At 48.3% G+C, this 115,343-nt stretch carries 104 protein-coding genes, 6 tRNA genes and 2 pseudogenes (1 of these 112 running past the window's edge); 11 read left to right on the top strand and 101 right to left on the bottom strand.

Translation table 11 applies throughout. The features are described 5' to 3' along the window. Together DWX32_RS04215 and DWX32_RS04210 are read left to right on the top strand one after the other, a co-directional pair. Positions 1-115, top strand: partial view of an NAD(P)H-dependent flavin oxidoreductase gene (locus DWX32_RS04215; protein WP_117804722.1) — the end only. The gene continues 962 nt to the left of window position 1, outside the view; 115 of the gene's 1,077 nt are visible here — the last part of the coding sequence; its start codon lies beyond the left edge, outside the window; it ends in the stop codon at positions 113-115. 124 nt (positions 116-239) lie between these two features. Then, complete coding sequence (locus DWX32_RS04210; protein WP_117760655.1) at positions 240-1,613, top strand: sodium-dependent transporter; 1,374 nt, start codon at positions 240-242, stop codon at positions 1,611-1,613. Positions 1,614-1,704: 91 nt separating this feature from the next. On the opposite strand, the gene DWX32_RS04205 is transcribed toward DWX32_RS04210, so the two are convergent. From DWX32_RS04205 to DWX32_RS04095, 23 genes are all read right to left on the bottom strand, one after another. Next, the gene (locus DWX32_RS04205) at positions 1,705-2,748 is read right to left on the bottom strand and encodes a sulfate/molybdate ABC transporter ATP-binding protein (protein WP_117804723.1); all 1,044 of its coding nucleotides are present in this window, start codon (positions 2,746-2,748) and stop codon (positions 1,705-1,707) included. A gap of 10 nt (positions 2,749-2,758) precedes the next feature. Beyond that, complete coding sequence (gene modB / locus DWX32_RS04200) at positions 2,759-3,463, bottom strand: molybdate ABC transporter permease subunit (protein ID WP_117804724.1); 705 nt, start codon at positions 3,461-3,463, stop codon at positions 2,759-2,761. Positions 3,464-3,616: 153 nt separating this feature from the next. Next, entirely contained in the window at positions 3,617-4,564 is a 948-nt protein-coding gene (modA, locus tag DWX32_RS04195) for a molybdate ABC transporter substrate-binding protein (protein ID WP_118659314.1), read from the bottom strand. Between the two features lie 26 nt (positions 4,565-4,590). Then, a complete protein-coding gene (locus DWX32_RS04190) occupies positions 4,591-5,613 on the bottom strand; it encodes an XdhC family protein (protein ID WP_118640356.1) in 1,023 nt (340 codons plus the stop codon). 29 nt (positions 5,614-5,642) lie between these two features. Continuing rightward, positions 5,643-6,080, bottom strand: coding sequence for an MOSC domain-containing protein (locus DWX32_RS04185; protein ID WP_022462461.1), 438 nt, complete (start codon positions 6,078-6,080; stop codon positions 5,643-5,645). Between the two features lie 37 nt (positions 6,081-6,117). Then, complete coding sequence (moaA, locus tag DWX32_RS04180; RefSeq protein WP_117509363.1) at positions 6,118-7,089, bottom strand: GTP 3',8-cyclase MoaA; 972 nt, start codon at positions 7,087-7,089, stop codon at positions 6,118-6,120. A gap of 3 nt (positions 7,090-7,092) precedes the next feature. Further along, positions 7,093-8,118: a molybdopterin-binding protein gene (locus DWX32_RS04175; protein ID WP_117802062.1), complete on the bottom strand. Its 1,026-nt coding sequence runs from the start codon at positions 8,116-8,118 to the stop codon at positions 7,093-7,095. Positions 8,119-8,147: 29 nt separating this feature from the next. Further along, entirely contained in the window at positions 8,148-8,993 is an 846-nt protein-coding gene (gene yqeB / locus DWX32_RS04170; RefSeq protein ID WP_022462464.1) for a selenium-dependent molybdenum cofactor biosynthesis protein YqeB, read from the bottom strand. A gap of 151 nt (positions 8,994-9,144) precedes the next feature. Beyond that, positions 9,145-9,516 (bottom strand): winged helix-turn-helix domain-containing protein, encoded by a 372-nt coding sequence (locus DWX32_RS04165; protein WP_022462465.1) that lies wholly within the window; start codon positions 9,514-9,516, stop codon positions 9,145-9,147. Positions 9,517-9,531: 15 nt separating this feature from the next. After that, positions 9,532-9,768 (bottom strand): DUF3343 domain-containing protein, encoded by a 237-nt coding sequence (locus tag DWX32_RS04160; RefSeq protein ID WP_022462466.1) that lies wholly within the window; start codon positions 9,766-9,768, stop codon positions 9,532-9,534. A 57-nt stretch (positions 9,769-9,825) separates the two neighbouring features. Continuing rightward, positions 9,826-10,974: an aminotransferase class V-fold PLP-dependent enzyme gene (locus DWX32_RS04155; RefSeq protein ID WP_118640354.1), complete on the bottom strand. Its 1,149-nt coding sequence runs from the start codon at positions 10,972-10,974 to the stop codon at positions 9,826-9,828. Further along, positions 10,971-11,585 (bottom strand): sulfurtransferase-like selenium metabolism protein YedF, encoded by a 615-nt coding sequence (gene yedF / locus DWX32_RS04150; protein ID WP_082424685.1) that lies wholly within the window; start codon positions 11,583-11,585, stop codon positions 10,971-10,973. The genes DWX32_RS04155 and yedF overlap by 4 nt, the downstream gene beginning before the upstream one ends. A 26-nt stretch (positions 11,586-11,611) precedes the next feature. Beyond that, a complete protein-coding gene (gene selD, locus DWX32_RS04145; RefSeq protein WP_055220516.1) occupies positions 11,612-12,655 on the bottom strand; it encodes a selenide, water dikinase SelD in 1,044 nt (347 codons plus the stop codon). A 21-nt stretch (positions 12,656-12,676) separates the two neighbouring features. Then, positions 12,677-13,192, bottom strand: coding sequence for a MogA/MoaB family molybdenum cofactor biosynthesis protein (locus DWX32_RS04140; RefSeq protein ID WP_117509367.1), 516 nt, complete (start codon positions 13,190-13,192; stop codon positions 12,677-12,679). A gap of 3 nt (positions 13,193-13,195) precedes the next feature. Then, positions 13,196-13,684: a cyclic pyranopterin monophosphate synthase MoaC gene (moaC, locus tag DWX32_RS04135; protein WP_022462471.1), complete on the bottom strand. Its 489-nt coding sequence runs from the start codon at positions 13,682-13,684 to the stop codon at positions 13,196-13,198. A 25-nt stretch (positions 13,685-13,709) separates the two neighbouring features. Continuing rightward, on the bottom strand, positions 13,710-14,546 hold the full coding sequence (gene yqeC / locus DWX32_RS04130; protein ID WP_117509368.1) for a selenium cofactor biosynthesis protein YqeC: 837 nt from the start codon (positions 14,544-14,546) through the stop codon (positions 13,710-13,712). Positions 14,547-14,684: 138 nt separating this feature from the next. Next, on the bottom strand, positions 14,685-15,419 hold the full coding sequence (locus DWX32_RS04125; RefSeq protein WP_118659313.1) for an immunoglobulin-like domain-containing protein: 735 nt from the start codon (positions 15,417-15,419) through the stop codon (positions 14,685-14,687). Between the two features lie 5 nt (positions 15,420-15,424). Next, positions 15,425-16,126, bottom strand: a complete 702-nt coding sequence (locus DWX32_RS04120; RefSeq protein ID WP_055227943.1) for a polysaccharide biosynthesis tyrosine autokinase — start codon at positions 16,124-16,126, stop codon at positions 15,425-15,427. Positions 16,127-16,141: 15 nt separating this feature from the next. Next, entirely contained in the window at positions 16,142-16,885 is a 744-nt protein-coding gene (locus DWX32_RS04115; RefSeq protein WP_055228010.1) for a YveK family protein, read from the bottom strand. 19 nt (positions 16,886-16,904) lie between these two features. Next, positions 16,905-17,633 carry a CpsB/CapC family capsule biosynthesis tyrosine phosphatase gene (locus tag DWX32_RS04110; protein WP_055227942.1) on the bottom strand — a complete coding sequence of 243 codons (729 nt, stop codon included), beginning with the start codon at positions 17,631-17,633 and terminating at the stop codon, positions 16,905-16,907. A gap of 189 nt (positions 17,634-17,822) precedes the next feature. Then, complete coding sequence (locus DWX32_RS04105) at positions 17,823-19,004, bottom strand: MerR family transcriptional regulator (protein WP_118659312.1); 1,182 nt, start codon at positions 19,002-19,004, stop codon at positions 17,823-17,825. 59 nt (positions 19,005-19,063) lie between these two features. Continuing rightward, a complete protein-coding gene (rfbB, locus tag DWX32_RS04100) occupies positions 19,064-20,086 on the bottom strand; it encodes a dTDP-glucose 4,6-dehydratase (RefSeq protein WP_022461570.1) in 1,023 nt (340 codons plus the stop codon). A 150-nt stretch (positions 20,087-20,236) separates the two neighbouring features. Beyond that, a complete protein-coding gene (locus DWX32_RS04095; protein ID WP_118659311.1) occupies positions 20,237-21,076 on the bottom strand; it encodes a MerR family transcriptional regulator in 840 nt (279 codons plus the stop codon). A 184-nt stretch (positions 21,077-21,260) separates the two neighbouring features. Here DWX32_RS04095 and DWX32_RS04090 point away from each other — a divergent pair, with 184 nt between their 5' ends. Beyond that, a complete protein-coding gene (locus DWX32_RS04090; protein ID WP_118659310.1) occupies positions 21,261-22,607 on the top strand; it encodes an MATE family efflux transporter in 1,347 nt (448 codons plus the stop codon). A gap of 66 nt (positions 22,608-22,673) precedes the next feature. On the opposite strand, the gene DWX32_RS04085 is transcribed toward DWX32_RS04090, so the two are convergent. From DWX32_RS04085 to DWX32_RS04070, 4 genes are all read right to left on the bottom strand, one after another. Continuing rightward, positions 22,674-22,928, bottom strand: coding sequence for a DUF6171 family protein (locus tag DWX32_RS04085; RefSeq protein ID WP_055220495.1), 255 nt, complete (start codon positions 22,926-22,928; stop codon positions 22,674-22,676). Positions 22,929-22,989: 61 nt separating this feature from the next. Further along, on the bottom strand, positions 22,990-24,492 hold the full coding sequence (locus DWX32_RS04080; RefSeq protein WP_118659309.1) for an alpha-N-arabinofuranosidase: 1,503 nt from the start codon (positions 24,490-24,492) through the stop codon (positions 22,990-22,992). Positions 24,493-24,692: 200 nt separating this feature from the next. Beyond that, positions 24,693-24,766: transfer RNA gene (locus DWX32_RS04075), tRNA-Arg, on the bottom strand. 153 nt (positions 24,767-24,919) lie between these two features. Beyond that, positions 24,920-25,435 carry a transcription repressor NadR gene (locus tag DWX32_RS04070; RefSeq protein WP_055220692.1) on the bottom strand — a complete coding sequence of 172 codons (516 nt, stop codon included), beginning with the start codon at positions 25,433-25,435 and terminating at the stop codon, positions 24,920-24,922. A 220-nt stretch (positions 25,436-25,655) separates the two neighbouring features. On the opposite strand from DWX32_RS04070, the gene sigG reads away from it, so the two are divergent. Continuing rightward, positions 25,656-26,441 (top strand): RNA polymerase sporulation sigma factor SigG, encoded by a 786-nt coding sequence (gene sigG, locus DWX32_RS04065; protein ID WP_055220491.1) that lies wholly within the window; start codon positions 25,656-25,658, stop codon positions 26,439-26,441. A gap of 10 nt (positions 26,442-26,451) precedes the next feature. Here the strand turns inward: sigG and DWX32_RS04060 are convergent, their stop codons facing one another. Further along, positions 26,452-27,255 (bottom strand): AraC family transcriptional regulator, encoded by an 804-nt coding sequence (locus DWX32_RS04060; RefSeq protein ID WP_118659308.1) that lies wholly within the window; start codon positions 27,253-27,255, stop codon positions 26,452-26,454. A 130-nt stretch (positions 27,256-27,385) separates the two neighbouring features. Here DWX32_RS04060 and DWX32_RS04055 point away from each other — a divergent pair, with 130 nt between their 5' ends. Together DWX32_RS04055 and DWX32_RS04050 are read left to right on the top strand one after the other, a co-directional pair. Further along, positions 27,386-28,516 (top strand): glycoside hydrolase family 27 protein, encoded by a 1,131-nt coding sequence (locus DWX32_RS04055; RefSeq protein WP_118659307.1) that lies wholly within the window; start codon positions 27,386-27,388, stop codon positions 28,514-28,516. Then, positions 28,516-28,707: a hypothetical protein gene (locus tag DWX32_RS04050; RefSeq protein ID WP_022461561.1), complete on the top strand. Its 192-nt coding sequence runs from the start codon at positions 28,516-28,518 to the stop codon at positions 28,705-28,707. Before DWX32_RS04055 ends, DWX32_RS04050 begins: the two co-directional genes overlap by 1 nt. Positions 28,708-28,771: 64 nt before the next feature. On the opposite strand, the gene DWX32_RS04045 is transcribed toward DWX32_RS04050, so the two are convergent. The 24 genes and pseudogenes from DWX32_RS04045 to DWX32_RS03930 all read right to left on the bottom strand — a co-directional run bounded on the left by DWX32_RS04045 (position 28,772) and on the right by DWX32_RS03930 (position 52,993). Next, positions 28,772-29,614 (bottom strand): metallophosphoesterase, encoded by an 843-nt coding sequence (locus DWX32_RS04045; RefSeq protein ID WP_158583742.1) that lies wholly within the window; start codon positions 29,612-29,614, stop codon positions 28,772-28,774. 76 nt (positions 29,615-29,690) lie between these two features. Next, complete coding sequence (locus DWX32_RS04040) at positions 29,691-30,701, bottom strand: glycosyltransferase family 2 protein (RefSeq protein ID WP_118640347.1); 1,011 nt, start codon at positions 30,699-30,701, stop codon at positions 29,691-29,693. Continuing rightward, on the bottom strand, positions 30,688-31,476 hold the full coding sequence (locus tag DWX32_RS04035) for a glycosyltransferase family 32 protein (protein ID WP_118640346.1): 789 nt from the start codon (positions 31,474-31,476) through the stop codon (positions 30,688-30,690). Before DWX32_RS04035 ends, DWX32_RS04040 begins: the two co-directional genes overlap by 14 nt. Continuing rightward, positions 31,466-32,761: an ABC transporter ATP-binding protein gene (locus DWX32_RS04030; RefSeq protein ID WP_117804738.1), complete on the bottom strand. Its 1,296-nt coding sequence runs from the start codon at positions 32,759-32,761 to the stop codon at positions 31,466-31,468. The genes DWX32_RS04035 and DWX32_RS04030 overlap by 11 nt, the downstream gene beginning before the upstream one ends. A 10-nt stretch (positions 32,762-32,771) precedes the next feature. Further along, positions 32,772-33,641, bottom strand: coding sequence for an ABC transporter permease (locus tag DWX32_RS04025; protein WP_118600888.1), 870 nt, complete (start codon positions 33,639-33,641; stop codon positions 32,772-32,774). Positions 33,642-33,657: 16 nt separating this feature from the next. Continuing rightward, positions 33,658-34,869, bottom strand: a complete 1,212-nt coding sequence (locus DWX32_RS04020) for a Coenzyme F420 hydrogenase/dehydrogenase, beta subunit C-terminal domain (protein WP_118600889.1) — start codon at positions 34,867-34,869, stop codon at positions 33,658-33,660. A gap of 12 nt (positions 34,870-34,881) precedes the next feature. Then, positions 34,882-36,033 carry a glycosyltransferase WbsX family protein gene (locus DWX32_RS04015; protein ID WP_118600890.1) on the bottom strand — a complete coding sequence of 384 codons (1,152 nt, stop codon included), beginning with the start codon at positions 36,031-36,033 and terminating at the stop codon, positions 34,882-34,884. Then, positions 36,020-37,012 (bottom strand): glycosyltransferase family 2 protein, encoded by a 993-nt coding sequence (locus DWX32_RS04010; protein ID WP_118600891.1) that lies wholly within the window; start codon positions 37,010-37,012, stop codon positions 36,020-36,022. The genes DWX32_RS04015 and DWX32_RS04010 overlap by 14 nt, the downstream gene beginning before the upstream one ends. Before the next feature lie 3 nt (positions 37,013-37,015). Beyond that, the gene (locus tag DWX32_RS04005) at positions 37,016-37,795 is read right to left on the bottom strand and encodes a glycosyltransferase family 32 protein (RefSeq protein WP_118600892.1); all 780 of its coding nucleotides are present in this window, start codon (positions 37,793-37,795) and stop codon (positions 37,016-37,018) included. After that, positions 37,792-38,862 (bottom strand): glycosyltransferase family 2 protein, encoded by a 1,071-nt coding sequence (locus tag DWX32_RS04000; RefSeq protein ID WP_118600893.1) that lies wholly within the window; start codon positions 38,860-38,862, stop codon positions 37,792-37,794. Before DWX32_RS04000 ends, DWX32_RS04005 begins: the two co-directional genes overlap by 4 nt. Positions 38,863-38,875: 13 nt before the next feature. Then, a complete protein-coding gene (locus DWX32_RS03995) occupies positions 38,876-39,892 on the bottom strand; it encodes a glycosyltransferase family 2 protein (RefSeq protein ID WP_055220466.1) in 1,017 nt (338 codons plus the stop codon). After that, a complete protein-coding gene (locus DWX32_RS03990) occupies positions 39,885-40,991 on the bottom strand; it encodes a polysaccharide pyruvyl transferase family protein (RefSeq protein ID WP_118600894.1) in 1,107 nt (368 codons plus the stop codon). Before DWX32_RS03990 ends, DWX32_RS03995 begins: the two co-directional genes overlap by 8 nt. A 2-nt stretch (positions 40,992-40,993) precedes the next feature. Continuing rightward, a complete protein-coding gene (locus DWX32_RS03985; RefSeq protein ID WP_118600895.1) occupies positions 40,994-42,193 on the bottom strand; it encodes a glycosyltransferase in 1,200 nt (399 codons plus the stop codon). Continuing rightward, entirely contained in the window at positions 42,190-42,888 is a 699-nt protein-coding gene (locus tag DWX32_RS03980) for a glycosyltransferase family 32 protein (RefSeq protein ID WP_199671268.1), read from the bottom strand. The genes DWX32_RS03985 and DWX32_RS03980 overlap by 4 nt, the downstream gene beginning before the upstream one ends. A gap of 26 nt (positions 42,889-42,914) precedes the next feature. Further along, positions 42,915-43,745, bottom strand: a complete 831-nt coding sequence (locus DWX32_RS03975) for a glycosyltransferase family 2 protein (RefSeq protein ID WP_118600897.1) — start codon at positions 43,743-43,745, stop codon at positions 42,915-42,917. Further along, positions 43,742-44,758 (bottom strand): EpsG family protein, encoded by a 1,017-nt coding sequence (locus DWX32_RS03970; protein ID WP_158579550.1) that lies wholly within the window; start codon positions 44,756-44,758, stop codon positions 43,742-43,744. The genes DWX32_RS03975 and DWX32_RS03970 overlap by 4 nt, the downstream gene beginning before the upstream one ends. Before the next feature lie 118 nt (positions 44,759-44,876). After that, the gene (locus DWX32_RS03965; RefSeq protein WP_118640344.1) at positions 44,877-45,977 is read right to left on the bottom strand and encodes a glycosyltransferase family 4 protein; all 1,101 of its coding nucleotides are present in this window, start codon (positions 45,975-45,977) and stop codon (positions 44,877-44,879) included. A 180-nt stretch (positions 45,978-46,157) separates the two neighbouring features. Beyond that, positions 46,158-46,781 carry a sugar transferase gene (locus DWX32_RS03960; RefSeq protein ID WP_118640343.1) on the bottom strand — a complete coding sequence of 208 codons (624 nt, stop codon included), beginning with the start codon at positions 46,779-46,781 and terminating at the stop codon, positions 46,158-46,160. Continuing rightward, entirely contained in the window at positions 46,778-48,280 is a 1,503-nt protein-coding gene (locus DWX32_RS03955; RefSeq protein ID WP_158576264.1) for a polysaccharide biosynthesis tyrosine autokinase, read from the bottom strand. The genes DWX32_RS03960 and DWX32_RS03955 overlap by 4 nt, the downstream gene beginning before the upstream one ends. Positions 48,281-48,296: 16 nt before the next feature. Then, on the bottom strand, positions 48,297-49,700 hold the full coding sequence (locus DWX32_RS03950) for a polysaccharide biosynthesis tyrosine autokinase (protein ID WP_158576263.1): 1,404 nt from the start codon (positions 49,698-49,700) through the stop codon (positions 48,297-48,299). 11 nt (positions 49,701-49,711) lie between these two features. Beyond that, positions 49,712-50,587 carry a DUF5011 domain-containing protein gene (locus DWX32_RS03945; RefSeq protein WP_118640340.1) on the bottom strand — a complete coding sequence of 292 codons (876 nt, stop codon included), beginning with the start codon at positions 50,585-50,587 and terminating at the stop codon, positions 49,712-49,714. A 26-nt stretch (positions 50,588-50,613) separates the two neighbouring features. Then, complete coding sequence (locus DWX32_RS03940; RefSeq protein WP_118640339.1) at positions 50,614-51,402, bottom strand: tyrosine-protein phosphatase; 789 nt, start codon at positions 51,400-51,402, stop codon at positions 50,614-50,616. Then, positions 51,365-52,477: pseudogene (locus DWX32_RS03935) on the bottom strand (UDP-N-acetylglucosamine 4,6-dehydratase family protein); the annotation flags it as partial. The gene DWX32_RS03940 and the pseudogene DWX32_RS03935, both read right to left, overlap by 38 nt. A gap of 63 nt (positions 52,478-52,540) precedes the next feature. Beyond that, on the bottom strand, positions 52,541-52,993 hold the full coding sequence (locus tag DWX32_RS03930; protein ID WP_118640338.1) for a hypothetical protein: 453 nt from the start codon (positions 52,991-52,993) through the stop codon (positions 52,541-52,543). 410 nt (positions 52,994-53,403) lie between these two features. Here DWX32_RS03930 and DWX32_RS03925 point away from each other — a divergent pair, with 410 nt between their 5' ends. Continuing rightward, positions 53,404-53,802 (top strand): LytTR family DNA-binding domain-containing protein, encoded by a 399-nt coding sequence (locus DWX32_RS03925; RefSeq protein WP_158565867.1) that lies wholly within the window; start codon positions 53,404-53,406, stop codon positions 53,800-53,802. Between the two features lie 110 nt (positions 53,803-53,912). Here DWX32_RS03925 and DWX32_RS03920 read toward each other — a convergent pair whose 3' ends face one another. From DWX32_RS03920 to DWX32_RS03900, 5 genes and pseudogenes are all read right to left on the bottom strand, one after another. After that, entirely contained in the window at positions 53,913-54,572 is a 660-nt protein-coding gene (locus DWX32_RS03920; RefSeq protein ID WP_118640337.1) for a YkgJ family cysteine cluster protein, read from the bottom strand. Between the two features lie 20 nt (positions 54,573-54,592). Beyond that, a pseudogene (locus DWX32_RS03915) lies at positions 54,593-54,733 on the bottom strand (glycoside hydrolase family 2 TIM barrel-domain containing protein); the annotation flags it as partial. Between the two features lie 114 nt (positions 54,734-54,847). Beyond that, on the bottom strand, positions 54,848-55,543 hold the full coding sequence (gene tsaA, locus DWX32_RS03910; protein ID WP_118640336.1) for a tRNA (N6-threonylcarbamoyladenosine(37)-N6)-methyltransferase TrmO: 696 nt from the start codon (positions 55,541-55,543) through the stop codon (positions 54,848-54,850). Between the two features lie 207 nt (positions 55,544-55,750). After that, a complete protein-coding gene (locus DWX32_RS03905; RefSeq protein ID WP_118640335.1) occupies positions 55,751-56,170 on the bottom strand; it encodes a hypothetical protein in 420 nt (139 codons plus the stop codon). Positions 56,171-56,489: 319 nt separating this feature from the next. After that, on the bottom strand, positions 56,490-57,101 hold the full coding sequence (locus DWX32_RS03900) for a DedA family protein (protein ID WP_118640377.1): 612 nt from the start codon (positions 57,099-57,101) through the stop codon (positions 56,490-56,492). A gap of 576 nt (positions 57,102-57,677) precedes the next feature. On the opposite strand from DWX32_RS03900, the gene DWX32_RS03895 reads away from it, so the two are divergent. Beyond that, positions 57,678-59,138, top strand: a complete 1,461-nt coding sequence (locus tag DWX32_RS03895; RefSeq protein ID WP_117802108.1) for a DUF1846 domain-containing protein — start codon at positions 57,678-57,680, stop codon at positions 59,136-59,138. 85 nt (positions 59,139-59,223) lie between these two features. Here DWX32_RS03895 and DWX32_RS03890 read toward each other — a convergent pair whose 3' ends face one another. Further along, the gene (locus DWX32_RS03890; protein WP_117760908.1) at positions 59,224-59,655 is read right to left on the bottom strand and encodes a cytidine deaminase; all 432 of its coding nucleotides are present in this window, start codon (positions 59,653-59,655) and stop codon (positions 59,224-59,226) included. 41 nt (positions 59,656-59,696) lie between these two features. Continuing rightward, positions 59,697-60,473, bottom strand: coding sequence for a uridine phosphorylase (udp, locus tag DWX32_RS03885; protein WP_118659306.1), 777 nt, complete (start codon positions 60,471-60,473; stop codon positions 59,697-59,699). Positions 60,474-60,679: 206 nt separating this feature from the next. Between udp and DWX32_RS03880 the strand changes: the two genes are divergently transcribed. Next, complete coding sequence (locus DWX32_RS03880; protein WP_118640333.1) at positions 60,680-61,567, top strand: DegV family protein; 888 nt, start codon at positions 60,680-60,682, stop codon at positions 61,565-61,567. A gap of 75 nt (positions 61,568-61,642) precedes the next feature. Here the strand turns inward: DWX32_RS03880 and DWX32_RS03875 are convergent, their stop codons facing one another. The 36 genes from DWX32_RS03875 to DWX32_RS03705 form a co-directional block, all read right to left on the bottom strand. Further along, positions 61,643-62,215, bottom strand: coding sequence for a VanZ family protein (locus DWX32_RS03875; protein WP_118659305.1), 573 nt, complete (start codon positions 62,213-62,215; stop codon positions 61,643-61,645). Between the two features lie 5 nt (positions 62,216-62,220). Continuing rightward, positions 62,221-62,475, bottom strand: a complete 255-nt coding sequence (locus DWX32_RS03870; protein WP_242991123.1) for a helix-turn-helix domain-containing protein — start codon at positions 62,473-62,475, stop codon at positions 62,221-62,223. After that, positions 62,475-63,674: an ATP-binding protein gene (locus tag DWX32_RS03865; RefSeq protein WP_118659304.1), complete on the bottom strand. Its 1,200-nt coding sequence runs from the start codon at positions 63,672-63,674 to the stop codon at positions 62,475-62,477. The genes DWX32_RS03870 and DWX32_RS03865 overlap by 1 nt, the downstream gene beginning before the upstream one ends. Positions 63,675-63,801: 127 nt before the next feature. Then, entirely contained in the window at positions 63,802-65,238 is a 1,437-nt protein-coding gene (locus tag DWX32_RS03860; RefSeq protein WP_158554972.1) for a lipopolysaccharide biosynthesis protein, read from the bottom strand. 128 nt (positions 65,239-65,366) lie between these two features. Next, the gene (locus DWX32_RS03855) at positions 65,367-65,714 is read right to left on the bottom strand and encodes a hypothetical protein (protein WP_055227906.1); all 348 of its coding nucleotides are present in this window, start codon (positions 65,712-65,714) and stop codon (positions 65,367-65,369) included. Continuing rightward, a complete protein-coding gene (locus DWX32_RS03850) occupies positions 65,686-67,254 on the bottom strand; it encodes a BCCT family transporter (RefSeq protein ID WP_055227905.1) in 1,569 nt (522 codons plus the stop codon). Before DWX32_RS03850 ends, DWX32_RS03855 begins: the two co-directional genes overlap by 29 nt. Beyond that, the gene (locus tag DWX32_RS03845) at positions 67,244-67,975 is read right to left on the bottom strand and encodes an NTP transferase domain-containing protein (RefSeq protein ID WP_117760619.1); all 732 of its coding nucleotides are present in this window, start codon (positions 67,973-67,975) and stop codon (positions 67,244-67,246) included. The genes DWX32_RS03850 and DWX32_RS03845 overlap by 11 nt, the downstream gene beginning before the upstream one ends. Continuing rightward, entirely contained in the window at positions 67,963-69,741 is a 1,779-nt protein-coding gene (locus tag DWX32_RS03840) for a phosphotransferase (RefSeq protein ID WP_117760618.1), read from the bottom strand. Before DWX32_RS03840 ends, DWX32_RS03845 begins: the two co-directional genes overlap by 13 nt. 409 nt (positions 69,742-70,150) lie before the next feature. After that, complete coding sequence (locus DWX32_RS03835) at positions 70,151-71,593, bottom strand: sugar transferase (RefSeq protein ID WP_117509402.1); 1,443 nt, start codon at positions 71,591-71,593, stop codon at positions 70,151-70,153. Between the two features lie 264 nt (positions 71,594-71,857). After that, positions 71,858-72,601: a DNA repair protein RecO gene (gene recO, locus DWX32_RS03830; protein WP_118595043.1), complete on the bottom strand. Its 744-nt coding sequence runs from the start codon at positions 72,599-72,601 to the stop codon at positions 71,858-71,860. A gap of 25 nt (positions 72,602-72,626) precedes the next feature. After that, the gene (gene era / locus DWX32_RS03825; RefSeq protein ID WP_118659303.1) at positions 72,627-73,544 is read right to left on the bottom strand and encodes a GTPase Era; all 918 of its coding nucleotides are present in this window, start codon (positions 73,542-73,544) and stop codon (positions 72,627-72,629) included. Positions 73,545-73,563: 19 nt separating this feature from the next. After that, positions 73,564-76,479, bottom strand: coding sequence for an insulinase family protein (locus DWX32_RS03820; RefSeq protein WP_118659302.1), 2,916 nt, complete (start codon positions 76,477-76,479; stop codon positions 73,564-73,566). Positions 76,480-76,583: 104 nt separating this feature from the next. Next, on the bottom strand, positions 76,584-77,549 hold the full coding sequence (locus tag DWX32_RS03815) for an SseB family protein (RefSeq protein WP_158579549.1): 966 nt from the start codon (positions 77,547-77,549) through the stop codon (positions 76,584-76,586). Positions 77,550-77,775: 226 nt separating this feature from the next. Then, a complete protein-coding gene (locus tag DWX32_RS03810; RefSeq protein ID WP_118659300.1) occupies positions 77,776-79,083 on the bottom strand; it encodes a putative ABC transporter permease in 1,308 nt (435 codons plus the stop codon). A 30-nt stretch (positions 79,084-79,113) separates the two neighbouring features. Continuing rightward, on the bottom strand, positions 79,114-80,091 hold the full coding sequence (locus DWX32_RS03805) for a hypothetical protein (RefSeq protein WP_055227896.1): 978 nt from the start codon (positions 80,089-80,091) through the stop codon (positions 79,114-79,116). An 8-nt stretch (positions 80,092-80,099) separates the two neighbouring features. Beyond that, positions 80,100-80,540: a DUF4869 domain-containing protein gene (locus DWX32_RS03800; RefSeq protein ID WP_055227895.1), complete on the bottom strand. Its 441-nt coding sequence runs from the start codon at positions 80,538-80,540 to the stop codon at positions 80,100-80,102. A gap of 238 nt (positions 80,541-80,778) precedes the next feature. Then, on the bottom strand, positions 80,779-84,330 hold the full coding sequence (gene nifJ / locus DWX32_RS03795) for a pyruvate:ferredoxin (flavodoxin) oxidoreductase (protein ID WP_118659299.1): 3,552 nt from the start codon (positions 84,328-84,330) through the stop codon (positions 80,779-80,781). 305 nt (positions 84,331-84,635) lie between these two features. Beyond that, positions 84,636-86,450 (bottom strand): ABC-F family ATP-binding cassette domain-containing protein, encoded by a 1,815-nt coding sequence (locus DWX32_RS03790; RefSeq protein WP_118659298.1) that lies wholly within the window; start codon positions 86,448-86,450, stop codon positions 84,636-84,638. After that, positions 86,447-86,884, bottom strand: a complete 438-nt coding sequence (locus DWX32_RS03785) for a GatB/YqeY domain-containing protein (RefSeq protein ID WP_055221697.1) — start codon at positions 86,882-86,884, stop codon at positions 86,447-86,449. Before DWX32_RS03785 ends, DWX32_RS03790 begins: the two co-directional genes overlap by 4 nt. An 89-nt stretch (positions 86,885-86,973) precedes the next feature. After that, the gene (locus DWX32_RS03780) at positions 86,974-88,125 is read right to left on the bottom strand and encodes a DUF362 domain-containing protein (protein WP_117760612.1); all 1,152 of its coding nucleotides are present in this window, start codon (positions 88,123-88,125) and stop codon (positions 86,974-86,976) included. Between the two features lie 95 nt (positions 88,126-88,220). Next, a complete protein-coding gene (gene rplT / locus DWX32_RS03775; RefSeq protein WP_022461741.1) occupies positions 88,221-88,577 on the bottom strand; it encodes a 50S ribosomal protein L20 in 357 nt (118 codons plus the stop codon). A 49-nt stretch (positions 88,578-88,626) separates the two neighbouring features. After that, positions 88,627-88,824 carry a 50S ribosomal protein L35 gene (rpmI, locus tag DWX32_RS03770; protein ID WP_022461742.1) on the bottom strand — a complete coding sequence of 66 codons (198 nt, stop codon included), beginning with the start codon at positions 88,822-88,824 and terminating at the stop codon, positions 88,627-88,629. A gap of 35 nt (positions 88,825-88,859) precedes the next feature. Then, the gene (gene infC / locus DWX32_RS03765) at positions 88,860-89,354 is read right to left on the bottom strand and encodes a translation initiation factor IF-3 (RefSeq protein ID WP_022461743.1); all 495 of its coding nucleotides are present in this window, start codon (positions 89,352-89,354) and stop codon (positions 88,860-88,862) included. Between the two features lie 308 nt (positions 89,355-89,662). Next, positions 89,663-89,986 carry a DUF1540 domain-containing protein gene (locus tag DWX32_RS03760; RefSeq protein ID WP_055221693.1) on the bottom strand — a complete coding sequence of 108 codons (324 nt, stop codon included), beginning with the start codon at positions 89,984-89,986 and terminating at the stop codon, positions 89,663-89,665. A gap of 84 nt (positions 89,987-90,070) precedes the next feature. Next, positions 90,071-92,008 carry a threonine--tRNA ligase gene (gene thrS / locus DWX32_RS03755; protein WP_118659297.1) on the bottom strand — a complete coding sequence of 646 codons (1,938 nt, stop codon included), beginning with the start codon at positions 92,006-92,008 and terminating at the stop codon, positions 90,071-90,073. A gap of 395 nt (positions 92,009-92,403) precedes the next feature. After that, complete coding sequence (locus tag DWX32_RS03750) at positions 92,404-92,853, bottom strand: hypothetical protein (protein WP_172680781.1); 450 nt, start codon at positions 92,851-92,853, stop codon at positions 92,404-92,406. 75 nt (positions 92,854-92,928) lie between these two features. Further along, the gene (locus DWX32_RS20435; protein WP_256359690.1) at positions 92,929-93,063 is read right to left on the bottom strand and encodes a hypothetical protein; all 135 of its coding nucleotides are present in this window, start codon (positions 93,061-93,063) and stop codon (positions 92,929-92,931) included. A 141-nt stretch (positions 93,064-93,204) separates the two neighbouring features. Further along, positions 93,205-93,537 carry a helix-turn-helix domain-containing protein gene (locus DWX32_RS03745; protein WP_070103703.1) on the bottom strand — a complete coding sequence of 111 codons (333 nt, stop codon included), beginning with the start codon at positions 93,535-93,537 and terminating at the stop codon, positions 93,205-93,207. Between the two features lie 222 nt (positions 93,538-93,759). Continuing rightward, entirely contained in the window at positions 93,760-94,368 is a 609-nt protein-coding gene (locus DWX32_RS03740; protein WP_118659296.1) for a hydrolase, read from the bottom strand. Positions 94,369-94,569: 201 nt separating this feature from the next. Next, positions 94,570-97,623, bottom strand: a complete 3,054-nt coding sequence (locus tag DWX32_RS03735) for a glycoside hydrolase family 2 TIM barrel-domain containing protein (protein ID WP_117802016.1) — start codon at positions 97,621-97,623, stop codon at positions 94,570-94,572. A gap of 94 nt (positions 97,624-97,717) precedes the next feature. Beyond that, positions 97,718-99,967, bottom strand: coding sequence for a glycoside hydrolase family 3 protein (locus tag DWX32_RS03730; protein ID WP_118659295.1), 2,250 nt, complete (start codon positions 99,965-99,967; stop codon positions 97,718-97,720). 26 nt (positions 99,968-99,993) lie between these two features. After that, positions 99,994-102,204, bottom strand: a complete 2,211-nt coding sequence (bglX, locus tag DWX32_RS03725; protein ID WP_117802014.1) for a beta-glucosidase BglX — start codon at positions 102,202-102,204, stop codon at positions 99,994-99,996. Positions 102,205-102,380: 176 nt separating this feature from the next. After that, positions 102,381-104,570: a DNA topoisomerase III gene (locus DWX32_RS03720; RefSeq protein ID WP_117802013.1), complete on the bottom strand. Its 2,190-nt coding sequence runs from the start codon at positions 104,568-104,570 to the stop codon at positions 102,381-102,383. Positions 104,571-104,586: 16 nt separating this feature from the next. Beyond that, positions 104,587-107,853 carry a 3'-5' exonuclease gene (locus DWX32_RS03715; protein ID WP_243037551.1) on the bottom strand — a complete coding sequence of 1,089 codons (3,267 nt, stop codon included), beginning with the start codon at positions 107,851-107,853 and terminating at the stop codon, positions 104,587-104,589. A gap of 186 nt (positions 107,854-108,039) precedes the next feature. Next, entirely contained in the window at positions 108,040-108,267 is a 228-nt protein-coding gene (locus DWX32_RS03710) for an HPr family phosphocarrier protein (protein WP_147326098.1), read from the bottom strand. 332 nt (positions 108,268-108,599) lie between these two features. Continuing rightward, positions 108,600-109,808: a serine hydrolase domain-containing protein gene (locus DWX32_RS03705; RefSeq protein WP_243037550.1), complete on the bottom strand. Its 1,209-nt coding sequence runs from the start codon at positions 109,806-109,808 to the stop codon at positions 108,600-108,602. A gap of 221 nt (positions 109,809-110,029) precedes the next feature. Here DWX32_RS03705 and DWX32_RS03700 point away from each other — a divergent pair, with 221 nt between their 5' ends. Next, complete coding sequence (locus DWX32_RS03700) at positions 110,030-110,404, top strand: metal-dependent transcriptional regulator (protein WP_055221737.1); 375 nt, start codon at positions 110,030-110,032, stop codon at positions 110,402-110,404. 104 nt (positions 110,405-110,508) lie between these two features. On the opposite strand, the gene DWX32_RS03695 is transcribed toward DWX32_RS03700, so the two are convergent. After that, positions 110,509-113,841, bottom strand: a complete 3,333-nt coding sequence (locus DWX32_RS03695; RefSeq protein WP_158579548.1) for an alpha-L-rhamnosidase — start codon at positions 113,839-113,841, stop codon at positions 110,509-110,511. A 159-nt stretch (positions 113,842-114,000) separates the two neighbouring features. Between DWX32_RS03695 and DWX32_RS03690 the strand changes: the two genes are divergently transcribed. Further along, a complete protein-coding gene (locus tag DWX32_RS03690) occupies positions 114,001-114,618 on the top strand; it encodes a flavodoxin family protein (RefSeq protein ID WP_022461984.1) in 618 nt (205 codons plus the stop codon). 120 nt (positions 114,619-114,738) lie between these two features. Here the strand turns inward: DWX32_RS03690 and DWX32_RS03685 are convergent. The 5 genes from DWX32_RS03685 to DWX32_RS03665 form a co-directional block, all read right to left on the bottom strand. Next, positions 114,739-114,812 (bottom strand) — tRNA-Asp (locus DWX32_RS03685). Between the two features lie 34 nt (positions 114,813-114,846). Next, a tRNA-Ile gene (locus DWX32_RS03680) sits at positions 114,847-114,920 on the bottom strand. Between the two features lie 4 nt (positions 114,921-114,924). Beyond that, a tRNA-Thr gene (locus DWX32_RS03675) sits at positions 114,925-114,997 on the bottom strand. 26 nt (positions 114,998-115,023) lie between these two features. Continuing rightward, positions 115,024-115,095, bottom strand: a tRNA-Glu gene (locus DWX32_RS03670). Positions 115,096-115,149: 54 nt separating this feature from the next. Continuing rightward, a tRNA-Asn gene (locus DWX32_RS03665) sits at positions 115,150-115,221 on the bottom strand. Positions 115,222-115,343: the final 122 nt, after the last annotated feature.

Here is a 115,343-nt window from a genome sequence, read left to right as displayed (position 1 = left end):
CGACAACGCTCTCCTTTTCTGCGGAGAAAACGCATGGCGTCTCGATCACATGACCACCGTGCCGGAGCTGATGGCGGAACTGGCCGGGGAATACCTGCCGGACAGCAAAAAATAAAAAATTTAGTAGTGACTTTCCTTCCCAATAATGTTACAATCTTCTTTATGGTGTCAGCATAAAAAATCTTCAAGAACTGACCATAAACCCAAAATTTTTGTAACACACAAAAGGAAGGAACTCTATGAACAAACACAACAAATCCCGCAGCTCGTTTTCCGGCAAAATCGGTTACGTGCTGGCTGCAGCAGGCGCTTCCGTCGGACTTGGAAATATCTGGCGTTTTCCCTACCTCGCAGCAAAATACGGCGGAGGAATTTTCCTCCTCATTTATATCCTGCTGGCGCTCACCTTCGGCTACTCCATGATCGTTGCCGAGTCCGCCATCGGACGCATGACACGAAAAAGCCCGGTCGGCGCTTTCCAGTCGTTCGGCAAATCGAAATGGCTTTCCGCCGGGGGCTGGATCAACGCCATTATCCCGATTCTGATCGTTCCATACTACTCTGTCATCGGAGGATGGGTCATCAAATATCTGATCGAATACGTGAAGGGCAACAGTACCCTGCTCGCAGAGGACGGCTATTTTTCCGGCTTCATCTCAAACGGAGTTTCCACAGAGCTCTGTTTTGCCGTTTTCTGCCTTATTACGGTCGCTATCATCTACGCCGGTGTGCGAAACGGCATTGAACGCGTTTCCAAGGTGATGATGCCGATTCTGATCGTCCTTTCCGTTATCATTGCCGTTTATTCCGTAACAAGACCGGGCGCACTGGCAGGCGTGAAGTATTTCCTTGTTCCGAACCTCAAAAACTTTTCATGGATGTCCGTTGTTGCCGCCATGGGACAGATGTTCTACTCCCTCTCGATTGCGATGGGTATTCTGATCACCTTTGGCTCCTACATGAAAAAAGACACCTCGATCGAGGATTCCACACGCAACGTCGAAATCTTTGACACTGCCATTGCGATCATGGCAGGCCTGATGATCATTCCTGCCGTCTTTGCCTTCTCCGGCGGAAATCCGGATACCCTGCAGGCAGGACCTTCCCTGATGTTTATCACCATCCCGAAGGTATTCGCCAATATGGGCTTTGGCACTGTGATCGGTATTCTGTTTTTCCTTCTGGTGCTGTTTGCCGCACTGACCAGCTCCATCGCACTGACAGAAAGCGCCGTTTCCACCTTTGAGGATGAGCTCGGCTGGGGCCGTAAAAAATCGACCGTTCTGATCGGCGTTATCATGATTGCGCTCGGAACGCTCTCCTGCCTTGGCTACGGGCCGCTTTCCTCCGTCACCATTCTTGGCATGCAGTTCCTGGATTTCTTCGACTTCCTGACAAACTCCGTGATGATGCCAATTGCTGCCATTGCCACCTGTCTTCTCGTTTCGAGAGTCATTGGTGTGGCGAAAATCGAGGAAGAAATCATCCACGGTGAGAGCCGCTTCCGCAGAAAGAAAATCTTTCTTGTCATGATCCAGTATCTCTGCCCGGTGTTTGCACTGATCATTCTGTTCAGTTCCGTGGCAAATGCATTCGGCTGGATCACCATGTAATGAATCTGTAAACGATGAAAAAAGATTGTTTTCGAAACACGATCACGATTTCGAAAACAATCTTTTTTTATCCAAATCTGTCACACCAGCATCAGGAATCCGTCAGCAGCAGAATATCTTCCTCCTTCAGATACAGCTCCTTTGGAATCCCCATTTCCGGGCTCCAGTCTGTTTTTGCGATCTTCCACTGCAGCCAGCTGCATTCGGCATTCTTCCGGAACGAAATGTTCCATTCAAACGGATCTTCCCAGATTTCGGATTCGTTGACCGGAAATACATTTTCCTCACCCGGCCTTTCTACTGTGGCCAGAAAATGTGCCCGGATGCCGACTGCGCGGATATCGTCTGCAATTTCCCGCTCCTTTACGTGCAGCGTTACGCCCCAGTCCACGGCCCGCAGCGTGTGCGCATCCACCCGCTCGGCCGCCGAAATGTTCTTGCAGCCCGACAAAATTGCCGCTGTGCGCGTCTTCGGATTCTGGAAAAATTCCTTCAGCGGTTCCATGACTTCCATCTTTCCCCGGTTCATACAGCTGACCGTATCGCAGAGGCGGTACACCTCATCGCGGTTGTGTGATACGAAGATGACCGGTTTTCCGGCCTCCTTCAGATGTTTGTACATCTCCTGCTCCAACTGCCATTTCAGATAAGTATCGAGCGCTGAAAACGGCTCGTCGAGCAGAATCAGCTCCGGCTCTGCTGCGAGCATCCGTGCCATCGCGACGCGCTGTTTCTGTCCGCCGGAAAGCTGTCCCGGGATCTTTTTCTCCAGCCCTTCCAGCTGAAACTGGCGGATCAACGATTCCGTCCGGCTCCGGTCCGGCCGTTTTCCCATGCCTGCCTCAATATTCTGCACAACATTCATATGCGGAAACAGAGCGTAATCCTGGAACATATAACCGACTTTCCGCTTCTGCGGCGGCAGATTGATTTTTTTCTCCGAATCAAACAGCACCTTGCCGTCAAGGACAATCCGCCCTTCATCCGGCTTTTCGATTCCGGCGATGCACTTTAAGGTCATGCTTTTTCCACAGCCCGACGCGCCGAGAATCGCAAAAATCTCCCGCTCCGCCCGGAACTGCATATGCATAAAAAATCCGTCCAGCTTTTTCGTAATATCTACTTCAAGCGCCATTCTTTATCCTCTACCACTGTTTCTGATTTTTCTTTCTCCGGTTACCCAGAAGGTTCATTGCCGTCATCGCAAGGAATCCGACGAGCAGTACGACAACAGACCAAAAACCCGCCGTTTTATAATCCCCGTCCTGAATCACCATTGCGATTTTCTGGGAAACGGTACCCGTCTTTCCCGGAATATTTCCGGCCAGCATCGACGTCGCGCCGTACTCACCGAGCGCCCTTGCAAATGCCAGTACCGTACCGGAGAGCACGCCGGGACCTGCCGATGGGATGACCACTTTCCAGAAAATCTTCCACTCCGACATACCAAGCGTCCGCGCCGCATAGATCAGGTTCGTATCCACCTGCTCAAATGCCGCTCTCGTATTGCGGTACATCAGCGGAAACGCGATAATCGTTGCCGCCAGAATACAGCCAAGCCATGTCTGTACTGCCTTGATACTGAAATTCTCATACAGTGCAGCACCAAACGGACGGCGGAGGCTGAAAATCAGAAGCAGGAAAAAGCCTGCAACGGTCGGCGGCAGAATCATCGGAAGTGTCAGAAAGCCGTCAATTACGGCACGCGCGCCGGGACGCAGCTTCATCACCGCACGCGCGGCAAAAATACCAAAGAAAAAGGACAAAATCGTCGCCACAATACCGGTCTTGATCGAAATGACAAGCGGGCTCCAGTCCAGTGACTGTAAAAAATCCAGTATTTCCTGCATAACATTTCCTTTCTATCCACGGCAGCCCTGCATACCTGCATCACGCATCCTGCCCGGATTTTCTCTGATGCAAAACCACCGTCCGTAGAAACGAAATCTTTCTTTTTCGGACGGTGATTCCAAATCCCTGCTGTTTTTTGTGGGATCTTCTTTTTATTCTACCTCTGTATCAAAGTAATAATTCCGGAAGATGGCGGCTGCCTCATCGGAAGTCAGAAACTCTACAAAGTCTTTCGCTGCTGCCTGCTCGGTCTCATCTGCCTCTTTGTTGACAACCTGTGCTGCCGGGTAGATGACATTTCCGGTCAGATCGTACGGAACGACCTGCAGAACCTTCAGACGGTCCTCCAGACCGTAGGTATCGGAATAATAAACCGTACCAACCTCGTTGGATCCCTCTGCAACAGCGGAAGTAACGGCTCCTACGTTTGCACACTCATTGATTTCCACGCCGCTGAGCGCTTCGGAAACCTGCTGGGTTGTGATGGCCGATACGTCGTCTGCTTTCTCCAGAATGCCTGCATTGACCAGTGCTTCTCTTGTGTATTTTCCAACCGGAACGGAACCGTCTGCCAGTGCGATGCTGGATGCCTTGTTCAGATCCTCCAGGCCCGTAACTTCTGTATTGCTTCCCTCATAGGTTACAACGCAGACCTGATTGTTTACGATATTGTGGCGGGTTCCCTCAACCAGAAGATTCTCTTCCTCAAGCTGATCCATCTGTTTTGCTGCTGCGGAGAAGAATACGTCGCAGGATGCACCCTCTTCGATTTGTGTCATCAGAGTTCCTGAACTGTCATAGCTTCCAACCAGTTTGACATTCGGCTGGGTCTTATTGTACTCGCTGATCAGCGTCTCCATTACGGAGTTCAGGCTCTTTGCGGCAAATACGGTGACAGTGGTATCGTCAAATACTTCGCCGTCTGCTGTGCTCTTGGCGCTGGATGCGCTCTCTGCTTCCGAAGAAGCGCTGGATGCAGATGTGCTCTCTGCCTTGGAGCTGCTCTTACTGGAAGAATCTGTGGAATTGGAAAATCCGCATGCGGCAAGAGAAAGTGCCATAGCTGCCATCAGAAGAATGGATACGGTTTTCGTTTTCATGATAATTGACTCCTCATTTTGTATATTTACGTATGAAGCGCCGGATGTGCACCTTTTCGTTTTCCGGTTTTTGCTGACCGGATCTGAATGAGCTGTGCGGCAATGCTGATTGCAATCTCCGCCGGCGTCTCGCTTCCGATCTCGATTCCGATCGGGGCATAGACACTGTCGAGCTGTTCTCCGGTAAAACCCTGCGCTTCCAGTTTTTCGCGCACATACTTTGTCTTTCTGCGGCTTCCCACCACACCGATGTACGACGCGCCGGTGCGAAGCGCAAACGCCTCGGCATCCGCATCGCACCGGTGGCCGCGTGTCACAATCACGAGATAATCATTTTTCCGGATCGAAAGAATCTCGTCCAGTTTCGTAAAATCCACCAGCATGGTCTGCCCGGCATCCGGGAACAATGCTTTGTCCACATATTCCTCCCGGTCATCGAGTACGATACAGCAGAAATCCAGATGATGCAGCACCGGAACGAGTTCCTGGGCCAGATGGCCGCCGCCGAACAGATAAACCTTTCCGTCGTAGCAGAATTCCTCGGCGTAATACGTTTTCCCGTCCAGTTCCAGAATCCGGCAGTGGCCCGCTTTTTCCTGTGCCGCCGGAAGCATTTCCCACGCTTCTTTTTCCAGCACGCGGATGCCGGTTCCGTCCAGCGCAAAAAAAATCCAGTAACTGCGGTACTGCTCCTGCGCCGCAAGCGCCTGCGCCAGACTTTCTGCTTCGCCGTGCGCTCCATTCATAAAATAGAAGCACACCTTCACTCTGCCGCCGCAGACCATGCCAAGCCCCTTCCCCTCTCCGGTTCCGAGATCGTATTCTCTGTATTCACTTTTCTTCTCCTGCACCAGCTCCTGCGCATGCAGAACCGCCTGATATTCCAGGTTTCCGCCGCCGATAGTTCCGAAAATCCGTCCTTCCCGGCCGACCAGCATATAGGCGCCCGTCGTGCGCGGAATGGAGCCGCCCCCTTCGGTGATAAAGGCAAGAACCGTGTCCTGTCCCTCTTCCAGCTGTGCAAGCAGTTTCCGGTAAAGTTCGTCCATGTTTCCTCTCCTTGTGTCTGATCTCTGGTCTACTTTTCCGTCACCAGTTCGATGGTGTCACCCTTTTGAATCGTGCCGCCGCGCAGCACCACCGCGAAAACGCCCTCCCGCGGCATGATGCATTCACCCATGCGTTTGAAAATCTCGCAGTGGCTGTGGCACTCCTTTCCGATCTGCGTCATCTCAAGCAGCGCATCCCCGCAGGAAAACCGCGTGCCGACCGGCAGATTCCGGAAATCATATCCTTCCACGATCAGGTTTTCCCCGAAGGCGCCGAGCGGAATATCCGCCCCTTTTGCACGGAAGGCTTCTATTTTTTCATACGACAAAAGGCTCACCTGGCGGTGCCAGTGCCCGGCGTGTGCATCGCCCTCGATGCCCCAGTCTTCCACCAGCTTCGCCGTTTCCACCTCGTGCTTTGCCGTTCCCCGTTTTTCACTGATACAGATTCCTATGATTTTTCCCATTTCTTTTGTTTCCTCTTCTTTTCGAACCGCCGTCATTTCATCCGCCGATACCGGACATCAGGTGGTGCTCTGTCATATCCTTCGGCCGCTCAAAGCAGTGTTCCATCGGCTTTTTTAAGATTGCCTGTGCCATCACATCCCGCAGATCCGCCGCCGTTCCGTTCTGCAGAACCTCCCGCAGATCCACGCCGTTCTCATAGCAGAGACAGAGCTTTAAAAAGCCGCGGCTTGTCAGCCGTACGCGGTTGCAGCTTCCGCAGAACTTTCCGTGGATCGCGCTGATAAAGCCGACGGGCATCGACAGCTTTTCGTACCGCACATAAGCCGCAGGACCGTTTCCTTCTTTTTCCTGGTCCGGCGTACATGCCCCATACCACTGTTCCAGCTCTGTTTTCAGCGCCTCATTCGACGGACCCACGTACGATTTTCCGGCGCCCACCGGCATCACCTCGATGAACCGCACCGGGACTTTTTCCTGCTCTGCAAATTCAATCAGTTCCTGCGCATGCAGTTCTTTTCGATGCACCGCATTCAGCTTCACTAAAAGACCCGCCTCTTTGGCCGCGCAGATGCCCTGCTTTACCTGCTCCAGCGCATCGCGTCCGGTAAGCGCCGCAAACTCTGCCGCATCCACTGTATCCAGGCTCACATTCACGCTGTCACAGCCGGCCGCCTTCAGATCCCTCGCACACGATGCCAGGCGCACGCCATTCGTCGTGATCCCAACGGATGCGGTGCCCGGCACTGCTTTTATTTTCTGCACCAGCTCCACGCACTCTTTTCTTACCAGCGGTTCTCCTCCGGTAATCCGGTAATGCGTGATGCCAAGCCCAGCCGCGGCGTGCACAATCTTCAGCATCTCTTCGACGGTAAGCGGTGGATTCTGTTCCGCCTGCTCCAGTGCACAGCCCGCCGCACTCTCCGGCATACAGTACCGGCATCTCAAATTGCACGCGTCCGTGATGGAAATCCGCAGGTAATCTATCGTTCTGCCATACTGATCCTTCATCGTTTATCTGCCTTTTCCAAAACCGCAGTTCGGGAAGGTGCAGACCTTGCAGTTCAGGCAGAGACCGCCCTCGCCAAGACCGGCCAGCTCCTCCGCTGTCACCTCATCATCTGCAATGAGGCGCGGCAGGACAAGATCGAAAATCGTCCGTTTCGAATACATGACGCATCCCGGCAGGCCGACGATCGGTGTTCCGTTTTCGGCATACGCCAGAAGGAACATGGCTCCCGGCAGCACCGGCGCGCCGTAGGAAACGATGCGTGCTCCGGTATTTTTGATCGCCAGCGGCGTCTTGTCGTCCGGATCCACACTCATTCCTCCGGTGCAGAAGACAAGATCGGCACCCGCTTCCATCGCGCGGCGGCATCCGTCTGTGATCTTCGATGCATCATCATCGTAAACCTCATGAAAGATCATCTCCGCGCCGAATTCTGCCAGCTTTTCCTGGATAACCGGTGTGAAGGTGTCCTCGATCCGATGGTAATACACTTCATTTCCCGTTGTCAGAACCGCAAATTTTTTCTTGTGGAACGGCTTTAAGGTCAGGATCGGCCCGTCGGAACAGACTGCCTGTGCCGTCTCCATCTTCTCTTTTTTGATGACGAGCGGAATAATTCTCGTCCCCGCCAGTTTGTCGCCTTTTTTCACGTATGTATCACCGTGGCGCGTCGCAATCATCATCTCGCCGAGGCTGTTTACTTTTTTCAGCTTCTCGCGGTCCACTTTCAAAAGACCGTCGCAGTCCGCGATCAGTTCAATTTTTCCTTCTTTGACATCGGACGGATGCATGTGATCGTTTTTACACATATCGTAAAGAATCTGTGCCGCCTCATTTTCATGCAGCATTGTATCGTCCTTTTCCCAGATGTAAATGTTGTCCTTTCCGACACTTAAAAGCACCGGAATATCTTCTTCTGTAATGATGTGGCCTTTGCGGAATACCGCATCTTTTGTCACACCTTTGATAATCTGTGTAATATCGTGGCAGAGCACCTGGCCTACCGCGTCTTCTGTTTTCATCAGTTTCATCTGAAACGCCTCACTTTTTCTATTTGAATCTATTCCAGTTCCCCGCAGATCACTTCCAGCACGCTTCCGGCGATGCACCGCGCCTTATCGGAAATCGTGAAGCAGTTCTGCAGTTCTTCTTTCCGCGGATCGATGTCCGCAATCTTAAATCCCTTCGTCACCGGATAGCCGTCGCGGATCAGCCCGCGCAGCAGACCGGAGAGAGATGCTTCCACAGGTACCGTCCCGTTTTCTGTCTCAATCTCTGCAATCACAGCCCTGGCTTCCACAATGTCTCCGATCGAAGCCGCATTCCGCAGAATACCTTCCGCCTGTGCATGCATCACACGCTCTTTTCCGTACCCGCCGATGATGCCCGGAATGCCAGTGTTCGGAACCGCGCTTCCGCTTCGGATCACGCGTCCAAGATTATGACCGCGCTTCGTCTCAATTACAACATCCACATCTTCTCCTGCCGTAAAGCCCGGTCCGAGGGCAATCACAAGCGGCGCCATCTCTTTTGTCGTCCCGAGATTTTTCTTCGCCAGAATCGCATCGACCACGACGGCCGGGCGAAGTGCTGCAATGCTTAGTCCCGCCGGATCCACGAGCACCGGAACACCATCTTTCTTCCAGATCCGTTCCATTTCCTGTTCCAGAAGTTCTTTCCGGTTCTTTTTCTCTGCGAGATCCACGTCCATGCGCACGGCTTCCACGTCCTCTACCCTGGCACTGCCGGCATATACCGCTTCGCTCAAAGCCACCTGCCGCCGGATCGCCGCCGGGTGCTCTGCTTCCAGAACCAGCAGACGAAAGCCCGCTTTTTTCAGACGATGGATCGTACCGGTTGCAAGATCTCCTGCTCCCCGTACCACGATCAGATCTTTCTTTTTCATCTTCGCTGTCTTCCTTCTTTCGTTTCAGCAGCAGCCGTTTTCTTCCGTCTTCCGCGGCCTGCTTCGTTATTCTTGTTCGAGAATAACGCTTTTTCCATTAATAAAAATACAGGAAAGGACCCGTTTTGTCAACGTGTCCCCGTAAAAAATGTTATTTTTCTTCTGTTCCAAACCACTTCTGAAACGACGCATCGGCGCCTGCGCGGACTTCTTGTTCAAACTTCCGGTACCGCTTCAGGAATTCTTTTCCCTCCGGGGTCAGTACCGTCTGGCCGCCGTTGCTGCCGCCCCGGTTGCCCTGTACCAGCGGGATGCCGAGATCCTCCTCGGCGCGCTTTAAGATTTTCCATCCCTTCGAGTACGCCATCTGCATGCATTTGCAGCCCTTCGAAAGGGAGCCGGTTGCTTCCACATGCTCCATCAGCTCCGCCACACCGGGACCGAAGGCATGATCCGTCCGGCTGACGCGCAGCCGCATGTCGTACCGCAGCTTCTGTCGTAATGTTTCTTCTTTTTCTTCCATTTCCACCTCACACCTCTACAACAGCACACGGTACTCCGCCTCATAGGCAAGTCCCGCCGTCTGAAGTGCCGCAAGGATTTCTTTTCCCTCTTCCGGCGCTGCTTTCCAGGAAAGGCCGCAGCCCGCCGTAATTTCCCGCGGAACGGGGATCATCCTTCCCGGCAGGCCGTGCGCTCTCGCATACTGCTCCATCTGCATCGCCTGCGTTGTCCCCGCAAACGTCAGAATCCAGGTTTCTTTTCGCTGTCTCATATCGTTTCTTCCTTTTTCCAGCTTCTTTTGTATCCCAGATGCCGGCTGCCGCCTCTCTCACTGCTGCATTTCTTCTTCGGCAAACTCCCGCAGAGCCTGCGCGGCAATCCGGACTTCTTCTTCCGTCAGTACATGGGAAAAGCTGAACCTCACGGCTCCCTGCTCCCGTGTCCCGAGTGCTTCGTGCATCAGCGGCGCGCAGTGTGCCCCGCTTCGGACTGCAATACCATAGTTCTCATACAGCCAGTCGCTGACATATCCCGAATCATAGGAGCCGATGTTTAATGCCGCCGTTGGTACCCGCTGCTGCAGATCGTCTGTTCCATATAAAGTAAGTCCCGGGATTCCCTGAATTTCCTCCAGAAAGAGATGCATCAGCTCCCTCTCTCTTTTGTAAATCATTTCAATCCCCGTCTTCTCCAGATATTCCAGCGCTCCCAGAAGTCCCGCAATTCCGTGGACATTTAAAGTTCCCGCTTCCAGATGCTCCGGCATCGCCGCAGGCTGTTCTTTTTCATAGCTTCGGATTCCACTTCCGCCCATTTTGAGCGGCCGGATCGAAAGTTCGGGACGAACGTAGATTCCGCCGGTTCCCTGCGGCCCTAATAGTCCCTTGTGGCCGGAAAAACAGAGCACGTCGATCCCGCTTTTCTGTACATCAATCGGCAGAATCCCCGCTGTCTGCGCCGCATCGACGATCAGACGCAGGGAATGGCGTTCCGCAATTTCGCACACCCGCGCAAGATCCGTGATATTTCCGGTCAGGTTGGAGGCATGCGTGACGACAAACGCTTTCGTGTTTTTCCGCACTGCCGCTTCCATCTGATCATAATCGATCCTTCCAGATACATCCGCCGGAATCACGGAAAGCTCCAGTCCCTGTTTTTCCAGTGCATACAGCGGGCGCAGAACGGAATTATGCTCGCAGACTGTCGTGATCACATGATCCCCCGGCCCGAAGAGTCCGAAAATTGCCGTGTTCAGTGCCTCCGTATCGTTGCACGTAAATGCAATCCGCTCCGGACTCTCCGCGTGAAACAACTCTGCCAGCCGCATTCTCGTCTCAAAGACGATGCGGCCCGCATCCAGTGTCGCATCGTGTGCACCGCGGCCTGCATTTCCACAGCCGCGCAGTGCCTGGATCATACGCTCCTCTGCTTCTTTTGGATGCCACAGCGACGTTGCCGCCGAATCGAGGTAAATCATGGCTTAATCACGCGGTCTGCGCTGCTCATGCGCTCCACGATGTCATACATGTTGGTCACACTGCCGATCTGCAGCTTTTCGGTGATGCCGTAGAAGTTCAGGCATGTTCCACAGGTCAGAATTTCAACGCCGCGCGCTGCCAGATCTTTCAGATCCTCCAGGGACTCGGAACCCTCGCAGGTCAACTTTGCACCGCCGTTGTAGCACAGAATCGTATCCGGCAGCTCATCCTGCTGGGTCAGTGCATAAAGGAAGCTCTTCATCAGAATTTTACCCAGCTCCTCGGCTCCTTCGCCCATATGGTCTGCAGAAAGAACGACGAGTTTTGTTTTCTTTGCCGCCGGTACGAGGCATACGGTTTTCTCTTCTGTTTCAGCCGGCTCTGTTTCCGATACGGTGAACTCCACATGATACTCTTTTTCTTTCTTCTCTTTTACCAGAAAGCCATATCCTTTCTGCTGCGCCATTTTTTCCAGGTTCTGCACGGCGATTTCATTATCCACCAGAACCTCCACTTTTCCGCTTCCCGCAAGTTCTGCAATCGCATTTTTTGCCTTTACCAGCGGTACCGGGCACACATCACCCATTGCGTTTACTGTCTTTTTCTCCATCTCTGCCATTTTTCATTCTCCCTGCCTTACCATTTCCTGCTCTGTGTCACATAAATTTCGGTTCCTGCCGGCTCTGTGATTTTTCCAACGATTGCTGCCGGAATCCCCTGCTCCAGCAGTTTTCTCTGCATTTTTTCTGCATCCACGGCATCCACGGCCATCAGAAGCCCTCCCGATGTCTGCGGGTCAAACAGCACCTCCTGCATGCCGAACGGTATATCCTTAAAGGTCACATGCTGCTCCAGATGATTCCGGTTCCGCTGGCCTGCCGCAGTGATCAGAAACTCCTCCGCCGCTTCCACAGCCCCCGGGAACACCGGAATCTGATCCGCCCAGATATGGCAGGACACGCCCGACTCCATCATCTCATGCAGATGTCCTAGGAAACTAAAGCCCGTTACATCGGTACAGGCATGAATGTTATACTTCCGTGCCGTCTCCGAGGCGTACTTATTCAGCGTCATCATCGATTCCACTGCCTTTTGAAATCCCCCCGGGTTTTCCTCCCCGACGCGGTGCGCCGCACAGAGAATGCCGGTTCCGAGCGGTTTCGTCAGAATGAGCAGATCACCCACGCGGCCAGTATTGTTCTGCCAGATCCGGTCCGGATGCACGGTTCCCGTGACAGAAAGGCCGTATTTTACACTGTCATCCGCAATCGAATGACCGCCGGAGAGCGATCCGCCCGCCTCCTGCACCTTTTCCGCGCCGCCGCGCATGATTTCTCCGAGGACATTCAGATCCATCTGTTCCGGAAAGCAGACGATATTCAGGGCTGTCCGCACCTCTCCGCCCATCGCATAGATGTCGCTTAAGGCATTCGCCGCCGCAATTTTTCCAAACGTGTACGGATCCTCCACCACCGGCGGAAAGAAATCCAGCGTCTGGACCATCGCAAGGTCGTCCGTCAGCCGGTAGACGGATGCATCGTCTTTGCTGTCATAGCCCACCAGCAGATTCGGATCCTTTTCCCCTTTCGGCAGCTTCTCCAGAATATGTTCGAGCACGCCTGCCCCGAGCTTTGCCGTACAGCCGCCGCTCTTACAGAAAATAATTTTTTCTTCTTCCATCGTTACCTGTTCCCTCTTTTTTCAGCTTCTTCCGCACTCTCCGTCCGTTCCGCGCAGAAGTCCCAGCGCATGCGGCAGGGTATCAAGTACAAATCCAAGACTCTCTTCCACCGCCTTCGGGCTTCCCGGCAGATTGATAATCAGCGTCCGATGACGGATTGCACTCACTGCCCGGCTCAGCATCGCCCGTTTTGTGATCGCCATGCTGCCCGCGCGGATCGCCTCCGCGATGCCAGGTGCCACACGGCCGGATACCGCCAGAGTTGCCTCCGGTGTCACATCCCGCATGGAAAATCCCGTGCCGCCTGTCGTGAGGACAAGATCGCACTGCTCCAGATCGGCAAGCCGGATCAGTTCCTCCTCGATCATCGCCCGCTCATCCGGCAGAAGACGCATCGAAACGACCTCATACTGCTCCGCCGGAAGCAGCTCTTTGATCCTTGGGCCGCTCTTATCCTCGCGCTCGCCCTGATATCCTTTGTCACTTAACGTTACAATTCCCACCCGGAAAACCGGGAAATCTTTCTTTTCTGCCATGCTTTATTTTTCCTCTTTCTGATAGATATAATGACCGCTCTTTCCGCCGTCCTTTTCCAGAATGTGGATATCACGAATCACCATGCCGCGGTCCATCGCCTTGCACATATCGTAGATCGTGAGCAGCGCTGTGGAAACGCCAGTCAGCGCCTCCATCTCCACGCCGGTCTTTCCGACACATGATGTGGTGCACACGGCCGTAATAGAATTTGTATTCTCGTCCGTGGTAAATGTCACTTCGCAGTTCGTCAGCGGCACAATGTGGCACAGCGGAATCAACTCCGCATTCTTTTTCGCCCCCATGATACCTGCCAGCCGTGCAACGCCGAGCACATCGCCTTTTTTCGCCGTATGGTCCCGCACGGCTGCAAATACCTCCGGGCTTACCTGTATGGTTCCCGTCGCCGATGCTGCCCGGTACGTGTCCGGCTTCTCATGGACATCGACCATGACGGCGCTGCCGTCTTTCTTAAAATGGGTAAATTCCGCCATCTGTCTCCTCCGTTCTATTTCCGTTTTATTCTCCGGGTTCCCACTCTTCTTCCGCTTCACGCACGGGAAGCTCTGCTCTCCCATACCAGGGATTCGTGTTCTCACCGCTTTGTCTTCTGTTTCCTGTCGCGCACGTAACCAGAACATGCTCGATCCCCTGCCTGCGCAGCAGCTCCACAAGTTTCTCTGCGGCCGCCCGGTGTTCTTTTTCCTCATACTGGTGCAGTACCGCATAAAACGTTCTGCCTTTCAAATCCTTCTGCTGTCCCTGTTCCGATGCGATCAGCCGTGCCAGATCTTCTTCCGTGATATGGTGTTCCATCGTACAGTCAAGCAGTTCCGCCGCCCGTTCTGCCCGAAAGCAGCCCTTGCCAAGCGGCTGTCCCAGTGCCGAAAGACCTGTCACACCAATCACAAGATCTGAAGAGGAAAGCAGCGCCGGTTCATGTTCCGCCGGTGCCTTGCACGGCAGGTGCCTTGCGCCGTCCGCCTCGATCAGCGTCAGATCGGCCTTTTTGCGTGCCTCTTCAAATAGTTCCGTTTCCGGCATGGAAAGCTTTTCCGGATCCCGGCAGGCACTTCCGATAATCGCTGCGCGGCCTGTGCGAAATTTTCTTTCGACCGCTTCCAGACTCTGGTCATGCCATTCCTTCGGCGGACGATAAATGTGCGTCGAAGTTGTCACCAGTACCTTCTGATCGTTTTTTACACAAAAGCCTGCCATCTCGTACAGCAGCGTCGTTTTTCCGCCGCCGCCGATGATAGAAACTACATGGTTCTTTTCCTTTAAAAAGGGGAACGCCGTTCCCATCCCTACCGGCTCCAGCTTCTGTTTTTCTGTTTTCTGCCAGATTCGAAGCATCTCCTCTGCCCCCTTCTGCCGTCTTTCTTTCTCACTCTACCATACTCATTTTGGGCTGTCAAATTTTACTCGCGCCGTAAAAACTTGAAAAAAGAACTGCCCCGATCGGGCATCCCCATCAGAGCAGTTCTTCTATTCTTACTGAACGTGTACGGTAAGCACCGCTGCATTTGATCTGTTTCCATCGCTGTCCGTCACATGATACGTCAGCGTGTAATCTCCCGGCACTGCAGTATCCACATCGCCGTCGATCTCAATCTGGTTAAAGAGTGACTCCTGGCTGTCTGCATCATCGGTCATCTCTTTGATATAGCTGGTTTTGTCCAGATCGTTTCCGGCTTCCACTGTTACTTCATACGTATTCAGGTACAGTTTTGGGCTTTCCGCCGGCAGTGCTTCGATTTCCATCTGCGCATCTGTCTCATTTTTTGTGCCCTCTGTGTCATTCTGCTGCGGCTCCTCTGCTGCCGGTGCAGACTCATCTGCCGCCCCACTGTTATCCGTTTCCTGCGTAGCCTCATTTTCCGCCGGGGTATCTTCCGCTGCAGCTTTATAATTCACGCGGCGTGTTGCTTTTGATACATTATTGTGACTGTCCTTTGCCGTATAGACAACCGATGCACTGGTATGGTCATCGTTCGGGAAAATGTTTTCAATCATCAGCGAATCTGTCACATCTCCGTCTTTCTCATCCGTTGCAGTAACGCCTTCCAGCAAAGGCGCTGTATCACTGCCTTCCTCATACGTTACATCCCCATCAGCTGGAAGCTCGATTTCCGGGCCTTTTCGGTCGTCCGTCACTACGACAGCTGCTGTACCGGCTCCTAGCGCCACGCACAGGACAATCAAACCTGCAACAATCCCTTTTTTCATGGCAGTTAATCGTCCTCCTCCTGGCCGTAATCTCCATATTTGTACTGACCGTATTTTCCGTATTTACCATACGCCTGTTTCTGCATATCCACCTTGTTCAGGACAACGCCAAGCAGCGGGCAGTTACTTCTCTCGAGCTGGCTCTTTACTTCCTGTGCAAAACGATAGCTGATCACACCGGACTCAATGACCATGATTGAACCATCACAGATTTCTGCAACGATTGCACTGTCGATAACGCTTCCAAGCGGAGGAGTATCCACAATCACATAATCGTAAACTTTACGAAGTGCATTTAAAAGACTTCGGAAGTTCTTTCCCCCCAGAAGCTCTGCCGGATTCGGCGGAAACGGGCCGGAATAAATCATGTAAAAGTTCTTTACATTGGTAGAACAGATGACATCCTCCAGAGTTGCCTGACCGGACAGGAAGTGTGCCAGTCCGCGAACAGATTTCTGTGTTTTCGTTCTTCCAAGAAGAACCGATTTCCGAAGATCGGCATCGATCAAAATCACTCTTTTTCCGCTCTCTGCAAGAGAAATGCCGAGCTGCATAGAAACACTGCTCTTTCCCTCATTTGGTGTACAGCTTGTAACCGCGATTACTTTCTTATCTTCTCCGCAGAACTGAAGGTTGGTCCGAAGAGATTTGTAGGCTTCCACAATCTGATAGCCTGATTTTTCCTGCTTTACTACTACCTGATTCACGTTCCGTATCCTCCCTTATTTCTTTCTTCCACGGCCGTTTTTGTTTTTCTTCTTGCTCTTTTTCTGTCCTTCTGCAAGAGGAATTATGCCGAGTGTACTGACACCCAGATAACGTTCTACATCTTCGGAGGTCTGGATGGTGTCATTTGTCAGATAAACAATAATGATGATGACAATCGCGATAAATGCACCTGCTATTGCACCGATCAGCCCGTTTTTCTTAATACTTGGGCTTACCGGCTCATCTGGAATATTCGCCTCATCTACCACATTTACAGCTTCTGTGTTCATAACGTTCTGAATATGATCTGATGCTGCTACACGGATTGCATCCGCCATCTGGCTTGCTACATACGGATCTTCGTCTTTTACTGTAATCGAAAGGATACGCGTATCGTTCTGTGTAGTAACAGTAATTTTGTTCAAAAACTCCTCATAGGTAAGATCCAGATTTAACTGTGCAATAACGGTTTCAACAACCTGACGGCTCTGAATCAGCTCCGCATAGTCTTTGGTTAAAAGAGAACTTGCCTGCAGATCTCCACTTGTTACAGTACTGCTGCTGTCCTGTTTTGACAGTACATACATTTTTGTCGTCGATTCATACTGCGGCTTCATAAATACTTTGCTGACCAGTACCATCAGAAGGCCAAGTGCCAATGCAGCTAAAATCACATAGCCAATTTTGCTCCAGAGCACACGAAGCAGTTCCAGTAAATCGATTTCAATTTCATCCTGATTCTGTTGATTCGTTTCCATCTTCTTCTCCTGACTTTTTTTAGATTTCTCCGGCATCCCTTAAGATTTCCATCGGATTATCGTGGAAAATCCTTTCGGCATATGCCTCTCCCATTTTTTTTGAAACATAGGCAGCGCCTGCTCCTATGTTGGGAATACGTGTTTTTGTGTTGTGGGAATCGCTGCCGACAAAACCGAGCAGATCTTCCTTCATCAGTTTTCTGCAGTAGCGTTTTGCCCCCCACGTATACTTTCCAAGTATACTTTCCACATTCACCTGCAGTCTTGCGCCCATATCCACCAGATCGCTGGAAAATCCGACGCTCTTTACCGTTGCCTGATAGCGCTCCACATGCGCGATAATCGGTTCATAACCGCAGGACAGTACATTGTAGACTCTCTCACGGATATGCTGTGCGGAATCTCCCTCGGAAAATTCCAACAGAACATAGGATGAACCGGCCATGGTCACATATTTCCGTTTTTCCAGGATATCCTGAAGATCCATGTTCGAGTGAAGTTCACACCCGAGATAAAGCGACATATCCGGATATTCCTTTTTTGCCGCTTCCTGCAGTTTCAGAAACTGCTCATGTACCTTTTTTGCCGGTGTTTCAAACATCCGCCGCCGATAATGCGGTGTGATGATAATCTTCCTGACCCCGTCCTCGTGCTGCATTTTCAGCATCGCCAGCGACTCTTCCAGGTCAGCTGCACCGTCGTCTACCCCCGGGACCATATGGCAGTGTACATCAAATAATTCCTTCATACCTTATCCCTCTTTTTGTGTTCTTTCTTCAAGTCACGCATACTTAGACATTCTACTTTAGTATACATCCTTTTGTGATCTCTGGCAATACAAAAAACATACTCTGTATTTATTTTTTAACATTTTTGTCAAACTTGCCTAAAATGAGGGATAAAAAAGAGACCTCCATTTTCATGTCGGCCTCTCCCGTTATTTTCTGCAGATGAAAACCCCTGCCTCTTTTGTGATCGCAATTCCGCCGTGTTTCTGAATTTTCTTTTCCAGAAATTCTTTGAATTCCCGCTGTCTCGGATACAGATACTCATTCTGATTTCCATGGCAGGAAAGGATATAGTCCAGAAGCGGCTCCGGCCGGTCGACCCAGAGACTGTCCTCGTAGATTCTTTTCTCTACGCTGCCAAAATAAGGCTTTAACTGCTTTTCTCCGTGATCCAGACCAAAAATAGTATACAGCGCCACCTCCGAAAGATTGATCTGCGGATCAAACTCCTGTACCAGATCGGTAATCTCTTTCATATGGCCTTTTCCATACGTACTGCAGTAGAACACGCCGTCATCTGAAAGCACACGGCTGATTTCCTGCAGACCGCGGGACAGATTCTGGACATAGAACAAAACATGATTTGCAATAATCCGGTCGTATTCCGCATCCGGAAACGGAAGTTTCTGGCAATCCAGTGTCCGGAAATCAAAACAGGATGCCTTTTCTTCTCCCAGATTTTCCGCCGCATCCCGGATCATGCCGTCCGACAGGTCAGACAGACAGATATACTTTCCTTTCAGCACGGATGGCTCCGCATTTTCCCAGAGCTGTCCGTTTCCGCAGCCAATCTCCAGAATCCGGCGCGCACCGTCAAAATCCATCTGTTCCAGAAGCCACGGGAACCATCCCTTTTTATTTTGGGAATACTGCTCGTGCAGCGAAATACGGATATTCAGGTTTTCCCCGTTTTTGTACTGCTCCACCAGCATCTTTTCCATATCGGTCAGATGAATCAGGTTCAGAATGCCGGTCCAGTCGATCTGGTTCGTCTCCTCCAGAATCTGTGTCGTATTCTGCAACGCCTTTTCCATCTGCTCCAGATTTTCCATCTTCTTGTGCACAAGTCCGATCTGCATTTTCAATGATTTCAGAATATCCGCACTCGTATCGTGAATCGTCATATTTCCGATCTCATTCAGGGAAAATCCGAGATATTTCAGCGATAAAATTTTCTGCAGCTTCAGAAAATCCTCATCCGAATACATCCGATAACCGGATTCGTTAATAAAGCTCGGCTTCAGCAGCCCTTTTTTGTCGTAATAGCGAATTGTCCGAATGGTCACATGGGCCATCCGGGCAAATTCACCAGTGGTATAATATTGATCCATATCCACCACTCCTTCGCAAAAGCCGCTTTTTTGCGGCCTTTGCATTTCACTTTTCTCTCTTACAGACGGTCTTTGTACATCTCAGCGAAGTAGTTCTGATACTCACCGCTGATGATGTGTTTCCACCAGTCTTCATTGTCCAGATACCACTGAATTGTCTGTGCGATTCCGGTATCAAAGTTGTATTTTGGTTTCCATCCAAGTTCAGTCTCGATCTTGGTCGGATCGATTGCATATCTTCTGTCATGGCCCGGGCGGTCTTTTACGTATTTGATCAGAGATTCCGGTTTGTCCAGAGCTTTCAGGATGGTCTGTACTACCTGAAGGTTTGTTCTCTCGTTGTGTCCGCCAATGTTGTAAACCTCGCCTACTTTACCTTTATGGATAATCAGGTCGATTGCTTCGCAATGGTCGGATACGTGCAGCCAGTCTCTGACATTCTCACCGTTTCCGTATACCGGAAGCTCTTCGTCTGCCAGTGCGCGGCTGATCATAAGCGGAATCAGCTTTTCCGGGAAGTGATACGGGCCGTAGTTATTGGAGCATCTGGAAACGGTAACCGGGGTACCGAAGGTTCTGTGGTAAGCCAGTACAAACAGGTCTGCGCTTGCTTTGGATGCAGAGTACGGGCTGGAGGTGTGGATTGGGGTATTCTCTGTGAAAAACAGGTCCGGGCGATCCAGCGGAAGGTCTCCGTAAACCTCATCGGTAGATACCTGATGATATCTCTTTACACCGAATTTTCTGGAAGCGTCCAGCAGTACACGGGTTCCCATTACGTTGGTCTGAACAAAGATGCCAGGATCCTCAATGGAACGGTCTACATGGCTCTCTGCTGCGAAGTTGACAACAACGTCAAATTTCTCTTTTTCAAACAGATCCATGATGAAAGCTTCGTCTGCGATATCACCTTTTACAAATTTGTAGTTCGGTTTGTCCTCAACCGGTTTCAGAGTCTCCAGGTTTCCTGCGTAGGTCAGCAGGTCCAGGTTTACGATCTGATAATCCGGGTATTTGTTTACCATGTGATGTACGAAGTTTCCGCCGATAAATCCGGCTCCGCCTGTTACTAATACTTTCATGCTTTTTCTCCTTTTTGGTGTGTTTATCGTCTCAGTTTTATGTCAATTCAACTTGTTGTACTCTCACTATAATGGGTGACGTTGCGTCATGGTCAAGAGGAGAATGAAAAAAGTTTGTGAAAATCTTGTTTTTTCCCTCCGAGAGTACATCTATCTTAAAATTTTTACGGCGATTCTCGTAATATACTGTTCCATTTCCTGACTGGTCAGCGCATCCACCATATATTCCTCATAAAAGCGGTCGTCCAGCAAAAGTCTCTGTTCCGTGGCATACCGGAACAGCTTCCGGTACGCCGCTTCAATTCCCTGCCATGGTCCTTTATAATAATAGCAAAGATACTCTCCCTCCGGCCGAACCGTGTATCGCACTTTCGCCGGCACACGATCAAAAATCAGATAGAAATCACGGTAATCCAGAAAATTCCCCGTTTCCAGTGTTCCCCGTTTCTGAACAAACCCAACATTATACGAACTTCGATTTCCGTATTGCCCACAGTAAGCATAGAGCTCTCCGATTTTCTGATTGACTGCCAGATTATCCGCTGATTCGCTGTGATTTGTGACAAGATACTGCAATGGCAGAGTATGAATCCCTACAGGACAGAAGGGATCTTTTTCAAACGCCTCACGGCATTCCGCCGATGCCTGTGCCAGAAACCGCTTCTTTTCCCCTATCCAGCGCTGCATCTCGCGGAGCCGCTGCATTTTTTCGCGCACCACCTTCTCCTCCTGTTCCAGCAGTACTCCGAATTTTTCAGGACTTCGCTGTTCCAGATAATTTCGAATCTCTGCCAGCGGCATGCCCAGCTCCCGCAGCATTCCGATCACATCAAACGTTTCAATCTGATCCATCGCATAATATCGGTAGCCGTTTGTCCCTCTTCTTTTTGGTACGAACAGCCCAATCTCATCATAATGGAAGAGCGTTTCCTTTGTCGTGCCTACCAGCGCTGCAAATCGCCCCGCGCTTAAATACTCCTGTTTTCCCATTTCTGACTCCTTTTCCTGAATATGTGCTCTCGGAATTTTTCCTGTTTTTCACCTTTTTTGCACTTGACTATAGGGTTACCCTATCCTTTATAATAGCAAACGATTCAAATTTTCACAAGAAATCTTTCCCATCTAAAGCGTGTCTGAAAAAGGCTTTTCACACATAAAAAGGAGGTTTTTGATTATGAGCCAGTCACTCGCCAAGGATTTCAACTTCCGCTCCCTGCTGAAGTTTGCGTTTCCATCGATCATCATGATGATCTTTATGTCTCTCTACAGTATTGTGGATGGCTTTTTCATCGCACAGTACGTGGACAGCATGGCGCTTTCCGCCGCCAATATCGTCTATCCTGCCGTCAGCATTCTTCTTGCCGTCGGCATCATGTTCGGTACCGGAGGCAGCGCCGTCGTCGCTGCAAAGATCGGACAGGGAAAACAGGAGGAAGCCAACCGTAACTTTTCGGCCCTTACCCTTACCACACTGATCATCGGTATTCTGGGCGCAGTGCTCGGCAACCTGTTTTGCCGTCAGATCTGCAGTCTGCTCGGTGCAACGCCGGTGCTGATGGATTACGGTACCGCCTATCTGCGGACGATCCTTTCCTTTGCCCCGGTCTGTCTTCTCCAGGCGCTGTTCCAGTCCTTCTTTGTAACAGCAGGGCGCCCGGGACTCGGACTTTCCCTTACGGTGTCCGCCGGCATTACCAACATGCTTCTGGACTATCTGTTTGTCGTTCCGCTCCATCTTGGTGTTGCCGGAGCTGCCCTTGCCACCGGCCTTGGCCAGTGCATTCCGGCCGTTGCCGGCATTTTATACTTTACCTTTGCCCGCAAAGGCCTTCGCTTCACCCGTCCGGAATTTTCCAAAGGCCTGCTCTCCACAAGCTGCTTCAACGGTTCCTCCGAGATGGTCAGCAATCTTTCTGCAGCCGTTGTCACTTACCTTTTCAACATGCTGATGCTGAAATTTGAGGGCGAAATCGGTGTTGCCGCCATCACGGCGATTCTGTACGGACAGTTTCTCTTTGTTGCGCTGTACCTCGGCTACAGTATCGGCGTTGCACCTGTGTTCAGCTTCAACTACGGCAGCCGGAACAAACAGCGGCTGATCCGGCTTTACCGCATCAGTATCCGTTTCGTTGTGATAAGCTCTGTGATCATTGCACTTGTGGCTGCCTTCGGTTCTCCGGTCATTTCCGCCGTTTTCATGCAGAAAGGCACGTACGGCTTTGAACTGACCCGCCACGGCGGATACCTGTTCTCCATCGCTTACCTGTTCTGCGGTACGAATATCGTCGCCTCCGGCATTTTCACCGCACTGTCAGACGGAAAGACCTCTGCTTTGATTTCCTTTTTGCGCACCTTCGTCTTTATCGTTCTCTCCGCGCTGCTTCTGCCGCTCGTGCTTGGCACCAACGGTGTGTGGCTGTCGATTCCGGTCGCCGAATTTCTGACGCTGTTCATCTCCGTGCCGAAGCTGTCCCGCTATTTTAGGGATCCAAAAGTCGCACCGGAGACAGAAATGCGTTGATTCTCAAAACCCCGCACAATAGATCCGTTGTTTTCATCGGATCCGCTGTGCGGGGTTTCTCTTTTGCTACCACTTTTTCCCCGGGCAGTCCCGCAGTGCAATCGCTGCCCGCATCTCCACGTAGCAGCCGCACATGCGGCACATGCCGGACAGCAGCTTTTCACACTCCTTACAGATGGAAAGCCGCCGCTCGTATTCCTCCTCCGGCGTTTTATCGTCCGCCGGAATTCTCGCAATATAATCGTACATATTCTGAAAAAAGCCTGCCTCGTCCATCTCACGAAGCAGGCATTTTTTACAGATCCTGGTATTTCCGTCCATCAAACTCCTCCGGAACCGAATCTTTTTTCATCCCAGATATCTTCTGGTTTTTATGGTTTCCCTATTTTACAGCGATATGAAGCACACTGCATGCCGGAATGGTAAAGGAAATTCCCTCTTTGGTTGCCTGTACACCGTCAAAGTTCTGAACGCCAACCGTCTCCGGCGCTTCAAAGGTGTTCTTATCCTGCATATGGCCGGTTACGATCTCGGCTTTGATCTCGCCGGCTTTTTTTCCAAGAATTACCGCTTCTACCGGATATGCTTTCTCCAGATCCACATTCGTCATCGTGATATGAAGTACACCGTCTGCATCTATCGAAACAGATTCCGTCAGATTCGGAACCATGTATTCGTCTTCCAGACCAACCTGCTCCGTTTCCAGAGAGCTTGCCAGAAGATCATTTTCCTGATGTACCTGATACAGATCGAAAACATGATACGTCGGAGTTTTGACCAGCTTTTCCCCCTCGGTCAGGATCATCGACTGCAGAACATTGACCATCTGTGCGATATTTGCCATCTTGACACGGTCGCTGTGTTTGTTGAAAAGATTCAGGTTGATACCTGCGACCAGTGCATCACGCATGGTATTCTGCTGATACAGAAATCCCGGATTTGTTCCAGGCTCCACATCATACCAGGTACCCCACTCATCCACGATCATGCCGACCTTTTTGTCCGGGTCATACTGATCCATAATGGCGCTGTGGCGACGGATCAGCTCTTCCATATACATCGTCTTTTTCATGGTCTTATACCAGTCTTTTTCCGCAAACTCCGTTGCACTTCCCTTGTGATCCCAGGTTTCCGGCACCGTATAGTAATGAAGCGACAGGCCATCCATCATGCCATGCTGCTGTGGGGAGATTCTGCGGAAGCATGCTTTCATCACTTCCTGCGTCCACTCATAATCATCCGAATTGGCGCCGCAGGCAATCTTCCGGATCTTTTTGTTTCCATCGTAATCACGCACAAAGGTCTGATATCTGCGGTACATATTTCCGTAGAATTCCGGATTCATATTTCCGCCGCAGCCCCAGTTCTCATTGCCGACACCGAAGAAATCGACGGTCCACGGCTTTTCGTGGCCATTTTCCGCACGAAGGTCTGCCATCGGAGATACACCGTCAAATGTCATATATTCAACCCACTCCGACATCTCCTGTACAGTACCGCTTCCCATATTTCCGTTGATATAGGTTTCACATCCGATCTGATGGCAGAGTTCAAAAAACTCGTGGGTACCGAAGCTGTTGTCCTCGACAACACCGCCCCAGTTGGTGTTGATCATTTTTTTGCGGCTTTCTTTCGGTCCGATACCGTCTTTCCAGTGATATTCATCTGCAAAACATCCGCCCGGCCAGCGCAGTACCGGAACTTTGATATTTTTCAGTGCTTCAACAACATCGGTACGCATTCCGTTCACGTTCGGAATATCGGAATTTTCTCCTACATAGAGTCCTTCATAAATACATCTTCCCAGATGCTCCGAAAACTGTCCCTGGATTTCCTTATTGATTTTTGAAAGCTTTCTGTTCGCATCAATTACTAACTTAGCCATAACTTGTCCCCTTTCGAGATCTTAAATTTGGCTTTATTATAGGAGATGTATCTCACTTGTGTCAATGAGCGTACAAGTTGTTTCCCCATGATTTTTTCAAAAAGTGCGGCCGTCTGGCTGCTGACCAAAAGGCCGCTTGTTTTATTTTTCATTCTGCATACGAAAAAACCGCCCTGGTTTTCACCAGGACGGTTACCGTCCGTGCGTTAGAGGATTCGAACCCCCGACCTTTTGGTCCGTAGCCAAACGCTCTATCCAGCTGAGCTAAACGCACATTTTTTTGTCGCTTTAGAACTCTTTGTTTATCACTCGTTCCCGCTGACATCATGTATATTACACTATCCTAAGAGAAAAGTCAACACCTTTTTGAAAAAATTTTAAAATTTTTTCGAATAACAGTTTTTTGTGAAAATAAGGGCTTTTTCCCCTATTTCACAGTCCGCACCAGGTAGTCTTTCTTTCGCAGTTCCTCTTCAATCAGATCCAGGGTCTGCGCAGAGTCTGCCGATACGGTATGAAAATGTTCCCCTGATGTGATATTCTTCAGCGGCCGTGATTTTCCCTGCCGGATTTCTTCCATAAACAGTGCCACCTTATTTCGTGAACTGATATTAAGTTCCGCCCGCAGTTCTCCGTAAACCTCGTGACGCACAATCACATCCAGCACAACGCCGCCGAAATCCACAATTGTATTCAGCTCGTCCTGCATCTGCTCATCCGTGTGATTCACCTCAAAGACCCGCGTCTCTCTCACCGGGCTGCTGCAGATGTAGCCGCGGTTTGTCGCAATCACATCGTATCCGGCAGCGCGGATCAAGGCAATGTCCTGGACAATCACCTGACGGCTGACTTCACAGCTCTTCGCCAGCGCTGCACCGGAGACCGGCGTCTTACTGTTTGTTATTCTTTGAAGAATCTCTTCTCTTCGTTCCTTTCCACTCATCATAAAACAAGACCTCGCATTTCGTACACTTCCCTTATCTTATCACACTTTCCGCCGTTTCTACAATAGCAGGAAATCATTTTCCAAAAGCTTTGTCAAGGACTAAAACTTTATGAAATTTTCCAGGCTCTCGTATATTCGTCCCGCCAACTGCCAATCATGAACGTATAACAGTAACGAACGGTAACCATACGTTCCATGTTTCAGGAGGATGCATACCATGGCGATCAATAAAGTTGAACTGTGCGGAGTCAATACATCACGCCTTCCCGTACTGAATGCCGAAGAAAAAGAGACTCTGCTGAAAAAGGCCCGCGAAGGAGATGCTGCTGCCCGCGAACGCTACATTCAGGGCAATCTGCGCCTTGTCTTAAGCGTGATCAAGCGCTTCTCCAACAGCAGTGAAAACGCCGACGATCTCTTTCAGATCGGCTGTATCGGCCTGATTAAGGCGATTGATAACTTCGACACGACCTTAAACGTCCGTTTCTCCACCTATGCCGTGCCGATGATCATCGGTGAAATCCGGCGGTATCTGCGTGACAACAATGCGATCCGCGTCAGCCGTTCCCTCAGGGATACTGCCTACCGCGCCATCTGCGCCCGCGAACTTTATCTCAAGCAGAACCAGAAAGAGCCTTCGATCGAGGAAATCGCCGCTGAAATCGGCATTGGAAAAGAGGATATCGTCTATGCCCTCGATGCAATCCAAAGCCCAATGAGTCTGTATGAGCCCGTCTACACGGAAGGCGGCGATACCCTGTATGTCATGGATCAGTTAAGTGATAAGAAAAATAAAGAAGAAAACTGGGTGCAGAACCTCGCCCTGCAGGACGCGGTCGCCCGTCTCAATGAGCGCGAACGCCAGATCATCCGCATGCGTTTCTATGAGGGGCAGACCCAGATGGAGGTTGCCCGGGAAATCGGCATCTCGCAGGCGCAGGTCAGCCGGCTGGAAAAGTCCGCCCTGCGCTCTATGCGGAATTATCTCTCCGACGAGCGGTAACGCCCGCCGTTCACTGAATTTCTGCAAACTCCAGCCGGTAATCCGACGGCGGCATTCCATAGTGTTTCCGGAACACACGGGAATAGTAAAAGGGATCTTCAAATCCGCACGACAGCGCCGTCTGTTTGACCATCATCCCCATCTGCAGCAGCTTTTCTGACTGCTGCAGCCGATATTCCAGCAGATACTGTCCTGGTGACCAGCCGATTTTCTTCTGAAACAGACGGTTCAGCGTTGTGCGGCTGACCGCCATTTTCCGCGCAATTGTCTCCGCGCAGAACTCACTCCTGTGATACCCTGCGGCAATCAGAGCCATCGCTTCCATGATCCGCGGATCTTCCTTCTTTCTCTCCTCCCGCTGCGGCTCCGCCAGATCCTGGTACACGCCCAGAAGCGCAAGCAGCACACCGACGGCCTCCTGGCTGTTCCGGCGATAGAGTTCCATCTGGCAGAGACGCTCAAAATACGGCAGAAGCCTTTCCTGACGGAGAGGCGGCGCCGCCGGCTGCTGTGGGTTCAGTACCGACCGTGCCAGAATCTGCCGGCATTGTTCCCCGACAAAATCAACCCACACATATTCCCACGGCTCGTTCTCATCCGGCGCGTACTGCACCACCTGCTCTGGACAGATTAAAAAGCTCTGTCCGGCGGTAAGTGTGTACGTCTTTTTCCCGCAGGTAAACGTTCCCTTTCCGCTTATAATATAATGTATAATATAGCACTGCCGTACACCCGGCCCCCAGGAATGCAGATCATGGCAGTCCTGCCGCCCGGCATCGACAGGCCGGATCCCGTTCATTTCTGATACAAGCATATTCTTTCCTTTTCCCGTATTTTATTCTTTATGAAGCAAAAATCCATGCTTTTGTCTTAAAATTCCATGGTTTTGCTCTGGAAATCCATCTATACTCAAAGTACATCAAAACTTACGGGAGGTCAATACTATGATCAAACTTACACCGCCGATGGGCTGGAATTCCTGGAACACCTTCGGAGAAAATATCAATGAAAAAATGATTTTTGAAACTGCTGATGTCATGGCCGAGAGCGGCCTGCGCGATAAAGGATACGAATATCTTGTCATCGACGACTGCTGGTCTTTACGTGAACGCGATGAAAACGGCCGTCTTGTGCCGGATCCGGAAAAATTTCCGCATGGTATGAAAGCCGTTGCCGATTACGTTCATTCCAAAGGGCTGAAATTCGGTATGTATTCCTGCGCCGGAAACATGACGTGTGCCGGCTACCCTGGCAGCTATGAGCACGAATTTGTCGATGCGGAAACTTTCGCATCCTGGGATGTTGATTTCTTAAAATACGACTACTGCTACCACAGCCCGATCCTGCACGGAAAATATCTGTACCGCCGCATGGGACTGGCACTCGAGAACTGCGGCCGCGACATTCTCTTCTCTGCCTGCTCCTGGGGTGCTGATGAAACGCATGAGTGGATCAAAGAAACCGGCGCTTCCATGTGGCGTTCCACCGGCGACATCTTTGATACCTGGGATTCTGTCAAAGATCTCGTGGCACAGCAGGAAAAACTGCATCCGTACAACGGCGTCGGCTGCTTCAACGATATGGACATGCTGATCGTCGGCATGCATGGAAAAGGAAATGTTGGACTGGCCGGCTGCAGCGATGTCCAGTATCAGACACACTATGCACTGTGGGCATTCCTTGGCTCCCCGCTGATGATCGGCTGCGACATCCGCGAGATGAGCGACGAAACCCGCCGCATTCTCATGAATGACGAAATGATCCGCATCAACCAGGATCCGCTCTGCCGTCAGCCGTATAAAGTGAAAAACCATGCATGGAATGACAACGTTCTGATTTATGTAAAAGCGCTCGCAGACGGAAATCTTGCTATCGGCATGTTCAATCTCAGTGATGAAAAATCGCGTGCAGCCATGAATCTCGATGAAATCGGCCTTCCGTTCTCCACTGGCCGTACTCTGGAACTTACTGAGGTCTGGACCTGCGAGAACCTGTGTGCAAACAATGCATCCCTTGTCACAGAGCTCGAGCCATTTGCATCAAAAGTATACCGTGCAAAGGTCGTAAAACTCTGATGGCACGCTGTATGCAGTGCGGCAAAGAACTCACACATAACGAGATCGGCGCCCACCGTAAATTTATCAACCGCGGCGCAGAACAGTTTTTCTGCAAGCAGTGTCTTGCCGAGCATCTCGGTGTAACGCCGGAGCTCATTGACGAAAAGATCGAACAGTTCAAGCGACAGGGATGTACCCTGTTTGTATAAGGCCGCTGCATGTAACGCACAGAGTCAGATTTCCATGCATCAGGAATCCGGCTCTGTGTTATTTTTATGTTTTATGAAGGTTTCCATCCGGAATCAGCTCCACGCAGACAATCTCGGGAATGTTATTGAACCGCGGAACCAATTCCGTATTTCCAAGTCCGGACGACAGCACCAGATGCCGTTTTCCATCCTCCGAATCAAAAATCCCCTTCAGCTGTCCCGGAAACCATCCCATGTCCGGCGCATAAACACCGCCAATGCCAGGCAGAATGACCTGGCCGCCGTGAAGATGGCCGGAAAATACGCAGTCAATGTCCCACTCCTCCAGCCCGTCATTTTTCAGCCAGGCAATCGGAAGATGGCTGAGCAGGATTTTGTAACGGTCGGTGTTCTCAAAATCCCACAAGAACTTACACTCTCCTAGATCCGCTTCGCCAGTTTCCAGATATTTATCCGGGAGACAGTAACCGTAAATGCCGCCGATACGGAGGGGCTGGCTGTTGATGGTGATGTCTTTATATTCATAGTTCAGGACGGTGGCGCCGGCAGATTCGTAGAGAGCGGTAATGTCTGTACCGTAGTTCTGCTCGTATTCCAGTTCATGGTTGCCGAGGGAGACGTATGTTGGGGCGATTGCAGATAATTCTGCCAGCAGCGTTACCACAATATTATTATCTGGCTCATTTGCATTTAGAAGATCACCGGTGATCATAATCAAATCTGGTGACTTCATTGCTGCTTTAGAAATCAGATGTTTATTATCCGAACCAAAAATGCTGTTATGGAGATCTGTTATTTGTATCAGACAAATTTCTTCCGAAATTTTCTTCGATTGCAGTATATATGTTATGCTGTTTAGATTATATTTCGATTTTATAACACTTTTTCCTGTTATGCACAGAAGCATAACAACCAATATGCCCACTACCCTACGCAGCTTGTACCCGTTTTTACATCGTTTTCTCATTCTATTTCTAACCATCTTATATTTTAGATCGAATCATTCTCAGCAGATTCTGCCATTGTCTTCTCACTCTAAAAAAGTTGACTTTCTCAGGATATGCTAATACATAAAAATCATAATTATTTTTAAAGCGTACAATCCCCTCTTTTTCTGCCTGCTCCAGTGCTTCTCTATACTGCTGTTGAAATTTTTCTCCTCGTTCTTTATCAAAACCTTCTTTCCATTTTTGGCACTTTATCAAATCCCACTGCGCTGAATTCAGCAGTTTTAACAATGCCGCCTGATAAAGTTCTTTACACCTTTTTTTCTTAAAAAATTTTATTCTTTCTTCCTGTGCATCATATTCATCAAATCGTTTATTGAGCGTCAAATTTTTTGTTATTCCACACGGATTTGTAAAATAGAAATAAAATACAATATCTGTTACTGCTATTCTCTCACTTCTATAATACAATTGATACGTAATATATTCATCTTCAAATAACCTCCCTTGCGGAAAACGGATTCCATTAAATACTGTTTTCTTAAATAATTTTCCACAACAGGATATATATTTTTCCACGTTTTGACCACAAAAAAGTTTGCTTTCAATTTCCAATCCAGACTGGATTTCCACACAATTCTTGATTTGTAACTCAGCGCATGTATCTACTTCTTCTATCTCAGCAAAATGTTTTAATCCGCAGATAAAGATATCCGCATTTTCCTCTTTCAAAACTTTCAGCTCTGTTTCAAGCATTTTACTATGCACCACATCATCCGCATCAATAAACATTACGTATTCCCCTGATGCAATTTCTAAGCCCGCATTTCTAGCAGAAGAAAGTCCCCCGTTTTCTTTATGAATCACCGTTATTGTCTTCTGTTTTTCAGCATATTCATCACATATCTCGGCCGAACCGTCAGTTGAACCATCATCCACTAAAATAATTTCATATTCCTGACAACTCTGTGCCAGCACACTGTCGATACACCGTTTTAAATAGCTTTTCCCTTGATAAACCGGAATTATAATACTAACCGTTATCATATCTGATCCATCCTTTTATTTTCAAGTAGATTTTTTCTCCCAAAAGCTTTTTAATCATACGATTCGGAAGATATTTCCAATCATTTTTCTTTTCCTCTAACAATGCCTGACGATGTTTTTTATGATACTCTTTTTCTGCTCTTTCCATCCAGCTTGCATGAAACCAATGAACCGAAATTGTTTTTTTTGATTTTCTTCTATATCCTGTTTCAAAATCAATGGGGCACATACAAATGGATGGTAAAATCATAATATTTCCCTCTAAAATCTGCTGCTTATCCTTTTGTTCCAGTCCGTGTTTCAAAAAGATTTCTGTATTAATAACCGGGCATGTCTTCTTATTTTCTGATCCGTCCTCTAAAATAAACGGGATCGTTTGATACATCTCCATCATTTCATACAACAAACCGCATCCCCGTTCAGCGCCAAATCCAAGCCCCGTAGAAATATATTTTTTATTTTCAAATCCAAAAAAAGCACTGTATTTTAGCAGAAAATCAATCTTTTTCACTAATTCTACATCTGTATCAAAATATATTCCTCCATATTCATACACAACCCGGAGTCTTACATAATCTGTAACAAATGCCCACTTTTTCCTATGATATGCGTCAATTACATACTGCGGGCATTCTTTTATATTAAAATTTTTTTCATTCCATTCTACAATAAGATAGTCTGGACAAAACTTCTGCCAGCTTTGCATGCATCGCCTGACCGAATCTGGAATTGGCTTTCTCCCAAACCAGCAATAATGTATTTTTTTAGGAATCATCTCTTTCACCCACGCATTTCAAATCGTCTAATCGAATTTTTCCCCAGGCATTTACGTTCCAGTTAATCTTTAAAGCATGTTTACTATCCTGAATTTCAAATGTAAATGCTGGAAACACTGCATCCAGGTCATCGTAAGTTCCCATTTCGTTTACATTATAAATCACCAGCAATACGAAATATTTTCCCGGTACAAGTCCACGCAGCAGCAATTCCATTTCCAATATTTTGCTTCTTCCTGCAAAAAAGGATGTAAATTCCTGCAAAATTCCCGCCGCAACAGATCCTCCATCTGCTGATCTTATTTCTGCCCTCACGGATAGATTGGAAATATTTGTTTTGGCCTCAACCGACAAATCAAATTTCAGCTTTTCCTCAAATTCATATACCGGTACCTGTTTGTCCACAAGATGCACATGTGTCATTTTCGCCTTAATAACTGGCGGCAGATGTGCCATTCTCTTATTTTTCAGATCAATATCTACACTTCCGTTTTTAACAGCTGTATCCATATACAAATCAATTGCTCTTTCTACCCCGCCGTCAAATATCAGTTCGCCGTGATCCAGTACAAGGCAGCGGGTGCAAAGCTGACGAATGGTATTCATATTATGACTCACATAAAGAATCGTTTTTTCTTCTGAATTTGCCGCCTTTCCCATCCGTCCAAGACACTTCTGCTGGAATTTCATATCTCCGACAGCCAGAACCTCATCCATAATCATAATTTCACTATCCAGATGAGCTGCCACAGAAAATGCAAGTTTAACATACATCCCACTGGAATATCGTTTTACAGGCGTATCGATAAACTCTCCACATTCGGAAAATGCAATAATCTGATCCAGTTTTTCTCCGATTTCTGCACGGCTCATCCCCAATATTGCCCCATTCATATAAATGTTTTCACGTCCCGTTAATTCCGGATGAAATCCCGTTCCTACTTCAAGCATAGATGCCACACGGCCATTCATTCCAATGCTTCCTTTTGTTGGTGCCGTTACTCTTGACAGCAGTTTCAGCAATGTCGATTTTCCTGCTCCGTTGTGTCCGATAATCCCTACTGCTTCTCCTTTTTCTACCTCAAATGAAATATCCTTCAGCGCCATAAAACGTTTTCCATACTCTGGTGTTTTCTGGCCTATTTTCAGTGTCGGATCTTCTTTTTTTCTTATTTTTGCATGGAATCGTTCCAGATCTTCCCGTAATGTTGTTCCCCCGATTGCACCCAGTCTATATTCTTTTGATACATGATCTATTTTGACCATAATCTGTTTTTCTGCCATCCTGTTCTCCTTAAATGGTATCCATAAATGTTCTTTCCACTTTATTGAATAACACAATTCCAAGTACAAATAAGATCATTGTGTTTCCCCACCCCACTCCATAGTATCCTGCATGAAAATATCCTGTTCCGAAAAAAATATAGCGGAATGAAGTGATGATCGGCGTCATTGGATTCAGCATATAAATCTTCATATATTTTTCAGGTACAAGCCGCAATCCATATGCAACTGGCGTTCCATACTGCCATAATTGTAATCCAAAGCCTATCAGCATCGCCAAATCACGATATTTTGTTGTAAGCGCTGAAACAATAATTCCAACTCCCATCGCCAGCATCATCATCTGAATGATCAATATTGGAAATAGAAAGAGATACCCGGACAATCGAATTTCCATTTTCCCTTTCCATATAAAATACAGCAAAAAAATCAAAAACATGGCAAATTGAATACCGAAGGAAATCAAATTAGATATGGTTGACGCTGCCGGAGATACCAGCCTTGGAAAATATACCTTTCCCATAATAGAACTGTTTGTTATAAATGTGTTTGCCGTACTGCTGACCGTCGATGAAAAATAGCTCCAGCAGATCGTACCTGCCATATAGAACAGAAATGCCGGAATTACGGTTTCTTCTGTCGCTTTCACATCCAGCGTAGTCAGGTTTGCCAGTGAACCAAAAATCACAGTGAACACTATGGTTGTTAACAGGGGCTGTATCACCGCCCACAAAGGCCCTAAAATTGTCTGTTTATATTTTGAAACAAAATCTCTTCTCACAAATAAAAAAATCAGGTCTCTATACTCATATGTTTCCTTTAAATGAAGATTGATCCATTTTGAATTTGCCGTAATAACTGTTTTAAATTGTTGTTCCATCTTTTTCTCTCTAACCTTAAACTTTGATTTTTCTTATAAATATTTTGATTCTTTTCGGTATCATGAAACGAAGTTTTCTCACAAACAGAATTCTGTTTCTTCGTTTCTGATACCACCGTTCCACACATGCATAGTTCTGTTTTTGCAGTTTCATTACTTTCTCCCGCTGCCGTTTCAGTACAGACGGCTGTACCAGCTGTGCATTATATTTTGCTGCCCGCTGATAAGATGACGGATATTTTATAATGTTACTTCCATATTTCGCAAGCATAGTCCTTCCCTGATCATTATTCACAATCAGACAGGAGACTCCTTTTTCTTTCTCTATTTCACCTCCATATTTTTTCAAATATTCCGGGTGCACCAGCTCTATCCCCCAATAATCTCCTATGGTAATATCACCCTGACGATATTCTGATGCAAACGGACAAAAATAGCAGCTTTTCCGGTATGTGTATCCATTTAAAAACATTTGATAATAGGAGCTTTCTTCCGGTTCAAAATATCTTTCTTTCTGACTTCCATCCCTGTTCTCCAATATCATTTTTCCGTATAACTTCCACCCGCTGCTTTTATCTCGAAAATAAAATCCTGCTATTTTTTTTCCTTCTTTCGATTCTATGTATCCTAAATAATTCTGGAATAATTTTGCGCTCGGTACACCATGACATATAATTTCTATTGTATATAAATTTGCATACGTTCTCTGAAGGTATCCTCTCAGTCCTGCTATCTGACAAGGCGTTCCACTAAACAACACAGTCTCGTTATGTTCCAGATGCCGCTTAATTTCAACATATACATTTTCCAAATTGCTTTGTACATATTTTGAATCCTTTAATTTACAAAGTTCCTCTATTTTATCTATCCCGATATGTTTTATTACTAAGTTTTGGTTTTCATAAAGCATAGCACATCCATAGACAATTCCTTTTCTTTTTAGCACTTCCTGCGCCAGCACGGTAAAGATTCCCCCCGAAGCATTTTCTTCCAGATCAGCGTCCTTTGCCTGTGCCGCATACGTTTCTTTTCGTGATTGCTCTTTTTTCTCAAAACTGCAGACTTTTAAACATTTTCCGCACTCCGTACACTTCGATTCATCTATTTTAGGATAATCAAAACCATTTTCATCCTCTTCCATGTAAATCGCATGTCTGGGGCAGCATTTACTGCAGGCTCCACATCCACAGCAATTTGTCTCATTCTTTTCGGAAATTATATTTCTCATTTACCCTTTTCCCTATTCTAATGCTTCTTTTATTGCTTCAAGCTTTCGATACTGATATCTTGTGTCCGGTTCCAGAAAAGCACCTTCTCCCCATTCATTCCATGCATTAATAAATATTACCGGCTTTTCCTCTTTCCGTGCTCTTTGTACCAGTATTTTCATATATTCAGCAAACTTTTCTACGGAAAATCCACTGACCATAACTCCATGTTTATTTCTTGGCGTATTATCCCAATCCACAAAACACCCCGGCCAAAAATTTTTCTTCCATTTCGCATTTAAAATCAAATCCCATATCTCATCGTAAAAATACATTCCCAGACTCTGCTCTTTCTTCCAATACATTCTTCCTTTCTTCTTTCGACATTTTCGATAAAACGACACCATTTCCTCTCCACAAAAGTTTCTGATCAAAGAAATTTTTCTGCTTGTTCCAGGCAGCTCCTGGCTTTCGATATTTCGTGAATATACAGGCTCAAATTCAATTTGATAATCAAAAATATCGTTTCTGTAATACATATCTGAATAATACGCCGGAAATTGAAATGCCAGACATAAATCCGGAAAGCCTTCTTCTTTTGCTCTTCTTCTAAAATACGATGCCATCTTATAAATATCGATCATTTGTTCCGGCTTATAAACAACGAGCAATGGGCACCCATCTACTGTTATATATCGTTCATCTTGAAAAAAATTCAGCAGATACTGAAAGTGCCGTTCCCACTCTTCTTTTCCGCCATAATCCTGCTCCATGATGATTTCCTGATCTCCACCATCCCAGTTCTTACTCCAGTTTTCATTGGCCCAGCAAAAGCAAAATGGGATCTCTATTTTTTTGTTTTTCAGCATTTGTTCCGCCGGTTTTTCCAACAACTTCTCACCATGTTTAAACCAATAATGATAATAGCAAAATCCGAAAATCCCATATTTTTTTGCCAGATTACTCTGCCAGATCTTTACCTGATCATCCATTAAATCATAATAGTTAAGGTCCAGTGGGATTTTGGGCTGATCATGCCCGGAAAATAATGCTTGTGCTTTTCGTACATTTGTCCATTCGGTAAACCCCTTGCCCCAGCATTGGTCGTTCAATGGTATTGCATGAAACTGAGGCAGGTAAAATGCAATCAGCTTAACTCCTTTCCCATCCTTAACTTCTGCCATTTTTCTTCCCCTCACCTTCTGTTTTTTCCATGATTTTTTCAAAACATTCCAAAAGACATCTCAAACGAGTTTCAAACTGAAAGCTCACACCGCTTTTCTTCTGAATCTCAGCAATTTTTTTGAGTCTCTGATATCTTAATGCACGAAATTTATAAAATTGATATATGCCTTCTCTCCCATATCGTTTCCAGAAATACGTCATCGTTCCATTTATTCGAAGGGTGAATTGTTTTTCATTAAAATCATGCTGTTTCTCTAAAGTCGCTCCCTCCAGATGAATAATCTTTGCCTGTGGTATATTATAAATTTTTTCACCTCTTTTTTTAATTCTCCAAGACAGCTCTTCCTCCTCTGCATACATAAAAAAATCCTCATCAAATCCTCCCAACTGCTCAAAGAGTTTTTTCTTCACCATCATGTCTGCCCCAAATATATAGGCAACTTCTATCTTTTGATTCGTATCGTTAAAATCTTTTCTTCGTATCTGCAATGCAAGATGTTTTCTGTATAATTTTTGTTCTGCTTTTGACAGCATCAAATACCGCCAGGATGCATATCTCTTTTCCGTTCCCAAATCATCAAACCTTAAACAAAAAGACGGACACGGCATTCTCTCCGGTGTATATAAATTTCCGCCTGTACATCCCATATCTGGATTGTTTTTCATCTCTTCCCATAAAATTTTTACTGCATTGTTCATCAAAACCGTATCGGGATTAAGAAAAAATACATAATCCCCCGCTGCGTATTTTGTTCCCAGATTGTTCGCTTTTCCAAATCCAAGATTTGTTTCTGCCTCTATCATCTTAACGCTGTTTTCAAATTCCGCCTGTAATCTTTCTGCTTCTTTGTTCTTTGATGCATTATCCACGATAATAATCTCAAATTTTACATCCGCAGTTTGTTGAAATATTGAATTGACACAATCGATTGTTAAGTCTATGGAATTGTAATTAACAATAATAATTGAAACATCCATACGCTATCCTTTCCATTTTATTTTTTCCTTTATGCTCTCATACCTCTCTTTTCCTAAAATACTTCTGCATATTCTGTTCGGCAGATGAATCATACAGTCCATATTTCTTAGATATTTTCTTTTTTTCTTTTCTTTTTCTGTAAGCCATGATGCTTTAAAATGATGAATCGAATATGTATTATCTGTCAATTCACACTTATGACTTTTCCAATTGATCGGGCAGAAATACTCTGCTGGATAAATATGAAACTTACAAATTTCCTGTTCCACATTTTCTTTCTTCATTCCCAGTTTTACCAGTGCCGCTGTGTTATAATAAGGACACGTTTTTAAATTTTCTTTTTCCTGCTCAACAAAATCAATCTCTTTATAAATATCCATCATCGCCTTCACGACCGGATGAAAAGCAGATGCGCCAAACCCCTGTCCCGTATTCACATAAACCTCATCACATTCTTCATCCACTTTCTTCTCAAATCCGATATAGCCATCTGTTTCTAACAAATCATCCAGTGATCGAATTAGTTCAACATCCGTATCAAGATAGATTCCTCCATACTGGTAAATAATATCCAGTCTGGCATAATCAGATACAAACCCCCAGCGTTTTGCCTGATACGCCTGCTCCATATATTTATTTTTATGAACATCATAATTCTTGCTGTTCCATTCCATAATTTCATAATCCGGACAATATTTCTGCCAGCTCTTAATACATTCAATTACCAGCAATGGTTTTTCGTTTTCCCCAAACCAACAATAATGAATTTTTTTCGGTATCATATAAACTCCTGGCAATAAATAGAATATTTTGCATAATCTTTATTTAAAATTGCTTTTGCAAGAAAATAATATCTGTCCTTTTTTTTCAAATACTCTTTAAAATTAGTACAGACAAATTCACATTCCCCTGCAAATACAGCCTTTTTTATTTTTTCCGGCAGCATAACAATCCTCCGGCAGGTAAATACAATCTGTCTCATTACCCTTTGATAATTCTCGTAGTCAAAAGGAATCTCCATTTTCTTTTGAATCTCAGCCATTAACAGCATAATCCAATAAGAATCTACTCTTTTTGGATTTTCATCATGCTTCTGTGTAATACTCTCTCCATGAATTCGATATGCATACACTACATCAGACAAACAATCCACTTTATTCGCCATTGGAAAAATCACAGCTCCGATAATTGCATCCTCATACCAATAGCCCTCCGGAAATTTCAATTCTTCCCACAGTTTTGCTTTCATCACCTTTAAACAGGGGCCTCCCCAATATTGATTTCTTTCTTTTGGCAAATGTTCTTTTTTTATCATTCCAAGAAAACCATTTTTATCAAAGCGATAGCCATTTCCCTCTACAATATCCGCATCTTCCAGATACGCTTTTGACAGCAAACACTCTATTGCATTCGGTAATAAAACATCATCCGAATCAACAAACATAATGTATTTGCTTTTTACTCTTTCAAGTCCTGCATTTCTTGCACCCGAATACCCTTTATTCTCCTGCCGAATAACTTCTACACATGGATTTTTTATGTATTGATTTAAAATTTGCCCGCTTCGATCCGTCGATCCATCGTCAATTGCAATTATCTGAAAGGAATATTTTGTTTTTTGCAGGACGATCGACTCCATACATTCCTTCAGCCAGTTTTCCGAGTTATATACAGGCACTATAATCGTGAGATCATATCGAATCTCTCTGCTCCTGTTTTCAGAAAATACATCCGGCGACACGGGCGGTGCAACATCCATCAGTATTCTCTTCGCATCCTGTGAAGAAAGTGTAATCTTTTCTTCCCGTATCTCATAAGCAATCCATGCCGCTATTCTTTTAAAAATCATTTTCAACCTCCCTTTAAATCAGGCTGAATATCCACCACCAGTTTTTCTTTATCATATACAACAATATTTTTTGTTTTTCGGGCACATCAAATTCCTGTATTTTTAATGGACATCTTCTCACTACAGGATCGTTCAGTAGTTTCCTACAATACACTTTTCTCTCACTCCTGTCTGTCATTTTACCTCTTTCCTTCAGTCCAACTAATATAACAAACCATGTCAGCCAGTTCAATTGCTGCTCAAAACAATACTCTTTTCTATTTTTGAATTCTATCTCTGCATGTTCTATTATTTTCTTACACGATTCCCATCTTCCCTCTCGAAATGATTTCGAAATAGAATCTGGATTATACCAGTAATGATAAATTCCGGCTTCTTCTTTATAGTAAAATTTTTGTGTACATAAAATCACTTTTGCACTGAAAAGGATGTCTTCACTAAACTTAATCTCTTCGAAAAAAAATATCTGATTTTTCTTCAAAAAATCCGTTCTATACAATGCTCCCCATGCCCCAACAACAGGTCCCAAAGTTAATTGCCTCGTAGCCAGCAGTCTTGGATATATTTCTTGTAAAATTCTCTTTCTATCATAAATTCCTCCCTGCATTTCTCTTACTGTTTCCACTCGACATGGAACATTTCTTTCCATCCCTGGCCATTCTGTCCGAAATGCTCTATATCTGACGAAATCTACCTGATATTTCTGCGCCAGCTCATAGAGCTGCTGCAGACCGTCTTTTTCCAGCCAGTCATCACTGTCCAAAAAGAAAATATATTTTCCAGTTGCCACTGTTATTCCCCTGTTTCTTGCAGACGCAAGTCCTCCATTTTTTTTATGAATCACTCGCACTCTTCTATCTTTTTCCGCATATTGATCACATAAAACCGGACTCTGATCCGGTGATCCATCATCAATCAATATGATTTCTATATTTTCTACCGTTTGATTCCGCACGCTGTTTACACAACGTTCTATGTAGGCTTCGACGTTATAAACGGGGATAACAACAGATATTATCGGCCTATTCATTTTTCTTTTCTCCTGTTATTTTCGCTAAATATTCTTCTGCTTCTTTCCTCTCTTTCTGCAGGATGAACTCGATCCTTTGCCAGTTTATCTTTTTTGCTGTCTGCAGTTTTTTCACATGATCCATCTTCCTGTCCTCCACTCCAAATACTTTCAATAAATCATTCACCCGCGTATTGATACGTTCTTTTCTTTCGATCACAAAAAATTCTTTATGGAAAATTATTGCAAACACTGTTGCATGAAATGAATTAGAAACTACAGCTTCCGCATTTAAAATTAAATTTACAAATTCCAACGGCCCAATATCTGCACATACTTTGTCACAGATTTCTGTTTTAAAAACCGACCAGATCTCTGTTTTTGTTTTTTTAGAAATTTTTTCCGCAATTTCCTCTGCCACGCAGTTTTTATCAAAATCATAAAGCAGCACATACTTTTTATTCGTCTCTGTTTCCGGCAATATTTTTTTCCACTGACACTGTTTCAGCAAAAAAACGGGATCACAATTTCTTTGAGACTGAAGTCCCATTTGCTTCACCAATGCAGCTCCTGTCTGCTCTCTGACCGAAACAGCATCAAAGGATTTAAGCCATTCCTTCATACGCTGTCGGTCTTCTTCTTTTAACGCATCAACTGCAAAACTCGCCGCATACGATGCCCTTCTTCCCTTTTCCGTAAATTGCAGAAAGAATGCAGGATCTTTTCCATTTGGAAAGATTGGATTCCATATCTGATCGCTCCCTGCCAGATACAGGTCTGCTTCTTCTATATTTTTTAGTTCTTCACACGTTCTATATGTTGTATCTGTCAGTTCTAACGCATTTTTCCGGAAAGCATCAAATCTATATTTTCTTTTACTGAATAATTTTTTTATTCTTCCTGGCATCTTCACCAGCAAATAAATCTCTCGAATTCCTGCCCTGTCATATTCTGGATTATTTACCGCTTTCAGACTATAATGCCTGCTTAGGTAGTCCGGCTTATAGTCAATAATTTTCACCTCATGACCGCAGTCTTTCAAATATTGCATTAATGCATATGCCTGTAAGCTTGCGCCTGCATTATATACATCATAGCAAGTGATAATTCGTATTCTCATTTCTATCCTCTGCAAATACACTCTATTTTGTTGATTTCCTGCCTGTTAGAATAATCCTTTTTCCTGCACTCCTGCACCAGCTTTTCAAGCCGCTTCGGTTCCCGTAATATTTCACTGATTTTTTCTCCACACGCTCTGTTTTCCAGCGGCACTATGATTCCATCTATTCCGTTTCTCAGCTGACTTTCTGCTGTTGGATATCCCGTAATAATCACCGGTTTTCCAAGCATTTGAGCTTCCCTTACAGCTACACAATTCCCCTCATATCTTGATGGCTGCACATAAACATCACACGCCCTGATATATGGATATGGATTCTCTTTTTTCCCCAGAATTTTTACATATTGTTTCATTCCTGTCTCACATATTCTTTTACGGATTTGCTTTTCATTTTTTCCAAAACCAATTAAATACCAGGTTACTTCCAATCCATTCTGCCTGATTTGCCGACAGATATCCGGCACATTATCAAAATTTTTAGCATAGCAGAACCTGCCAATTGACAATATTTTTATCCCCGATGCATTCATTTCTTTTTCCACCGAAAAACTTTCTGCCTGTCTTTTGATGAGCTGTTCCGGCAAAATATTTTTTATCAATATAATTCTATTTTTTAATGTAGGAAATTTCTTCAAAAATTCTTTTGTAACTGCCTCTGAGATAGATGCGATATAATCATATGCCTTCCACATTTTTGTTTCGGATAAAATATCAATCTGCACCTGGGAATAGTCCGTATGGATCCATGCGATCTTTTTCTTGGCATTTACTTTCTTCGTTACAATATAATGTGGTGTCAGAAAACTTACCGCCAGATCATACTCCTTTTGGGGTTGTATTCGCGGCATAAAAGGGCTGGTATATTTATAGCTATATTCTAAGTTCACATCACTGTCTCGGTAATTATGCTTATGATCATAAATCACCGCCGCTGTTTTTCCATATAGCCTTGCCATTGTTAATAAAACATGTCCCTCTTTTAAAGTTGCCTTCATTGGGTGCGCCAAAACTGTATACGCAGCTTTTTGCGGAAGCAGATGGACTTTATCCGGAATCGCATCCATTAATTCTCCTTCCTGACGAAGCAAAAAAAGATCTATTTCCCATTTGCTTTCATCCAGTGCTTCTAAAAATCCTATCAGACTTCTTTCCGCACCACCCAATTCCAATGCATGTGATACAATTAACATTGTTCTCTTCATATTCGAAACCTCTTAAATACATCTACTCCCCAAATCCTATGAATCGGTCTTGTTATCTTCCCTCGTAATTTTTGTGCTGTGTTCATCCAGGATGCCGCATACCAGTGAATAGAAACCGTATCTGCTGTTTTTTCCAGCTTTCCCGTTGCACTGTCATATGGATTCAAAACATTCACCGGATACACTGCCGCTTCCCATATTTTTTGTTTCTGCCCATTCTGTTTTAAGCCTAATGCGGTCAATGCTTTTGTATTCAGTTCCGGACACATTCTTACTCCATTCTTTCCATCCAGCAGCACATCATATTCCTTCAGCATCGCCCGAAGCACTGCTCCATGCGCAGCGGATCCAAATCCCAGTCCCGTATTTACATACCGCTTATTTTCAAATCCGAAATATGCATCTTCCTGCAATAGCTTTTCCAGTGGCCGAATCACTTCCACGTCTGTATCCAAATAGATCCCTCCATACTTTTCCACCGCCCAAAGTCTGACATAATCGCTTAAATATGCATATTTTTTTTCCGCATAGCACATTCGTGTATATCCATTCATGTCTATGTCAAAATTTTCTTCATTCCATTCGATCATTTCATAGTCCGGGCAATACTGATGCCAGCTTTCTATGCACTTTAAAGCCAATCGGGATTTCTTCCCTTTCCCAAACCAACAATAATGTATTTTCTTCGGTATCATGTATCCATCCCTTTCTATCACATCTTTTATTCACTGGCTATCATTCCTGCATTGCTTTCTAATTTTCTTTTATGAAAATAGTCATAGACTTTCTCTGGCAAAATTCCCACAAGAATTGGCCGCATCGTATATAGGTATCCGCTTATCGGCAGCCCCAGTTTTCGGACCGCTATTCCTTTTACGTAGGCCTCATTTATTCTGTATCGAAGCTTTCTTCTCTTATATGCTGCTCTGTCATCCCGCATGAGATAAAGCTGTTTTGGAATATTTTTACCTCTGTATCCCGCCTCATACATTTTTATCCATAAATGATAATCTTCTACCCGTAAAATACTTTTTTTCTCTGTGTATCCATCCACTGCATCGTATGCTTCTTTTCTTACCATACATGGTGCATGGCAAAACGGAGATCCATACAGAAAATCCTTTTTCTTTGGATATTCCGGATGACTTATCTTTCCCCATATTCCTGTTTGATCAAAATATCCCATATCTGTGCTTACGATTGAAATTGTTTTCTCTGTTTCCAATGTTTCATATTCAGCCGCAAATCGTTCCGGCAGACAGATATCATCCCCATCCATTCTTGCAATGTACTTTCCTTTGGCCGCTTTCAGACATCGGTTCAAGGTATAATTAAGTCCCCTGTTTTCTCTGTTTCTCAGTAAGATCATTTTTTCCGGATATCTTTTCCTATAAAGCTCTGCCACTTCGTACGTTGCATCGGATGATCCATCATCGCACATAATCAACTCCCATTCTTTCATTGTCTGGTTTAAAATCGATTCAATTGCTTCTGACAGCGTATCCGCACAGTTATACATTCCCATAATTACACTGATCTCTGGATTTTTCATATAAGCCCCCATATAAAATGCATCTGATAATAAAAGAATCCAATATATCCCAAAACAGCAGCACTTTTTATAATTTTCGCCGAATTCTCTGTAAAAATATTTTCCATTTCCCAGGGAAGCAAAATGGACGCAGAATACACAGATCCATAAGAAATCAGCCGTCCTATGAATATACCGGAAGTTTTCATCGATACAACTGCAATTCCACTTGTTAGGATTGAGAAGTTTGTCATAATGTTAACTACCGGGTTATCCGCTTCTTTGATCTGCCTGCGTCCAACCACAGAAAAAATCATAGGAATAGAATAGACGAATACTCTGATTGGATTGGTTCCATTATCCTCCCACTCTTTCCAGTCCGTTACCATATTAGAATACTGTGTATTTGACAGCGCATCGTTCATCCCATCTGTAAACCTGTTTACAAATATCAGTATTAAAATGCATCCTAAAATACACAGCACACTCTTTTTATTCCATGCTTTCCCCTGCACAATAAAGATAATCGGTACCATAAGAAGCGCTGACGCATGGAACGTTGCCCCTAACAGGATAATTACTGTCAGTGATACATATTTTCTTTTCAGAAGCAATGGAAATCCCGCCATAATAATTGCAATTGCCAAAAACTGGCGAATACCATTCTGACACCAGGACATGTAATCCGTTCCTGCAACAAAAATAAATATACTCATCCAATAGTTTTCACTATATTTCCGGTAGATAAATGCCATGCATAACATTTGTATTGCAGCTATGATCAGAAAAAAACAAACAGATGAATTTCCAATAAAGCTTTTTAAAACCACCATGAAAACGGAAAAACCTTTATCTTTTTTTATTCCCTGAAGATAGAATGGGAGCTCAGCTAGCCTATTCGGTGCTTCGCTGAAAACTCTCCGGTATGCATAGGTGTCTCCAAAATTATCAGATCGTAATGCTGCTGCTATTATGTACGGAATCACCAGCAGCACCGCCGGTGCCATCTGCCATCTTTCTTCGATCCTTCCCATAACGATCTCCTGCTTTTTCGGCAGAAATCTTGTCAGAATTATCCCTGCTGTCAAAATCCAAATTAATTGAAACCAATAGTTCGTTATGGACATCTTTCACATCTCTCCTTTTGTTTTACTAAAAGTCTCTTTTTTCATCCCCTCGCAGACTCTGCACTGTTTTCTCCACCACAACTTCTTTCCGAAACTCTCTCTCCATCTTCTCTCTCCCCGCCTGTCCCATCTGCTCTCGTTCTTCTCTGCTGCAATGCAGCATCTCTTTCATTGCGTCATACAGCATCTCTTTATTTTTTACCTCAACCAGCAGACCGCTTTTCCCATTTTCTACGCTCTCCCTGCACCCCGGAATATTGCTTGTGACGACTGGGCGGCCTGTGGCGGCGGCTTCTAAAAGGACATTACTCATTCCCTCATGGTAACTGGGGAGCACTACGCAGTCTGCTTCTATGTAAAACGGACGTGGATCCGACTGAAAGCCGTAGAAATGGGCGATGCTGTGTTTTTCCAGTTCTTTTACCTGCTCTTTGTATTCATCTTCAAAAAAACCAACCAGATCAAGGACAAAGTTTTCGTTTTCTTTTTTCAGATGCCGGACAGCATAAAACAGTTCGTCGATTCCTTTTTCTTTCATAATTCGTCCAAGATACAGGAAATGGATTCGTGTGTGCTTCGGATAAGGCTGCATTTTGTATCTTTCCAGATTAATTCCTGCCCCGGCCAGGACGATCTGGCGATCGGCGGATATGATTTTTCTTTTACAAAATTCACTGGCATTTTCTTTGTTTTCAAAAAAGACGTATTTCACTTTTTGGAACGCTTTTCGATATAAAATTGTAACAAGCCCAGTTAAGACTGGTTTTTGAAATGCTGTTCCCAACCTCTGTACATTGGCATAATACGGAATTTGCTTTTGGCCGCTGAGCAGGCCTATGTAGATATTCGGTTTTATGGAATAGGTGAGTATAAGATCTGGTTTCACTTTTTTCAGCAGACGCTCATAATCCCATAGCAGCTTTGCTTCCGTAAATGGATTCACCCCACGGCGGTTCATGGATATTGGAATGCACTGGATTCCCATGTTCTGGAAATCTTCTTCATGCCCGACAAATGGCATCGCCAGAATTACTTCATACTCTTTCTGCAATGCTTCCGCCAGTTCTCTTCGAAACTGCCAGAACATATACGAATGGTTTGTTACAATCAGAAGTCGTTTTTTCATTGCTCTTTCCCGTTTCATGTAATATCCCGCATCATTTAATTACTTATTTCATTATTTCTTTTGCAAATTATATCATCTTCCCATTAATATGCAATTACTTTTTTCATTATTTTCCAGTAATTTTCTTTCGTTTTCGACAGCCTCCACTCTGCTTTTACTTTTTTCTTCTCTCTTCCCCATTTACTGCCATCTGTTTTCCATCATTCCCTCATGAATTCCATCCTGCCGCAGTACCGCGCCGGCTGTCTTACAGAGGCATTCGAGATCCATTCCTAATGCAATGTGATGCACATAATATCCGTCCAGTTCCGCTTTCTCCCGGATCGGAAGTTCATCCCGCCCATGGATCTGTGCCCAGCCGGTGAGGCCCGGACGGACGCTGTTTGCGCCGTACCGCTCCCGCTCAGAGATCAGATTCTCCTGATTCCAGAGCGCCGGACGCGGACCGACGAGCGCCATGTCGCCTTTTAAAATATTGAAGAGCTGCGGCAGCTCATCGAGGGATGTTTTCCTGAGAAAGCGTCCGACTCTTGTGATAAAGAAATCGGGATGGTTCAGCAGATGTGTCGGCATATCATGCGGCGTGTCGATACGCATCGTGCGGAACTTGTATATGTAAAAATACTGCCCGTTCCGGCCCACCCGCTTCTGCCGGAACAGCACCGGTCCCGGAGAATCCAGGCGGACTGCAATGCCGACTCCCAGCAGCAGCCACGATAATGCTGCCGTTCCCACAAGCGCCAGCAGACGGTCCAACAGATTTTTCAGATACTTTTGATAAACTCCTTTTTTCTTCTCCCTCATGCTTTTCCTCCCTGCTCCCTTGCTGTCCGGTCACTGTTCCGGCGTTCCTTCTCTTTCCCATAGCCGTACTTTCCGTAACCGTAACCATATTTTCCATACCCGTAGCTGCCATAGCTGCTGTATCCGTAGCCCGTCGTGCCCTCCTGCACGCCGTTCAGCACATAGCCGCAGACCGGAATCTGCGAATCCTCGAAAAATTCCAGCGCGCGCCGGACTTCCCGGTCTTTCGTTGTTCCCTGATGTACCACGAGAACTGCTCCGTCGGCAATTCCGCCGAACAGTGCCGCATCCGAAAGCACTCCGCACGGCGGCGTGTCGATGATCAGAAGATCGGCCTCTTCTTTCAGGCTTTCGATCATGGTCTTCATCCGTACCGAGCGCAGCAGCCCTGCAGGATTCTGCGTGCTTCCCGCTCCCGGCAGGATTTTCAGCGTCAGATCCCGGCAGTCGGTAAGTGCCTCCTCCCAATCCATCTGTCCCTTCAGCACGGCAGCAATTCCACGCTCTTTCCGTCCGATCAGTCCCATACACTTCATCACCGAAGGATTCCGCAGATCTCCGTCCAGCAGTACTACGCGGTATTTCTTCTTCGCGAACGCCTCCGCCAGGTTCACGGCAACCGTCGTCTTTCCCTCCCCCGGCACGGCACTCGTCACAAGAAGGACCGGGCAGTCACTTTTTCCGATTATTCTGTCCTCCATCCTTGTCCGGATCAGCTGCACCGCCTCTTTGAAGGCATCCGGCACTTTTGGATTGCAGATGGTAATGGTCTGTTCCTTTACGCTGCTTCTTTTTTTGATCTTCGCCTGCGGCAGATTTCCAAGGAATGCCGCATTCGTCAGCTTCTTAATATCATCCGCCCAATGGATGGTTTTTCTTGTTCTCACATAGAGGAACAGCAGCAGGAAGGCCGCTGCAAGTCCTGCTGCTGCACCATACGTGCCGGCCCGCAACGCATCCTGGCTGTTAACCGGCACTGCCGGAACACCGCTTTCATCCACCACCGTCAGTGTCGTCGCACCAATGATATACTCTGCCACCTCCGGATAATTCGTGATAACGGATTTCATCACCCGATACGCCGTCTCCGGTGACGCGTCCCGCACACGGATAGTAAAAAGATTGGTATTTTCCATCACGCTCGCCTGAATTTCTGATGTCACCGCCCCGATTCCAAGATCCCGCGCTACAACATCCTTCAGTACGCCGCTTGTCACAAGATACGGAAAGGTCTTTCCAAGCTGCTCTGCCGTTACATTATCGTAATAAGAATAACCGACCGCACGGTTCGATCCGACCACGAACGATGTATATGCCTCATAAACCGGCTGATACCGCAGCTTTGCCGTCAGAAAGGAGCCGCCTCCTGCAAGGATTACAAGTGCCAGCACACCAAAGAAAAATTTCTGGAACGCCTGGAAATACTCCGCCAAAAAGGCGATCAGATCTATTTTCTCTGGTTCCGCTGCGGAATAGGTTTCATACGTTTCTCTGTTCATGCTCTTTTGCTCCCTCTCATCGTTCTGCCCTGCTATAGGCGCCGTATCCGTAACCGTAACCATAGCTGCCTCCGATCCGCTCGCCGAATCCCGGATAAACATTGCCGAACACACAGCCGATGACCTTTTCTTCTTTCTGGTTCAGCGCGTCGATGGCATCGTTGATGTCCCGTGTCAGCACGCCGTCCTGCCGAACGGCAAGAACCGCACCATCAGCCAGCTCCACAAGCTCCTCCGCATCCGCGGCCGCGCCCATCGGCGGCGTATCCAGAATAATATAATCCATGTTTGTCCGGCACGTATCCAGAATCCGCCGGAAAATTTCACCGCCGACTGCTTCCGACGGTTCCTCCAGCCGTTCCCGGCAGATGCCCATGTAAACATTCGTATCCTTGTATTTTTCAAAAACGCTGGACGCCGACTCCTTTCCGACTGCTACCTGTCCGAAATCTTTTCCGGCCTTTTGCGGAAGTTCAAAAATCTTATACAGCGCCGGCTGACGAAAATCACAGTCCAGCAGAAGGACACGGTTCTGTTCCTCTGAAAGGGCAAGCGCCAGATTGGCGGCAAGCGTTGACTTTCCTTCATTTTCCGCCACACTGGTCACCAGCAGCACTTTTCCCCCTCTCCGGTCGAGTCTTCCGCGCACACGGGAAGCAATGCGCTTCAGGGATTCCACATAGGGAAAGCTCCGCGCCGGATTCGTGATCAGCATGGAGCTGTTTTTCCTCTTTTTTTCATGGTACACGGTTCCCAGCAGATCCGCATCAATCTTGCGGCCAAATTCCGTTTCATTTTTGACGGTATCCCGCAGAAAGGAAAAGAAGCCCACCAGCGCCGCCGTACCAAGCGCTGCCGCCAGAAATGCCATTGCAGCGTACTTTTCCGTCGGAATCCGATTCGACGGATTGTCGGAAACCTGCGGCTGCTGCAGTGTCTCCAATACTACATTGGGAATAATATAATCTGAAATGGTTGTGTAATTCTTCAGCACCGACCGCAGTACCCGAAAGGCTGTTTCCGGCGAATCGGCTGTCACGGAAAGCTCCATTAAATTGGATTCCGGCACAATTGAAGCGCTCATGTCCGCCGGAAAAGATGAGCATCCCAGCTCCTCCATCACTTTTTTCTTTAAAATATTGTTTTCCAGAATCGCCTGAAATTTCTGCGTCATCTCATACGTCGAAGAAAGGCTCGATGCTGCATTTGCATTCTCGCCGCGCCCCATCACGGCAAACGTGGTTTTCACCGTGTACTGATCCCGATGGACTGCCGTCAGCACCGTGTAGGTTATCATCGCCGCCGAACAGGCAATCAGAAGGATGATCCACCAGTTTTTTGCCATATCACACAGAATGCTCCGAAGATCCCAGTCTGCTTCGCCGTTCTGTCCGTTTCCTGTTCTGTCGTATTCTCCCATCTGGAACCTCCTCATTCATTGACGCAGACAATCAGGCGGATGGAGCTTGTCTGTCCCTCCTCCGATGTCACAGTATACGTTACTTCATAGACACCTTCCTTTCCGGTGTCAACCGGATTCTCTATGGAAAGTTTTTCTTCCCCAAGGATCTTGTCTTCCGCGGAAACCGCGTGAAGTTCATCGTCCTCTCCTTTTTCATACATCATCTGATCCACATTCACCTGCTCCAGATAATCCTTCGGATCAAACGCCTGCTGCAGTTCCAGATGGATCAGATACTCGCTTAAAGTAATCTGCGGCTTTCCGCTCTCCTCGGCCGGATCGTAGAGTTCCACCGTCACCGGAAGACTCGTCACATCCCCGGCACGGTTGGCAGCAGAATACGTTACCTGATACAGCCCGGGCGTGCTGCTGATCTCATCCTGATACGAGAGCCGGATGCGGTCCGTAATCGTTCCGTCCAGACAGTCCTCTGCGGAAAGTCCTTCCGTCAGGTCATCTGCATTCACACTGAACCGGAGCGGCCCATCCAGGGAAAAGACCGGCGATGTATAGTCGTTATAGACCATTTCCCGTTCCGCGTGGGTGACATTGTTGTCCGAATCAAAGGCAACGATGCTGATTTTCCGCCGCCCTTTTTCGATAAAGTTGGAAATATGTTCTACCGCAAGCGAATCCGTCACATCGCCGTCCTTCGCATCGTACGCCGTCACGCCGGACAGAAGCTCCGCCTCATCCGCGTGGATACTGACCGAAATTTCACTGTTATCCATCGAAATCTCTGGCCCTTTCCCGTCTTTTCCGGTTCGCTGCCGCATCAGGCACCCGCCAAACGCGAGCGATGAGGCAAGAAATAAAATCAGAACAGCCGCTCTCATTTTGTGCATATCCTTTTGATGTCTCCTTTCGTTTTTCAGACAAACCAGCGTCTTTTCCGCCTTCGTTCCGGAGACGGCTCATACAGAACCGGCCGGTTCTCCAGAATTCTCCTCGGATTTACCTTCAGCAGAAGCTCCGCATACGATTCACCGTACCACTCCGACAGAAATTCCCGGATCGGTCTCATGTTCGGTGTCCGGTAATTGACGCGGTGGGCATCGCTTGCCGCACAGCCTGCCAGACGGTTTTCCAGCAGATACTGTGCTGTCCGCTCTGCTTCTTTTCCAAATCTTCCAAATACACTTCCTTTGTTCATCTGCAGAACTGCGCCCATTTCCCGGAACTCATACAGAAGCTCCGGCGAATCCTGCACGCAGAAATACCGCTCCGGATGTGCCAGCACCGGGATCTTTCCCATGGCCGGAAATTCCATCAGCCGCCTTCTGATCCCGTCCGGTGCCATGTCAAACGGCACCTCGATCAGATAATAGCGGCTTTCATGAAGCGGTATCAGCTTTCTCTCTTTGATTTTTTCGTTAAGCGGCCCGATGCTCATAATTTCCATGCCGCGCACCAGGCTGATCGGGATGTGTTCCTTCCGGATTTCCTGTTCCAGACGGTAAAACAGCTCCAAAAGCTGCTCCGAATCGTAATTGACATACCCATCCTCCACGCCCTCGATTCCCGTCTGGTTTGCATGCGGTGTCACAGCAAGGATACACACTCCGCTCTTTGCCGCAATTTCCGCCATCTCAAGGGATGTGGACAGATTCGGGGAACCGTCGTCAACCCCCGGCAGAATATGTATATGAAGGTCCGTCATGCTTCTTTTCTCCTTCGTACTGATATTCCGGCACCATTCTCTTTACCCTCTCGCAGATGTCCGGACATTCGTTTTCCGCCGCCCGCTCGAGTTCTTTCATCTGTTTTCGGAATACCGTCTCATCAAAAGCAATCTGCCGGCCGATAAAAATGCGGGTGTTTTCTGTCGTCTGCATCCCCTCCTCATTCATCAGCAGCTCCTCATACAGCTTTTCGCCCGGCCGCAGGCCAATGTACTTGATCTCGATTTCCACTCCCGGCTCATACCCGGAAAGGCGGATCATGTTTTTCGCAAGGTCCGCAATTCGGACAGGATCTCCCATGTTCAGGACAAAAATCTGGCCGTTTTTCGCATACGCGCCCGCCTCGAGCACCAGACTGACCGCCTCCGGAATCGTCATAAAATAACGGATGATGTCCGGATGCGTCACCGTCACCGGCCCGCCGTGCTCAATCTGGCGGCGGAACAGCGGAATGACGCTGCCGTTGCTGCCAAGTACATTTCCAAAGCGCACCGCCGCAAACTCCGTGGTGCTGTGTTTTCCAATCATCTGGATCACCATCTCGCAGAGCCGTTTGCTCGCTCCCATGATGTTCGTCGGATTGACCGCCTTGTCTGTCGAAATCAGAATAAATTTTTTTACGTGATACCGGCTTGCCGTGCGCGCCGTCTTTAAGGTTCCGATCACGTTATTTTTGATCGCCTCGTTCGGACTGTCCTCCATCAGGGGCACATGCTTGTGCGCCGCTGCGTGAAAGACGATATCCGGCCGGTAACGGGAAAACATCGACTGCAGCCGCCGTTCATCCCGCACCGAACCGATCAGCACCGTCATGTGAAGCCTCGGGAACTCCCATTCCAGCGATTTCTGGATCTGGTATGCATTGTTTTCATAAATATCAAAAATGATCAGATGACCGACACCGTGGCCAGCTAACTGTCGGCAGATCTCGCTGCCGATGGAGCCTCCTCCTCCCGTCACAAGAACTGCTTTCCCCTGGACATAATCGAGAATCGCATCGAGATCGACGCGGACCGGATCCCTAGGCAGCAAATCCTCAATTTTAATTTTTTTTCTGATCTTTTTTTCTTCCTTCATAGCTCCCGCTCTCATTCTATTCGACATCTTCTCCCGTTTTCAGGCATCCTGCTCCCGCAGACAGTCTTCGAGCAGATACAAAAGCTCCAGCGCCGAACGGAAACCGGCTTTCTGCTTTCCGCAGATCAGAAATCCCTGCAGACTGCAGTGCTGGCGGAACTGAATCTGAATGCTGACCATCCGCTCGGTTCCGGCCGGAAGCGTGGTCTCCTGCCGGTTTTTCATATCCTCCGTAAATTCCCATTCGTCTTTTTCTTCTTCCCGCAGGCTTCGCATACAGCTTCCCGCATCCGGCATACCGAGCAAATCATAAATCCGGTTCATCCGAAGCAGCATTTCCCCGTATCCCGCAAACGGAACATCGTAATGCAGAAGCGGCAGGCGGATCACACCTTTGGAATGGCTTCCGTTCAGCTCCTGAAAACATAAGAATAATGCTGCATCTGCTGTTGTATGTACCTTTTCTCTGATTTCTTCCATTTCTTTCCTCATAATCTTCTCCATCTGCTCTTTGTGTTTCTTTTTATAGTAATGTTATATGTAATATTTATTTTTGGAATATTATACCAAATCTATCTCACATCGTCAATCTGCTTATGCCTCCTTTTCTTTCGATTTTCACTTTCTTTTCTGTGTTTTTTCTACATGGAGTTTACTTTTTTGATCTTTTTCGAGTTCTGGTGTCGCGGTGCGTCACTGTTCGTCGAACGATTTTATCAGAAGTGAGGCCTTTCGGCTTGAATGAAATCCTGTGGATGTGCTAAACTACAGTTTGTAATCGTATGATCGTTTCTGTAATGATTTCATAGTTACAGTATCATGTTTTCCTGCGCCGGACAACCGCTTCGACGTGAACGGCTGCACATCGACGCAAACGGTAAGTAATTCAGAAGGTGGTAATTTTGTATTCAGAGTTGATTTTTCCATTGAATTCCAACGATCCGGTTCTTCTCGAAATTCCGGTCATCATCACACAGGGCGCCTCAGAACGAATCCGGTTTCCGCTGGATGATCTCATCTATGTGGAGGCCTGTCAGCACCGGCTGATTCTGCATACCGTTCAGGGTGACTTTTCAACCCGGTGCACATTTGCCGGCCTGACGGTATGTCTTGCCTCAACCGGCCGTTTTTTCCGCAACGGAAAAGGTCTGCTGATCAATTTCTCCCACGTTGCGCTCGTGCAGGCAACCGGCGAGGTTCTGCTGAAAAACGGACAGACCGTCTTCTGCAGCCGCAGACGGAAGCGTGAAACCCGCGAAGCCTTCCTCGCTTATGCCAGAACACTGTCCCGCCGCTTATAATATGATTTTGATTTTCTATGTCCTGCAGCCTTTGATCCACCGATACAAAGAACAGCAGCCTCTGGTTCTGTTTTCGAACCAACGGCTGCTGTCCTGTTTCTGTTTATTTTTCAGTTTTTCCCTGCCGCTTCCATCCGCGCCGCAAACTGCGCATAGAAATCGGTCTTTGTGTCATACGGAAGCAGATAAAACAGCTTCAGAATTCCCATGCTGATCTGCTGCTGCAGCGCGTCATCCTCTGTCCGGCGCGCCTCGTTCTGTTTTTCTTTCAGATAATAATGCCATTCGTTCGTAAACGCTTCATACTTTCCGAGCTCCGGCGTGTCGAGCCAGCGGCGGACTTTGACTTTTGTCTTATTCTCCTTCGGACATTCGCTGACCTGAAGAAAATAGGAAAACGTTCCGTTCTCATACAGCCGTCCCAGCGGAAACATCCGGCAGAAGCCCGGCCGCGCATCGTGAATGCTACACCGGCCCTCATCATTTAAGAAACTGCACTGGTCTGACTGCTCCGTCATTTTCAGATGCGGCAGAATCACACCGTCCACTACGCGGAGTGAAATATATCCCGCCGTCAGAATCTCCTCCATCGTTTTGCCGAGTTTTCTCTCGAGCCGGTAAAGATCCATCGGGTCGAGCACAATCGAGTCGCCCATCCCGCGGCAGCAGGCGGAGCATCCGCGGCAGTCGTCGCAGCCCACTTTTACCATGTCATTCGCTCCATATCGTTTTCCATCTGAAATCTTGTCTATATCTACGTTCCGTTCCATACTTTCTTCCTGTCTGTTCTTTATTTTTTATACTCAAAATCCGGAATCTGATGCCATCTCTCCCGGAAATAATGTGCCGCCAGTTTCGGCTTGCGGTCACGGGTGAAGATTCCCTTCTTGTTGCCCTGCACGCGCAGGAGACTCTGGCTCGTCGCAAAGTCCCAGATGCCCGAAAGGTCACTGACAAACCGGGACGGTGTCATACTTGGATATAACATACTTTTGTTTCCTCCTTCTCCATTTTTCTTGTATATCCCCCTGTTTTTCCTGCCGGTTTACGTTCCGGCGCGCTCTGCCCCCACGACATGCAGCACCTGGTCCTTTACCTGGAATTTGATTTCCATTCCCGCAAAGGAAAGTCCGTAAACGCGCTCTTCACTGTTCTGATACGATGGGCGCGGGTCCTGCTCCAGCACTTTTTTCAGTGCCTCCCGGCGGTCCGCCGGAATTTTTTCCAGCAGCTCATCCGGAATTTCAACGGGAATAAAGTATTCCTTCGTCTTTTCCGTAAAGCTGCCAAATGCCTCCGCATGGCTGTCCACATGCGGCAGATACGGTTTGATGTCCAGAATCGGCGTACCGTCCATCAGATCTGCCCCCGACAGATGAAGCACCGGCCCGAGTGCCGGATGCTGCTCCACACGCTCCAGCTTTACCGAAGAAAGCCCGATCGGATTGGGCCGGAACGGAGAGCGCGTTGCAAATACACCGACCCGCTTGTTTCCGCCAAGCCGCGGCGGCCGCACCATCGGTGACCAGGTGTCGCGCACAGCCTCGGAAAACTCCCAGATCAGCCAGAGATGGGAATATTCCTCGATGCCGCGCAGCGCATTCGCATCGCGGAACTCCGGTTCAAAGACGATCGTACTCTTTAATTCTTCAATCAGCCCGCTCTGCCGCGGAATCCCGAACTTTTCCGGGAAATCCGTGTGGATCCGGGCAATCACTTTCACTGCAATTTCTTCTGCCAAAACGTTTTTCTCCTTTATCCTTACCAGACTCTGAATAGGTTTATTCTAACATTTTGCCGGAAAAAAGTCCACCTGCCAGCCGGCGGTTGGCGGAAAAGTGTCAGAAAAGGACGGATTTCTCATAATTTGCAAATCCGTTTTTCTATCCTATGACCGAAAAAAAAGAACAGGAACCGTTTTGCTGTTCCGATTCCTGTTCTCTCCTCTTTATGCTCCAAGTTCCCGCATGCCTTTCAGCAGTCCTTCAATCTGTTCTGCTATTTCTTTTACTTTCGCTTCCAGTCCCAGCAGTTCCTGGCGGTACATCTGATTTTTCTCTGTCGTATCAAAAGTATGTACCGTCTGAACCAGAAACGCTCCCGCCTTCGGCTGAAGTTCATCCGGCAGGTGCGTTTCCTTTAAGCGGATCCGAAAGCTTTCCAGGTCATTCCCTGCAGCCCTTAAATACTGATTCATGTGGATCCCTGTGTGGCGCATCATCGCTCTGCCCTCGCCGCGTACCTTTGCGTACGCTCTCTGGCTTTTGGCTGCGTACAGTGTCATCTGTACATACATCAGACTGGTCAGTGCCTTTTCTCCGGTCATTGCTGTTTCGTATAATTCTTTTTTCACTCTCTCGCTGCTCATACATTCCTCTTTCCGCCACTTTTGTTCCGCTGGCAACGGTTTGGATTGCTCCGGCAGTTCATGTTATCTTTGGTATTCAGGAGCATAAAAAAAGACTCCTATCATGACGACTGCCACAATAAAAGTCTTGCGTTCTCATTTGATACGGACGTCTCTCGACATCGGCTGACGATTTCAAACCCACCCGGGATGCGTTTTTGTTTCCCGCGGCGTTTCGCTACTCCCTTTTACTTGTTGATGTGTATATTAGCACACTTCCTGTCGAATTGCAAGTATATTTTTTGCATTTTGTCCCTCATTTCATGCAACTTACGTTTTTTCATTTGTGTTTCTTCCTATATAAATGCACCGCCGGAAAGCATACCGCTCCGGCTGCCAGCACGAGAAAAACGATATCTGCATACATCTTCACATATCCCGCCGCCTGCTCCCACGCCACACCGACCGCAGCACCGGTTCCGACGAGAAGAATGTTCCACACCGTGCTTCCGATGATTGTAAACAGCAGAAATTTCGGCATCTCCATCCGTGCCATCCCGGCGGGGACGGAAATGAGGCTTCGGATGATTGGAATGCACCGGCCGAACAGAACGGCCCGCTGGCCTTTCTTCTGAAACCATGTAATCGTTTTCCAGGCATCCTCCGCGTGAAATCCGAGAAACTTCATCGGGCGGCTGTCGAGCAGTTCACTAAGGCTCTCCGGGCTGACAAGCGTTCCCGCTCCATAGAGAACCAGCGCCCCGAGAAGCGATCCTGCCGTGGATGACAGCACAACGCCCGCCGGATGCAGACGGGTGCATGTCGTCATAAAACCGCCGAACGTCAGAATCACCTCGGAGGGAATCGGCGGAAAGACATTTTCCACGGCAATCAGAATCAGGACGCCGACATATCCAAAACGGTTGACCATATCCAGGATTACGTTCTGCAAGCTTTCTCCGTTCCAGCAGCTCCGCACCGTTTTGAGACCTGCGGCGTTTTCCCGTCTCTGCTCCGCGTCACGGAATCGCTGCTTTTTCCTTCTTCCCCTGCATTCTATGCACCGCTGCCCCTCTGCATGACCCCTTTTTCCGCCAAAACTTTCCTCTGTTTACGATTCCGTCAGATTTTCTTTGTTTTGTTTTCATCTTCTCTTCAGAAAAGCTTTATCTCATGTACACATTCTGGTCACAATTTTTCCGTATACTAATCTCATCAACAACGAAGGAAACAAACACAAACCTCCATCGTTTTTCTATAAATTTTAACCAGGAGACAGCAAAGCACCCTTGGAAGCATGTCTCCAATGCCAACCTTTCTAATAGATAGATTTCTTTTTCATACCGCCGGGGCCCTAACAAGTCCCGGCCTCTCTCCTTTTTAGGAGATTTTTTTATTTTCAGCTCTTTTTTTCCTTAATTTTCTAAAGTTCCCACGATAATTTTTTCTTGCACAGGACTTTTCCGTATAGTAAAATGAAAACAGTTGTTTTTAACAGACACCATGGATAAAAAGGGAGAAAAATACCATGAAGATTGGATTTGACAATGAGAAGTACCTGAAAATGCAGTCTGAGCATATCCGCGACCGCATCAACCAGTTTGACAACAAGCTGTATCTGGAATTCGGCGGAAAGCTGTTCGACGATTTCCACGCATCCCGCGTTCTTCCGGGCTTTGCACCGGATGCCAAACTGCGCATGCTGATGCAGCTCTCCGACCAGGCTGAGATCGTAATGGCGATTTCCGCAGCCGATATTGAGAAAAACAAAATCCGCGGCGACCTCGGCATCACCTATGACAGCGACGTGCTCCGCCTGATTGATGAGTTCCGCGGACGCGGCCTCTATGTCGGCAGTGTTGTCATCACGCAGTATTCCGGACAGCACAGTGCAGACGCTTTCAAGAAGAGACTGCAGAAGCTCGGCATCCCGGTTTACATTCACTACACGATTCCGGGCTACCCGCATAATGTGCCGCTGATCGTGAGCGATGAGGGATACGGAAAGAACGAGTACATCGAGACAACCCGTCCGCTCGTTGTCGTTACCGCGCCGGGACCGGGAAGCGGAAAGATGGCAACCTGCCTTTCCCAGCTCTACCATGAGCACAAACGCGGTGTAAACGCCGGCTATGCAAAATACGAGACCTTCCCGATCTGGAATCTGCCGCTGAAGCACCCGGTCAACCTGGCTTACGAGGCTGCTACCGCCGATCTGAACGATGTCAACATGATCGACCCGTTCCACCTCGAGGCATACGGCGTGACAACCGTCAACTACAACCGTGATGTCGAGATTTTCCCGGTTCTGCGTGCGATCTTCCAGCAGATCTTCGGCGAGAGCCCGTACAAATCCCCGACTGACATGGGTGTCAACATGGCCGGAAACTGCATTATCGATGATGAGGCATGCCGCGAGGCTTCCCGTCAGGAGATCATCCGCCGCTACTACACTGCTGTGGACGGTATCGCAGACGGCTCCCGCTCCGAGACTGAGGCTTACAAAATCGAGCTTCTGATGAAACAGGAAAACATCGTTGCCGCAGACCGTACCACCGTTTCCCCGGCTCTTGTTCGTGCCGAGGCGACCGGCGCACCGGCCGCTGCCATGGAACTTCCGGACGGACGCGTCATCACCGGAAAGACCGGCGATCTGCTCGGATCGAGCGCGGCGCTTCTGCTGAATGCATTAAAAGAGCTCTCCGGCATCGACCATGACGTACATGTTCTCTCACCGGAATCCATCGCTCCGATCCAGACCCTGAAAACCAAATACCTCGGAAGCAAGAACCCGCGTCTTCATACCGACGAGGTTCTGATTGCGCTGTCTGCTACTGCTGCACAGAGCGAGGATGCACAGAAAGCACTCTCCTGCCTGCCGCAGTTAAAGGGCTGCCAGGTGCACTCCAGCGTTATGCTCTCCGATGTGGACCGCAAAATGTTCCAGCGTCTGGGATGCGATCTGACCTGTGAGCCGAAATTTCAGTAAATAATTTTTATATCTTGGACATAAAAATCCAGGGCATACGGTACTTTCCGTACCTGCCCTGGATTTTTTCTTTTCCGGCTTCTGTTTATAAATTTTCTTTTCCGAATCCCATTGGCAGCAGCTCCTCGAGTGTCATTTCTTTCCAGGAACCGTCGCCCTTGCAGAGAAGGACGAGAAATTCGTTCGGATCAACGAATTCCCGCAGCACCTGACGGCAGACACCGCACGGTGTGCAGAAATCCTCCGGCTCTGCCTCTCCCGGGCCGCCGCAGACGGCGATCGCGTCAAATTCCGTTATGCCCTCGGATACGGCTTTGAAGACCGCGGTGCGCTCCGCGCAGTTTGTCGGTGTATACGCCGCATTTTCAATGTTGCAACCGGTATAAATCGCTCCATTCTTTGCCAGAACCGCCGCGCCTACGCGGAATTTCGAATACGGCACATACGCAAATTTCCGCGCTGCCAGAGCCTGTTTTACCAGCTCCTGTTTTATTTCTGTACTGATTTCCTGTTTCATATCCAGCATCCCCTTTCCAGTATCCCCTTATTTTTTCTTTCTTATTTCTGATCTTCCCGGATCAGAATCCGCAGTGCCTCGATGGCTACCTGAATCGCACCTTCCGTATCGTGCGTAATGTGGTTCTCCATGCCGCGTTTCACTCTCTCCTGATTTCCCATCACAAGAAAATCCGATCCGGCACGGACGCCGCGGGCACTTGCCACGATAAAGAGTGCCGCCGATTCCATCTCTGACGCTTTGCATCCAAGCTTCATCCATGCATCCCATTTTTTCAGCAGCTCATCGCCGACCGGCATCTGCTCCGGGTCGTGCTGGCCGTAGAAGGAATCCTTGCACTGTACCACGCCCGCATGCCATTTTTTCCCAAGATTCTTTGCCGCCTGCACCAGCGCATTCGTCACGGTAAGGTCTGCGACTGCCGGGAACTCGATCGGTGCGTATTCCTTTGACGTTCCCTCCGCACGGATCGCTCCCGTTGCCACCACGATATCGCCGCCCTCTACATCGAGTGCCATACCGCCGCATGTTCCGACGCGGATAAACGTATCGGTGCCGCACTGGATCAGCTCTTCCATCGCGATGGAAGCCGACGGACCGCCGATGCCGGTAGATGTAACGGAAACCTTTACACCGTCCAAAGTACCCGTATAAGTCACAAATTCCCGGCTGTCTGCGACGAGCACCGGGTTCTCAAAGTAAGCTGCAATTTTTTTACACCGTTTGGGATCTCCCGGCAGAATCACGTACCGTCCCACATCGCCTTTTCGGATCTGCAGATGATACTGCAGCCCTTCTTCTCCTGAATAATTCTGCATATGCAAAAACCTCCTTTGTATTTTCGTATTCTCATAGTTCTATTTTACCACAGGCCGTACCGCAAATACAAGGCTTGACACCATTTCACCGCCCCTTTCATTACGGATATAATCACGTTCCGCAGTTGCCTTTTCCCATTCGGGATGCTACAATAGGCACAGAAACCAGAGTTCTTACTTTCATTTTTACAAGGAGGGATTATTTTATGAGTTCCTATGTCATCAGCTGCTGCTCTACAGCAGACCTTACCGAAGAACATTTCTCCAAACGGGAAATCTCATACATCTGTTTCCATTACAAATTAAATGACACCGAGTACGCGGACGATCTCGGCAAGTCCATGCCGTTCGATCAGTTTTATGCCGCCATGGCCGCCGGCGCTTCCACAAAAACATCCCAGGTGAATGCCGATGAATTTGAAGCCTATTTTGAAACATTCCTGCAGGACGGCAAAGACATTCTCCACGTCTGCCTCTCCTCCGGCATTTCCGGTGTCCTGAATTCTGCGATGATCGCCAAAGCCGACCTTGAAGAGCGCTACCCGGAACGGAAAATCCTCATCGTGGATTCCCTCGGCGCTTCCTCCGGCTATGGTCTTCTGATGGACCGCCTTGCCGACCTGCGCGATGAAGGAAAACCGCTGGAAGAGGTTTACGATTTTGCGATGAAAAACCGCCTCAAAGTCCATCACTGGTTCTTCTCCACGGACCTCACCTTCTACGTGCGCGGCGGCCGCATCTCCAAAGCCTCCGGCGCAATCGGCGGCCTCCTCGGTATCTGCCCGCTGCTCAACATGGACAACGAAGGCCGTCTGATTCCGCGGTTTAAAATCCGTACGAAGAAAAAAGTCATCAAAAAAATCGTCGACCAGATGGAAGAAAACGCCGAGGGCGGCCTCTCCTACTCCGGCAAATGCTACATTTCCCAGTCCGCCTGCTACGACGATGCGCGGGCCGTTGCGGATCTTATCGAGGAACGCTTTCCCAATCTGAACGGAAAAGTAGAGATCAACAACATCGGAACCACCATCGGCAGCCACACAGGGCCAGGAACCGTGGCATTGTTTTTCTGGGGGAACGAACGGGTGGATTAACTCTCCTGCACTTCCATCTAAAAACAGGGAAGAAAAAAGCTCTGTCCATTTGGGCAGAGCCTTCTTGTTTTCCTTCTATTCTTCTATCTTCCCTCTCCAACATTTCCGCACCAGTGCAAACACCAGATACCCGATGGCTGCTCCAAGCGTATTCGTCACAACATCATCTAACTGGCAGAAGCCGCGCTCTGTTAAAAGCTGCACAGTTTCCAACATCATGCTCGTGGCAAATGCCGCATACACACAGTACCACCATCTCCGAAGAAACGGCACCGCCGCCGGCAGTAATGCACCGAACGGCAGAAACAGCAGAATATTTTCCACAAAATACCGATCTGGCAGACACTGGTTTCCCCAGGTTTCAAACAGCTTCAAATCCACACCGGTTCTCGAACCCGGTTCTCTCGAAAGCAGTGTAATCGAAATCAGCATGGCAAAATAGACGGCTACCAGAAACCACGCCAGAAGCTGCCCGCCGTGCAGCGCACGGTACTGCTCCAGCCGTTTCCGTTTCTTCTGGATCTGCTGATTTTTCCACGCCGCCGCAACCGTCACAAAGCCGACACCGACTGCAACCGCATGCGGCAGATACCGGAATGTATCAAAAATATCCTGTTCAATCGTTGTCAGATAAAGAGGAATTGCCATTTACATCACCTTCCGTATTTTCGCGGCTGATCGGAAACACCCGCGAGATAATCGAGACTGCAGTCATACAGCTTTGCCAGCGTAATCAGACAGTCCAACGGAATCTCACGGATGCCTTTTTCATACCGGTTGTAGGTGTCCGGGTGACTGAAAATCTTCCGCGCCGCCTGTGTCATCGAGTAACCGCGTTCCAGACGGAGCTCTTTCAGCCGGATCAGCATTTTCTCCCGCCCCGGCGTTTCTTCTATTTTTCTGTGCATTACTTTCCTTCTTTTTCCTGCTCCGTTTCCGCCGCTGCTTTTTCTGCCTCCGGCGCATACCCCGGATTGTCGTCGTATCCTTCCAGGAAATTGTGGCGGATGCCGTGCTGCTTGTAGCCGACCACGGTGTCAATGTTGACATTTTCGACACTGCGGAAAATATTGCTCTCCACGAACGGATTCACCTTTTTCAGGTTTTTGATCAGTTCCTTGATCTCCACGCGTTTCGAACGATTCTCCTCGTTATTGCAGGTCGTGCAGGTATCGGTAAACTTGCAGGCACACTGGATAAAATGCAGACCGTTATAATCTCTCCACGCCTTGATATCATCCTCGCGCACCAGATACAGCGGGCGGATCAGCTCCATGCCCTCGAAGTGGATGCTGTGAAGCTTCGGCATCATCGTCTGCACCTGCGCACCGTAGAGCATTCCCATGAGGATTGTCTCAATGACATCATCGTAATGATGGCCAAGTGCGATCTTGTTGCAGCCAAGCTGCTGTGCAAAATGGTACAGATGGCCGCGGCGCATTCTCGCGCAGAGGTAACACGGCGAATTTTCGACATGGTAAACCGAATCGAAAATATCGGTCTCGAAAATCGTGATCGGAATATGGAGGCTCTTTGCGTTATCCTCGATCACCTTGCGGTTCTCCGGGCTGTATCCCGGGTCCATGACAACGAATTTTACTTCGAAATCAAATTTATTGTGAAGCTTTAACTCCTGAAAGCATTTCGCCATCAACATCGAATCTTTTCCGCCGGAAATACAGACAGCGATTTTATCGCCCGGTTTTACCAGCTCGTATGTGTTGATCGCTTTCGTAAATTTGGACCAGATCGACTTTTTGAATTTTTTGCGGAGACTCTTCTCCACGTCTGCCGCCTTGTCCTGCTCCTCCGGCGCGCTCATCACATCCATCAGCCAGGCGATGTAACCGCCCTCCAGGCTCACAGCGTCCCAGCCCTTTTCCTGTAATTCTTCCGCCGCTGCGACACTGAACCGGCCGCGGCTGCAGCAGATAATCGTCTTTTTGCTCCGGTCAATCGCATCACTTGTCTCGATTTCTTCTGTCTTCATCACAAGCGCTCCCGGAATCGCGCCGTGGGAGATCTCTACCGCATCGCGGATATCGACGATCTGATAGCTTGACGGATCGAGCTCTTTTAGTTCTTTTATTGAAATACTGGTACTCATGTAATTTTTCCTTTTCTAATTAAAATGCCTTACTTTTCTTCATTCTTTCATTGTATCGTTTTTTCTGTGACTGTCAAGAAAAAACGGGGAGTCTCTGAACATTCGTTTCAAATCCTCCCCCACTTTTTTATTTTTTCCGGATATCCGCCATCGTCTTCAACAGAAGTTCTTTCTTCCAGAAGACCAGCCCTGCACTTGCGAGCAGAATCGCGTAACGCAGGATCCTGTACGGGAAAATCAGATTGCAGATGATGCTTGCTCCAATCAGAAAAACGGAGCACGCCAGAAGAAATCCTGGATTCATCAGATTTTCCTGGATTCCTTCGTTCACCAGAATCTGTTTGCTCACAATATAATGGCCGACCGAATACAGCATATAGCATGCCAGCGTCGTGTAACCGGCCGCAATATAGCCGAACAGGCGGATAAAAATAAAGTTCAACACCACATTCGCTCCAGCCGCCGCCATGGATGCAGCCATCAGAAACTGTGTTTTTTCATAATAGAACTGCGGCATCGAGAGAATATTATAAATAAAGATAAAGAACACACTCGCTGCCACCGGCGGAATGACGTACACCGCCTCGCGGTACTTCGGCGATCCGAAAATCAGCACCATCTCCGGACTGATCAGCATCAGCGCCACGGCTATGCCGACCACTACAATACTAAGAAGCTGCAGCACCTTCCGCATCGAGCGGATGTCGCCCTTTTTGATCTTGCTGTACATCCACGGTGTCAATGCACTGTTCATACCGCTGATGAAAAGCTGCACCAGCATACCAATGCTGTACGCCAGCCCGTACAGCGCAACTTCCGTCTTTCCGACCATCTTGTCGATCATGATGCGGTCGCCCTGATTCAGGATAATACCGGACAGATAATGCGGCACAATCGGAATTCCGATCCGCAGTGCGTAGCCCCAGTATTCCTTCGAAAAGAACTCTTTTCCTTTGCAAAACTGGAACACAATAATCGGCACACAGATGCAGACCTGCACCCCGACGATACCTAAGATCCGCATCATGGCCGTACCGCCGTTGATACGGATCAGCACCAGGCTCGCGATCGGGTTCATCAGCGCCTGCAGAATCGTCACGCAGACCAGAATCCGGTACCGATACTCAAACCGCTGCCGCCCCGACCAGTAAGAAAGCGCCGGACTCAGCAGCGCTTCCAGAAACATCAGCAGAATCATGGATTTCGGCAGATTTAAAATCTTCTCCCAGAAACCCGATGTAAAACAATACAATGCAAAAACCGCACCCGTAATCACAAGCGTCAGTCCCTGCATTGCAGATGTATATTCATCCCGCTGCTTCTCGTACTTTGCCATCGCATTGTCATAAACACCATTAAATAAATACAGCGATGTCATAATCGTCAAAATCTGCAGCCAGGACAGATAAACCGTATAGGTTCCGTACTCCTCGGTGCTCATCAGACGCGTGAAAATCGGAACTGTGATGAACGAAATGCCTTTCTGTAAAAAACTGCAGATCGTAAACCAAAGCGCCGCCTTCGCCTGGACGGAGAGAGAACGGTATTTTGAGGTAATGTTCATGTAAAATAGAACTCCTTGCTGTTGGTTATTTGCGTGTTTTATGTTAACACAAAATGGGGGGGACTGCAAGAGGAACATCCATTAAAATCCCCCATGGTTGAACGCTTCCATTCAACCATGGGGGATTCTCACTGCTTTATGTGTTTCGATTCCCAAATGTCATAGGTATCCCTTCTTATTTTTAAATCTTTAATGGATACCCATTCATTTCCAGCCAGCATCGCTTCTTTCACACGATTCTCCAGAACCGTATACAATTCATACTCCGTTCCGCTGAACTCATCGCCTTCATCGGCCCCGTATGTATCAATCCCGGACTCATCCTGCTGTGGTTCCATGGGTTTAATATCGCCCGTCGGCAATGTAACATCCTCATTTTCGTCCGCAAACGCCTTTTGCGGCATCACAAAAATGGATGCCGCAAGCAGAAACAAAAATGCTGTCAGTTTAACGATTCTCTTTTTTCTCCTCTCCATGCGCTTTTCCTCCCTGCAATTCTTCTAAATACAGTTTTGCATCTTTTAAGAAGCTGACCGCAATCATCACGATCACAATGCCGATCGGAAATGCCGCTACGATACTGACAGACTGCAGACTGTTCATGGAACTCTCTGCAAAAAGAAGTGCAATCGGAAGCAGGATCAGCAGGATACACCACATCAGCTGAATTCCTTTTGCCGGCTCTTCGCCGTCTTCCAGTTTCCGGTAGCTGTAGCACGATGCCGTCAATGCGATCGAGTCGAACGATGTCGCATAAAATGCAACCATCGTAACTAATACAACAACCATAATCAGCGGTGCACACGGCATGGTTTTGATCATCGACACGATCAGATGATATAAATCTCCACTTTCATTATACTGCGAAATGAAATCAATTGCACCTGAAATCTGCTTTCCCATCGAATAATTTCCAAGAATAATAAAGCTGACAAGCGTGGAACCCACACCAAAACCGTATCCGCCGAGAATCGTCTGGCGCACTGTTCTTCCGCGGGAAATGCTGCCAATGAAGAACGGTGCTGCCACACACCATACCATCCAGTATGCCCAGTAATAAATGGTCCAGTTCTGTGGGAAGTTTGTCGTACGCATCGGGTCCGTATACGTTGATAAGCCGATAAAGTTCTGAATCATTTTTCCAAGAGAAGAAAATCCAGTTTCAATAATATACCGCGTCTCTCCCCCAAACAGCAGGACGAAGGCAAGGAGTCCGAAAAACAGATAAATGCACACCTTGGCCAGAATGCTGATTCCTTTGAATCCATGCAGAAGAGAATAGGTATAAACACAGCAGGTGATCAGAAGAATGATAATATTAATCACAGTTCTGCTGACTTCCATATGGAACAGCTCGCCGATGATTTCCGCCATCAGAGGAGTTGCCACACTAAAAGTGGTAGCAGTTCCGGCCAGCAATGCAAAGACAGCCAGAAGGTCAATCAGACGGCCGCCAATTCCATCTGTCTGTTTTCCCAGAATCGGACGGCACGCCTCGCTGTATTTCTGACGGTTTCGTTTTCTTACATGAAGCATAAAGCCAAACGCAACAGCCAGTACCAGATAGAATCCCCACGGGATAAAGCTCCAGTGAAACAGTGGAAATACGCCTGCCCAGTCCTGAATGCTGCCAAGTTCTGCGATGTGAGGATCTGTTGCGTACAAAATCCACTCAGAGAACGAATAAAACAGAATATCTGCTGCCAGACCACAGGTAAACATCATGCATCCCCATGCAAAAAAGGAATATTTTGGCTTCTCATCCGGCTTTCCAAGCACAATATTTCCGTATTTGGAGCCTGCCAGAAACAGAGACAGAAAGAAAATGCCAAGTCCGATGACCAGGTAATACGTTCCAAAGGTGTCTCCAAACAGAAATCGAATCTGGCCAAGTACCTGATTCGACTGCTCCGGTGCAAAGAAAAATACGATACATAGAGCAACGATCAGCGCCAGAGGCACCAGCGTAATCATCCAGTCGATTTCTTTTTTCTTCTGTTGGTTCTTACTGTTCATTTTCTTCCCTTTCTGCGTAATCCGCATACGATGCATCGAGTGCAACAAGCTCGCTGAAATTGTCTACTTCTATGATATCCTCTGCCTTCATTGGCCGGATGCCAAGCTGATACTCTTTCGGGTAGCAGAACATTGCCACATCGTCCCAGTAAATCTGACGGTTTTTCTTTACTTCAAACTCCTGCTCCAGATGGCCTTTTAACCGCTTTCCATCTTCTGCTGTCCATCGGGAAATGCTGTAGAGCTGCCAGCCGCCCTTTCCGCCGGTTCTGCTGCAGCCTGTCACAATGCCGTTTTCCACGGTCTGCAGCCACTCGTCGGTCTCATCATCCGTCCACACGCTGTTGTAACCGGATCGCTCAAACTCCGGTGCCAGAATTTCCGGATGATAGATGATCTGGTCACCGTCAAGAATAAACGCATTTTCCAGATGTTCCCGCGCCACATACAGCGATGCGATGTTGTTGCAGGTATCGTACCACGGATTGTCGATCAGCTTCAGACCCGGGTACTCCTCTTCCAGTGTCTGGAACTGTTCCTTGAGGTAACCGACTACCACGTAAATTTCTGTGATTCCGTTTTTGTGCAGTCCATTGATGACGGTATCAATCATCCGCACACCGTTTACCCGGACCAGCGGTTTTGGTGTTTTTAACGTTACCGGCTTCATCCGGTTTCCGAGGCCTGCCGCCATAATAATGGCGCGCTCTACTTTGTACATATTTCTTTTCCTTCCTCTCCCAGTTCCTGCTGGACAATTTTGTAATAATCTTTTGCGTAACGGTACTGCCGCAGGGAATATTCTCCGAATTCCACGCCTAATTTCCGTTTATATTCGCACCAGTTGCTCCAGAGCAGACCGCAGACTGCGATGTAGCAGTAGATTTTTATGCGTGTTCTGTCGTCACAGTTTCCTTCAAAATAAAGATCAATCAGATGGTCCACCTGCTCTTTTTTGTAAAGAGAATAGATACAGAACATCGCAATATCCACATGCGGATCCTGCATTCCGGCGTATTCCCAGTCGATCAGGCGGATCTCCTCTTTTCCGTTTTCTTCCACAAACAGAAAATTGTCCGGCACAGCATCAATGTGAGTGAGCACCCACTCTCCGGCATTTGCTTCGATGTAATCCTTTAACTGAAGCACATGCGCTTTCGTCTTTTCGTAATCTTTATATGCTGACGGAGTTCCTTCCCAGAGGCTTTCATAGTATTCCATCTGTCCGAACAGGTCGAAGGAATGGTCTACTCTTAATTTCTGCCCGTGAAACTCCCGCAGTTTCTTCATGCATTTCTGAAGATCTTCCTCATTTTCTGCATCGCAGACCCGCGCACCTTCGAGATATTCTGTGATTTTGTAGCCGTTCTCCGGGTTAATATAGGCAATCTCATCGCAGATCCTGCGGCCGGCGATCGTCTGATATACAGCGGCTTCCTGCCTGCGGTTGATCAACTGATCGGTTCCCTCTCCCGGAATTCGCATAATGTATTTTTTATCTTTACAGGAGAATAAAAAGGATCGGTTTGTCATTCCTTTTTTCAGAACTGTAATGTTTGTCACTTCGTTCTGCTGTGCTCCAAGTGCTTCACAGATTACCTGAATCGCATCCGTCTGCAGCTGGCTGGAATCGCTGTCAATCTCACGCAGCTGCTCATAGGTATTGATTTCTACGGCATCGGCAGCATGTACAACACGGGCCGTCACAATCATTCTGTCTTTCCGGTATAAGGTTTCCTCCCAGAACGCTCCGTCGTATCGGGAATCTCTTCCCAGTTCTTCCAGACGCTCCCGCACGATCTCCGCTTCTGTTTCCAGCAGATAACAGATGCCGATCATCGCGTTTCCGCCTGCCTGTTCTTTCTGTACGACCAGCTCCTGCTTCCGGTTTACGCGGACGGTACTGTCATCATCCACCAGATCGCTGACCATGTACCAGGAATATAATTCGTTTCTGCTGTATGGATTCTTTTCACACCAGATATCACAGGGAATGATGTAGCTGTTTGATAAATGGGCTGCCGCCGTTTTCAGGGAATGCAGATTGTTTTTCGACACATAGTCCGGAGCGACGATCAATTCTACGCCGTATTCATCGATCAGATATTCATACTGCTCTTTCATAAATCCGACAACGACGTAAATCTCTGTAATGCCGACTTCATGAAGCTGACGGATTGTGCGCTCTATCAGCCGCTCTCCCTTGATTTCCAGAAGTCCTTTCGGTGTCTCTGTATTAATCGGAACCATCCGCATACCAAATCCGGCGGCAAGGATAATGGCGTTTTTCGGCGCTTTCTCTTTTGCCTCACGCAGTGTCTTTTCCGTCGGACGGATCTCTTCATCCAGGTAACCTTCTGAAATCAGTTCCTTGATCGAACGATTGACGATTCCAAGCGAATGGCCGGTCTGTGCGGCAAGGATACGCTGATTGATGAAGGGTTCTTTTATCAGGTTGTTCAATATATCTTGTTTTGAGTTGTTCATATACTTCCTTCTTTCATTTTTCATGAACTTTTGTTTTCGATTATACCATAACTTTATGACTTTTTCAATCCCCTGTGTGTTAGGATAGTTGTCAGTGAAAGATAATTACTTTTGTGGTAGTATATATGTGAACTTCCTATAAAATTAACTCTCATAAAATTCCTTTTAAAGTATGCTACAACTGGCTTAAAGCAAGAACATGTCGAAACGAGAGTTAATATTTCAGGAAGTTCACATAAAAAGGTCCAAATAATTAACATTATTTGGACCACCTGTCAAAGGAAGCCTTTTTCCTTTTCGCCGTCATCAGGACTTCTTTGCGCTTCCATTCATAAATTTTTCTTAAAATTTACCTTTATTTTACCACACTACTCCCAAAACTACAATATATCTCCATTTTTCATTTTTTTTACATAGAACCTTTCTGGCCTAATACAATCAGTACAGTTTTAAACAAAATCTTAATATCCAGCATAAAGGACCATTCTGAAATGTACTTCGTATCCAGTTTTACAACCTCTTCAAAATCTGTAATCTCGCTTCGTCCGCTTACCTGCCACATACCAGTCAGTCCCGGCTTGATTGCCAGTCTTGCTCTGTGATGGAGCTCATATTTCTCCCACTCATCCACTGTCGGCGGACGGGTTCCTACAAGGCTCATGTCGCCTTTTAACACATTGAAGAACTGCGGGAATTCATCCAGCGAGGTTTTGCGGATAAAGTTTCCGATTCCTTTGCCTGGTCCTTTTTCGCTTCCGATGACACGCGGGTCATTCTCCATTTTGAACATCAGACCATCGCTGACGCGGTTCTGTTTCATCAGTTCTTTTTTCCGCTCTTCCGCATCCATGTACATGCTACGGAACTTGTAAATTTTGAATTTTCTTCCGTTCTTTCCGACACGGTACTGTGAGAAGAAGATCGGGCCCGGAGACTTGATATAAATCGCAGGGGCAACGAACAGGAAGATGATTCCGGTCAGAATACATCCGGCAAGACCGCCGCAGATGTCCATGATTCGTTTCAGCACAAGCTGTCCTGCGCTTGCCATATTGATGCAGGTGGTGACCACGGTATAGTTGCCCATGCGCTCTACAGTCTGATTTTTTCCCTGCATTTCGTTCACGTCCGCAATTTTTACGTGGATCGTAATGCCCATCTCGGCGAATGCGTCGAATACTTTCTGCGGGATTTCTCTGCCTTCCGGCAGAACGATCAGCACTTCGTCGAACCACTCACGGCAGACATACTCAGCTGCATCTGCAAGGTTCGATACCACCGGTACGCCGTGGATTTTGTGTCCGGTTCTGTCCTGGTCTACGAGAACAACGCCAGTCGGACGAACGCCGATGTAATCGAAATCCAGCATGCTCTTTACAACGGACTGTGACTGTTTTTCGGTCGTGATGATCAGAAGCGAACGGCCGCTGTGTTCCCCGCTGCTGCGTTTCTTTACCACAGCCTTCCATCCGATGCGCATCAGATAGGAAAGCATTCCGTACAGAGCACCGGTCAGCATAATGGTTGCTCTGGAGAACTGATCTCCCTCCTGAATCAGGAACAGGTAGAATACACCAAGAACGATGATGTATACCATATTTTTTACAGTCATTCCGATTTCCACGAGGTATCCGCGCTTCATGACGTTTTTGAAGGAATCGTCAAAAAACATGATCATCAGCTGGATCAGAGCGAATACGATAGCCTCATTTCGGTAAATTGGGCTTCCATATGGCTTAAAACTGTGATGTCTTAAGAAATAACCCATGACGAAAGCCAGCTGAAGACAGATAATATCAAGAACCATAAAATCCAGATGCTTCAGCCATCCTGTGGATGATTTTTTGTACATACCTTTCTCCCCTGTCGTATTTTTTTCGCCGTACTCGTAACATTCTCTTGTTTCGCATAGTTTTTCTAGCTTTTATATTACCATTTTAACTAAAACCTTCTCATTTTTTCTGGTACTATGCATTTGCAATATCTTCTGTGACGAATACAGAACCATTTTTTTCTTTATTCCAAATATTCTATCCCATTTCTACTTATTTGTAAAGGTGTGGACACACTTTTGGACATAATTATTTCACATTTTTGCAAATTATTACATTTTATATTATTTCATCACATCCAGAATCTGTAATGTTTTCATCTTCTTTTCGACATAGCGATGGAGATATGCACGCAGCAATCGTTCCAGTTCGTCCAGGATCTCTTCATTTACGGTAAAACCATACAGCTTCGCGAGCGGTGCCGCAATGATATAGCGGCATGCCAGCACGGTGCCCGGCTGCAGCGGCCATGGATCTCTGATGGTTTTTCCACAGTTTGGGCAGTAGATGGCGCTGTCGCGCAGGGAGAAAACGGTCAGATTCTCTTTCGTGCCGCACTCCATGCAGGAGAACATCTGCGGTGCTTCTCCGCTGATTGTGATCGTCCGCAGTTCGAAGATGCACCGGATCAGGCGGAGGTCCTGTTTTCCGCGGCGGATGGCGTTCATCGTCACGTACAGAAGGTTCAGCATCTGGGTTTCATCGTTTCCTTCCTGGCCGAAATATTCGGCCAGTTCCAGAAAATAAAAGCCGTAATAAACGCCGGGCTGCATCTGCGCCAGGTCGAGGAAGTATTCTTTAATGTTTGCGCCGGAGAGGGTGTAGCTGTCACGGCCCTCGTAAACCTGAAACTCGCCGAAGACGAACGGATTGGAGACGGCCATCAGCGGGCTTTTCATGCGGCGGGCGCCGCGCGCGAAGGCGGTGATTTTGCCGAGCTCCCGGGTCAGGATCACGACGCGCTTGTCATACTCTCCGACCGGGGAGGCGGATAATACCATTCCGCTTACATTGATTGGTTCTCGCATGTTTCTTCCTTATTATAATGCAATATTATAAATCGAGTTTCTTTTTATCATATCCGAAGTTCTTCACGAGGAAATCGCTGTCGCGCCAGTCTTTTTTGACTTTGACCCAGAGCTTCAGGTTGACTTTCTGCTCCAGCATCTGCTCCAGCTCATACCGCGCGTTGCTTCCGATCTTCTTGAGCATCGCGCCCTGTTTTCCGATGATGATGCCCTTGTGGGAATCGCGCTCGCAGATGATGGTCGCATCAATATCAACGATTTTTCCGTTCGGGCGGTCTTTCATCTGGTCGATCACAACGGCGATGCCGTGCGGGATCTCTTCGTTTAAGTCGTACAGTGCTTTCTCGCGGATGATCTCAGCCACGATCTGGCGCATCGGCTGATCGGTGATGGTGTCCTCATCGTAGAACTGCGGGCCGTACGGCAGATATTTGAAGATGCTCGGAATGATGTCATCGGTGTTCTGATGGCGGAGTGCCGAGCACGGAATGATCTCGGCAAACTGGAACAGCTTGCGGTACGTATCGATGAATTCCAGGATTTTGTCTTTCTCCACGGTATCGGTCTTGTTGATAATGAGGAGGACCGGCGCATTGACTTTCTCCAGGATCTCTGCGATATGGCGCTCTCCTGCTCCGATGAAGTTGCTCGGCTCTACCAGCCAGAGAATCACATCGACTTCTTTTAACGTTTTCTCGGCTACATCGACCATGTACTCGCCGAGCTTATTTTTCGCCTTGTGGATACCCGGTGTGTCGAGGAACACGATCTGTCCCTCGTCACACGTATAAACGGTCTGGATGCGGTTGCGGGTGGTCTGCGGTTTCTTGGATGTAATCGCAATCTTCTGTCCGATCAGGTGGTTCATCAGCGTGGATTTTCCCACGTTCGGACGGCCGATCAGGGCTACAAAGCCGGATTTATAATTTGCATTGTTTTCCATTGCTGTCTCTTCTCCTCATTTATAAGTTCTCTACGTTCTTAAACAGTTCTTTCTCTTTCTGAATGGCTGCTTCGCTTCCGACAACGCAGATGTTGTTCTGTTTTAAGGCTGCATCTACAAGGTCTGCCAGTGCATGAATGTCATCCAGGGTTGCATCGAGGATCTGATCTCTCTCCTGCTGGAAGTCTGCTTCGGTGATGCCGTTGAACCATGCGCTCTCGGAGGTCTGGCCTTTTGCGGACGGGTTCATCGGGACGTCGAGTTCGCTGATCGTTCCGATGATGTATTTGGTCATCTGGCGCTCGTCTGCCTCGAAATTGCGCACGTAATCGCCGATACCGCGGTATACTTCAAGGGTTCTTCCGACGTTCGGGTCACGGTAGGAAGAAATGCACGCGTTTCCGCCTCTTCCGAAAGCTCCGCCGCAGCCGTAAGCGCCGCCTTTGACACGGATGTTGATCCACAGATAGTCATAGCTCAGCATGACACGCAGGATGCGCAGGGCTCCTGTGTAGTCGTAGCCTTCGCGCTCGAAGTTTCCACAGAGTGCCACGTACTGTACCTGGCCGGAGGTCTGGAAGGCTTCGTTTTTCTGTTCAAAGTCATACACAATGCTGCCCGGCTCCACTTCGTCGGTGTACAGATTCTCTTTGAATGCTGCGATTTTTTCTTCCAGCGGTGCGTAGCCTGTCTCGTCTGCGGTATAGGAGACGGTCAGATTCTCTTTGCGGAAGATGTATTTCATCAGGATCTGCAGATTTTTAATCAGTTCTGCTTTTTTCTCATCGAAGTTCTCGTCCAGATCTTTTAAGAGCTGGCAGAAGCCGATGCCTGCGATGCGGTCCTGGAAATTGCTCATCGGGGAGTAATAGGAAGCTGCACGCATCACAGCCGTTGCATTTCCGGCGGAAGACAGGCGGTTCTGCAGGCCGGATTTCATGCTGGAGATGATCTCGTGAAGACGTTTCTCGTCATCCAGGCGGGAGGTATTCAGGATTTCCTCGATCATTTTCATGACGAAATCCAGTTTGTCGTACAGGAATTTCGCGCGGATGCCGAACATTCTGCGGCAGTCGTCATCATTTTCCGGAATGCGGAATACCTGCAGTCCGCAGTTGATGCCGCCGGTCTGTGCATTGATCTCGTTGAACAGTTCGCCGTAGGTGTAGTGTTCGGTGTCCACATAGCCGAGAACGGATTTTAATACGCCCATGTACGGGATCAGATCGTTCGGCACATTTTTCGTATCAAACAGCAAGCTTAAGTAACCGATGCCGTTCGTGAATACGTTGTGATGAAGAACCGTCGTTCCATCGACTTCATGCTCGTCATTGTAAAGTTTGACAGACTCACGTTTGATATCGCTTCGTTTCAGGAGCGGAATCGTCTCGAGTGCTTCCTCGCTCTCCTCTTCTTCCTGATATGCTGCCAGCTCTTTGGTGTCAGCAATGATTTTCTCGATCTCTTCTTTTGACAGGCTCTCTTTGTATTTCTGCAGTTTTTCTGCGGTCTTTGCATCATTTTCTGCGGCAAGACCGGTCTTTGGAATGAGGGTCACGATGGAGGCATGGGTGTTGTCCAGCAGATACGTCTGGATCAGGTTTTCGAAATAGCCTTCTTTTGCCAGTTTTTTCAGCTCATCGTAGATCGCAAGCTGCTGCAGGTAGGCGAACGGTTTGTTCTCGTCATACAGCCAGCTGTCGAAGACGTCAATGCCGTACATCAGGCCCTTCGGGAAGCTGGAGAAGTCCGCCTCACGGAAACGGAATTCGAAATAGTTGATGCCTGCCTCGATGGCTTTCCGATCCATGCCGTTTTTCACGATATCCTTGAGGGTGCCGCGGATGATGGACAGGAATTTTTCTTTCTCATTTTCATCGGCGTTCTTGGCTACGATGGAGAAGAATGGCTGCAGGATGCCGTCCTCGTAGGAGCCGTAAACATCTTTTCCGATGTGTGCGTCAAGGAGCGCCTGTTTGACCGGGGCTCCCGGTGCGTCAAGGAGTGCATACTCCAGAACAGAAAATGCCACGTTTAATTTTACATCCAGACCGCTGCCGATGACCATGTTGTAGGACAGGTACGCATTGTTTTCAAGCGGATCGCCGTCGAGTACCGGGTACTCGTGTACAATGTCGAGGATCTCTGCAAATGGTTTCTGATACGGAATTTCGGATTTTACTTCTTTTGCATCAAAATGGGACAGGTATTTTTCATCCATCCATGCCAGTTTTTCTTCCATATCCATGTTTCCGTACAGGTAGATATAGCTGTTGGACGGATGGTAATAGGTCTGATGGAATTTCAGAAAGTTTTCGTAGGTCAGGTTCGGGATGCAGGACGGATCTCCGCCGGATTCTACGCCGTACGGAGTGTCCGGGAACAGGGTGTTGAAGGTTTCACGCTCCAGGACATCGTCTGCGGAGGAGAAGGCTCCTTTCATCTCGTTGTATACAACACCGTTGTAGGTCAGCGGGCCGTCTTCGCTTTCCAGATGATAGCTCCAGCCTTCCTGACGGAAGATTTCGTCGTGTTTGTAAATGTTCGGGTAGAATACGGCGTCCATGTAGACATGCATCAGGTTCTGGAAGTCGGCATCGTTGGTGCTGGCTACCGGGTACATGGTTTTATCCGGGTAGGTCATAGCATTTAAGAAGGTGTTCAGGGATCCTTTGACGAGTTCTACGAAGGGATCCTTTAACGGGAATTCGCGGGAGCCGCAGAGGACGCTGTGCTCGAGGATGTGGGCTACGCCGGTGCTGTCGGCCGGCGGGGTACGGAACGCGATGTTGAATACTTTGTTGTCATCCTCCGTCTCGAAAAGCAGCACGCGGGCTCCGCTTTTGTTGTGGCGAAGAAGGTAGCCATGTGCGTGGATATCATCAATCTGCTGTTCCTGCAGCAGGGTATAGGCTTTGCAATGTTCTGCGTTCATTTTTGTATATCCTTTCTTGTTTTTCTTTATTATTTCCGGTTTTATGCAGTCAAAAACGGACCGCAGTGCCCGTTTACTGGGATTTTCTGCGGCCCTGTCGGTTTTTATTCTTCGTGGTCTGTTTCTGCGTCGGTAGTTTCCGCCTCATCCACATGATCTTTTACTTCGTCATTTGCAGCATTGTTCTGCGCATTTCTCTGCGCCTGAGCTGCGGCAGCCTGTGCCATCATCGCCTCGAGATTCGGGCGGACACTCTGCGCCTGGGCTCCCATGATTCTCTGGAGCTGTTCTCTGGTCAACAGAAGGTTGAAGCCGGACGGGTTGATGACGAAGCCTTTGGCCTGTTTCATCAGGTACGGCAGAAGGTGCTGGAACGGGATGGCTGCCAGACGGAGTTTTGCCTGCGGATCCGGACGGAATTTCTGGAATTCACCAATATCGGAAAACAGCGGCTGGAAGATGTCTTCGTTCTGGTTTTTGATGTACGGGATGCGCACGTCTGGTCCCGGGTTGGCCGGATCGAATTCGCCCTGTACCTGGGAGATGTCGATGGCAAGGATGAATTTGCTTCGCATCAGGTTGACAAGCATTTCTTCTTCGAGTTCACGCAGGTGCTGCATGCGTTCGGCATCGTCTCTTTTCTGATTTGGTTTGCGGAGCTCCTGCAGGAAATAGACTACAGTGAGCTGTACGCCAGGGTTGAGGACCGGAAGATGCTGTTTGTTCATTTTTTCCATGTCCGGTTTCGGGAAGATCTGCTCCAGCTCGATGCGGCGGGTCTGACCGCCTTCGTGGAAGATGACCATGTTGACACCTTCTGCGTAGAGGCCCATATAGAAGTTCGGCATCTGCTTGCGCAGTACTTTTACGGTAAACAGCGGGGTGTTCTTCTCTACATAGGATTTTGCAAATTCTTTAGCTGCTTCTTCTTCGGTAAACATATATACCTGATCGTCAAAGGTTTCCGGATCGCACTCTACGTATGGGAGTTTCGTGATCTGGGAAAATGTGACATAGATGATTTCCATGCTCTGAAATTTCTTCATTGTGAAGCTGTTGTCTACTGTCATTTGTGGTTGAGTCCTTTCTTCGCTCTTAGAGGATATGGTATCCCTAAAATATCTATGTGACATTATATCATACTTTTGGTGGGTTGCCAAAGGTTTTCTTTGGGTGTGACGGACCGCGCAGACCAAAGCTGTCGAAACGGGGCCTGACTTTGCATGACGGCGGGAGAGGGCTTTTTGTAGTCTGTAATTGGGGCGTGCAGACTACGGAAATGTTTTTTAACACATTCTAGTTAATCGCTTTGGCATTGGGGTAGATTTTTTCCATTCGGACGTCCGGGAAATGGGCATCTATGGTCTGCTCGATGGCATTAGCTGCAGGCTTTTGGTGGGCGCGTTCGTCGTATCGGGCGAGAGCAAGGGTAGATACGAGCATGTTGGCCACCATGAACACGATCAGGATCCAAGTGATGATTTCTCCGAATTTCATCGGGATTTTTTCAATCCAGCGCGAAATGACAGGATAGAATTTTTTGAGCCAGACGACGGCGGCTATTCCCCAGAAGAAACAGTACAGGAGGTTGATACGGCCTCCGAGGTTGAAGGGAATGTCGCTGTAGTCCCAGAAGACTTTTCCGAATACGATTTCGGTGAACACACTGCAGATGTATTCGTAGGCTCCGCCGAGGAAGGTACCAAAGGCAAACAGGAATCCATCGGAGCGGTCGCGGTAGTTGTAGAGGAACCAGGTAGCGAGGGCGATGGCCAGGCCCCAGACGATGCTGAACGGGCCCCAGACAAGGCTGCTGCGGCTCATCCAGACACCGGCGGTGATGCGGCAGAATATGGTTTCTGTAATATCGCCCAAAAATGCGCCGATGATGAAGAGAAGAACGATTTTGTAAAAGCTGCATCCTTCGGCAAATACGCCGGTTTCTGTTTTCTCTTTTTTCTCAGAAACTGGCTGTACGGCCGGATAGGCACGTTCCACACGACGCTCCAGATAGCGGTAAACACGGACAGAAAGGCGTCTGGTGAAGGCGTCGATCTGATCGTTCATAGCGCTGATCCGCGGCATTTTTTTCGTGATGTGGTGCAGAACAGCATAGGAACCGACGGCATCTACTATCAATATACCAAAGAGAATCCAGGATGTGATATGCAGGAAACCGGCCGGAATTGAATGAAGAACTGTAAAGCAGAGGCGATTGCCGATTTTCATGGCAAGCAGTCCTAAAATTCCCCATAGTACAGAATACTGAAGGCAGATATAGCCGTCCATGTTCCATTTTTTATTGGAATAGTCCCACCATTTGCCATGGCCAATGCGTTCCAGTGCGTGACCGGCCAGCCACTCGACTGCGGTAGCGATAATCATACAGCCAAGGAACAAAAAGACGGGGCTTGACTGCAGTTCATACAGATAACGTGTCATAAAGACAGCTGTGATTCCATAGATGGCGCAGAGCGGACCATTTAAGAATCCTCTGTTTACCATATGTTTTTTCCGGATCGCGGCCACAGAAGTTTCCAGAAGCCATCCAAGGAAGGCGTAAAAGAAAAACAGGCCGAGATAGTCATAAATTGTATAGTTCATGTTCTTCTCTCTATTCTTTCATTATTTTTGCTATTTTAAGGATTTTATTTTCCACTGAATCCCTTGTATACTCTCCAGTATTTTGTTTTTATTTTTATCCTGCAAATAAGATGGATTTAATTTTGCTTTTTTATACTGCAAATATGTTCCTTCTGTTTTCTGAATCAGCAATTTTGTAAAATATTGTTCCCAGCTAAAAAACTCTGTGCTGTCGATATAATCTTCTGGATTTTCCAGAATTTTACGAACCTCTTTGTCCTGTAAAAGATCTGAATTTAAAATCAGCCATTCAAAAGACTCCGGTAAATATAAATGTACGTTCTGTTTTTCCTCTATTTTATTGCTGAGAAGATTCATTTCTGCTCCAATTGCAGCACCGTCCGCAATAATACAGGTTTCTTCTGTTCCTGCCTTGCCGATCATTTCCGGTATTTTTGTTTTTCCACCAGCGCTTTCACATGTAATATTCCTTTCTGCACATACATTTTCAAAAAATTGATACCCAGAATTGGAATCTTCCGTAATTATTTTTTGTACTCTAACAGGAAGCCGTGCTGTTTTGGGATAGATCTGATACATTTTCTGATATATTTTTCTGGTATCTCTGTATTTTCCGGAAACATGCAATCCATAAATCTCTTCTACACTATACGGCAAATTATATAAGTTTTCTCTCGTAATCAATACAAAATAGTTTTCTGAACCCCGTATGGCAGAAGCAAATTCTTCTGTTTTTATAAAATAATTCTCCTCGTCTATGAAAAAGATGCTTTCCCGGCTGTTTTCCAAAATAATTTTCCAATTAACACCTTCCAGCACTCTGCACGGTACTTCACAGGAAACGTTGATTCCGCTGGACTCCCCTAAATTTTCTGCCTGCCGGATCATATTTACCAGTGTTGTTTTTCCTGATGCACTATCCCCCTGGATGATTGTAATATTACGCTTTATCACAAATTCATAATGAACTCTGTTATTTTGAATAATAACTCTTTTCTTTCCCTTCATACATCCACCTATACATAAGCCTCGGCAACATCTACAAATTCGGACATATTCCGCACAATAGTCCCTGTATTTAAAATCAGGATTTCAAAAGGATCTTTGCCAAACCGCATCACATGACGCAGATTAATCGTCAGATCCTTTTGCTCTCCTAATTTTAAAATCCATTTTGCACAATTATCTCCACATACGGAGGCATTAAAGATCTTTCCGTCTGTATCGTATGCCATCAGCAGCAACGTTTTGATTCCTCCGGATAAATCTTTCGGTGGAATCGGACCAAGCACCGGGCTGTCAATCAGATGCGCACTGATTACCTCCGAGCGATCCACATCGCGGATCATTTCTTTTGCCAGTGGCGTGGTCAGCCATTCATCTTCATAACAATTATCAAAATAGGTTGGCGGATGATAGATTGCACCTTTCATTTCTCCAAGATATATTTTCAACATAATAAAATTCCTCTCGCTAACGCTCATTATATCGTGATACGCACATTATACCATATCTCAAAGCCTTCTTGCGCAAAAATGTATCGTTTGTCAACATTTTCCGGGATAAAAATGTTGACAAACGATACAAAACTATTGCCAAATGTCGCTAATTCATTTTTTCTCCCAAAAAGAAAGAAGCCATACTCTCTCAAGTATGACTTCTCTCCTTTTTCAAATTCTTTTTAAGGAAAAAGAATTACTCTTCTTCTGCGCCGTACAGTTTTACGAGTTTGTTCAGGTAAGTGTAACGGTCTTTTGCTTCCTGCTCGTTCTTGCCGAACAGTCTTTCTGCTTTCGCCGGGTTTGCACGTTTCAGAGAGTTGTAACGTACCTCGCCATTCAGGAATTCCTGATAATCTCCTGACGGAGCCTTGGAATCCAGTGTGAATGCGCTCTTGCCTTCTGCAGCGAGTGCCGGGTTGAAGCGGAAGCAATGCCAGTATCCGGTCTGAACAGCGAGCTGCTCCTCGGTCTGTGCTTTGCTCATACCTTTCTTGATACCATGGTTGATACATGGAGCGTAAGCGATAATGAGGGACGGTCCCGGATATGCCTCTGCCTCTGCGATTGCTTTGACTGCCTGATTGTAATCAGCGCCCATAGCGATCTGTGCTACGTATACATAGCCATAGCTCATTGCGATGCTTGCCATATCTTTCTTCTTGGTTTCTTTACCGCCTGCTGCGAACTGTGCAACTGCACCGGTCGGAGTAGCTTTGGAGGACTGTCCGCCTGTGTTGGAGTAAACCTCTGTATCGAATACCATTACGTTGATATCTTTTCCGCTGGCAAGTACGTGGTCTACGCCGCCGAATCCGATATCGTAAGCCCATCCGTCGCCACCGAAGATCCACTGGGATTTCTTAGCGAGGAAGTCTTTGTTCTTAACGATGTCTCTGCAAACGTCGCAGTCAGCGTCTTTGATTGCTTCTACAAGTTTCTCGGTTGCAGTTCCGTTGGTAGCGCCGCAGTCAAAGGTATCCAGATACTCTTTGCATGCTGCTTTTACTTCTTCCGGAGCTTTCTCGGAGTTCATAACATCCTCAACTTTGGCTTTCAGGCCGCCGCGGATTGCTTTCTGAGCAAGAAGCATACCATAACCGAACTCTGCGTTGTCCTCGAACAGGGAGTTGGACCATGCCGGGCCCTGTCCTTTCTCGTTTACAGTGTAAGGAGTGGACGGTGAGGAGTTGCCCCAGATAGAGGAGCATCCTGTTGCGTTTGCGATGTACATTCTGTCACCAAACAGCTGGGTGATCAGTTTTGCGTAAGGAGTCTCGCCGCAGCCTGCGCATGCGCCGGAGAACTCAAGCAGCGGTTTCTTGAACTGGCTGCCCTTTACGGTATTCTCTTTGAATTTTGCTACAACGTCTGTCTTCTCTGGAAGAGCTGCTGCATAATCGAAGTATTTCTGCTCTGCTTCGTGTGCTGCAAGGCTTTCCATAGCCAGTGCTTTCACACCCTTCTTGCCCGGACATACGTTTGCACAGGAACCACATCCGGTACAGTCAAGCTGGGAAATAGCCATTGTGAAGGTGTAGTCCGGCATACCGGTCATCGGCATGGTCTGGATGCCTTCCGGAGCTGCTGCTGCTTCTTCTGCGGTCATGGCAACCGGACGGATAACAGCGTGCGGGCAGACGAAGGAACATCTGTTACACTGGATACAGTTTTCCGGATTCCATACAGGTACGTTTACGGCGATACCACGTTTCTCGTATGCGGATGTGCCGGACGGAGTTGTTCCGTCTACGTAGTCTGCAAATGCGGATACAGGCAGGTTGTTTCCTTCCTGGGAAGTTACTTTTGCCTGGATGGTATTTACGAATTTAACAGCGTCAGCGCGGCCGCTCTCTGCATGAGTTGTGGTCAGACCTTCGTCTGCTGCATTTTTCCAGCTTTCCGGAACTGCAACTTCTTTGATCTGTTTTGCACCCTCATCGATTGCTGCCCAGTTCTTTGCTACGACATCATCACCTTTACGGCCATAGGTAGCTTTTGCTGCTTCTTTCATGAGTTCGATGGCTTTTTCTTCCGGAATGATCTTCGCAAGCTTGAAGAATGCAGACTGAAGAATGGTGTTGATACGGGTCGGTCCCATGCCGGTCTCGATACCGATCTTAACGCCGTCGATCACATAGAATTTAATGTTGTGGTTTGCGATGAATGCTTTTACCTGTCCCGGCAGATGCTCTTCCAGGCCTGCTTCATCCCATGGGCAGTTCAGAAGGAAGGTTCCTCCGTCTACCAGCTCTTCTACCATGTGATATTTGTTCACATAGGAAGGATTGTGGCATGCAACAAAGTTTGCTTTGTGGATCAGGTATGTAGATTTGATCGGTTTCTTTCCGAAACGCAGGTGAGACATGGTTACACCGCCGGACTTTTTGGAGTCATAGTCGAAGTAAGCCTGTGCGTACATGTCTGTGTTGTCACCGATGATCTTGATGGAGTTCTTGTTTGCACCTACGGTACCGTCTGCGCCAAGTCCCCAGAATTTGCAGTTGATGGTTCCTTCCGGAGTTGTTACCAGAGGAGCGCCAACCGGCAGAGACAGATTGGTAACATCGTCTACGATACCAATGGTAAATCTCTGTTTCTCTGTATTTTCATATACAGCAACGATCTGAGCCGGTGTGGTGTCCTTGGAACCAAGTCCGTAACGACCTGTGAATACCGGTGTGCTCTCGAATCTGCTGCCTTTTAATGCTGCTACTACGTCCAGGTACAGAGGCTCGCCAAGAGATCCCGGCTCTTTTGTTCTGTCCAGAACGGAAATCTGTTTTACAGTCTCCGGAATTGCATTGATGAGTGCTTCTGCGGAGAACGGACGGTACAGACGTACCTTTACAACGCCGACTTTCTTGCCTGCTGCTACGAGGTAATCGATGGTCTCCTCGATGGTATCGCAGACAGAACCCATAGCGATGATTACGTGCTCAGCGTCTGCTGCTCCATAATAGTTGAACAGTTTGTAATCGGTTCCGATTTTCTCGTTTACTTTGTCCATGTACTCCTGTACGATTGCCGGAAGAGCATCGTAGTACGGGTTACATGCTTCTCTTGCCTGGAAGAAGATATCCGGGTTCTGTGCGGATCCTCTCTGGCACGGATGGTTCGGGTTCAGGGCATGTTTACGGAATGCATCTACTGCATCCATATCTACCATGTCTTTCAGATCTTCGTAATCCCATGTCTCGATTTTCTGAATCTCGTGGGAGGTACGGAATCCGTCGAAGAAGTTGATGAATGGAACTTTGCCTTTCAGTGCTGCACAGTGTGCAACCGGTGTCAGGTCCATAACCTCCTGTACGCTGGATTCGCAGAGCATTGCGACTCCGGTCTGACGACAGGCGTAAACGTCTGAATGATCTCCGAAGATGGAAAGTGCGTGGCTTGCAAGGGCACGAGCGGATACGTTGAATACGCCCGGGAGCTGCTCGCCGGCAATTTTATAAAGGTTCGGGATCATAAGAAGAAGTCCCTGGGATGCGGTGTAGGTTGTGGTAAGAGCTCCGGCTGCCAGTGATCCGTGTACTGCACCTGCTGCTCCTGCCTCAGACTGCATCTCAGTTACCTGAACTTCCTGTCCGAAAATGTTCTTTCTTCCCTGGGTTGCCCACTCATCGGTATGCTCCGCCATAACGGATGAAGGGGTAATTGGGTAAATAGCTGCTACGTCGGTATACGCATAAGACGCATGTGCTGCAGCCTGGTTACCATCCATGGTTTTCATCTTTCTAGCCATTTGATTTTATCCTCCTTAAAAAATGATGACCAAAAATTACTTTGGCTTTTCTCAGGTTGGTGTTCTGCCGGGTTTCGGTTGCCTCCGCGCTTCGAAAAACCCGGATAAGGGCATGGCAATGCCACTATGTCCAGTGTCTGAATTATAACACCGATTGGGCATTCTGTCCAGATTTTCTGTGGGTGTTCAGGGAAAAATACAAGTTTTTTACAACTTCTGGTAATTCCGCGTCGAATTTCTCGATAAAAAAAGGAGGAACGGCCCGCATATTTTTTTCTCTTCTGCGGACAGTTCCTTTGCTTCTTTTATTTCTGATTCTGCGCCTCAATCTGTTCTGCGAGGTCGGTGAGATAAATCCATCTCTCGGTTTTTTCTTCCAGAGCAGCTTCGGTCTTCTCTTTTTCCGCCATCAGTTCGGCGAGCTTTGCAGAGTTGGTGGCGTTTTTAAGCATCTGATCGTCAAGCGATGCAATCTTTTCCTCGAGTGCGGCGATATCGTCATCGATGATCTCGTACTCGCGCTGTTCTTTGAACGTAAATTTCAGGCGGGTCGGACGGTTCTGCTTCCAGTCGTTGTTCTTTGGCTTTGCAGGTTCGTCCGCGGACGTTTTGGACGGCGCTGCTTTTGCCGTTTCTTCCGCACTTCCGCCGAAACGGCGTTCTTTTGCTTCGAGGTAATCGGTGTAGCCGCCCTCGTACTGCAGAAGATTTCCGTTTTCGTCGAATTCGAAGATGCGGTCCACAACGTTATCCAGGAAATAGCGGTCGTGGGAAACGGTGATGACGATGCCGACGAACGTGTTCAGGAAATCCTCAAGCACGGTCAGGGTCGGGATATCAACGTTGTTGGACGGCTCGTCGAGGATCAGAACATTGGCGCCGCTCACCAGGACGGATAAGAGATACAGTCTCCGTTTTTCGCCTCCGGAGAGTTTGGAAATCGGGGTGTACTGCATATCCGGTGTGAACAGGAAGCGTTCGAGCATCTGCGATGCGCTGATTCGGCCGTCACGGGTCTGGACATACTCAGCGATATCTTTCACGTAGTCGATCACGCGCTGATTCGTATCCATGTCCGGCTCTTCCTGTGCCAGATAGCCGATGCGGATCGTGTCGCCGATTTCGATGGTTCCCGCATCCGGCAGGACTTCTCCGGTGATCATCCGCAGCATTGTGGATTTTCCGCAGCCGTTCGGGCCAATGATGCCGACACTCTGGTTCCGCAGGAAGATGTATTCGAAATCTTTCATCAGCGTTTTATCGCCGAAGGCTTTGCTGACGTTATGGAATTCAATCGTTTTCTTTCCCATGCGGGTCTCGACAGCATCCATCTCCACGACAGCGTCTGCGGTCGGTGCCGTGCCATTTTTGAGTACTTCGAGACGGTCGAGTCTTGCGCGCTGTTTTGTGCTTCTTGCGCGGCAGCCGCGTTTCGCCCATTCGAGTTCCATGCGCAGGATGCTCTGGCGTTTCCGTTCAGAGGCGAGTTCCATCTCCTCGCGCTCAGCTTTCAGTTCCAGAAAGCGGGAATAGTTGGAATCGTAGCTGTACATTTTTCCGTGGCTGATTTCGAGGATGCGGTTTGACACTTTATCCAGGAAATAACGGTCATGGGTGACCATAAAGACGGTTCCGCGGTAATTTTTCAGATAATCCTCGAGCCAGGAGAGCATTTCGTTGTCAAGATGGTTGGTCGGCTCGTCGAGGATCAGGACATCAAAATCGGACGCAAGCACTTTTGCCAGGGCAACTTTGCGGCGCTGGCCGCCCGAGAGCGTATCGAGTTTTGCGTCGTATTCGGTAATGCCAAGCTGCACAAGGTTACTCTGCACCTGCCAGTCCTCCTCATCGCCGGAAAGGGTATAGGACAGCACGGTGGCATCCTTCGGGAATTCCGGTGTCTGCGGCAGGTAGGCCATTTTGAGGTTGTTCTGGCGGATAATCTGGCCGGAATCCGGTGTTTCTTCTCCCACTACCATGCGCAGCAGCGTGGATTTTCCGGTTCCGTTGATTCCGACGATACCGACCTTGTCGCCTTCCTGCAGACCGAAGGAGGCATCGTCAAAAATCAGTTTATCGCCGAACAGTTTGCTGATGTGTTCGATGTTGATGATATTCATTTGCACAGTTCTGCAACGGTCTGGTTAATCACCTTTCCGTCTGCTTTACCTTTCATATCTGCCATAACGGCTTTCATAATCGCGCCTTTGTTTTTGGTTGCCAGCACGTCTGCGAATTTTTCCTGAATGTAGGCCTTGACTTCGTCTGCGCTCATCTGTTTCGGTGCGTACTCGCTGATGACGTCGTAGCGGAACTGGTACTCTGCCTTTAAATCCTCGCGGGATGCCGGGCAGGTGTCGATCTGTTCTTTTACGGTTTTCAGCTCTTTTAAGATCACACGGTCTACGAGCTCCGGTTTGATGTCATCACGGCAGCCCTCGTCGATGGCAACCTTCTTTGCTGCGGAGATCAGGGAAGAGATGGCCTCTTTTCTCGCTTTGTCTTTGGCTTTCATTGCTGCTATCATATCACTTCTTAAAGTTTCTAATTCCATGGTGTTGTTCCTCCTGTACTAAATTTTGTCCGGTTTCAAGTATAACACTTCTCTTTTTGCTTTTCCAGTCACTTTGTAGGATAGCTCCCTTATTTTCCCCACGGCAGACGGTGTTTCTTTACCTGGATTGCCTGATGTGGGCACATTTCCTGACAGCAGAAACAGCGGATGCACTTTTTATAATCGTAGACCGGCGGATTTCTGCGGCCGTTATCAAAGCGGACGGCTTTCCCTTCCACCGGGCAGCTCTCAACGCAGACGCCGCATTTTTTACATTTTTCTTCTATGATATAGGGGCGGCTCTGGAAGACCCCGAGGATCTCGAGCAGGTCGAGGGCTCCTTTTTTGCGGGCTTTGCGGCGGTCGACGTTGAAGTTTGGATTTCCGTACTTTCTTTTCAGTTCTTCCTCGGATATGGTGCCATCCGCTGTCACGATTTCGATGCGGTCGTCGTGCCACGTTCCAAGGCCGAGCGTTTCCCCGTAGAGATTTGTCGGCACATACGACGGATCGAGGTTCACCAGATGGCAGAACACGGTATCCAGTGCGATCGGATCGGTGGACATAAGAAGAACTCCCATCGAAACCGGGTCGCCGGAAGTCGGACCATTGCCTTCCATTGCTACGATGCCGTCGCAGATATAGAGGCGCGGGGCGACTTTCTGGTTCAGCTCGATCAGCATGTGTGCGAAGCTCTCAGCGTTCGGATACTGCGTGTGGCCGAGTTTTTTGTAGACGCCGCTGATGCAGCCGTACTGGTTCTTGACAGCTCCGGTGATGCGTTCCAGCGCGTGGGTTTTCATTTTGCTGACGCTGATGAGGGCGTCGCAGTCGAGTGCATCTTTCGCAATCATCAGAAATTTGCCATCGGCGGTTTCTACGCGCTCGCTCGTAAGGAAATCTTTCAGCGGAACGTTGTGTTTTTCCAGCACCTCTTTCAGCCCGGCTTCCTTTGCAATGCCCTCCGGGGTGCCAAGGCCGCAGGAATCGCCGCAGGAAATATTCTCATAGCCATTTTCCTGCAAAATCGTGATCAGGGCATCCATAACTTCCGGGTCGGTCACGACGGCGCGTTCTCGTTTTGCGGAGCGGACGAGGTTTGGTTTTAATAAGATATTCTCTTCTTTTCCGATCAGAGATTCCAGGCCGCCAATTGCTTCCAATCCCTTTTGCAGGCTTTCCTTTACGTGCGCCGGCTCATAGTCGGGACAGGCAACCACTGCCACTTTGCTTTTTTTCATATTCACCTCATGTTTTTCTATATTTCAAAAGAAGCTGCGATCCCCTTACCGGTTCTCACAGCTTCTTCGTATATTCACACAGAATATGTTTTTACTTATGCTACTTTGCTTTTTGCAAGCTCAGCCAGTGTTGCAAATCCTTCTGCATCGTTAACTGCCATGTCAGCCAGAACTTTACGGTTCAGCTCAACGCCTGCCAGTTTCAGACCATACATAAATTTGCTGTAGGACAGACCGTTCATTCTTGCTGCTGCGTTGATACGAGCGATCCACAGCTGACGGAACTGACGTTTTTTCTGTTTTCTTCCTGCGTAGGAGCTGGTCAGTGCGCGCATTACGGACTGTTTTGCTACTCTATACTGTTTGCTTCTGGCTCCTCTGTAACCTTTAGCCAGTTTTAATACTCTGTTATGTTTTTTCTTAGCGTTCATGCCGCCTTTAATTCTTGCCATTTCTTATTTTCCTCCTTGATCTGTTGGGCGTAACTCTACCTTGCAAAAATTACATGTAAGGTAAGATTTTCTTCATGTTCTTTACGTTTGTTGCATCAACAGTAGTCTGTTTTCTCAGGTTTCTTTTTCTCTTCTGAGATTTCTTGGTTAAGATATGGCTCTTGTAAGCTTTATTTCTTACTAATTTTCCTGTTCCTGTTGTTTTAAAACGCTTTGCAGCTGCTCTGCTTGTTTTTACCTTTGGCATTTTAATTTCCTCCTTGATATTGATTCAAATGTATTTTAACGTTTAGCCGTCAAAAACATGGTCATGCTTCTGCCTTCCACCTTCGGCGCTTTGTCAACCGTTGCAATATCGGACAGACTCTCTGCAAATTCATCGAGGATGTATTTGCTACTGTTCATATGTGCCATCTCACGGCCGCGGAAACGAAGTGTTACTTTTACTTTGTCTCCCTTTGTAATGAACTTGCGGGCTGCACCTACTTTGGTATTAAGATCATTGGTGTCAATGTTTGGAGAAAGGCGAACTTCCTTGATTTCAATTGTTTTCTGTTTTTTCTTTGCTTCTTTTTCCTTGCGGGCCAGTTCATATCTGTACTTTCCGTAGTCGATAATTTTGCAAACCGGCGGTTTCGCTGTCGGAGCAATTTTCACAAGATCCAGACCTGCTTCCTGTGCTTTCAGGTACGCATCTCTGGCAGACATAATTCCAAGCTGTTCTCCGTTCTGACCGATCAGACGAATTTCTCTGTCTCTGATCTGCTCATTAATCATTAATTCGCTAATTGTAGTGCACCTCCATCATTATAAAAGACTGTGTTCCCGCTTTTGCGGTGTAACGAAATCAAACTCGGCTCACCGGACCGGATTTGACTGATAACGCAAGAAAAGTGGATAGACAGACTATCCACTTAACATTGTACATAAATCTCTACACAAAGAGAACTTAAGATCAATATTGGACCGTAGTCGCGTGTTTGCGCTAGGGTGAGAGTGGATACTCTACTTTCTTTTTCTCAGACTATTGTAGTATAGCACTCTCCCATCCTGTTGTCAATACTGATTTTCGCATTTTTTCGTATTTATTTCCCGCAGCCACAGCGGAAGGAGCTGCACTCGGTTTCCTGGCAGCTGCATGCGCTGTCTCCGGCGATATGGATATCTCCGGCTTCGCATTTACAGTTGTCGTTAAAGGTACAGTTCTGCGCCTTGCAGTCGACACCGATTTTCGTACAGCCGCAGCCGGTGGAGTTGGACATCGTGCCCTCACCGCGCTCCTTGAAGCTCTCGCAGCACGTTTCCATGGAGCTTTTGGCTCCGCTTCCGCCTACGCGGATATCTCCTTTGGAACAGAGCTCGTTCTGGTTGTAAACACAGGTCATAGCGGAACAACTTAATGCTGGCATAATAAATTACCTCCTGAAATTTAGTTTCTGCGGTTTCGCCCGCATAGAAACCATTATTTCCAAGAGGTAATTTTTTATGCTTTATTATTTATTTTCTTTTGTTTCAACAGTAACCGGGCGGTTAACGCGGCTTGCGATTTCTTCTTTGATATCTGCAATAAACTGCTCCAGGCTTCTCTGGCCTTCATCACCTGCAAAACGGCTTCTGACAGATACAAGACCTGCCTCTTCCTCTTTTGCTCCGGCGATCAGCATGTATGGAATCTTCTGTCCCTGTGCCTCACGGATCTTATATCCAATCTTCTCGGAACGGGTATCCATCTCTGCGCGGATGCCTGCCTCGTGAAGGGCGTCCAGAACCTTCTTGCCGTAATCTGCGTATTTGTCGGAGATTGGCAGAACCTTTACCTGTACCGGCGCAAGCCAGGTTGGGAATGCACCTGCAAAGTGCTCGATCAGGATACCGATGAAACGCTCAACAGAACCGTAAACAACACGGTGGATCATAATCGGACGATGTTTCTCTCCGTCTGCTCCTGTGTATTCCAGTTCGAATCTCTGCGGCAGCTGGAAGTCAAGCTGGATGGTACCGCACTGCCACGTTCTTCCGATGGAGTCTTCCAGATGGAAGTCGATCTTCGGGCCATAGAATGCGCCGTCGCCTTCGTTGACTACATAGTCAAGGCCAAGGTCATCGAGTGCGCCGCGGAGACCTTCGGTTGCTACCTCCCAGTCCTCATCGCTTCCCATGCTGTCTTCCGGACGGGTGGACAGCTCTACGTGATATTTGAATCCGAACAGTTTGTAAACCTGGTCAATCAGGTTTGCAACGCCTTTGATTTCATCTTTAATCTGCTCCGGTGTCATGAAGATATGGGCATCGTCCTGGTTGAAGCAGCGTACACGCATCAGGCCGTGCAGCTGGCCGGATTTCTCATGACGATGTACCAGACCAACCTCTGCCAGACGCAGCGGCAGATCACGGTAGGAACGAGGCTCGGATTTGTAAACGAGAACGCCGCCCGGGCAGTTCATCGGTTTGATTGCATAATCTTCCTCGTCGATGACGGTGGTATACATGTTTTCTTTGTAGTGATCCCAATGACCGGAGGTCTCCCACAGGCGACGGTTCAGGATGATCGGTGTGGAGATTTCTACGTATCCTGCTTTTCTGTGGATTTCACGCCAGTAATCCATCAGTGCATTTTTCAGATCCATTCCTTTTGGAAGGAAGAACGGGAATCCCGGGCCGTCCTCACTCATCATAAACAGGCCGAGCTCTTTTCCGAGTTTTCTGTGGTCACGTTTCTTTGCTTCCTCGATCATGTGGAGGTACTCTTCGAGCTCTGCTTTCTTTGTGAATGCAGTTCCGTAGATTCTCTGCAGCATCTTGTTTTTCTCGCTGCCTCTCCAGTATGCACCTGCAAGGCTGGTCAGTTTGAAGGCTTTGACCGGCTTTGTGCTCATCAGATGAGGGCCTGCGCACAGGTCCGTGAATTCACCCTGGCGATAGAAGCTGATGACTGCGTCTTCCGGCAGATCTTCGATCAGTTCTACTTTATATGGCTCTTCTTTTTCTTTCATGAAGGCGATGGCTTCTGCTCTCGGCAGCTCAAAACGCTCCAGTTTCAGATCCTCTTTTACAATTTTCTTCATTTCTGCTTCGATTTTTTCAAGGTCTTCGCTGGTGAGTGGAGTATCTCTGTCTACATCGTAGTAGAATCCGTCTGCGATGGACGGTCCGATTGCAAGCTTGGTCTCCGGGTACAGTCTCTTGATTGCCTGTGCCATGATATGGGATGTGGTGTGACGGAATGCTGCTTTTCCGCCTTCATCGTTGAAGGTCAGAATGGAAAGATTGCAGTCCTTGTCGATGACGGTACGAAGATCTTCTACTTCACCGTTTACTTCACCTGCACAGGCCATTCTTGCAAGGCCTTCGCTGATGTCTGCTGCGATCTCAATGATGGATTTCGGTTCGGAGTACTCTTTGGTACTTCCATCTTTCAGTGTGATGATCATTTGCTTTACCTCTTTCTTTGTATATTTTTCGCAAGCGTGTTTCAGAATTTTTATACTTTTTACAGCAACAAAAAAGTCCCTTCTGACACGCTTATGCTGTCAAAAGGGACGATGTATTTTCATTCACCGCGGTTCCACCCATTTTGTTTTTTCAAACCACTTCATTTGACGATAACGGAATCACCGGGCCGGATTGGGACCGCTCAGAGCTGGTCTTCGATCACGTTCCTGTTAAAACCCTTGCACCACAAAACGGGGTTTCTCTCTGTCACATTCACTGTGATTTACTCGTCTCTTCTACGCTTTGTTTTTTGTGTTCGGTGCTTTTTGGCTCCCGATAGTTTTAGATTATATCACCCAATGCGTGGTTGTCAAGACCTGCATGGGCGAAAAATTTATTTTTCCGGCGATTTTTGTCCTGCTGTCTGCAGAGCAATTTTTTCTTTTGCTTTTTCCGGCATTTCCAGCAGGGCAAACTCGTAAAAGATGCCGTAAATATACGTGATTCCACGGATATCGCCCAGCGCTTTCGGGCGCTCGACAACCGGTCTTTCGCTCTCCTGCTGTAATTCCAGCACTTTCTGATATGCACTCCGGACGGAGCTCCAGACAAGACTTTTGCTTTTTTCTCTGCGGTTGATCCAGAGCTCTTTTGTATAGGTGCCGCTTCTGCCGTATTTCATATGGTAGGAATACGGCAGGCCGGAATACGTATGGAACTCAAAATCCTGATACGCAGTAACACAGTCCCACAGGGCTTCTTCTGTCCGCTCCTTGCGGAGCCGCTGCAGGGCCTGTTCTCTTTTTCGCTGTAAGCTTTCCTGTGTTTCTTTCGTTTCTTCCATCTTGTTTGTCTTCTCCATCCTGTTTTTAATCCACCAGAAATTTATCCAGTTCCGCCGTCACGACCGGATTACGTTTTACCTGCGGATGGTCGATTCTTCCGGAACAATCGCCGTGATGTTTTCTCCCTCCGTCAGGATCGTAAGACCGGTCTGGACCTGCATCTCTTTCGTTCCGTTTAAAATTTTTCCGTTTTTGTAGGCATATTTCATACTCGATTCCCTCTTTCTGCCGAACGTATTATGGTTTATTTTATCACTCCTAAGAGAGATTCGCGATAGAAAATCTCAGATTTTTGAAATATTTTCCTCATCTGAGAGGCCAGGATATTCACAGATGGTTTCTGCATCCTTTTATTCCTCCTGCAATGCCGCCAGATATCCCAGAATTCGTTCCTTTTTTCTGTCGGGCAAATTACGAAAGCCTTCCAGAATCATTTTCTCCTCTGTGTTTGCCGCGCACATTTCGAGATCCACTGCTTTCCGTTCGATCTCATTTTCTCCTAAAAGCTCATACGGCGTAACCTTCAGCACTTCGCAGATTTTCAGTATCTTATCCGCCGACGGATTCGTCCCCTTTCTTTTCCAGTCGCTGATGGTGCTCTGTGAAATTCCGGTTTCTTCAGAGAATTCTTTCTGGGTCACCCCGTTTCGAAGAATTAATTCAAAAATTTTTTCACTGATCATTTTGTATTTCACCTTTTCACTCAGATTTTGTTTTACTATATCACAAAATTCCCTGTCCGTCACTTCCTCCAATGCTGAAAAAACGCCTCTTCCTGCCCTGTGCGGATTCCGTATTTTCTTCTTGCGATCTAACAAAAAAAGAAATGGTAATGCCTGGGAAAAGATGCGCCATGCAAAAAAACAGCCTGAGTTCCCGTTTTTACACCGAAACTCAGACTGTTTTTATGCGTTCTGTTCCGCTTCCACTTCCCGGTTGATCTCATCCTCGCTGTCGGCCATTGCCTGCAGGGTCATAGTCAGTAATTTTTCCAGCGGCCAGCCAAGCTGATCGGCGCCCCTCTCAATGACCTCTCTCGAACATCCTGCTGCAAAGCCTTTGCTCTTATATTTCTTCTTTAAGGATTTCAGTTCCATGTCTTTTGTGCTCTTCGAAGGCCGCATCAGCGCAGCTGCCCAGATCAGTCCCGTCAGCTCATCTGCTGCAAACAGAACTTTTTCCATCTCATGCACCGGCTCCACATCCAGTGTGACGCCGCACTCAATGGTAATGCCGCAGCCATGGGAAACGACACCATGAATGATATCTTCCGACACGCCGCCTCCCCGCAGAAGCTCCGGTGCTTTCAGGCAGTGCTCTGCCGGATACAGCTCAAAATCAATGTCATGCAGCAGTCCGACAATACCCCAGTGCTCCTCTTCTGCCCCATAGCCAAGCTCTCTTGCATACCATTTCATCACGGCCTCTACGGTAAGCGCATGCTGAATATGGAAGGGATCTTTGTTGTATTTTTTTAATAAAGTAAATGCCTCATCTCTTGTAATTTCACTCATGCTTGATTTTCTCCTTCCCTTTTCTCTTTCCAGAATCACCTGGATTGGATTTGAATTATAATTTCGTCCATTATAATCCTATATTCATAGCAATTCAATAGGTTTATCAAGACTTTTTTTGTACATCATATAAAAAGGCGCCGTTCCCTCACCTTTCAGAGAGAGGGCACAGCGCTTTTCTTATTTTTCAAATTCTACACTTTACAGAAGTTCCGGTTTCAGCCGCACATCGAAGCTGATTTCGGTTTCTTTCAGCTGATATTTTTCCAGCAGCATCGGTCCGCAGCTTGCCGATCCGATCCCGGCCTGGCGGTAGTCGATGCAGAAAACAGTGCTTCCGCACGGCCGAAGCTCATAGTTGTGGGCTTTCGCGGTCAGCTCCTCCTGCGTGTAAATAGATGCCTGGAATGAGAAGGTTTTCTCGCCCACTGCCGTCAATACCGCACGATCACTGGCAAGACTTGCATAATCGCAGTCGTAGTGGCTGCCGTTCTCCTGCGGGCGGATATAGTCTTCCTGCTGTTCTGCCGGTGTGCTGTGGAAAACGCCGTGATAGCTTGCCTGGTGCTTATCCACGTAGCTCTCCACCGGACCGAGGCCGCAGTAGGTCAGTTCTGCAAACGATTCCGGCAGGAACAGGCGCAGGCCAAAACGCGGCAGAACCGGGAATACCGGGTCTTTCTTTGCTTCCACATGGACATCGGTCGTTCCGTCGCTGTAAATTGTCCATTTGATCACACCTGCAAGGATCCGCTGCAGAGCCGGAGACGAAATCGAATAGCTTGTCTCGATCTCCACGCAGCCGTTTTCTTCTTTTGCCGTTGTCTCATACGCCCGCGTCACGGTGCGGTCATACTGCGCACGCATCCAGGTATTCTTGATATTGCGGTCATTGTCTGTCGGCGCACGCCAGATGTTCAGCTCCATCGGGCGGTCGAGCAGATTCTGGTTGGCATAGCACATTTTCTCGAACAGGCCGGTGAACTTATTATAGGTATAGCTGAACTGTTCCGTCGATACCGTCAGATAATGATCGTCCTCTTTCCATCCAAACGAAACCGTTCCCTCCGGGCGCTTCATCATCTCTTTTGCCTTCTGGTTCTGATTGTCTTTCGTTTTCACCGGAACTTCTTCAAATCCCAGTTCGAACTGCTCCGGCAGCACCTCAGTGGCCTGTTTCTGATACCAGGTAACCTTCAGCGCACATTTTCCCTGCTCCGGCACGGAAATGGCAAGCGGAATCGTCTTCTCACAGCCTGCCGCAAGCTCCAGCAGTGCTTCATCTGTAATCTTGCCGCTCTCCGTCACTTCGCCGTCCACAAGCACCTCATAGCCGAGCACAGCGTAATCTTTCAGATTCACAAAATTCATATAGTTTTTGATGGTCAGTGTACCCTTTTCGGCATCATATCCCGTCACGCGCACCGGACGATACACGTTTTTAAATTCCATCAGTCCCGTATGCGGTGTGCGGTCCGGATAAACAAGTCCGTCCATGCAGAAGTTGCCGTCGTGCGGATACTCGTTGTGGTCGCCGCCGTACGCGTACATCTTCTTTCCCTCGATCGTTTTTCCCATATCAATCGCGTGGTCGCACCACTCCCAGATAAAGCCGCCGCACATCTTCTCCTCGCTGTGGATCAGTTCAAAGTAGTCTTCAAGATCTCCCGGGCCGTTGCCCATCGCATGGCAGTATTCGCACATGATATACGGCTTATCCCCGTACTCCACCAGCTCTTTTTTGATCTCCTCGAGTGATGGATACATGCGGCTGTAGAGATCGAGGTTGCTGTAATCGTATTTCTTCGGATCATCCACATACCGTGCCGACTCATAGTGCGTCAGTCGCGTCGGATCAAATTCCTTCGTCCACTTTAAGGCCGCCTCGAAGGTACAGCCGTATGCGCACTCATTTCCCATCGACCAGATGACAACGCTCGGGCGGTTTTTATCGCGCTCTACGCAACGCTGTGTGCGGTCTACGGTTGCCTCGGTAAATACCGGATTGTTCGCAATTAGTTTATTCCAGTTCTTCGCATACTCTTCCCAGCTCGTGTAATTCGCATAAATTTCCTCTGTGCCGTGACTCTCATTGTCCGCCTCATCGATGACATAAAAACCGAGACGGTCATAAAGCTGATAACAGTACGGCGCATTCGGGTAATGGCTGGTCCGGATCGCATTGATGTTGTGCTCTTTCATTACCTTCAGATCTTTTTTGATCTGTGCAAGGCTGATTGCAAATCCCGTCACCGGATCGCTGTCGTGGCGGTTTGTTCCGTGGAATTTGATCTTCACGCCGTTCAGGTACAGCACACCGTCCTTCGCGTGGATCTCACGGATGCCGACATGATCCGTGATCACCTCACCCGCCGTCTCCAGCACCAGCGTATACAGATACGGCTCCTCGGCATTCCACAGATGTGCATCTTTTACATGCATCTGAACCGTATCGCCGCCAAACGCTGCCTCTGCCACAAGATGATTTTCTGTATCAAACAGCTTTGCCGTTCCTTCCTGCGGTTCCCCGTCATTCCAGGTAATCGCAATCGAAACTTCTCCATTCTGGTACGATGCGTCCGGCGCTGCCTTTACAAAGTAATCGCGGATGCCTTTTTCTGGTCTTGCAAGCAGATAGACATCGCGGAAAATGCCGCTCATGCGGAATTTGTCCTGATCCTCGAGATAGCTTCCATCGCACCATTTCAGCACCAGTACGGCGATGGTGTTGGTGCCATCTTTTAAGAAGTCTGTTACATCAAATTCACTCGTAGAATGAGACACCTGGCTGTAGCCGACGAAGCTGCCGTTCATCCACACGTAGAAACAGGAATCCACGCCCTCAAAATTCAGGAATGCCCTCGGTGCTTCCTCCTGTTTTTTCCACTCGAACGTTCTCACGTACGCACCGCACGGGTTCTCATACGGCACATACGGCGGATCCACCGGGAACGGGTAGCGGACGTTCGTATACTGATGGTGGTCATGGCCATAATTCTGCCAGACGGACGGCACCGGAATCGTCTCGAATGCAGAAGTGTCGTATCCTTCTGCGAAAAACTCCTCTTTTACATCGTAAACACTGGTAAAATAGCGGAATTTCCAGTCACCGGAAAGCAGAAAAAAGCGGTCCGACGCCTCCCGGTTCTCCACCAGATCCTCCATGCGGCGGGATGCCGGAATGTAGTAGGCACGGTTCGGCATGGTATTCACATGCAGGTGATCGAAATCTTCGAAATATTTTGGAACAATCATCTCTTTTTAAGTCCTCCTTATTCTGTCTTTTGTTTCCAATATCAGCACCGAAACACACGCGGTCCCGGTGCCGATCAGGTTTTCTGTTATTCTTTTACTTTTTCCATGCAGGAAGAACGCCTTCGTAATTCATGCCATAACCGTAGTCATAGTTATGTCCTTCGCTGTCAATATAGGTTTCCATATCCAACGCACGGTCCTCGCTCTGCTCCTCAACCGCATCCATATCCTTCGGCATCTGGATCGGCAGACGGCCGGTCGGGTTGTAACCGCCGAAGACAACGTCGAGCACAGCGGCTCTCGAAACACCGAACTCTGCGACGATCGCATCGGCTTCGGCTTCAAATTCATGCATCACCATCGGGTTGTTGACGGTTGCGCAGACGATCACCGGCTTGTCGCCCATCGCGCGGCGGCATTCGAGAATATTGTCGAGATCAGCCTCGTTGTAGGCAGTGTTTGTCTTTCCAAGATAGCTGCGATTCGTGAAATTCTCGCGGAAATCACCGCCGGCAATGCTCACCTCACGCGCTTTTTTCGCCGTATACGGGCGGTACTGCAGTGTAATCGGCAGATAGCCGTTGCCGCCGTTCGCAAGATCTTCGGTGGAATACGGGTTGCATGCCGGGCTTTCGATAAATACCAGCGCCACATCGGCCTCCTCCGGTGATGCCACGCGTGTACCGTACTTGGACGGCAGTCCATCCGGCAGCGGATCTTCGGTTTTTGCCGGCAGATCGATGCGGAAGAACGCTTTGGACGGTCCGATCTTTCTCTCCGGAATATAAACCTTCAAATCTTTCTTCAGCGGCAGCACACCCTTCTGTCCTTCCGGTGCGCGTTTCGCACTGTTTTTCAGCAGGACGATGGATTTCTGCTGTGCCTCATAGCCATGGCGGCAGAACTCTTCGCATCCTACAATCTTTGCGGATTCTTCCGGATCAAGATACGGGTCCTCAAACAAACCGCAGTGGAAAATGTTGATCAGAAGACGTTTGGCGGACAGCTCCATGCGCTCACGCATCGCTTTCTCGCCGTATTTCTCACAGCCGATCTTATACGCCTCGACAATCGGACCGGACTCGCTGTTTCCGCCGAACTGGTCAACGCCGTTTGTGATCGCCAGCAGACACCGTTCTGCCTCGGTCATATCCTGCACGCCGTAGCAGCGGCTTCCAAATCCCTCAATCGTCTTCTCCGGATCCTGGGTGATGCCCCAGTCGGTGCAGACAATGCCTTTGAATTCATATTTTCCGCGCAGCAGATCCTTGATCAGGTACTCGCTGTAGGAGTTTCCGACGTTCTTGCCGTTTTTCTTGTCCACGCCGTAGGATACGGTGTAGTACGGCATAACCGCGGATGCGCAGTCGGTCGGTCCGTCCAGGTGGAAGGCTGCCTCGGTAAACGGTTTTAAATGCTCCTCAAAATTTCCGGTCGGATAAACGGCAAACTGTCCGAATGCATAGTGTGCATCGCGTCCGGCCTCTCCGGTGCCGCCGCCCGGCCAGTGTTTGACCATCGTGTTGACGCTGTCTTTTCCCCAGCCGTCTGCTTCCCCTTCCGTTGTCTGCATACCGTCACAGTACGCTTTGGTAAGCTTTTTGGACATCTCCACTTCTTCGCCTAACGTATCGACAAAGCGCATCCATCTCGGCTCGGTGCAGAGGTCGATCTGCGGTCCGAGTGCCGTTGTGATGCCGAGTGCCCGGTATTCACGGGAGGCATCCTTTGCAAACTGTCCGGCTACTTCCGGGTCAAAGCATGCTGCAAAGCCGACACCCTCCGGCCATTTGCTGATCTCGCTTCCGCCGCTCTTGAACTCTGCGCCGGAATCCTTTGCTCCGTTCCGCGGATCAGAGGAGAGGTTGATCGGAATACCATACGGCAGTGTCTCCGCCCGTTTCTGCAGCTCATTGCTCCATTTTGCGGAAATCTCCGGGCTTTCTACGTTCGTCAGCAGGATATGGCGGATGTGCTCGTCCTCCAGAAATTCCTTCTGCTGGTCAGAAATGGCATACGGCTCTTTGCCGGATTCGAGATACGTTTTTCCGTCAAACGTTCCCTGGAATGGTCCGCCCGGCATCGGCGGTACCGCCTGGTGCGGCGAGTACAGCATAAGGCCTGCAATCTCTTCAATCGAAAGACGACCCGCAAGGTCTGCCGCTCTCTCCTCATCGGAAAGACGCCAGTCCTCGTACGGCAGCAGTTCGCCGGTTTTTGCAAGATCTTTAAAGTAATATCCATCTTTTTCCAATACCTTTACACCGGACTCCTCCGCCCAGGCAATCGTTTTTCCGTCTGCCTGTGTGATGCGGTGGATTCCGTTTTTCGTTGTTTTCTCCATAAGTTTTCTCCTTTTTCCTGCTGCATTTATTTCAGTGTAAATACCGCACTGTTTTCCGTCGTGCTGCTGTCACCGACAAATACGGTAAACGTTCCAGGCTCGCTTCCAAAGGTTCCGTCGAGACGGTAGTAGCGCAGATCTTCTTCGGTAATATAGAAGGTCACTTCCTGCTCTTTGCCCGGAGCAAGCTCTACTCTTCGGAAGCCTTTCAGCTCTCGCACCGGACGAACCACATCGGAATAATCATCACGGATGTACAGCTGTACAACATCACAGCCAGCCGTATCACCTGTATTTTTCACGGTCACATGCGCTGCAATTCTGCCGTTTTTATCCATCTCGTTCTGATCCAGTGTTACCGCGGAAATATCAAACGTGGTATAGGAAAGTCCGTAACCAAACGGATACAGCGGTGCGTTCGGAATATCGAGATATTTGGAGCGGAACCGCTCTTTCATGCCCGGCAGATTCGGTCTTCCGGTGGAATACTCGTTGTAGCTGACCGGCGCCTGGCCCACGCAGTACGGGAAGCTCATCGGCAGATGGCCGGATGGATTTTTCTTTCCGGTCAGAACATCCACAACGGCACTTCCGCCCTCTGTTCCCGGGAACCATACCTCGAGAACGGCTTTTGCTTTTGCACTGATCTCACGCAGATCAAGCGGACGGCCATTGAACAGAACAACAACAACATTCGGGTTAACGGCCATCACTTTTCGGAACAGCTCCATCTGAATCTCCGGCACATCGATCATGGCACGGCTGGTCGCCTCGCCGCTCTGCAGATAATGCTCACCCATCGGCATGACCACGAGATCGGCCTCTTTTGCTGCCTGTAGTGCGCTCTGCTCCATGGCAGCAAGCTCTTCCTCACTGTATTTTTTCGGTGTCGTCTCGGTAAATCCGATCAGCTCCACATCGTTTCCGATAACCGGGCATCCTTCCGCATACGTGGTGCGTGATGCGTCGAATACTTTCTCGGCTGCTTCCTGAATCGTCACGCAGTCCTTGCTGTCGCCGGTGAAGGACCAACTGCTCTTGATTTCATGATTGTTGGTATACGGGCCGACAAATGCGATCTTTTTCGCAGTGTCGAGCGGCAGTACACCGTCGTTTTTCAGCAGGACGAAGGATTCCTCCGCTGCTTTTTTCGCCAGTGCACGATGCTCCGGGCAGAGGTTGTATGCTTTCTCTTTCTCGGCATCCGCATCTTTATATGGATTTTCAAACAGTCCCAGTTTGTTTTTCAGCTCCAGAATCCGCAGGCAGCACTCGTCAATCAGATGCTCGTCCACTTCACCTTCTTCTACGAGACGGCAGAGGTTTGCGGCGTAAACGGATGTCATCATATCAATATCCACGCCTGCCTCCAGCGCTTTTTTCGCTGCATCGGCGGCATCTTCCGAGCTTCTGTGGGCAACGGTTTCCAGAATGGCTGCAAAGTCAGAAATCAGCACGCCGTCAAATCCCATCTCGCCGCGCAGGATATCGCGCATCAGCCATTTGTTGGTGCTCGCCGGAACGCCGTTGATCGTGTTGAATGATGTCATCACCATCGCTGCGCCCGCATCAATGCCTGCTTTGTATGCCGGAAGATAGAATTCACGGAAGGTATGCTCTGAGAGCTCTACGGTGTTGTAATCTCTTCCTGCGACTGCTCCGCCGTAGCCTGCAAAGTGTTTGATGCAGGAGGCAACTTTTCCCGGTGTTTTTAAATCATCGCCCTGGAAGCCTTTTACGATCGCCTCGGAAAAGCGGCTGTTCAGGTACGGATCTTCGCCTGTGGATTCCACAACGCGGCCCCATCTCGCATCGCGCACAAGGTCAACCATCGGAGAAAAGGTAACGTGAAGTCCGGCCGCGGATGCTTCTTTTGCGGCTGCAGACGCGCACTCGCCGGAGAGTTCCGGATCAAAAGTGGCTCCCTGCGCCAGCGGCGCCGGGAAAATGGTCTTCATGCCGTGAATGACATCCATCATAAACAGCATCGGGATGTGATGCGGCTGTTTTGCCATATAGTCGTCCTGCAGTTTTTTCATCGTATCGGCGCCTGCTGCTCCCAGAATGGAGCCTGCCATCTCCAGATCCTCTTTTCCGATTCCCATATCGTTTGCCGGACCGGTCAGAACGCTGTTTTCATCTCCCAGATAAAATGCTCCGCTTAACTGAAGCATCTGGTCCACTTTCTCTTTCAGCGACATATCCGCCAGCAGCTTTTCCAAATCTGTCTGTTTCATTGAAAAACCTCCTGTTTTTTATTTTCAGAATTTTTGGTTTTCTATCCCATTTGTTTCTATTTTACGGCATAACTCTGCATAAAACAATCTATTTTTTTGACTCTTTTCTCTACGATTTTAACAAAAGAAGCGCGCCTGCCATCGCTTTTTCCATTCTGGCAGACACGCTCCGTTTTTTATAATTTGATTCCTTTTAATGCCGCGGCAAATGCATTGTTTACCGGCTCTTCGGCCTCTTTTTTCTGTTTTTTCAGGTAGGCTGCCACATCCCGCTTCGTCACGCCTCCGCCCTCTTTTTTGCGGCGCTCCTGGAATTTTGTCATGCGCTCCTTGTGCCCGCAGGAGCAGACAAACGTCGCATCCTCGCCTTTTCCGATCATCTCCATGCGCTTATGGCAGACCGGGCATCTCGCATTCGTCGTACGGGAAACCGTTTCACGGTAGCCGCACTCTCTGTCCTGGCAGACGAGCATCTTTGCATTCTTTCCATTGACTGCCAGCAGCCGTTTTCCGCAGTTCGGGCACTTCTTGTTTGTCAGGTTATCATGGCGGAATGTTCCCTCTTCCGTTTTGATTTCCTCAATCAGTTCCACCGTGTAGCTCCGGATCTCTTTCATAAAGGCATCGCGCCGCTTCTTTCCCTTTGCGATTTCGTTTAACTGCATCTCCCAGCTTGCCGTCAGCTCCGGCTTTTTGAGATCCGCCGGCACCAGCTTCAGAAGCTGGCGTGCTTTCGAGGTCAGATAGATCTCATTCCCCTTTTTCTCCAGCAGAAAGCTGCGGAACAGCTTCTCAATGATATCTGCGCGGGTCGCAACCGTTCCAAGGCCGCCCGCCTCGCCGATCGTTTTCACAAGACTGCTGTCGCGGTTTTCCATGTAACGGACCGGATTCTCCATCGCGGAAAGCAGCGTTCCTTCCGTAAAGCGTGCCGGCGGCTTTGTCTTTCCCTCCCGGAGGCTGATCTTTGGCTGGTCGAACTTCATGCCTGCCTGCAAAAGCGGCAGATTCTGCTCCCGCACCTCTTCTTTCGCCTCGTCCTCGTCGTCATACCGGTTATCCTCGTACGCCTCCTGCCAGCCTTTCTCGACCATGCGCTTTCCACGCGCCGTAAAGCATTCTTTTTCGATGGAAGCCTGGATCACAGTCTCCTCGTATACGCAGGGCGGCAGCAGCACCGCAAGAAAACGGCGCACCACGAGATCATAAATGCGGCGTTCCTCATTGGAAAGTGCAGAAAGCTGCACATACTGCTCCGTCGGGATAATGGCGTGGTGATCGGAAACCTTTGCATCATTCACAAAACCTGGCTTTTCCTTCAGCGGACGGCGCTTCGCCTGCTGTGCCAGCGTCTTGTACGGTCCGATACTCACGGCATCGAGGCGCTCTTTTAAAGTCGGTACAATATCCTTTGTCAGATACCGCGAATCCGTCCGCGGATACGTGAGGACTTTGTGCGTCTCATAGAGGCTCTGCATCAGATTCAGGGTCTGTTTTGCCGAATAACCGAACCGTGCACTGGCATCGCGCTGCAGCTCCGTCAGATCGTAGAGCAGCGGCGCCTCTTTCTGTTTTTTCTTCTTTTCTACTTTTTGCAGGATAAGCGGATACCGTTTTGCTTTTTCTGCGATCTGCTTTGCCTTTTCCGGATCAGAAATCCGTGTCCCGCCCGATTTTTCGTCCTTCCAGGTGTATACTGCGCCGCCTGCTGCTGCCATTACGGTGTAGTACGGCTTCGGGACAAATTCTCGGATTTCCTGCTCGCGCTGTGCAATCATGGCGAGCGTCGGTGTCTGCACACGGCCGCAGGAAAGCTGTGCATTGTATTTGCATGTCAGTGCCCGCGTTGCGTTAATGCCGACAAGCCAGTCCGCCTCTGCACGGGAAACAGCAGCCCGGTAGAGATTATCGTACTCTTTCGCATCTTTCAGGCTGGCAAATCCCTCACGGATTGCCTTGTCGGTAACGGACGAAATCCAGAGACGCTTACACGGCTTCTGATTGTGCGCCTTGTCAAGAATCCACCGCGCCACCAGCTCGCCTTCACGGCCGGCATCTGTCGCAATGACCACCTCACCGACATCTTTCCGCGCAAGCTGTGTCGTCACAGCGTGATACTGTTTTCCCGTCTGCGGAATGACCTTGATCTGCAGTTTCTCCGGCATCATCGGCAGAACTGCCATATTCCATTCCTTATACTTTTTATCATAGTCCTCCGGGTCTTTTAAGGTCACAAGGTGGCCGAGCGCCCAGGTCACAATGTACTGGTTTCCTTCCAGTGCTCCGTTTTCTTTTTTCGCACATCCGAGCACGCGTGCAATATCGCGTGCCACAGATGGTTTTTCTGCAATTACCAGAGTTTTCATGAAATGTCTGCTCCTTTTATAGCTCTTTATACTGTTTTATAATTTCATCCCGGTCTTTTCCGAGAATAAAGTAATAATCAATCTGTCCGTCCCCGGCGGTATGAAGATACGTTCCAAACGTCCGCACATTGCACAGCAGTGCCGTTCTGGAAGCGGCGGCTGCAATACCATAGCCGCGGTTTGAGACGACAAGCGGCATCCGCGCCTGCTTTCCGCCAAACGAGACGTAGCGCGCCTTCGCGGTCAGATCCAGCCACTCTGTCGAGAGAATGCCCTTGGCTTTCAGCTTTTCGGAACCGCTCCAGTCAAAAAATGTCCATGTCATGCCGCCGTCGATCATGCGCGGCTCGTCTCGTTTCTCGGAAAGAACCAGTTTGTGATCCGGCGTAAAGAACTGCACCGCGCCGTCCTTTTTTTCCACCATGACACGCAGCTTCTCTGTCTCGACAAGAACCGCCGTCTTCGATTCCTTTGCACTCCAGGGGAACAAGGTATCCGCCTTTGGCTTCCAGTACGTGTCCTGGACTTTTGCCGTCACACCTTTTACGAAGCTGATGCGGATGACCTCCGGCGTAATCGGCGTGATGCGCAGAATGCCGTACATGCTCGCCATCTCAACCGCTGCTTTTCCTTTCTTTGCCCATTTCACCGCGCACTTGATCCTCGAATGCCCCTTCATGCGCAGCAGTTCATTTTCCGGAATTGCCCCAAAAGCGTAGGGCGATGTATTCATGTGCTCTGGCTGTTCAGCTTTTTCTGACTGTATTCCTGCAGTCGCCGGTCTGCTGCCCGGTGCTTTGCCGCCTGTCTTTCCACGGTAGGCGGCACCGGCAAAGACAGCAGAAACTCCTTCCGGCGCACGCTGCTGCATCGTCTTTGCGGCAATTTCTTTTCCTGTTTCTGCCGCTGCTTTCCGCATGCCCGTACTGCTTTTTGGCATCACCGCTGTTCCCGTCGTGCTTGTATTTCCAGGCGCCCTTCCCGGTATCTGCTCCGGCTTAATTACAATCCTTTTTGGTCCGTGGCTGTTCCGCTCGTCCATCTCCTGGATGCCGATCGCGCGGTTCTCCTCACGCGTCTCTTTTTGCGTCAGCGAAACCTTCTCATACTCCTTCGCCTTCGTCAGCGTCTCCATGGCAAATTCCTGGTTGTGACGGCCCTTTGGCGCTTTCTTTGCAAGGATTCCTGTGAGTTTTCCCGTATACAGCACTGCCAGCTCATGCAGCGCACGCGTTGCCGCTACATAAAGCAGCTTTACCTGTCCGTCATTCTCCGGATATTTTTCTTCTGTCGGATCAAGAAGCAGCACCGCGTCAAACTCGAGTCCCTTCGTATACGCAACCGGAAGCACCATCACGCCCTCGCCAAATTCTGCCGTCTCGAGATTCTCCTCCACAACCGGCACATATTTTTTCAGCTTCCGCGCCGTCGCAGCCGCTTCTGCCTCATCCCGGCATACAACGGCAATTGTCTCATATCCCTGCTCCTGCCACGCTTTGATCTTCTGCACTCCAGCTGCCAGAAGCGCAGCCTCATCCGCAAACGCTTCCTTTTGCACCGTCGTTCCATGCCGCAGCACCGGCTCCACCGGATAAATCGCAAAATCCCCGTGCCGCAGGATTTCATTTGCAAAATCGGAGATCTCCACCGTGTTCCGGTAACTCTTCCGCAGAACGCCGAACGCATCGTACGTGCCGGTCAGAATCAGCTTTTTCAGCTCCTCCCAGTCGTTCAGGCCGTAGGAAAAATGAATGTTCTGTGAGGTATCGCCCATAATGGTATACGTACAGTCGCGCAGGCAGTAGTGAAGCACCTGGTACGCCATCATGCCGAAATCCTGTGCCTCATCGATGACTACATGGCTCGCCTCACGCACCGGATCGTTCTCCTTTATCCGCTTGTAGAGGTACGCCAGCGCCGCCAGATCGTAGACATCAAACGAGTTTTCCGGCATTTCCACTGCTTTTCCTTTTTCCGCCTGCTGTTCCAGAAACTGCGAATAGAGATCAAAAATGGATCCCTTCCATTTTCCATCCCCGAAATATTTCTCATATTTCCGCTTCAGCGCTTTTTTCTCGCGCGCCGGAAACGTCACTTCTTTTCCCGAAACCTCGTTCTCAAATTTTGCCAGCAGGATCTCGTTCAGCATGCACATCTTTCCTTCCATGGAAAGTGTGGACTGCTCCCTGCAATAGTTATCAATATACTCGGCGTCCAGAAGCAATGTTCCCGTTTTTTCCAGCCGCAACGGCTCCCGCGGAATCTGCTCTGCCTCGTACGTACGGCAGAAATTTTCCAGATCGAAAAACCAGCCGCTTCCGCCCTTTATGCTGTTTTTCTCATCCGCGCGGTCGATGGTGTGTACCATGTACTTTTCTTCGTCCCAGTCCTCATACAGAAGCCGGATGAAAAGCTGCTCCATCGTCATCTGACGGATGCCGTATACATCGAGTTCCGGCAGAACGCTGGTAATGTAGTTCAGCAGAATACGGTTGCTTCCAATGATATAGAAATCCTCCGGCCGGAAGTCCTCCTCGTAATTATAGAGGATGTACGAAATCCGGTGCATCGCCACCGTCGTCTTTCCGGAGCCAGCCACGCCCTGTACGATCAGATTCGTCTTCGGGGATCTGCGGATAATGAGGTTCTGCTCCTGCTGGATCGTCGCAATGATCTCACCGAGCACCGCTTTTTTGTTCTTCGCCAGATACTTTGTCAGCAGCTCATCGTTCGCTACCACATCAGAATCAAAAAAGTCTTTCAGATGGTCATTTTCAATCTCATACGTCCGCTTTCTTTTCAGATCAATCGAAAAAGTACCCTCTGAACTCACCGTATAGCTGCACGGCCCGGTGCTGTTCTCATAATAGACGGAGGAAATCGGCGCCCGCCAGTCCAGCACAACCGGTTCCGCCTTCTCATCGGAAATGCCGACGCGCCCGATGTAATAGGACTCTAAAAACGAAAGCCGCGGATCCTGAAAATCAATCCGCCCGAAATACGGCTTCTTTCTCGCTTTTTCCAGCCGCGCCATGCCGTGCTGGTACGCATTCAGCTTCGCCGTCGCGTTGTTCCAGAGCGCCAGGCCTTCCGCCTCTTTTGCGTCGTACGTCTCCATCAGATCCGCCAGATCCTCATTGGCCGACCGGATATCTGCCTTCGCCTGCTCCAGATTCTGCTCGGCAATCCCGATCACCTTCGCAAGCTGTGCTTCCTCCTCTTCCCTCGTAAGTCCGGGAATCTCTGATTTTCTGATGCTTCTTTCCAGTTTCTCTTCTTCCACTTTGTGCCTCCTTTTTTACGAAAAACTTCTTCTACATCAGCCCGTTCTTTTGATTCTCTTATTTCCATCCCAATAGACTTTATTTTACCATGCACACGTCTCCCCGGCAAGATACTTCACCCGCTTTTTCGTGCATCAAAAAAGACACCATGCATCTTACACACAGTGCCTTTCCGACTTTTTTTCTTACTGAAGGTAATCCTTAAATTTCTTTTTAAATGCTTCGATATCGTTCGTATGGGCTTCCACAACCGCATCCGGGTTTCCGGCGATCATCAGGACACTCATCAGGGATTTCGCATCAAAGACGCATCGTCCTATTTTTACGTCAACGTCGTAATCCAGGCGTTTCACCATATTTACAAATTCTTCTACACTCTCTACTTCATCAAACTTTAACGGTAACGAAATCATATTTTCTGCATCCTTTCTGCTTTTTAGTCTTCTTTTCATGATTTTGAATTCTTTCTTTTATTTCCTTCAAAATCGGTCAAAAACTTACACGATATCCCTTTTTTGCTGTTTTTTCTGAAAGTAGTAATGAAATCGCCTTCATTTTCGACTGACACTAAAATAGCATACATCTGTCTCACTGCAAATATCCGTTTTAGACAAAATTCGACGTAGTTTTACAGCAATTTGCTCATATGTTCCGTCTGATTCGTTAAGTTGTTTCTTTTCCGGCACTTTTTTCGTCTGATCTGACGGGCCGGAAGGCCTTACTTGAGAATCACTCTCATGAAAAGTTATTCGCTGAAAATAATATTTCGGATCTTCCGGGACAGGGTGTACGTTCCGGCATCTTTTTTCTGGGTCATCATCAGAAATGTCATATTCTGCTCCGGCACGACTTCCATGTAGCATCCAAGCCAGCCGTCCCAGCCGAACTCACCCTTGCTTCCCAGCGTTACCGCACGCGTCGGATCTACCAGAACACGCATCAGATTTCCGTAGGAAAATCCTTCCAGACCGATCCAGTTATCAAAGCCTGCCTGCTGTACCGCGCTTAATGTGTGGCCTCCCAGAAATTTTACCGTCGCCGGACGGAGAATCTGTACACCGTTGTAGGTGCCGCCGTTCAGCAGCATCTGCGTAAATTTCGCATAATCGTCGATGGTAGATGCAAGGCCTGCTCCGCCTGCCTCATATGCCGGGCGGTACGCCATATCGTTCTGAATGCCAAGGTTATTGTCCAGATAACAGACGGACGGCTGTCCCTCCCTGCAGTCATACACCTTCGCCAGACGATCCTGCTTTTCTGCCGGAACCCAGAAATCGGTATCGTTCATGCCGAGCGGCTCGAAAATTTCTTTTTTCAGAAAATCCCCAAAGCGCATGCCGCTTGCCACCTCAATCACCGCACCTACGGCATCCGCCGACGTTCCATAACTCCAGGACTGGCCCGGCTGATACAGAAGCGGGACTTTTCCAAGACGGTTTGCAAATTCTACTGTACTGATCGTTCCGCCGTTTTCTTCCTTAAGTCCGTGGATCACCTCCTGAAAAAGTGCATCGGTCTGCCGTCCCGTCTCATCCGTTCCGCCGTACGTCAGCCCGGATGTCATATTCATAATATCCTCCAGAAGGATCTCCCTCTCCGCTTTTTCTATCTTCCCATCCGCTGTACATACAACCGGGTTCCGGAAGCCCGGCAGATACTTGCTGACCGGATCCGCCAGATCGACGATTCCGCGCTCTACCAGAATCATCATGGCCGTCGCGGTAATCGGCTTGCTCATGGAGTAGAGACGGAAAATATTATCGCGGGAAACCGGCTTTTTTGCTTCGATATCCGCATATCCGCTCTCCAGATAAACCTGCTCCTCTCCGTCTTTGATCACCATCAGAAGACAGCCCGGTGTCTCTCCTTTTGCAACGGACGCATCCATCACCTGCTGCAGTCTTTTCTTTATCACCTGTTCCATGGTATGTCCTAACCTCCATCTAAATTTCATTGTTTTTTCCTATTTTACCTCTCTTTTTGCCCCCTGTCATCTTTTATCTTGCTTTTCTTCTTCTATCCTCATTGTCTTTTTTTTCTGAAATCTTACAACTTTTCTGAAATTAAGAAAAACCATCAAAAACCATCATTGCCCTATTCCGAAAAATATGCTATTCTATATGTATATATATTTATGAATCTTCAGCTATTTAGAAAAACGAGGTGAACATCTTGCTGAAAACGAACGAATCCGCAGAAAATTATTTGGAAACTATTTTAGTCTTAAGTCAGAAAAAACCCGTTGTACGCGGTGTTGATATTGCAGAAGAACTTGGCTTTAAAAAATCAAGTGTCAGCGTTGCCATGAAAAACTTAAGAGAAAAAGAGCAGATCCGCGTAACGCCGGAAGGCTACATCTACCTGACCGACAGCGGACGCGCGATCGCAGAGATGATCTATGAGCGCCACCAGCTCCTCTCCCGCGGCCTGATGAGCCTTGGTGTTGATGAGCAGACCGCCACGGAAGATGCCTGCCGCATCGAGCATGTCATCAGCCAGGAAAGCTTTGAAGCGATCAAACGTCATCTGCACATGACTGCCGAAAAATAAACATGACAAAGAAAACGCTGCCGGAGTTCTCTTCTCTCCGACAGCGTTTCTCTTTCCGCCCGAAAGTCTCCCATTTCTTTGCCGGAGCCTTTCGGGTTTTCTTTTTACAGCATAAAAGTATACGTTCCGCTTCCCAGTTCCACGGTATCCGCCGGATCCTGCGTGTTTTTAAACAGGGTTGCCGTTGTATTGACCGGAATCGTAACCTGATACTCTATTTTGTCACCTTTCCGCTCCCATCCGGCAGAAATCACGCCGTACGGGCTGTCTACGGAACCTTTCATAAACTCGAGCGGGCCCGGCTGCGGTTTCAGCAGAATGTGCTGATAACCCGGTTTTGTCTCGTCTCTCTGGATACCAAGTCCCGTGTGATACAGCCAGGAAAGAACGCTTCCGAGAGAATAATGATTGAACGAGTTCATCGCATTCTGTCCGCCGAAGCCTTTTTCCTTCGTGTAGGAATCCCAGTGCTCCCAGATCGTCGTCGCTCCCTGGGTCACCGGATACAGCCACGACGGGAATGCCGTCTGCAGCATCATCTTCCAGGCATCCTCCACAGCGCCCTGCTCGGTCAGCATCTGGTTCAGAATACCCGTTCCAAAGAATCCCGTTCCGACCGTATGGCCGATCGCTCTCGTCTTTCGGATCAGATGCTCTCCTATTCCCTTTCTGTCTTCTGCCACACCATAAGACAGTGCAATTGCATACGAGCACTGCGTATCACACAGCGTTCCGTCCGCATTGCAGGTCTTTCCGGAATCCGGAAGTACAAATGTCTCATTCCAGAATTTCTTCACCTTCGCAGCAAGCGCCTCATACTGATGCTGCTCCTCTGTTCTTCCGAGCGCACCGGCAATCCGGCTCATCAGATCGGCTTCTTTATAATAGAATGCATTCCATAAAAGCAGCAGATCCGTCTCTTCCGGTGCCAGCCAGTCGCCAAGCGGTCCGATCGCCGGATTTACCTTCGTTCCCGGCAGACCCTTATCCTTCATATAGTCCATATATTTCTGCATGCCAGGATAAAATTTCTCCAGTGTGCGGATATCCCCATACTGCTCATACAGTTCCCACGCCATAAAAATACTCGCACACTCATACGTAATGCCGCCGAATCCGCCGCCCACCGGTGCAATCTCCGGGTACTGGCCTTCCGGTGTCTGCAGATCACGCATCGCCTGCAGGTTCCGCTCATAGAATTTCTTCAGGCTGCTGTTGTTGAGCGCCGTATGGCAGAAAATATGCGTATCGCCCGCCCAGCCCATGCGCTCATTTCTCTGCGGGCAGTCGGTCGGAATGTTGATAAAGTTGCATTTCTGTGACCAGGAAACATTCTCGGCAAACCGATTCAGCAGTTTATGGCTACTCGTAAGGCTTCCATGGAATTCCGTCACAGAAGAATACTGAAGACTCTCTACTTCTTCCAGCTCCGGCGCATGCTCCACACCGCTGATCTCAATATAGCGGTAGCCGTGGAAGGTAAACTTCGGCTGGAACACCTCTTCCCCGCCGCGGCAGATATAAACATCCGTACTCGTCGCATCCCGGTAATTTTCCAGCATCATCGTGCCTTCTTTTCCGGCATACTCCGGCAGATCCGGATAAAGCACCTCCGCATAGCGGATGATGATCTTTGTGCCCGCCTTCTCATGCAGTGTAATCCGCGGTACACCGGCCATCTCCTGTTCCAGATCGTAGAGATACACACCCGGGAACAGCTCTTTTCTCGTCTTTGCCGTTCTCCGGTCTACAATCCGCACCGGCGCATCGTACTCACCGATATATTCCGGCTTCTGCTCATGAACCGCTGGCCAGGACCGTCCAAAGCCCGGCATCGTGCAGAACTCTTCGATCATGACGGTATCCACAACAACTGGCTTTTCCCAGGTGCTGTCATCAAACTCCGGCAGAGAATAAGTTTCGTAAACCTCTGCCCGGCGCGCATCGTACTGCTCTCCGGCAAAGTAGCTGGAAAACAGGTAAGGACCTTCTCCGAAATACTTCCAATCCTCGGTATTTGTTCCAAAGACCTCGCGGCTGCCGTCCTCGTACTTCATGACAACCTTGGCAAGCAGACTCTCCTTGTCTCCAAAGTAATTGAAGTTCTTCACCACAAAGGTCTGTGCCTCGCTCCACCAGCCCGATGCCAGCGCCACGCCGATTCCGTTTCGGCCCGGTTTCATCAGCCCTGTGATATCGTATGTCTGATAGTTCATTCTGTGGTCATACTGTGTCAGACCCGGACGCAGCAGATCTTCCGTGATCTCCTGTCCGTTGATCCGGCAGTCGTAGATACCGCGCGCAGTAATATAAAGGCGTGCCGATACCAGTTTTTTCTCTTTCTGGCAGGAAATACACGACCGCAGCATTGGAATTGAATGATGGGACGGATCTGCCGTAATCTGGCTGTCTTCTACTTTAAAGTATCCGTTTTCCACCGGAATCTGATCCGCAAAGATACTTTTTTCCCCATCCAGCCGTCCTTCCGGCGTCTCACGAACAATTTCCGCGGATGGTTTTCTTACGTTTCTTACGGTCAGATTCTTAAAATATCCTGTCGTCCCTTTTCCTGCATAAAATCCGATCTCATTCAGTCTCGGATACGGCAGCACATCGTTATTTCCTCTCGGATTCAGCTGGCGGCCTGATACTTTCGTTCCAAAAAATCCATGCTCTTCAATGGCATCCACGAGGATGCCGTCGACATAGGCGTATGCCACATTGCCGTCAACCTCTACGGTCAGCTTATGAAAGGCATTGGCATTCTCTGGTGTCAGGATTTCCTGTGTTTTCTCTTTCCAGTTGACCAGTTTCGTAACGGCAAACGGTTTTTCCGCTGTATCCTCCGGCGCATAGCCCACGCGGTAAATTTCGAGGCGTGCATCTCCCTCCTCAAGGCACACAGCATAACGGATATAGTTCTCCCCTTCCATGCCAAGCTCATTTTTCGTATGATCGTTCAGACGGAAGTCATTGGCTCCAAAGACGATACCCGCTTCTCCCTTCCCGCCTTCCATCCGAAATTCACTCTCGATTGTAAAAACACCGCGGTTTTCCGCGCATACCGTCGCATGCGGTGCGCCGATCCACTCAGCTCCCTCCCATGCTGCATACAAAGAATCCATAAGGCCTGTCTCGAAGGAACTTTCTGCTTCTGCTTTTCCGCCGTGGTTATCCCACACCTCTGCTTTTACCTCATATTTGGTACAGGGCTGCAGTGCTTCTCCTTCATAACCAATCCCTGTTGATACGCCGGTTTTCATTTTTCCGCTGTCCCACACAGTATCTTCTCCGGTGCGCACAACGATCCGGCATGCGCTCTGCATCAGATTCTGTTCTCCTTCTTCTGCCGTCAGCAGCCAGGAAAATGCCGGTTTTTTCTCATCCAGCCCGATCGGTGCCATCTGATCTTCAATCAGAATTCTCTCTATCTTCATTTGGTAACCTCCCATTGCAAGTTTTGCCTTCTTTGCTGATTGTATTATACCGTCCAGCAGCTATTTCTGTTAAGATCAGTTTTTGCCCAAAAAAGCGTCTTTATTTGCATCTTTTCCGGTGTTATAATAAAGAAAATTACGAAAGAGAGGTACCATCAAATGAAAGTATTATTAATCAACGGAAGTCCTCACGCAAAAGGCAGCACTTATACTGCCCTGCACGAAATGGAAAAAGTCTTTACAGAAAATGGTATTGAGGCGGAAATCGTACATATCGGAAATAAAGATATCCGCGGCTGTGTTGCCTGCGGTGCCTGTTCCAAGCTCGGAAAATGTGCTTTTTCCGATATGGTAAATGAGGTTGCTCCGAAATTTGAAGAGGCTGACGGCCTTGTTGTCGGAAGTCCGGTTTATTATGCATCTGCAAATGCAACACTTATTGCTTTTCTTGATCGGCTGTTCTACAGCACACACTTTGACAAGACCATGAAAGTCGGCGCTTCGGTTGTCTCTGCACGCCGCGGCGGTCTTTCCGCTACCTTTGATGAGCTGAACAAATACTTCACCATCTCCGGCATGCCGGTTGCTTCCGGCCAGTATTGGAACAGTATCCATGGAAATAATGCGGACGAGGCACAGCAAGATCTCGAAGGCCTACAGATCATGCGTACCCTTGCACGGAATATGAGTTTTCTGATGAAGAGCATCCAGCTCGGAAAAGAATCCTTTGGTCTTCCGGAAAAGGAACCGCGCGTCGGCACAAACTTTATCCGTTAATTTATCTGTTAAGCAAGATGCCGTCTTTCAGACTTTTTTCTATGTCTGGAATACGGCATCTTTTATAGCTGGAAGAAATTTTATACACGAAAAAAGCCTGCTTCCGCAGACTTTTTAAAGCGACCCGGATCGGGATCGAACCGACGACCTCCGCCGTGACAGGGCGGCGCTCTAACCAGCTGAGCCACCGGGCCAGACATATACAGAATATAAAATATGGAACTAAAGTGGACCTTCAGGGACTCGAACCCGGGACCGACCGGTTATGAGCCGGTTGCTCTAACCAACTGAGCTAAAGGTCCAAAGAGCCGATGATCGGACTCGAACCGATAACCTGCTGATTACAAATCAGCTGCTCTGCCAATTGAGCCACATCGGCATACATAACAAATATTTTATATTCAGTGACTCCGACGGGAATCGAACCCGTGTTACCGCCGTGAAAGGGCGATGTCTTAACCGCTTGACCACGGAGCCATATTTACTTTTTGAAAGAACTGACCTGTAAGAGTTTCTTACAGGTCGCATTCACTCCCCGAGTTGGGCTCGAACCAACAACCCTTCGGTTAACAGCCGAATGCTCTACCATTGAGCTATCGAGGATTATTTAATTGAAGATATTTGATATACCTTCAAAACCGCATACACTACACATCTATCATTCCATTTTGTGAACACAACCATTCAGGTCAAGCCCTCGACCGATTAGTAACAGTCAGCTCCAT

Origin of the sequence: Blautia sp. AF19-13LB (assembly GCF_003479105.1) — a bacterium.
Classification (GTDB): Bacteria; Bacillota; Clostridia; order Lachnospirales; family Lachnospiraceae; genus Fusicatenibacter; species Fusicatenibacter saccharivorans.
The sequence above is the reverse complement of the archived record's forward strand: the minus strand, read 5'-3'. Positions and strand labels throughout refer to the sequence as shown.

Excerpts from the sequence above, each read along its gene's own strand:
- DWX32_RS04025 (WP_118600888.1), bottom strand. The coding sequence starts at position 33,641 with ATGGAACAACAATTTAAAACAGTTATTACGGCAAATTCAAAATGGATC.
- DWX32_RS03745 (WP_070103703.1), bottom strand. The coding sequence starts at position 93,537 with ATGATCAGTGAAAAAATTTTTGAATTAATTCTTCGAAACGGGGTGACC.
- nifJ (WP_118659299.1), bottom strand. The coding sequence starts at position 84,330 with ATGGCTAGAAAGATGAAAACCATGGATGGTAACCAGGCTGCAGCACAT.
- DWX32_RS04045 (WP_158583742.1), bottom strand. The coding sequence starts at position 29,614 with ATGCTTCTGTGCATAACAGGAAAAAGTGTTATAAAATCGAAATATAAT.
- DWX32_RS03835 (WP_117509402.1), bottom strand. The coding sequence starts at position 71,593 with ATGTACAAAAAATCATCCACAGGATGGCTGAAGCATCTGGATTTTATG.
- selD (WP_055220516.1), bottom strand. The coding sequence starts at position 12,655 with ATGGAAGAAGAAAAAATTATTTTCTGTAAGAGCGGCGGCTGTACGGCA.
- DWX32_RS04190 (WP_118640356.1), bottom strand. The coding sequence starts at position 5,613 with ATGGACGAACTTTACCGGAAACTGCTTGCACAGCTGGAAGAGGGACAG.
- yedF (WP_082424685.1), bottom strand. The coding sequence starts at position 11,585 with ATGGAGAAAAAGACAGTAAACGCAATGGGTGATGTGTGCCCGGTACCG.
- DWX32_RS03750 (WP_172680781.1), bottom strand. The coding sequence starts at position 92,853 with ATGGAAGAAACGAAAGAAACACAGGAAAGCTTACAGCGAAAAAGAGAA.
- DWX32_RS03790 (WP_118659298.1), bottom strand. The coding sequence starts at position 86,450 with ATGAATATCATCAACATCGAACACATCAGCAAACTGTTCGGCGATAAA.
- sigG (WP_055220491.1), top strand. The coding sequence starts at position 25,656 with ATGGCGATCAATAAAGTTGAACTGTGCGGAGTCAATACATCACGCCTT.
- DWX32_RS03820 (WP_118659302.1), bottom strand. The coding sequence starts at position 76,479 with ATGAACGCAGAACATTGCAAAGCCTATACCCTGCTGCAGGAACAGCAG.
- DWX32_RS03875 (WP_118659305.1), bottom strand. The coding sequence starts at position 62,215 with ATGGCAATTCCTCTTTATCTGACAACGATTGAACAGGATATTTTTGAT.
- DWX32_RS04110 (WP_055227942.1), bottom strand. The coding sequence starts at position 17,633 with ATGAAGGAATTATTTGATGTACACTGCCATATGGTCCCGGGGGTAGAC.
- DWX32_RS03785 (WP_055221697.1), bottom strand. The coding sequence starts at position 86,884 with ATGGAATTAGAAACTTTAAGAAGTGATATGATAGCAGCAATGAAAGCC.
- DWX32_RS04070 (WP_055220692.1), bottom strand. The coding sequence starts at position 25,435 with ATGAGTGGAAAGGAACGAAGAGAAGAGATTCTTCAAAGAATAACAAAC.
- DWX32_RS03850 (WP_055227905.1), bottom strand. The coding sequence starts at position 67,254 with ATGAACAGTAAGAACCAACAGAAGAAAAAAGAAATCGACTGGATGATT.
- DWX32_RS04020 (WP_118600889.1), bottom strand. The coding sequence starts at position 34,869 with ATGAGAAATATAATTTCCGAAAAGAATGAGACAAATTGCTGTGGATGT.
- infC (WP_022461743.1), bottom strand. The coding sequence starts at position 89,354 with ATGATTAATGAGCAGATCAGAGACAGAGAAATTCGTCTGATCGGTCAG.
- DWX32_RS04000 (WP_118600893.1), bottom strand. The coding sequence starts at position 38,862 with ATGATTTTTAAAAGAATAGCGGCATGGATTGCTTATGAGATACGGGAA.
- udp (WP_118659306.1), bottom strand. The coding sequence starts at position 60,473 with ATGCAGAATTATTCAGGAGAAGAAGGGCTGCAGTATCATCTGCAGATC.
- DWX32_RS03730 (WP_118659295.1), bottom strand. The coding sequence starts at position 99,967 with ATGGAGAAAACAACGAAAAACGGAATCCACCGCATCACACAGGCAGAC.
- DWX32_RS03840 (WP_117760618.1), bottom strand. The coding sequence starts at position 69,741 with ATGAACAACTCAAAACAAGATATATTGAACAACCTGATAAAAGAACCC.
- DWX32_RS03940 (WP_118640339.1), bottom strand. The coding sequence starts at position 51,402 with ATGACGGACCTTCATATACATATTCTGCCGGGGGTTGACGACGGTTCC.
- DWX32_RS04040 (WP_118640347.1), bottom strand. The coding sequence starts at position 30,701 with ATGATAACGGTTAGTATTATAATTCCGGTTTATCAAGGGAAAAGCTAT.
- DWX32_RS03880 (WP_118640333.1), top strand. The coding sequence starts at position 60,680 with ATGAGTTCCTATGTCATCAGCTGCTGCTCTACAGCAGACCTTACCGAA.
- DWX32_RS04125 (WP_118659313.1), bottom strand. The coding sequence starts at position 15,419 with ATGAAAAAAGGGATTGTTGCAGGTTTGATTGTCCTGTGCGTGGCGCTA.
- DWX32_RS04205 (WP_117804723.1), bottom strand. The coding sequence starts at position 2,748 with ATGGCGCTTGAAGTAGATATTACGAAAAAGCTGGACGGATTTTTTATG.
- DWX32_RS03890 (WP_117760908.1), bottom strand. The coding sequence starts at position 59,655 with ATGAAACAGGAAATCAGTACAGAAATAAAACAGGAGCTGGTAAAACAG.
- DWX32_RS03800 (WP_055227895.1), bottom strand. The coding sequence starts at position 80,540 with ATGTTGAAAATATATCTTGGAGAAATGAAAGGTGCAATCTATCATCCG.
- modB (WP_117804724.1), bottom strand. The coding sequence starts at position 3,463 with ATGCAGGAAATACTGGATTTTTTACAGTCACTGGACTGGAGCCCGCTT.
- era (WP_118659303.1), bottom strand. The coding sequence starts at position 73,544 with ATGGAAAACAATGCAAATTATAAATCCGGCTTTGTAGCCCTGATCGGC.
- recO (WP_118595043.1), bottom strand. The coding sequence starts at position 72,601 with ATGCGAGAACCAATCAATGTAAGCGGAATGGTATTATCCGCCTCCCCG.
- moaC (WP_022462471.1), bottom strand. The coding sequence starts at position 13,684 with ATGGCGGAATTTACCCATTTTAAGAAAGACGGCAGCGCCGTCATGGTC.
- yqeC (WP_117509368.1), bottom strand. The coding sequence starts at position 14,546 with ATGCTTCGAATCTGGCAGAAAACAGAAAAACAGAAGCTGGAGCCGGTA.
- DWX32_RS03805 (WP_055227896.1), bottom strand. The coding sequence starts at position 80,091 with ATGAAGGGAAAGAAAAGAGTTATTATTCAAAATAACAGAGTTCATTAT.
- DWX32_RS04050 (WP_022461561.1), top strand. The coding sequence starts at position 28,516 with ATGGCACGCTGTATGCAGTGCGGCAAAGAACTCACACATAACGAGATC.
- DWX32_RS04085 (WP_055220495.1), bottom strand. The coding sequence starts at position 22,928 with ATGGACGGAAATACCAGGATCTGTAAAAAATGCCTGCTTCGTGAGATG.
- DWX32_RS03705 (WP_243037550.1), bottom strand. The coding sequence starts at position 109,808 with ATGAAATTTAGATGGAGGTTAGGACATACCATGGAACAGGTGATAAAG.
- DWX32_RS04060 (WP_118659308.1), bottom strand. The coding sequence starts at position 27,255 with ATGCTTGTATCAGAAATGAACGGGATCCGGCCTGTCGATGCCGGGCGG.
- DWX32_RS03905 (WP_118640335.1), bottom strand. The coding sequence starts at position 56,170 with ATGAGCAGCGAGAGAGTGAAAAAAGAATTATACGAAACAGCAATGACC.
- DWX32_RS04090 (WP_118659310.1), top strand. The coding sequence starts at position 21,261 with ATGAGCCAGTCACTCGCCAAGGATTTCAACTTCCGCTCCCTGCTGAAG.
- DWX32_RS03780 (WP_117760612.1), bottom strand. The coding sequence starts at position 88,125 with ATGAAAAAAAGCAAAGTGGCAGTGGTTGCCTGTCCCGACTATGAGCCG.
- DWX32_RS03960 (WP_118640343.1), bottom strand. The coding sequence starts at position 46,781 with ATGAGGGAGAAGAAAAAAGGAGTTTATCAAAAGTATCTGAAAAATCTG.
- DWX32_RS03740 (WP_118659296.1), bottom strand. The coding sequence starts at position 94,368 with ATGAGTGAAATTACAAGAGATGAGGCATTTACTTTATTAAAAAAATAC.
- DWX32_RS03865 (WP_118659304.1), bottom strand. The coding sequence starts at position 63,674 with ATGAGTACCAGTATTTCAATAAAAGAACTAAAAGAGCTCGATCCGTCA.
- DWX32_RS04015 (WP_118600890.1), bottom strand. The coding sequence starts at position 36,033 with ATGGCAGAAGTTAAGGATGGGAAAGGAGTTAAGCTGATTGCATTTTAC.
- DWX32_RS04035 (WP_118640346.1), bottom strand. The coding sequence starts at position 31,476 with ATGATTCCTAAAAAAATACATTATTGCTGGTTTGGGAGAAAGCCAATT.
- DWX32_RS03845 (WP_117760619.1), bottom strand. The coding sequence starts at position 67,975 with ATGTACAAAGTAGAGCGCGCCATTATTATGGCGGCAGGCCTCGGAAAC.
- DWX32_RS03895 (WP_117802108.1), top strand. The coding sequence starts at position 57,678 with ATGAAGATTGGATTTGACAATGAGAAGTACCTGAAAATGCAGTCTGAG.
- rfbB (WP_022461570.1), bottom strand. The coding sequence starts at position 20,086 with ATGAAAGTATTAGTAACAGGCGGAGCCGGATTTATCGGCGGAAACTTC.
- DWX32_RS03690 (WP_022461984.1), top strand. The coding sequence starts at position 114,001 with ATGAAAGTATTATTAATCAACGGAAGTCCTCACGCAAAAGGCAGCACT.
- DWX32_RS04160 (WP_022462466.1), bottom strand. The coding sequence starts at position 9,768 with ATGAGACAGCGAAAAGAAACCTGGATTCTGACGTTTGCGGGGACAACG.
- yqeB (WP_022462464.1), bottom strand. The coding sequence starts at position 8,993 with ATGAAAAAGAAAGATCTGATCGTGGTACGGGGAGCAGGAGATCTTGCA.
- DWX32_RS03720 (WP_117802013.1), bottom strand. The coding sequence starts at position 104,570 with ATGAAAACTCTGGTAATTGCAGAAAAACCATCTGTGGCACGCGATATT.
- DWX32_RS03985 (WP_118600895.1), bottom strand. The coding sequence starts at position 42,193 with ATGAAGAGAACAATGTTAATTGTATCACATGCATTGGAATTGGGTGGT.
- DWX32_RS04185 (WP_022462461.1), bottom strand. The coding sequence starts at position 6,080 with ATGGGAAAAATCATAGGAATCTGTATCAGTGAAAAACGGGGAACGGCA.
- DWX32_RS04140 (WP_117509367.1), bottom strand. The coding sequence starts at position 13,192 with ATGGCAGAAAAGAAAGATTTCCCGGTTTTCCGGGTGGGAATTGTAACG.
- DWX32_RS03965 (WP_118640344.1), bottom strand. The coding sequence starts at position 45,977 with ATGAAAAAACGACTTCTGATTGTAACAAACCATTCGTATATGTTCTGG.
- DWX32_RS04080 (WP_118659309.1), bottom strand. The coding sequence starts at position 24,492 with ATGGCTAAGTTAGTAATTGATGCGAACAGAAAGCTTTCAAAAATCAAT.
- DWX32_RS03975 (WP_118600897.1), bottom strand. The coding sequence starts at position 43,745 with ATGAAAAATCCAGAGATCAGTGTAATTATGGGAATGTATAACTGTGCG.
- DWX32_RS20435 (WP_256359690.1), bottom strand. The coding sequence starts at position 93,063 with ATGAAATATGCCTACAAAAACGGAAAAATTTTAAACGGAACGAAAGAG.
- DWX32_RS03870 (WP_242991123.1), bottom strand. The coding sequence starts at position 62,475 with ATGCACAGAAAAATAGAAGAAACGCCGGGGCGGGAGAAAATGCTGATC.
- rpmI (WP_022461742.1), bottom strand. The coding sequence starts at position 88,824 with ATGCCAAAGGTAAAAACAAGCAGAGCAGCTGCAAAGCGTTTTAAAACA.
- DWX32_RS03810 (WP_118659300.1), bottom strand. The coding sequence starts at position 79,083 with ATGAACTATACAATTTATGACTATCTCGGCCTGTTTTTCTTTTACGCC.
- DWX32_RS04055 (WP_118659307.1), top strand. The coding sequence starts at position 27,386 with ATGATCAAACTTACACCGCCGATGGGCTGGAATTCCTGGAACACCTTC.
- DWX32_RS03860 (WP_158554972.1), bottom strand. The coding sequence starts at position 65,238 with ATGAACATTACCTCAAAATACCGTTCTCTCTCCGTCCAGGCGAAGGCG.
- DWX32_RS03930 (WP_118640338.1), bottom strand. The coding sequence starts at position 52,993 with ATGAGGAAAGAAATGGAAGAAATCAGAGAAAAGGTACATACAACAGCA.
- DWX32_RS03735 (WP_117802016.1), bottom strand. The coding sequence starts at position 97,623 with ATGATTGTTCCAAAATATTTCGAAGATTTCGATCACCTGCATGTGAAT.
- DWX32_RS03970 (WP_158579550.1), bottom strand. The coding sequence starts at position 44,758 with ATGGGAAGGATCGAAGAAAGATGGCAGATGGCACCGGCGGTGCTGCTG.
- moaA (WP_117509363.1), bottom strand. The coding sequence starts at position 7,089 with ATGAAGGATCAGTATGGCAGAACGATAGATTACCTGCGGATTTCCATC.
- DWX32_RS03815 (WP_158579549.1), bottom strand. The coding sequence starts at position 77,549 with ATGACAGTAGACAACAGCTTCACAATGAAGAAATTTCAGAGCATGGAA.
- DWX32_RS04105 (WP_118659312.1), bottom strand. The coding sequence starts at position 19,004 with ATGGATCAATATTATACCACTGGTGAATTTGCCCGGATGGCCCATGTG.
- thrS (WP_118659297.1), bottom strand. The coding sequence starts at position 92,008 with ATGATCATCACACTGAAAGATGGAAGTACCAAAGAGTACTCCGAACCG.
- DWX32_RS03695 (WP_158579548.1), bottom strand. The coding sequence starts at position 113,841 with ATGAAGATAGAGAGAATTCTGATTGAAGATCAGATGGCACCGATCGGG.
- DWX32_RS04165 (WP_022462465.1), bottom strand. The coding sequence starts at position 9,516 with ATGGAAGAAAAAGAAGAAACATTACGACAGAAGCTGCGGTACGACATG.
- DWX32_RS04010 (WP_118600891.1), bottom strand. The coding sequence starts at position 37,012 with ATGGATGTTTCAATTATTATTGTTAATTACAATTCCATAGACTTAACA.
- DWX32_RS03990 (WP_118600894.1), bottom strand. The coding sequence starts at position 40,991 with ATGAGAATACGAATTATCACTTGCTATGATGTATATAATGCAGGCGCA.
- DWX32_RS04030 (WP_117804738.1), bottom strand. The coding sequence starts at position 32,761 with ATGGCAGAAAAACAGATTATGGTCAAAATAGATCATGTATCAAAAGAA.
- DWX32_RS04155 (WP_118640354.1), bottom strand. The coding sequence starts at position 10,974 with ATGATTTACCTCGATTCGGCGGCAACGTCGCTGTGGCATCCAAAAGAA.
- DWX32_RS03945 (WP_118640340.1), bottom strand. The coding sequence starts at position 50,587 with ATGCACAAAATGAGAGCGGCTGTTCTGATTTTATTTCTTGCCTCATCG.
- DWX32_RS04115 (WP_055228010.1), bottom strand. The coding sequence starts at position 16,885 with ATGGAAACGAATCAACAGAATCAGGATGAAATTGAAATCGATTTACTG.
- bglX (WP_117802014.1), bottom strand. The coding sequence starts at position 102,204 with ATGAAACAGACAGATTTGGAAAAGCTGCTGGCGGATATGTCGCTGAAA.
- DWX32_RS03955 (WP_158576264.1), bottom strand. The coding sequence starts at position 48,280 with ATGAACAGAGAAACGTATGAAACCTATTCCGCAGCGGAACCAGAGAAA.
- modA (WP_118659314.1), bottom strand. The coding sequence starts at position 4,564 with ATGAAAACGAAAACCGTATCCATTCTTCTGATGGCAGCTATGGCACTT.
- rplT (WP_022461741.1), bottom strand. The coding sequence starts at position 88,577 with ATGGCAAGAATTAAAGGCGGCATGAACGCTAAGAAAAAACATAACAGA.
- DWX32_RS04005 (WP_118600892.1), bottom strand. The coding sequence starts at position 37,795 with ATGATACCGAAAAAAATTCATTATTGTTGGTTTGGGGAAAACGAAAAA.
- DWX32_RS04095 (WP_118659311.1), bottom strand. The coding sequence starts at position 21,076 with ATGGGAAAACAGGAGTATTTAAGCGCGGGGCGATTTGCAGCGCTGGTA.
- DWX32_RS04175 (WP_117802062.1), bottom strand. The coding sequence starts at position 8,118 with ATGAAACTGATGAAAACAGAAGACGCGGTAGGCCAGGTGCTCTGCCAC.
- DWX32_RS03980 (WP_199671268.1), bottom strand. The coding sequence starts at position 42,888 with ATGATACCGAAGAAAATACATTATTGTTGGTTTGGGAAAGGGAAGAAA.
- DWX32_RS03995 (WP_055220466.1), bottom strand. The coding sequence starts at position 39,892 with ATGAATAGGCCGATAATATCTGTTGTTATCCCCGTTTATAACGTCGAA.
- DWX32_RS03760 (WP_055221693.1), bottom strand. The coding sequence starts at position 89,986 with ATGCCAGCATTAAGTTGTTCCGCTATGACCTGTGTTTACAACCAGAAC.
- DWX32_RS03950 (WP_158576263.1), bottom strand. The coding sequence starts at position 49,700 with ATGGGAGAATACGACAGAACAGGAAACGGACAGAACGGCGAAGCAGAC.
- DWX32_RS04210 (WP_117760655.1), top strand. The coding sequence starts at position 240 with ATGAACAAACACAACAAATCCCGCAGCTCGTTTTCCGGCAAAATCGGT.
- DWX32_RS03920 (WP_118640337.1), bottom strand. The coding sequence starts at position 54,572 with ATGGAACGGAACGTAGATATAGACAAGATTTCAGATGGAAAACGATAT.
- DWX32_RS03710 (WP_147326098.1), bottom strand. The coding sequence starts at position 108,267 with ATGATTTCGTTACCGTTAAAGTTTGATGAAGTAGAGAGTGTAGAAGAA.
- DWX32_RS03855 (WP_055227906.1), bottom strand. The coding sequence starts at position 65,714 with ATGGAGAGGAGAAAAAAGAGAATCGTTAAACTGACAGCATTTTTGTTT.